The organism is Mycobacterium sp. NGS41 (assembly GCF_059812725.1).
The window spans coordinates 1-115343 of sequence record NZ_JCALDF010000011.1; the positions used below are offsets into that span (position 1 = coordinate 1).

The 115343-nt window shown below is 65.7% G+C and carries 97 protein-coding genes, 5 tRNA genes and 5 pseudogenes (1 of these 107 running past the window's edge); 68 read left to right on the forward strand and 39 right to left on the reverse strand.

Features of this window, described 5'->3' with window-relative positions; all coding sequences use genetic code 11:
- Positions 1-138: 138 nt before the first annotated feature.
- Positions 139-438 (forward strand): PE family protein, encoded by a 300-nt coding sequence (locus AC5Y21_RS12440; protein ID WP_499912678.1) that lies wholly within the window; start codon positions 139-141, stop codon positions 436-438.
- Positions 439-566: 128 nt separating this feature from the next.
- Entirely contained in the window at positions 567-1139 is a 573-nt protein-coding gene (locus AC5Y21_RS12445) for a TetR/AcrR family transcriptional regulator (RefSeq protein ID WP_499912679.1), read from the forward strand.
- 33 nt (positions 1140-1172) lie between these two features.
- On the opposite strand, the gene AC5Y21_RS12450 is transcribed toward AC5Y21_RS12445, so the two are convergent.
- On the reverse strand, positions 1173-2030 hold the full coding sequence (locus AC5Y21_RS12450; protein WP_499912681.1) for a SigB/SigF/SigG family RNA polymerase sigma factor: 858 nt from the start codon (positions 2028-2030) through the stop codon (positions 1173-1175).
- Positions 2031-2323: 293 nt separating this feature from the next.
- Here AC5Y21_RS12450 and AC5Y21_RS12455 point away from each other — a divergent pair, with 293 nt between their 5' ends.
- Positions 2324-2830, forward strand: a complete 507-nt coding sequence (locus AC5Y21_RS12455; RefSeq protein WP_499912684.1) for a DUF421 domain-containing protein — start codon at positions 2324-2326, stop codon at positions 2828-2830.
- Between the two features lie 89 nt (positions 2831-2919).
- Here AC5Y21_RS12455 and AC5Y21_RS12460 read toward each other — a convergent pair whose 3' ends face one another.
- Both AC5Y21_RS12460 and AC5Y21_RS12465 read right to left on the reverse strand, forming a co-directional pair.
- Positions 2920-4125, reverse strand: a complete 1206-nt coding sequence (locus tag AC5Y21_RS12460) for an amidohydrolase family protein (protein WP_499912686.1) — start codon at positions 4123-4125, stop codon at positions 2920-2922.
- 81 nt (positions 4126-4206) lie between these two features.
- Entirely contained in the window at positions 4207-5235 is a 1029-nt protein-coding gene (locus AC5Y21_RS12465) for a hotdog fold thioesterase (RefSeq protein WP_499912688.1), read from the reverse strand.
- Between the two features lie 249 nt (positions 5236-5484).
- Here AC5Y21_RS12465 and AC5Y21_RS12470 point away from each other — a divergent pair, with 249 nt between their 5' ends.
- The 5 genes and pseudogenes from AC5Y21_RS12470 to AC5Y21_RS12490 all read left to right on the forward strand — a co-directional run bounded on the left by AC5Y21_RS12470 (position 5485) and on the right by AC5Y21_RS12490 (position 9513).
- Positions 5485-6141: a hypothetical protein gene (locus AC5Y21_RS12470; RefSeq protein ID WP_499912689.1), complete on the forward strand. Its 657-nt coding sequence runs from the start codon at positions 5485-5487 to the stop codon at positions 6139-6141.
- Positions 6142-6154: 13 nt separating this feature from the next.
- A pseudogene (locus tag AC5Y21_RS12475) lies at positions 6155-6925 on the forward strand (class I SAM-dependent methyltransferase).
- A 266-nt stretch (positions 6926-7191) separates the two neighbouring features.
- Entirely contained in the window at positions 7192-8106 is a 915-nt protein-coding gene (locus AC5Y21_RS12480) for a metal-dependent hydrolase (RefSeq protein ID WP_499912691.1), read from the forward strand.
- Positions 8103-8291, forward strand: coding sequence for a ferredoxin (locus AC5Y21_RS12485; RefSeq protein WP_499912692.1), 189 nt, complete (start codon positions 8103-8105; stop codon positions 8289-8291). Before AC5Y21_RS12480 ends, AC5Y21_RS12485 begins: the two co-directional genes overlap by 4 nt.
- Before the next feature lie 4 nt (positions 8292-8295).
- Complete coding sequence (locus tag AC5Y21_RS12490) at positions 8296-9513, forward strand: NAD(P)/FAD-dependent oxidoreductase (protein WP_499912694.1); 1218 nt, start codon at positions 8296-8298, stop codon at positions 9511-9513.
- Here the strand turns inward: AC5Y21_RS12490 and AC5Y21_RS12495 are convergent.
- The 6 genes from AC5Y21_RS12495 to AC5Y21_RS12520 form a co-directional block, all read right to left on the reverse strand.
- On the reverse strand, positions 9510-9677 hold the full coding sequence (locus AC5Y21_RS12495) for a 2-isopropylmalate synthase (protein WP_499912696.1): 168 nt from the start codon (positions 9675-9677) through the stop codon (positions 9510-9512). The genes AC5Y21_RS12490 and AC5Y21_RS12495 overlap by 4 nt on opposite strands.
- Before the next feature lie 71 nt (positions 9678-9748).
- Positions 9749-11248, reverse strand: coding sequence for a class I adenylate-forming enzyme family protein (locus AC5Y21_RS12500; protein WP_499912698.1), 1500 nt, complete (start codon positions 11246-11248; stop codon positions 9749-9751).
- On the reverse strand, positions 11245-12180 hold the full coding sequence (locus AC5Y21_RS12505) for an acyl-CoA dehydrogenase family protein (protein WP_499912700.1): 936 nt from the start codon (positions 12178-12180) through the stop codon (positions 11245-11247). The genes AC5Y21_RS12500 and AC5Y21_RS12505 overlap by 4 nt, the downstream gene beginning before the upstream one ends.
- On the reverse strand, positions 12177-13361 hold the full coding sequence (locus AC5Y21_RS12510; protein ID WP_499912702.1) for an acyl-CoA dehydrogenase family protein: 1185 nt from the start codon (positions 13359-13361) through the stop codon (positions 12177-12179). Before AC5Y21_RS12510 ends, AC5Y21_RS12505 begins: the two co-directional genes overlap by 4 nt.
- Before the next feature lie 5 nt (positions 13362-13366).
- Complete coding sequence (locus AC5Y21_RS12515) at positions 13367-14470, reverse strand: acyl-CoA dehydrogenase family protein (RefSeq protein WP_499912704.1); 1104 nt, start codon at positions 14468-14470, stop codon at positions 13367-13369.
- Positions 14467-15543, reverse strand: coding sequence for an acyl-CoA dehydrogenase family protein (locus AC5Y21_RS12520; protein WP_499912706.1), 1077 nt, complete (start codon positions 15541-15543; stop codon positions 14467-14469). The genes AC5Y21_RS12515 and AC5Y21_RS12520 overlap by 4 nt, the downstream gene beginning before the upstream one ends.
- Before the next feature lie 93 nt (positions 15544-15636).
- Between AC5Y21_RS12520 and AC5Y21_RS12525 the strand changes: the two genes are divergently transcribed.
- The gene (locus tag AC5Y21_RS12525; RefSeq protein ID WP_499912708.1) at positions 15637-16488 is read left to right on the forward strand and encodes an LLM class flavin-dependent oxidoreductase; all 852 of its coding nucleotides are present in this window, start codon (positions 15637-15639) and stop codon (positions 16486-16488) included.
- On the opposite strand, the pseudogene AC5Y21_RS12530 reads toward AC5Y21_RS12525, so the two are convergent.
- Together AC5Y21_RS12530 and AC5Y21_RS12535 are read right to left on the reverse strand one after the other, a co-directional pair.
- Positions 16482-17195 (reverse strand): annotated as a pseudogene (locus AC5Y21_RS12530) (SDR family oxidoreductase); the annotation flags it as partial. The gene AC5Y21_RS12525 and the pseudogene AC5Y21_RS12530 overlap by 7 nt on opposite strands.
- A 13-nt stretch (positions 17196-17208) precedes the next feature.
- On the reverse strand, positions 17209-18030 hold the full coding sequence (locus tag AC5Y21_RS12535) for a FadR/GntR family transcriptional regulator (RefSeq protein WP_499912709.1): 822 nt from the start codon (positions 18028-18030) through the stop codon (positions 17209-17211).
- Between the two features lie 123 nt (positions 18031-18153).
- Between AC5Y21_RS12535 and AC5Y21_RS12540 the strand changes: the two genes are divergently transcribed.
- Positions 18154-20550, forward strand: a complete 2397-nt coding sequence (locus tag AC5Y21_RS12540; protein ID WP_499912711.1) for a CaiB/BaiF CoA-transferase family protein — start codon at positions 18154-18156, stop codon at positions 20548-20550.
- A 13-nt stretch (positions 20551-20563) separates the two neighbouring features.
- A complete protein-coding gene (locus tag AC5Y21_RS12545; protein ID WP_499912713.1) occupies positions 20564-20755 on the forward strand; it encodes a ferredoxin in 192 nt (63 codons plus the stop codon).
- A gap of 10 nt (positions 20756-20765) precedes the next feature.
- On the opposite strand, the gene AC5Y21_RS12550 is transcribed toward AC5Y21_RS12545, so the two are convergent.
- A complete protein-coding gene (locus AC5Y21_RS12550) occupies positions 20766-22064 on the reverse strand; it encodes a cytochrome P450 (RefSeq protein WP_499912714.1) in 1299 nt (432 codons plus the stop codon).
- 104 nt (positions 22065-22168) lie between these two features.
- On the opposite strand from AC5Y21_RS12550, the gene AC5Y21_RS12555 reads away from it, so the two are divergent.
- The 5 genes from AC5Y21_RS12555 to AC5Y21_RS12575 all read left to right on the forward strand — a co-directional run bounded on the left by AC5Y21_RS12555 (position 22169) and on the right by AC5Y21_RS12575 (position 26359).
- The gene (locus tag AC5Y21_RS12555) at positions 22169-23296 is read left to right on the forward strand and encodes a Rieske 2Fe-2S domain-containing protein (RefSeq protein WP_499912716.1); all 1128 of its coding nucleotides are present in this window, start codon (positions 22169-22171) and stop codon (positions 23294-23296) included.
- A 12-nt stretch (positions 23297-23308) separates the two neighbouring features.
- Entirely contained in the window at positions 23309-24907 is a 1599-nt protein-coding gene (locus AC5Y21_RS12560; RefSeq protein ID WP_499912718.1) for an AMP-binding protein, read from the forward strand.
- A gap of 29 nt (positions 24908-24936) precedes the next feature.
- On the forward strand, positions 24937-25359 hold the full coding sequence (locus AC5Y21_RS12565) for a nuclear transport factor 2 family protein (protein ID WP_499912720.1): 423 nt from the start codon (positions 24937-24939) through the stop codon (positions 25357-25359).
- Positions 25360-25442: 83 nt separating this feature from the next.
- A complete protein-coding gene (locus AC5Y21_RS12570; protein ID WP_499912881.1) occupies positions 25443-25916 on the forward strand; it encodes an FAS1-like dehydratase domain-containing protein in 474 nt (157 codons plus the stop codon).
- Positions 25913-26359 carry a MaoC/PaaZ C-terminal domain-containing protein gene (locus tag AC5Y21_RS12575; protein ID WP_499912722.1) on the forward strand — a complete coding sequence of 149 codons (447 nt, stop codon included), beginning with the start codon at positions 25913-25915 and terminating at the stop codon, positions 26357-26359. The genes AC5Y21_RS12570 and AC5Y21_RS12575 overlap by 4 nt, the downstream gene beginning before the upstream one ends.
- Here AC5Y21_RS12575 and AC5Y21_RS12580 read toward each other — a convergent pair.
- Positions 26331-27821, reverse strand: a complete 1491-nt coding sequence (locus tag AC5Y21_RS12580) for an aldehyde dehydrogenase (RefSeq protein WP_499912724.1) — start codon at positions 27819-27821, stop codon at positions 26331-26333. The genes AC5Y21_RS12575 and AC5Y21_RS12580 overlap by 29 nt on opposite strands.
- 124 nt (positions 27822-27945) lie before the next feature.
- Here AC5Y21_RS12580 and AC5Y21_RS12585 point away from each other — a divergent pair, with 124 nt between their 5' ends.
- The gene (locus AC5Y21_RS12585) at positions 27946-29343 is read left to right on the forward strand and encodes a lipocalin-like domain-containing protein (protein ID WP_499912726.1); all 1398 of its coding nucleotides are present in this window, start codon (positions 27946-27948) and stop codon (positions 29341-29343) included.
- Here the strand turns inward: AC5Y21_RS12585 and AC5Y21_RS12590 are convergent.
- Positions 29329-30483: an aromatic ring-hydroxylating oxygenase subunit alpha gene (locus tag AC5Y21_RS12590; protein WP_499912728.1), complete on the reverse strand. Its 1155-nt coding sequence runs from the start codon at positions 30481-30483 to the stop codon at positions 29329-29331. The two genes, AC5Y21_RS12585 and AC5Y21_RS12590, sit on opposite strands and share 15 nt — an antisense overlap.
- An 85-nt stretch (positions 30484-30568) precedes the next feature.
- Complete coding sequence (locus tag AC5Y21_RS12595; protein WP_499912730.1) at positions 30569-31414, reverse strand: MmyB family transcriptional regulator; 846 nt, start codon at positions 31412-31414, stop codon at positions 30569-30571.
- 85 nt (positions 31415-31499) lie between these two features.
- On the opposite strand from AC5Y21_RS12595, the gene AC5Y21_RS12600 reads away from it, so the two are divergent.
- The 5 genes and pseudogenes from AC5Y21_RS12600 (at position 31500) to qcrB (ending at position 44924) form a co-directional block, all read left to right on the forward strand.
- Complete coding sequence (locus AC5Y21_RS12600; RefSeq protein ID WP_499912732.1) at positions 31500-31949, forward strand: hypothetical protein; 450 nt, start codon at positions 31500-31502, stop codon at positions 31947-31949.
- Positions 31950-32041: 92 nt separating this feature from the next.
- Positions 32042-32764: a DUF1906 domain-containing protein gene (locus AC5Y21_RS12605; protein ID WP_499912734.1), complete on the forward strand. Its 723-nt coding sequence runs from the start codon at positions 32042-32044 to the stop codon at positions 32762-32764.
- 576 nt (positions 32765-33340) lie between these two features.
- Positions 33341-42646: a fatty acid synthase subunit beta domain-containing protein gene (locus tag AC5Y21_RS12610; RefSeq protein WP_499912736.1), complete on the forward strand. Its 9306-nt coding sequence runs from the start codon at positions 33341-33343 to the stop codon at positions 42644-42646.
- Positions 42647-42755: 109 nt separating this feature from the next.
- Positions 42756-43148, forward strand: coding sequence for a holo-ACP synthase AcpS (gene acpS, locus AC5Y21_RS12615; RefSeq protein WP_067383081.1), 393 nt, complete (start codon positions 42756-42758; stop codon positions 43146-43148).
- Between the two features lie 185 nt (positions 43149-43333).
- Positions 43334-44924: pseudogene (gene qcrB, locus AC5Y21_RS12620) on the forward strand (cytochrome bc1 complex cytochrome b subunit).
- 75 nt (positions 44925-44999) lie between these two features.
- Here qcrB and AC5Y21_RS12625 read toward each other — a convergent pair.
- Both AC5Y21_RS12625 and macS read right to left on the reverse strand, forming a co-directional pair.
- Complete coding sequence (locus AC5Y21_RS12625; RefSeq protein WP_499912738.1) at positions 45000-45656, reverse strand: response regulator; 657 nt, start codon at positions 45654-45656, stop codon at positions 45000-45002.
- A gap of 4 nt (positions 45657-45660) precedes the next feature.
- Positions 45661-46815: a MacS family sensor histidine kinase gene (macS, locus tag AC5Y21_RS12630; RefSeq protein WP_499912739.1), complete on the reverse strand. Its 1155-nt coding sequence runs from the start codon at positions 46813-46815 to the stop codon at positions 45661-45663.
- Between the two features lie 26 nt (positions 46816-46841).
- Here macS and AC5Y21_RS12635 point away from each other — a divergent pair, with 26 nt between their 5' ends.
- The gene (locus AC5Y21_RS12635) at positions 46842-48185 is read left to right on the forward strand and encodes a dipeptidase (RefSeq protein WP_499912740.1); all 1344 of its coding nucleotides are present in this window, start codon (positions 46842-46844) and stop codon (positions 48183-48185) included.
- A gap of 111 nt (positions 48186-48296) precedes the next feature.
- Positions 48297-48641, forward strand: coding sequence for a hypothetical protein (locus tag AC5Y21_RS12640; protein WP_499912742.1), 345 nt, complete (start codon positions 48297-48299; stop codon positions 48639-48641).
- A gap of 9 nt (positions 48642-48650) precedes the next feature.
- Here the strand turns inward: AC5Y21_RS12640 and bcp are convergent, their stop codons facing one another.
- Entirely contained in the window at positions 48651-49124 is a 474-nt protein-coding gene (bcp, locus tag AC5Y21_RS12645) for a thioredoxin-dependent thiol peroxidase (RefSeq protein ID WP_499912743.1), read from the reverse strand.
- A gap of 96 nt (positions 49125-49220) precedes the next feature.
- Here bcp and AC5Y21_RS12650 point away from each other — a divergent pair, with 96 nt between their 5' ends.
- On the forward strand, positions 49221-49448 hold the full coding sequence (locus AC5Y21_RS12650) for a DUF3618 domain-containing protein (protein ID WP_499912745.1): 228 nt from the start codon (positions 49221-49223) through the stop codon (positions 49446-49448).
- A 15-nt stretch (positions 49449-49463) separates the two neighbouring features.
- Here the strand turns inward: AC5Y21_RS12650 and AC5Y21_RS12655 are convergent, their stop codons facing one another.
- Positions 49464-50237, reverse strand: coding sequence for an SDR family oxidoreductase (locus tag AC5Y21_RS12655; RefSeq protein ID WP_499912747.1), 774 nt, complete (start codon positions 50235-50237; stop codon positions 49464-49466).
- A gap of 159 nt (positions 50238-50396) precedes the next feature.
- On the opposite strand from AC5Y21_RS12655, the gene AC5Y21_RS12660 reads away from it, so the two are divergent.
- Positions 50397-51272, forward strand: coding sequence for a LysR family transcriptional regulator (locus tag AC5Y21_RS12660; protein WP_499912882.1), 876 nt, complete (start codon positions 50397-50399; stop codon positions 51270-51272).
- A gap of 8 nt (positions 51273-51280) precedes the next feature.
- Here AC5Y21_RS12660 and AC5Y21_RS12665 read toward each other — a convergent pair whose 3' ends face one another.
- The 4 genes and pseudogenes from AC5Y21_RS12665 to AC5Y21_RS12680 form a co-directional block, all read right to left on the reverse strand.
- Positions 51281-53020, reverse strand: a complete 1740-nt coding sequence (locus tag AC5Y21_RS12665; RefSeq protein WP_499912749.1) for a DUF3556 domain-containing protein — start codon at positions 53018-53020, stop codon at positions 51281-51283.
- 226 nt (positions 53021-53246) lie between these two features.
- On the reverse strand, positions 53247-53606 hold the full coding sequence (locus AC5Y21_RS12670) for a DUF4190 domain-containing protein (protein ID WP_499912751.1): 360 nt from the start codon (positions 53604-53606) through the stop codon (positions 53247-53249).
- A 185-nt stretch (positions 53607-53791) separates the two neighbouring features.
- Positions 53792-53864: transfer RNA gene (locus tag AC5Y21_RS12675), tRNA-Lys, on the reverse strand.
- 145 nt (positions 53865-54009) lie between these two features.
- A pseudogene (locus AC5Y21_RS12680) lies at positions 54010-54201 on the reverse strand (sterol carrier protein domain-containing protein); the annotation flags it as partial.
- Between AC5Y21_RS12680 and AC5Y21_RS12685 the strand changes: the two are divergent.
- Positions 54180-55029, forward strand: a pseudogene (locus tag AC5Y21_RS12685) (DMT family transporter). The pseudogenes AC5Y21_RS12680 and AC5Y21_RS12685 overlap by 22 nt on opposite strands.
- A gap of 169 nt (positions 55030-55198) precedes the next feature.
- Positions 55199-56395 carry a L,D-transpeptidase gene (locus tag AC5Y21_RS12690; protein ID WP_499912752.1) on the forward strand — a complete coding sequence of 399 codons (1197 nt, stop codon included), beginning with the start codon at positions 55199-55201 and terminating at the stop codon, positions 56393-56395.
- Positions 56396-56410: 15 nt separating this feature from the next.
- Here the strand turns inward: AC5Y21_RS12690 and AC5Y21_RS12695 are convergent.
- Positions 56411-56486: transfer RNA gene (locus AC5Y21_RS12695), tRNA-His, on the reverse strand.
- A gap of 53 nt (positions 56487-56539) precedes the next feature.
- Positions 56540-57187 carry an oligoribonuclease gene (gene orn / locus AC5Y21_RS12700; RefSeq protein WP_499912754.1) on the reverse strand — a complete coding sequence of 216 codons (648 nt, stop codon included), beginning with the start codon at positions 57185-57187 and terminating at the stop codon, positions 56540-56542.
- Between the two features lie 110 nt (positions 57188-57297).
- Between orn and AC5Y21_RS12705 the strand changes: the two genes are divergently transcribed.
- Positions 57298-58869: a helicase HerA-like domain-containing protein gene (locus tag AC5Y21_RS12705; RefSeq protein ID WP_499912756.1), complete on the forward strand. Its 1572-nt coding sequence runs from the start codon at positions 57298-57300 to the stop codon at positions 58867-58869.
- 7 nt (positions 58870-58876) lie between these two features.
- Here AC5Y21_RS12705 and cmrA read toward each other — a convergent pair whose 3' ends face one another.
- Entirely contained in the window at positions 58877-59680 is an 804-nt protein-coding gene (gene cmrA, locus AC5Y21_RS12710; RefSeq protein WP_499912758.1) for a mycolate reductase, read from the reverse strand.
- A gap of 156 nt (positions 59681-59836) precedes the next feature.
- Here cmrA and AC5Y21_RS12715 point away from each other — a divergent pair, with 156 nt between their 5' ends.
- Complete coding sequence (locus AC5Y21_RS12715; protein ID WP_499912760.1) at positions 59837-61165, forward strand: MFS transporter; 1329 nt, start codon at positions 59837-59839, stop codon at positions 61163-61165.
- On the opposite strand, the gene AC5Y21_RS12720 is transcribed toward AC5Y21_RS12715, so the two are convergent.
- Positions 61162-61947 (reverse strand): MmpS family transport accessory protein, encoded by a 786-nt coding sequence (locus tag AC5Y21_RS12720; protein ID WP_499912762.1) that lies wholly within the window; start codon positions 61945-61947, stop codon positions 61162-61164. The two genes, AC5Y21_RS12715 and AC5Y21_RS12720, sit on opposite strands and share 4 nt — an antisense overlap.
- 76 nt (positions 61948-62023) lie before the next feature.
- Positions 62024-62665: an SACE_7040 family transcriptional regulator gene (locus tag AC5Y21_RS12725; RefSeq protein ID WP_499912763.1), complete on the reverse strand. Its 642-nt coding sequence runs from the start codon at positions 62663-62665 to the stop codon at positions 62024-62026.
- Between the two features lie 114 nt (positions 62666-62779).
- On the opposite strand from AC5Y21_RS12725, the gene AC5Y21_RS12730 reads away from it, so the two are divergent.
- The 9 genes from AC5Y21_RS12730 (at position 62780) to AC5Y21_RS12770 (ending at position 72533) form a co-directional block, all read left to right on the forward strand.
- Complete coding sequence (locus AC5Y21_RS12730; protein WP_499912765.1) at positions 62780-64423, forward strand: AMP-binding protein; 1644 nt, start codon at positions 62780-62782, stop codon at positions 64421-64423.
- Between the two features lie 101 nt (positions 64424-64524).
- Complete coding sequence (locus AC5Y21_RS12735) at positions 64525-65268, forward strand: CoA transferase subunit A (RefSeq protein WP_499912767.1); 744 nt, start codon at positions 64525-64527, stop codon at positions 65266-65268.
- 79 nt (positions 65269-65347) lie between these two features.
- Positions 65348-65992, forward strand: coding sequence for a CoA transferase subunit B (locus AC5Y21_RS12740; RefSeq protein ID WP_499912769.1), 645 nt, complete (start codon positions 65348-65350; stop codon positions 65990-65992).
- Positions 65989-67572 (forward strand): carboxyl transferase domain-containing protein, encoded by a 1584-nt coding sequence (locus AC5Y21_RS12745; protein WP_499912771.1) that lies wholly within the window; start codon positions 65989-65991, stop codon positions 67570-67572. The genes AC5Y21_RS12740 and AC5Y21_RS12745 overlap by 4 nt, the downstream gene beginning before the upstream one ends.
- Positions 67573-67576: 4 nt before the next feature.
- Entirely contained in the window at positions 67577-69577 is a 2001-nt protein-coding gene (locus AC5Y21_RS12750) for an acetyl/propionyl/methylcrotonyl-CoA carboxylase subunit alpha (RefSeq protein WP_499912883.1), read from the forward strand.
- Positions 69574-70740: an acyl-CoA dehydrogenase family protein gene (locus tag AC5Y21_RS12755; RefSeq protein WP_499912773.1), complete on the forward strand. Its 1167-nt coding sequence runs from the start codon at positions 69574-69576 to the stop codon at positions 70738-70740. The genes AC5Y21_RS12750 and AC5Y21_RS12755 overlap by 4 nt, the downstream gene beginning before the upstream one ends.
- Entirely contained in the window at positions 70737-71303 is a 567-nt protein-coding gene (locus AC5Y21_RS12760; protein ID WP_499912775.1) for a MaoC family dehydratase, read from the forward strand. The genes AC5Y21_RS12755 and AC5Y21_RS12760 overlap by 4 nt, the downstream gene beginning before the upstream one ends.
- Positions 71300-72121 (forward strand): HpcH/HpaI aldolase/citrate lyase family protein, encoded by an 822-nt coding sequence (locus tag AC5Y21_RS12765; protein ID WP_499912777.1) that lies wholly within the window; start codon positions 71300-71302, stop codon positions 72119-72121. Before AC5Y21_RS12760 ends, AC5Y21_RS12765 begins: the two co-directional genes overlap by 4 nt.
- Before the next feature lie 133 nt (positions 72122-72254).
- The gene (locus AC5Y21_RS12770; RefSeq protein WP_499912779.1) at positions 72255-72533 is read left to right on the forward strand and encodes a hypothetical protein; all 279 of its coding nucleotides are present in this window, start codon (positions 72255-72257) and stop codon (positions 72531-72533) included.
- 52 nt (positions 72534-72585) lie between these two features.
- Here the strand turns inward: AC5Y21_RS12770 and AC5Y21_RS12775 are convergent, their stop codons facing one another.
- Positions 72586-73554: a GlxA family transcriptional regulator gene (locus AC5Y21_RS12775; RefSeq protein ID WP_499912781.1), complete on the reverse strand. Its 969-nt coding sequence runs from the start codon at positions 73552-73554 to the stop codon at positions 72586-72588.
- Positions 73555-73659: 105 nt separating this feature from the next.
- Here AC5Y21_RS12775 and AC5Y21_RS12780 point away from each other — a divergent pair, with 105 nt between their 5' ends.
- On the forward strand, positions 73660-74109 hold the full coding sequence (locus AC5Y21_RS12780; RefSeq protein WP_499912783.1) for a hypothetical protein: 450 nt from the start codon (positions 73660-73662) through the stop codon (positions 74107-74109).
- Between the two features lie 68 nt (positions 74110-74177).
- On the opposite strand, the gene AC5Y21_RS12785 is transcribed toward AC5Y21_RS12780, so the two are convergent.
- The gene (locus AC5Y21_RS12785; RefSeq protein ID WP_499912784.1) at positions 74178-74375 is read right to left on the reverse strand and encodes a hypothetical protein; all 198 of its coding nucleotides are present in this window, start codon (positions 74373-74375) and stop codon (positions 74178-74180) included.
- 653 nt (positions 74376-75028) lie between these two features.
- On the opposite strand from AC5Y21_RS12785, the gene AC5Y21_RS12790 reads away from it, so the two are divergent.
- The 5 genes from AC5Y21_RS12790 to AC5Y21_RS12810 all read left to right on the forward strand — a co-directional run bounded on the left by AC5Y21_RS12790 (position 75029) and on the right by AC5Y21_RS12810 (position 79108).
- Positions 75029-76498 carry a biotin carboxylase gene (locus AC5Y21_RS12790; RefSeq protein WP_499912786.1) on the forward strand — a complete coding sequence of 490 codons (1470 nt, stop codon included), beginning with the start codon at positions 75029-75031 and terminating at the stop codon, positions 76496-76498.
- Positions 76495-77670: a serine hydrolase domain-containing protein gene (locus tag AC5Y21_RS12795; protein WP_499912788.1), complete on the forward strand. Its 1176-nt coding sequence runs from the start codon at positions 76495-76497 to the stop codon at positions 77668-77670. Before AC5Y21_RS12790 ends, AC5Y21_RS12795 begins: the two co-directional genes overlap by 4 nt.
- A gap of 238 nt (positions 77671-77908) precedes the next feature.
- Positions 77909-78520 (forward strand): hypothetical protein, encoded by a 612-nt coding sequence (locus AC5Y21_RS12800; protein ID WP_499912790.1) that lies wholly within the window; start codon positions 77909-77911, stop codon positions 78518-78520.
- A gap of 46 nt (positions 78521-78566) precedes the next feature.
- Positions 78567-78818, forward strand: a complete 252-nt coding sequence (locus AC5Y21_RS12805; RefSeq protein ID WP_499912792.1) for a type II toxin-antitoxin system ParD family antitoxin — start codon at positions 78567-78569, stop codon at positions 78816-78818.
- Entirely contained in the window at positions 78815-79108 is a 294-nt protein-coding gene (locus AC5Y21_RS12810) for a type II toxin-antitoxin system RelE/ParE family toxin (RefSeq protein WP_499912794.1), read from the forward strand. Before AC5Y21_RS12805 ends, AC5Y21_RS12810 begins: the two co-directional genes overlap by 4 nt.
- Positions 79109-79141: 33 nt before the next feature.
- Here the strand turns inward: AC5Y21_RS12810 and AC5Y21_RS12815 are convergent.
- Positions 79142-79215, reverse strand: a tRNA-Arg gene (locus AC5Y21_RS12815).
- A 186-nt stretch (positions 79216-79401) separates the two neighbouring features.
- Here AC5Y21_RS12815 and lipQ point away from each other — a divergent pair.
- The 10 genes from lipQ (at position 79402) to AC5Y21_RS12865 (ending at position 97151) form a co-directional block, all read left to right on the forward strand.
- A complete protein-coding gene (gene lipQ / locus AC5Y21_RS12820) occupies positions 79402-80652 on the forward strand; it encodes an esterase LipQ (protein ID WP_499912884.1) in 1251 nt (416 codons plus the stop codon).
- 166 nt (positions 80653-80818) lie between these two features.
- Positions 80819-82294, forward strand: a complete 1476-nt coding sequence (locus AC5Y21_RS12825; RefSeq protein WP_499912795.1) for a WS/DGAT/MGAT family O-acyltransferase — start codon at positions 80819-80821, stop codon at positions 82292-82294.
- Positions 82291-84072 (forward strand): HAD-IB family hydrolase, encoded by a 1782-nt coding sequence (locus AC5Y21_RS12830; RefSeq protein WP_499912797.1) that lies wholly within the window; start codon positions 82291-82293, stop codon positions 84070-84072. The genes AC5Y21_RS12825 and AC5Y21_RS12830 overlap by 4 nt, the downstream gene beginning before the upstream one ends.
- Entirely contained in the window at positions 84069-86444 is a 2376-nt protein-coding gene (locus AC5Y21_RS12835) for a glycerol-3-phosphate 1-O-acyltransferase (protein ID WP_499912798.1), read from the forward strand. Before AC5Y21_RS12830 ends, AC5Y21_RS12835 begins: the two co-directional genes overlap by 4 nt.
- Before the next feature lie 28 nt (positions 86445-86472).
- On the forward strand, positions 86473-88482 hold the full coding sequence (locus AC5Y21_RS12840) for a bifunctional copper resistance protein CopD/cytochrome c oxidase assembly protein (protein WP_499912800.1): 2010 nt from the start codon (positions 86473-86475) through the stop codon (positions 88480-88482).
- 336 nt (positions 88483-88818) lie between these two features.
- The gene (locus AC5Y21_RS12845; protein WP_499912802.1) at positions 88819-89310 is read left to right on the forward strand and encodes a single-stranded DNA-binding protein; all 492 of its coding nucleotides are present in this window, start codon (positions 88819-88821) and stop codon (positions 89308-89310) included.
- Positions 89311-89441: 131 nt separating this feature from the next.
- Positions 89442-91118 (forward strand): energy-dependent translational throttle protein EttA, encoded by a 1677-nt coding sequence (ettA, locus tag AC5Y21_RS12850; RefSeq protein ID WP_499912804.1) that lies wholly within the window; start codon positions 89442-89444, stop codon positions 91116-91118.
- A 65-nt stretch (positions 91119-91183) separates the two neighbouring features.
- Positions 91184-96046: an NAD-glutamate dehydrogenase gene (locus AC5Y21_RS12855; RefSeq protein WP_499912806.1), complete on the forward strand. Its 4863-nt coding sequence runs from the start codon at positions 91184-91186 to the stop codon at positions 96044-96046.
- Positions 96043-96459 carry an acyl-CoA thioesterase gene (locus AC5Y21_RS12860; protein ID WP_499912808.1) on the forward strand — a complete coding sequence of 139 codons (417 nt, stop codon included), beginning with the start codon at positions 96043-96045 and terminating at the stop codon, positions 96457-96459. The genes AC5Y21_RS12855 and AC5Y21_RS12860 overlap by 4 nt, the downstream gene beginning before the upstream one ends.
- The gene (locus AC5Y21_RS12865) at positions 96456-97151 is read left to right on the forward strand and encodes a DUF8010 domain-containing protein (RefSeq protein ID WP_499912885.1); all 696 of its coding nucleotides are present in this window, start codon (positions 96456-96458) and stop codon (positions 97149-97151) included. Before AC5Y21_RS12860 ends, AC5Y21_RS12865 begins: the two co-directional genes overlap by 4 nt.
- A 124-nt stretch (positions 97152-97275) precedes the next feature.
- Here AC5Y21_RS12865 and AC5Y21_RS12870 read toward each other — a convergent pair whose 3' ends face one another.
- The gene (locus AC5Y21_RS12870) at positions 97276-97632 is read right to left on the reverse strand and encodes a DUF4189 domain-containing protein (RefSeq protein ID WP_499912810.1); all 357 of its coding nucleotides are present in this window, start codon (positions 97630-97632) and stop codon (positions 97276-97278) included.
- A 187-nt stretch (positions 97633-97819) separates the two neighbouring features.
- A complete protein-coding gene (locus AC5Y21_RS12875) occupies positions 97820-98965 on the reverse strand; it encodes an LLM class flavin-dependent oxidoreductase (RefSeq protein WP_499912812.1) in 1146 nt (381 codons plus the stop codon).
- 165 nt (positions 98966-99130) lie between these two features.
- Here AC5Y21_RS12875 and AC5Y21_RS12880 point away from each other — a divergent pair, with 165 nt between their 5' ends.
- Entirely contained in the window at positions 99131-101893 is a 2763-nt protein-coding gene (locus tag AC5Y21_RS12880; protein WP_499912813.1) for an AAA family ATPase, read from the forward strand.
- Positions 101894-101928: 35 nt separating this feature from the next.
- Positions 101929-102231 (forward strand): nickel-binding protein, encoded by a 303-nt coding sequence (locus AC5Y21_RS12885; RefSeq protein WP_499912815.1) that lies wholly within the window; start codon positions 101929-101931, stop codon positions 102229-102231.
- A 22-nt stretch (positions 102232-102253) separates the two neighbouring features.
- On the opposite strand, the gene AC5Y21_RS12890 is transcribed toward AC5Y21_RS12885, so the two are convergent.
- Together AC5Y21_RS12890 and AC5Y21_RS12895 are read right to left on the reverse strand one after the other, a co-directional pair.
- Positions 102254-103870 carry a glycoside hydrolase family 13 protein gene (locus AC5Y21_RS12890; protein ID WP_499912817.1) on the reverse strand — a complete coding sequence of 539 codons (1617 nt, stop codon included), beginning with the start codon at positions 103868-103870 and terminating at the stop codon, positions 102254-102256.
- The gene (locus AC5Y21_RS12895; protein WP_499912819.1) at positions 103870-104265 is read right to left on the reverse strand and encodes a globin; all 396 of its coding nucleotides are present in this window, start codon (positions 104263-104265) and stop codon (positions 103870-103872) included. The genes AC5Y21_RS12890 and AC5Y21_RS12895 overlap by 1 nt, the downstream gene beginning before the upstream one ends.
- A gap of 152 nt (positions 104266-104417) precedes the next feature.
- Here AC5Y21_RS12895 and AC5Y21_RS12900 point away from each other — a divergent pair, with 152 nt between their 5' ends.
- The 4 genes from AC5Y21_RS12900 (at position 104418) to AC5Y21_RS12915 (ending at position 106696) form a co-directional block, all read left to right on the forward strand.
- A complete protein-coding gene (locus AC5Y21_RS12900) occupies positions 104418-105083 on the forward strand; it encodes an HNH endonuclease (protein ID WP_499912821.1) in 666 nt (221 codons plus the stop codon).
- Positions 105084-105146: 63 nt separating this feature from the next.
- The gene (ctaJ, locus tag AC5Y21_RS12905) at positions 105147-105380 is read left to right on the forward strand and encodes an aa3-type cytochrome oxidase subunit CtaJ (protein ID WP_499912886.1); all 234 of its coding nucleotides are present in this window, start codon (positions 105147-105149) and stop codon (positions 105378-105380) included.
- A complete protein-coding gene (locus tag AC5Y21_RS12910) occupies positions 105367-105834 on the forward strand; it encodes a DUF5130 domain-containing protein (RefSeq protein ID WP_499912823.1) in 468 nt (155 codons plus the stop codon). The genes ctaJ and AC5Y21_RS12910 overlap by 14 nt, the downstream gene beginning before the upstream one ends.
- A 67-nt stretch (positions 105835-105901) precedes the next feature.
- Positions 105902-106696, forward strand: coding sequence for a hypothetical protein (locus AC5Y21_RS12915; RefSeq protein WP_499912887.1), 795 nt, complete (start codon positions 105902-105904; stop codon positions 106694-106696).
- Here AC5Y21_RS12915 and pepN read toward each other — a convergent pair whose 3' ends face one another.
- Entirely contained in the window at positions 106697-109294 is a 2598-nt protein-coding gene (pepN, locus tag AC5Y21_RS12920; RefSeq protein WP_499912825.1) for an aminopeptidase N, read from the reverse strand.
- A gap of 103 nt (positions 109295-109397) precedes the next feature.
- On the opposite strand from pepN, the gene AC5Y21_RS12925 reads away from it, so the two are divergent.
- The 4 genes from AC5Y21_RS12925 to AC5Y21_RS12940 all read left to right on the forward strand — a co-directional run bounded on the left by AC5Y21_RS12925 (position 109398) and on the right by AC5Y21_RS12940 (position 111858).
- Positions 109398-110021 carry an Rv2466c family mycothiol-dependent reductase gene (locus AC5Y21_RS12925; protein ID WP_499912827.1) on the forward strand — a complete coding sequence of 208 codons (624 nt, stop codon included), beginning with the start codon at positions 109398-109400 and terminating at the stop codon, positions 110019-110021.
- Positions 110022-110147: 126 nt separating this feature from the next.
- On the forward strand, positions 110148-110627 hold the full coding sequence (locus tag AC5Y21_RS12930) for a ribose-5-phosphate isomerase (RefSeq protein WP_499912829.1): 480 nt from the start codon (positions 110148-110150) through the stop codon (positions 110625-110627).
- A gap of 19 nt (positions 110628-110646) precedes the next feature.
- Positions 110647-111453 carry an Fpg/Nei family DNA glycosylase gene (locus tag AC5Y21_RS12935; protein WP_499912831.1) on the forward strand — a complete coding sequence of 269 codons (807 nt, stop codon included), beginning with the start codon at positions 110647-110649 and terminating at the stop codon, positions 111451-111453.
- Between the two features lie 105 nt (positions 111454-111558).
- Positions 111559-111858, forward strand: a complete 300-nt coding sequence (locus AC5Y21_RS12940; RefSeq protein ID WP_499912833.1) for an Mtp family mycobacterial-type pilin — start codon at positions 111559-111561, stop codon at positions 111856-111858.
- A 59-nt stretch (positions 111859-111917) separates the two neighbouring features.
- Here AC5Y21_RS12940 and AC5Y21_RS12945 read toward each other — a convergent pair whose 3' ends face one another.
- Together AC5Y21_RS12945 and AC5Y21_RS12950 are read right to left on the reverse strand one after the other, a co-directional pair.
- A complete protein-coding gene (locus tag AC5Y21_RS12945) occupies positions 111918-113111 on the reverse strand; it encodes a serine hydrolase domain-containing protein (RefSeq protein ID WP_499912835.1) in 1194 nt (397 codons plus the stop codon).
- Between the two features lie 31 nt (positions 113112-113142).
- Positions 113143-113213 (reverse strand) — tRNA-Gly (locus tag AC5Y21_RS12950).
- 163 nt (positions 113214-113376) lie between these two features.
- Here AC5Y21_RS12950 and AC5Y21_RS12955 point away from each other — a divergent pair.
- A tRNA-Pro gene (locus tag AC5Y21_RS12955) sits at positions 113377-113450 on the forward strand.
- Here AC5Y21_RS12955 and AC5Y21_RS12960 read toward each other — a convergent pair.
- A complete protein-coding gene (locus AC5Y21_RS12960; protein WP_499912888.1) occupies positions 113442-113513 on the reverse strand; it encodes a sortase B protein-sorting domain-containing protein in 72 nt (23 codons plus the stop codon). The two genes, AC5Y21_RS12955 and AC5Y21_RS12960, sit on opposite strands and share 9 nt — an antisense overlap.
- A 2-nt stretch (positions 113514-113515) precedes the next feature.
- Between AC5Y21_RS12960 and tig the strand changes: the two genes are divergently transcribed.
- Complete coding sequence (gene tig / locus AC5Y21_RS12965) at positions 113516-114943, forward strand: trigger factor (protein WP_499912836.1); 1428 nt, start codon at positions 113516-113518, stop codon at positions 114941-114943.
- Positions 114944-115049: 106 nt separating this feature from the next.
- A protein-coding gene (gene clpP1, locus AC5Y21_RS12970) for an ATP-dependent CLP protease proteolytic subunit ClpP1 (RefSeq protein WP_499912838.1) crosses the window boundary here: on the forward strand, positions 115050-115343 show its 5' portion. 315 nt of this gene lie beyond the right edge of the window; the window shows 294 of its 609 coding nt (coding positions 1-294); the start codon lies at positions 115050-115052; its stop codon lies beyond the right edge, outside the window.

Here is a 115343-nt window from a genome sequence, read left to right on the forward strand (position 1 = left end):
CACCGACAAGGCGCACCTGGAAAGCCTTTTGGACCAGCTGTCGAAGAAACCCGGCGTGCACGCGGTGCACTTGTCGTCGTCCAACAAGTTCAAGCCTATGCGACAAAAGTCGCAGTGGGGATAGTAGAGGGGTGTCAAATGTCCTTTGTTACAACACAACCCGAGGCGTTAGCAGCGGCGGCGGGCGATCTGCAGGGTATTGGCACTGCAATGGCTGCCCAGAACGCAGCCGCGGCAGCTCCAACAACCGGCGTGATTTCAGCTGCGGCCGACGAGGTTTCGGTGCTGACAGCGGCACAATTCGCCGCGCATGCCACCATGTACCAGGCGGTCAGTGCCCAAGCGGCGGCCATCCATGAGATGTTCGTCAGCACGCTGGGAACCAGCGCTGGATCGTATGCGGTGACCGAAGCGGCCAACGCGATCGCGACCGGCTAGCGGTGAGGTAAACCCGCCGCTGGGTTGGCTCCTGCTGTCCGGCAGCTTGTCGAACAACCGGGCCTGTTCGCTTCGCGGCACCGGTAGGGTGGGAGCCGAGCGTACTAATACCCGAGAAAGTTGCGCAGATGACGGCCACGGAGTTGACGAGCGCCAGAGAACGGCTGATCGGCACTGCGTACGAATTATTCACCAGGCGTGGTATCTCCAATGTCGGCGTCGATGAAATCGTGGCAAAAGCCGGAGTCGCAAAGGCAACCCTGTACAAATACTTTCCCTCGAAAGAGGACCTCGCCCTGGCGTTCCTGACGTTGCGCGGCGAACTATGGACCGCCGAAGTGATCGATCGCCGGCCTGCCGAAGGCACTGACGACCCTGTAGAGCAGCTGCTGGCGACTTTCGATGTTCTCGACGGCTGGTTTCGCCCTCGGCTTGACTACGAAGCCTGCTCCTTTGTGAAGGTTCTGTTTGAGGTCGGCGGTGAAGGTCGCGTCGGCGAAGCATGTGCGGCGCAGTTAGACAAGATCCGCGCTGTTTTCGCCGCTCGGGCAAGAAGAGCCGGGTTGCGCGATCCTCGGGGATTTTCCTGGGCCTTCAATAGCCTGGTCAAAGGCAGCATCGTATGTGCCGCCGAGGGGGACCGGAACGCGGCGCGACGCGCCAAGCCCATGGCGGCCTGGCTTATCGAGCAGCATCGCTAGCCCCCGCGTTTCGCGGATTGGAAAAGATCGCAGTCACGCGATTTGCGGCTGGTTATCCGACAGCTGTGATCGCAAATAGCCCAGTGTGGTGTTGAGAAGACGGCACACATGCACTTGAGAGATGCCCAAGTACTCGGCGATCTGAGTCTGGGTGAGGCAGTCGCAGAATCGCAGTTTGAGGATAAGTTGTTGGCGCCGGGACAGTTTCATGATCAATCGGCTGAGAGCCAGCGTGTCCTCGATGGCGTTGTAGCGAGGATCGTCTGCTCCTGGCATCGAACCGATCTGGTGATCGACGTCGCTGCATGCCCGAAAGACCGCATCGAGGGATGCCGGGTGATAGGCGTAGGTGGCATCGATCGAGACGCGGACGTCTTCCTGGTCCATCTCGAGCTCAGGGGCCAACTCCGCGGCCGTTGGTGCACGACCCAGTTGCTGGGAGAGCGGATCGATGGTTCTGCGGACCCGGCGGTGCCTATCCTTGATGCCACGCGGGACGTGCATGCCCCAGGCGTTGTCGCGAAAGTACCGTCGCACCTCGCCGGAGATCGTGATCAAGGCGAACCGCAGGAAGTCTCCCTTGGCAGGGTCGTATCTGTCGATGGCTTTGATCAAGCCGATCCTGGCGACTTGGGTGAGGTCCTCGCTGGGTTCGCCGCGCCCGGCGAAGCGGCGGGCGATGCGATCGGCGAGAGGCAAGTAGGCGACGATGATCTGGCCGCGCCACTCTTGTCGCTCGTCGTCGTTCTCGATGCTGCCCCGGCAATAGGCGCGTCGCTCGATTTTGGGTTCGGTGGTGGAATCGGGGATTTCGTCCGTGATGGCCCGCGCTGCTCGGGTTGGCGAGTCCGCACATGGGAGGTCGCTGAGTAAGCCATTTACTCGGGTCATGTGTCTCCTTAGGTGCTATCCGGACGCGGCGAAGAAACCGCCAACCGAGCTTGCCTCCTGCGGTAGACAGATCTGTCTAGCAGGCTGGTTCCACATTACTAGACAGGTCTGTCTAGTCGAGTGCTACTCTTGACCGGTCCGTCAAAACATCAGGGAGCGCCAGGTGGGCACCGCAGCTGCATGTGGTGCCCAGCCGGATATTGCCCACTGCAGCGGGGCCCCGTGAAGCGCGCATATCCGAGTAGTCCGATGCTTCCACCGCAGGCCCTGAACCCCGACCGAAATACCTTGCAATGAGCGACTTATTACTGCAATTAGTGGATGGGTGGCGACCGGCGGTCTACGCGGCTGTTAAGACATTCGCGCTATTCGCCACTGCGGCAACGGCTTTCCGGTTCGTGCTACGCCGTACCCTCGGCGAGTACACGCCATTCGACTGGGTCACCGCTGTGGCGGTCGGTGCCATCGTGGGACGTACGGCCACCGCCGCCGACACCTCGTGGCTCACCGGATCCGCCGCGCTGCTGGCATTGATCGCCGCGCACGACGTCATCGCGCGCCTGCGCTCCATCCCGGGAGTGCGTCGGCTTCTTGATCCGCCGGTGCGGGTGTTGATCCGCGACGGCAAACTCGATCATGCGAACTTGAAGCGTTGCAGGCTGACTCGGGAGGATCTGGACGCAATCCTGCGCCAGCATGGCCACGAGGCGCCCGCCGACATTAGCCTCGCGCTTTTCGAGATCAACGGCGCGGTGTCGGTCGTCTCGAGCGGCAAACCGCCCAGCACCATGCCGTCATAGGATGGCGCTGCGACTCCAGGTACTAGCAAATCGGCGCTGTAATTGCCTGTTCGCTCCCGACTTTCGCGGTGGCGCGACCGCCGGTTCTCTCAGGCTGAGACCGGTTTGGGGGCGGGCGCCGAAATCTTCATCAGCTTCATCAGGTTGCCGCCCATGATCTTGGCGACGTCTTCCTCTTTGAAGTCGGTGAGCTCGTCGACGAAGGAGATCGGGTCCTTCAGGCCCTCGGGATGCGGCCAGTCGGACCCGAACAGCACCCGGTCGGTGCCCACCATCTTGACGATCTCGGCAAACCGGTCCTCCCAGAACGGGGTGATGTAGACGCAGCGCTTGAACGCCTCGATCGGGTCCTCGCTGAACGACTGCGGCATCTTCTTGTAGACGCCCTTGAGGCCCTTGAAGAGGTCCGGCACCCAGTCGGCGCCGTTCTCGATGGACAGGATGCGCAGCTCTGGGTTGCGGGACAGCGCGCCGTGGCAAACCAGTGCGCCCATCGCGTCCAGGATCGGCCGATGACCCATCGTGAAGCTGCGGAAGGGGGTTGGCTTGAACGGCAGGAACTCGTCGCCGGGCTCCCACACGTTGGCGAATTCGGAGTAGCCGCTGTCCGAGGCGTGCATCGAGACCGGGAGCTCGGCCTTGATGCACGCCTGCCAGAACGGGTCGAACTCCTCGAGACCGAACGATCGGCTGCCGCGATACCCGGGCACCGGTGCCGGGCGGACCAGCACGGTGCGGGCACCCCGCTCGAGGCACCATTCGAGTTCTTCGAGGGCGCGCTCGACGATGGGCAGGGTGATGACCGGGGTGGCGAAGATTCGCTCCTGGTAGTTGAACGTCCAGGTTTCGTACATCCATTCGTTCAGCGCGTGGATGACGTCGTGGGTCATCTCCGGGTCGTCCTTCATGCGCTCTTCGACCAGGCTGGCCAGCGTGGGGAACATCAGCGCGTAGTCGATGCCGAGTTCGTCCATGACCTCCAGCCGAGGGCCGGGTTCGCGGAAGGCGGGGATCGCCTTCATCGGCTCGCCCAGGATCTCGCGATAGGACTTGCCTTGCGCACCGTGGCGGAAGTATTCCTCCTGGGCACCAGGCTTGGCGACCTTCTCAAAGGTCGGGTTCGGAATGTACTCGCTGATGTGGCCGCGCACCACGATCTTTGTGCGACCGCGAACCTGCACGTAGTCGATCACGTTCTTGCGCTTCTCCGGGAGATACTTGGTCAGCGCTTCCTGCGGTTCGTACATGTGGTTGTCGGCGTCAAACACGGGGAAGGAAAGCTCGCGAGAAGGCATGGCGATCTCCTTGGAAAAGTCTTGATTCTCGGTGGGTGGTAATGACGTTACCACTTCTGCTCAATAAGATGTACCGGAGGCCTACCGCAGGCCTTCGGTAGGCGTTGGTCCGTTGATGATGGCGAAGTTCACCGTCGCCGTCGCGGCGAGTTCGTCGTCGCTGTCGCCGTAGATGTCGACCTGCATGACCAGCGCTCGTCGGCCGGACCGCAGCACCCGTGGCACGGCGCGGGCCATACCCTGCCGGATGGGCCGCAGGTAGCGGATGAAAAGGTCGGCCGTCGTCATGGTGGTGCCCGGCTGCAGATACTCCAGCCCATACTGTCCGCCTGCGACGTCGACCAGGGTGGCGATCAGGCCGCCCTGAAGCGCGCCGGAGGTGTTGGTCACCTTTGGGCTGACCGGCATGGTCATTGCGAACTCGCCCTCGTGGCTGCCCGGGCGCATTCCGATTTGCGCGAACAGCTCGCCCAGCGATGGGGCGGTCACCTCGTCTTGGGCATCGCGGATGCCGAGGGCGCTGCTGCAGAAGTCGTAGAGCTGGCCGGCGTCGATGGGTGTTCCGTTCAATTCGGTGCCCAGCCAGTGCAATCGCTGCGCGCCCACGATCGTCTGCATGACGATCGCGGCCGCCGCGCCGACATCGAGTCCCGGGTTGAACACTCCCTCGGCGATGCCCTGCCCGACGATGTCGCGGATCAGTTGATGCAGGGGAGACAGCACGCGGGCGTATTCGCGGGGACGGGTCTCCGCCAGGTGCTGGTTGTAGAGGCTCAGCGCCCGGTTGAGGCTGTCCTGGGTGCTCGATTCCGGCTTCTGGCTGACGCGGTCGATCACCAGCTTCAGCGCGGAGGTGCTGTCCATCCCGGTGATCTCGTCGCGCCAGATCCGCGCCGATTGCGCCATGGTCCGGTCGAACAGCGCGAGCAGCAATTCGTCCTTGCTGCTGAAATGCTGGTAAAACGCGCGAAGCGAGGTCTTGGAGCGGGCGACGATCTCTTGCACGGTGAAATCCGTACGGCCGGTTTCGGCCAGTATTTCCACGGCCGTCTTGATGAAACGGTCTGCGCGTGTGACCTCTGGTTCCTCGCTGGGCTCGGCCGTGGGCATCCCGCTCCTCCGTTTCGCGCCGTATGGCAGTGTGAGAACGAGGTTACCGCACCATGCGCCCTGTCTGGGGTGCGCTCGTGGGGCCATATTTGCGTCAGTTTTTGATGCTGTTGGCGCCGGTACCGTGTGGCACGGTATTCGCGGGGTGCTCAGAAAGGGGCCATAGTGTCGTATCCGTTGCAGCCGATTCCTCGCGAGCAAGCGATAGCCAATTGGCGGAAAGCTTCAGCTCGGGCCAAGAGGCTGTTCATGTTCACTGCCTTCGGGGCAATCACGGTCGCCGTTGCGATCGGGTTTGTGGCCTCCGACGTCGGCGCCACGCCGGCGTGGATCGCTTTGCTCTTCGGTGGGGTGGCTGCGGCGGCGGGGGGTGCGGGTTTGCCAGGTGCTGCGCGGCAGGTGCGCTACCGCATCACCGTACTGCTGTCCAGTCTTCGGCTGCTGCTCATATTGGCGTGCGCTGTGGCGGCGATCTGGGCTGTCGGCAGCGCGCATCTTGTTTCGGGTCGCGCGGCAAAAGGCTTCATCATCGCCGCATTGTTGGGCGCGTTGACTTTTCACCTATCCACATCAACCCTCTTCATCGGCGACTGCAATGGCCTGATGTTCCGAAAGACGTTGGTTCGCTGGGACTTTATCTCCCAAGTCGTGTTGACCGCCGGCGCCAAACCCAACACCGTCGAGATGGGGGCCCGTCTGTTGCCCGGGACGACGCTGACTCCGATGCCGGTGCAGGACGGGCAGGTACTGGACGACCTGCCGTTTCGAACGGTGGTGCCGCACAGCAAGTTCGACATCGACAGGATGACATGGGTGCTCAATCAGTCTGGCCGGCAAGACATTATGCTGATCGAGCGCACAGCCAACGGCGAGGAAGTGCGGGGCGCCGCCAGGCCGGTGAGGTAGAGCTCAATCCGACGTGAAGCCCACATTCGAGGAGCTGGTTGCGGAGGCCGGTTCGGTAGCCGTGGCGGGCTGGGACTTTTCCTGGCTGGACGGTAGGGCCAGCGAGCAGCGACCGTCGTGGGGATATCAACGACTGCTGCGTGCCCGCCTGCCGGAGGTGACCTCCGCGCTGGACATCTACACCGGTGGCGGTGAGGTATTAGCGGGGGCCGGTCCAATCTTTCCCCCTACGATGGCTGCCACCGAGCCATGGCCACCCAACATCGCCCAGGCCACCCAGCTACTGCATCCACTGGGCGTTGTCGTGGTCGCCACCGAGGGTGACGAGCCGCCACTACCGTTCGCCGATGCTGCCTTTGACCTAGTCTGCAGTCGGCATCCCTCGGCCGTGGGGTGGGACGAGATCGCCAGGGTGCTCAAACCGGGGGGCACGTACTTTGCCCAGCATGTTGGCGCGATCTACCTGCGCGCATTGATCGAATACTTCTTGGGGCCGCAACCCCAAAAACGGATTCGTGGACAGCTGAACCCCGATACCGTCGGCGCCGAAGTCGCCGCGGCCGGTCTCGACGTGGTCGACCTGCGACACGAGCGGATACGACTCGAATTCTTCGACATCGGTGCCGTCGTCTATTTCTTGCGCTAGCTGGACTGGGTTGTTCCGGGCTTCGCCGTCGAAAACTACCGCGATGAGCTGCTGAAACTGCACCAGCAGATCGAAGCCGAGGGGGCATTCGTCACCCACACCTCACGGGTGCTGATAGAGGCACACAAGCCACGCTGACTCCACCACTCACAGCAACAACGCTGGGTCGGCTATCGGGCCCGCCCACCGGCAGAACAACGAACTTTCAGGAATCCCGTACCGCCGGTACGCGTGACCCGCTCCCTTTGTGGGTAGTCGAGCATGGTTGGACGGTCATCCAAGCGGCGGCTAAAGCCAGCGCCGGGTGTGGGGTCGATCCGCCGGGCGCGTCCTCCGCTTGCGTCGACCGCTCCGTCAACCACGAAGGTACCGACGTCGATCGTCGGTAGGCGGGAGGAGCCTACATGCCACAAGTCGAACTTCACCACGACGGACACCCGAAGTACCGCCGGATGGTTCGCTTCGATTGGTCGGAAACGCCGCTGCATTGGGTGCCAAACGACCCGTTTTCGACGCACATGATGAACGTCCTGCATCTGTTGCTGCCCGAGGGCGAGCGCCACTTCATCAAGGCGGTCCTCGAGGCGTCGTCGCTGGTTGATGACCCGGAGTTGGAGGCCGCGATCAAGCCGTTCATTCAGCAGGAGTCGTGGCATGCCTGGGCGCACCAGGTGGTGCTGGACCATCTGGCCGAACAGGGCATCGACACCAAGCCGTACACCGAGCGGCTCCGGAAGACGTTATCGGTGTCGCTCGGTGATCCGCCCAAGTGGTTCACACCGGCGTTGCAGCGGTGGTGGTTGTACCGGCGTCTGGCCGACGTCGCCGCTTTGGAACATTTCACTGCGATGTTGGGGCAGTGGGTGCTGCAGAACCGGGGCCTGGATTACGCGGGCACCGACCCGGTCATGCTCGATCTGTTGCGCTGGCACGGTGCCGAGGAGGTCGAGCACCGATCGCTGGTGTTCGACGTCTACCAACACGTGTGCGGAAACTATTTCATCAGAGCGTTCTCGATGTTGATGACCACGCCGCTATTTTTTGGGTGGTGGATCGCCGGGGCGAAATATCTGATGAGCCATGACCCGACCATCGACGCGAAATGGCGCTGGCGAGATTGGCTGCGTGCGGCCCGCGAATACAGGTTGCCGGGTCCCTGGCAGCTGATGGTGACGCAACCCGCCAGATATATGCGGCCCCATCATCATCCGGGTCCCGAGGCGGTTACCGAGATGGCGGTCCAGTACATAGAGAAGTCGCCGGCGGCGAAGGCGGCCCGCGAGCGAGCGCACTCGCAAGGGAAGGTCGCGGCGCAATGAAGGTTTCGGTGGATCTCGACACCTGCGACGGCAACGGCGTTTGCATGAGCCTTTGCCATGAGGTGTTCGACGTGCAAGAAGACGGACTGCACGTGCTGCAGGAAGAGCCGCGGTCGGAGTTGCGTGGCCAGTTGAAAGCCGCCGAAGTGTCCTGTCCTACCCAGGCGATCGTGGTGAAGGACTGACCTGATGTCCACAGCTCGTGAACTACAAGAGGTCGTCGTCGTGGGCGCCGGTGTGGCTGGGATCCGCGCCGCGGAGACCCTGCGAGAGGATGGCTACGACGGTGACCTGACGATCGTCGGCGCTGAACGGCAGGCCCCGTACCACCGGCCCCCGCTGTCGAAGAAACTGCTCAGCGGACAAGTGCACCGGGCGGGCGTCGACATGGCGCCGCAATTCGAAATGGATGCATGCGTGTTGAGAGGGGCAGCTGCGCTTCGCCTGGACATGTCCGCGCGCACGGTTGCAATCCGCGACGAAAACCGGGACCTGTCTTTACCTTTCGACGGACTGGTGATCGCCAGTGGCGCAGACCCACGCGAATGGCCGGGTGGACCGGTTCCCGACGGGGTGCTATTGCTGCGCACGGTCGAGGACTGCCTGGCCATCCGGCAACGCCTCGGCTCGCGTCCGCGAGTCGCCGTGGTCGGAGGCGGGTTCATCGGCGCCGAGGTCGCCGCGACCTGTCGATCGATGGGGCTGGACGTGGTGCTGATCGAAAAGGCTGCCGGCCCATTGGTTCAGGCGTTGGGTGAGGAGGTGGCGCCTTGCTGGGCTGAATTGCATCGTCAGCATGGCGTAGACCTGCGCGTCGGAGTTGGGGTCGACCAATTCGTCGGCAACGGGCGGGTGGAAGCGGTGAAGCTAGACGACGGCTCGCAGGTGTCGGCTGACGTCGTCGTCATCGGCTTGGGCGTCACTCCTGCTACCGATTGGTTGGCCGACTCAGGACTGCGTCTAGAAGGTGGGGTGGTCTGCGATGCGACCGGTACCGCGGAAGGCAGCACGGGAGATGTCGCTGTCGTCGCTGCCGGTGATGTGGCCCGCTGGTGGCACCCACTGTATGAGCAGCATTTGCGCATCGAGCACTGGGACCACGCCGCACGTCAGGGCGCGGCTGCGGCCCGAACTCTGTTGGCGGGGAAGGACCGCGCCGAACCCTACGACGAGGTGCCCTATTTCTGGTCGGACCAATACGACCTCAAAATCCAATTGCTCGGCATTACCACGGACTACGACGCTTTCGACGTCATCGAGGGCAATCCCAACAACAGGGAGTTCGTCGCTGCGTACGGCCGTGGCGGTCGCACCATCGCGGTGCTGGGAACGATTTGGGACCGGGTGTACGCGTACCGTGACGCGATCAGCAAGGGAGCCGAGTTTCCGCCGAAGCCGACGGACTAGATCGGATGGTGGCGACCCGCTTCGCCCGGCTTCGCCGCGCTTGCGATCGCCGCGGGTCGGATGGTGGCCGACCCGCTTCGCCCGGCTTCGCCGCGCTTGCGATCGTCACGGGTCGGATGGTGGCGACCCGCTTCGCCCGGCTTCGCCGCGCTTGCGATCGCCACGGGTCGGATGGTGGCCGACCCGCTTCGCCCGGCTTCGCCGCGCTTGCGATCGCCACGAGACGGGCGGGGGGCTACTCGCCGCGGGCGGCGATCATTGCCGAGCGGTTCACTTTGGTTGCCGCGGTGCGGGGAATCGCGTCGACGAACTCGACCGTTTTGGGCGCCTTGTACGGCGCCAGTCGGCCCTTGGCGTAGTCGATCACCTGCTGTTCGGTGAGCAGCGCGCCGCCCGCGAGCTGCACCACGGCGTGCACCCGACGTCCCCATTGCGGATCGGAGATGCCGATGACGACGACGTCGGAGATTTCCGGGTGTCCGGATAGCGCGGATTCGACCTCTGCCGGAAAGACATTCGCGCCGCCGGTGACGATCATGTCGGCCCGGCGGTCGGTGATGTAGAGGTAACCGTCTTCGTCCAGATGACCGATATCTCCCGCGGAACGAAAACCGTCCTCGGTCGACGGCAACGGCGGCGCCCCGCCCAGATAGCGGTAACCGGCACTCATCGGCGCGCGCAGGTAGACGTCGCCGTACTCGCCGGGGCCGAGCGGGTTTTTGTCGGCATCCAGGATCCGGATCTCGGTGTCCCGAAAGCCGCGGCCGACGCTGCCCGGATGACTTAGCCACTCGTCGCCGCGCAACGCGGTAAGCCCGAGATTCTCGGTCATTCCGTAGGCCGTCACGATCTGTTCCGGGCTGAGCAGCTCGAACCAGGTACGCAGCAGCGACGGTGGCATCACGGCCGCACCTTGCAGGATGAAGACGATGCTGGACAGGTCGCGCTGCCGGATGTCGGGCAGCGCGGCGACGCGTGCCAGCATCGTCGGCGTGGCCGTGAAATTGGTGATCCGGTAGCGCTCGATCGTGTCCACAAACAGTGCCGCGTCGAACTTTTCGAGGATGACCAAATGGTCGCCGCCCAACAGCATCAGGAAGGTCGCGAAGCCGTTGGTGTGATACATCGGGGCGGGCACCATGATCGTCTGCGGCTTGGCCACCGGTGTCCAGTTCGACAAAAAGGGCTCACCCTGCTGCGGTATCCACAACGACGGCGCCAGGTTGAGGATCACCTTGGGCACGCCGGTGGAACCGCTACTGCAGATTCCATTGGCAGTGGGCGAAATGGCTGTGGGCAGCGGGTTTTCGGTCTCGGCAGCCGCCAGTGCGGCCAGCTCCCATCGGCTCTCGTCGTCGACGACCACGGCGGGGTTGATAACCGTGCGCACCCGGTCGCGCTCCCATTCGGGCAGGTCCCAGTGCATGGGGATGGGAACGGCGCCGATCTTCCAGCATCCCAGAGTCGCCAACACGAGGTGAACCGAGTTCGGGATCGCAATGGCGACAAGGGAACCCGTTTCGGCGCCGCCGGCGGAAAGCGCCCGGCCCCATTGGTTGGCGCTGGAGTCGAGTTCACCGAATGTCAGCGTCTGCGCGCTGCCATCCAGCGCGACGACGGTCACGGCCGTGTCATTACGGCGCTCTTCGGCCAGTTCCCGCAGTCTGGTGCCGAATGGGATTCCGTCTTCCAGCGGGTTCGGCGTCGGCGAAGCTGCGATGGGCTGGGTGCTCATGCCGGTACCGGTCCGCTGAACAGTGTCTCCAGGTAGCCGTCGCGGACGTCGGGTATCAGGCGCAGGCTGAGTGCCTCGGCGCTCAGCGGCAACCGGATCAGCGGTTGAGTGTGCCGGTCGAGCACGCTGACGTCGGACTCGTCGCAGAATCCCAGGGCGCCCAGCAATTGGTGGGACGTGCGCAAAACTTGCCTCGTGGTGTCGGCGGCCTTGAGCCGAAGCACCAGAGCGTCGGCCGAACGAACCTGCGCCGCGGTTGATTCCGATCGGATCGCGGTGTACTTGGCGAGTTCGTAGAGCCCGCGCGCCGCCACCGAGGCATCCGCAACGGCGAACCTGACGGCCTGGAAGTCCGCCAGCGGCTTGCCGAACTGAACCCGCGCCCGCACGTGTTGGGTCGCGATGTCCAGCGACCGCTGCACCGCGCCCAGCATCCGCCACGACCCAAGCATCAGATGAAGGTCAACGTCGGCGGCTGGCACAGTCCCGTCGGGGCCGCGCAAGGTTGCCGGCACCAGGAAAGGCCCCAGTTTGGCGTTGCTTCGCGATCCCAGCTGCGGGTGATACCGGTTGCCGTCGAGGTCGGCGGCGACCCAATCGCCGGGCAAATCGCCGTGGTCGACGCGTGGCGCCTCGGGATTCACCAGGGTGAGGCGAGCGCCGTCGATCGCCAGCAGCTCCTCGATAAGTGGATAGGGCAGGGCTGTGGCGCCGGCGGCCTGACACAGCACCGCCGCGGCAAGCAGGTCGTCAGACCCCGACCGGACGTCGAGCTCGAAGGCGCCGACCTCGCTTAGGGCCTCGCGAGCCGCGAGCCGCACGCCGTCGTCCGTCTCAGCCCGAAGTGCGGCCTGCGGCCCGCCGAACCGCACCAGCCGCTTGGCGGCGACGGCAGCGAAGTCGGCAATATCTTGTGGCAGCTCGGTTTTCACCGGTGTTCTCCCAACACGTCGCGGGCCACCAACATGCGCTGCACTTCGATGGTGCCCGACGCCACGGTGGCCGCCTGCGCGTAGCGCCAGTGGTCGTCGACCGCCCCGTGCAGCGCCGCGGTGTCGCCGCTGTCCAGCGCGGTGGGGCCCAGCACGTCGAACAGCAACTCCGCGATCTGCTGATCGCAGGTGGTAGTGGCGATGCGGGCGGCACTGGCCGCTGCGCCCGCCGCCGGATCGTCCTGTAGCGATACGGCCCGATAGGCCATCAGCCTGGCCACCCGCAAGTCCACGAGTGCCCGAACCCACCGGGCGCGAATGGATTCCGGCAACTTGTCCCAGTCGTCGCCGAGCCGGGCCTGCATCCGGTGCAGCAGCGACTCGCAGCGCGCGTAACGCGCGATACCGACTCGTTCGAATGCCAGCGCCTCGCGCATCACCCGCCAGCCGTCGCCGGGCTCACCTAGCACATCGCCGGGGAATGCCTGCACGTCGTCCAGGAACATCTCGTTGAGGTGATGGGGTCCCAGCATCGACGGAATGCCGCGGACGGTGAAACCCGGGCGGTCCATCGGAATCAGGAACAGGCTGAGCCGCTTCGACTTCGGCGCGTCCGGATGGGTACACGCGGCCAGCACGCACCACGACGCCATCCGGGCATACGACGTCCATACCTTCTGACCGGTGATGCGCCAAGCCTTGCCGTCCGGGCCGTCCGGGCCGTCCGGGCCGTCGGGGCCGTCGGGGACGGCGCGGGTACGCAACGAAGCGAGATCCGTTCCGGCTTCCGGTTCGGAAAAGCCTTGGCACCAGATCACTTCGCCGGACGCGATGCCCGACAGGTGTTTGGCCTTCTGCTCGGCGGTTCCGTAACGCATTATCGCCGGGCCTACCCAGTTGATTCCCATGTACTGCGGTCCGCGGGGCTCGTAGTTGGCCCACATCTCCTCCCGCAGCACGGTCTGCTGCCAGATCGAACCGCCGCCGCCGCCGTGCTCTTTCGGCCAGGCCAGTGCCAGCAATCCCTCGGCGGCCAGCAGCTTGCAGAACGATTCGGTGGTGGCCAGGTCGTCCGGATCGTCGGTGCAGGCGCCGAGAAAGTCGGCGGGTATGTGGTCGGCGATCAACTGGCGCAAGTGCGTTCGCAGGCCAGCGGCGTCGTCGCCGAGTTCGTAATCCATCGTCGTCACCCCTTCGGCAGCCCGAGCAGCCGCTCGGCGATGATGTTTCGTTGGACTTCGGAAGTGCCGCCGTAGATGGTCGCGGCAAGCGCGTCCTGGCGTTCGAAGAGCAAGTCGGGGTCGGCGGCCGAAGCGGGGCCGGCGGCCGTCGCGCTCAGTTCCCAAACACGCTGCAGCGTAACCGATCCGAGGAGCTTCATAATGTCTGCCTCCGGGCTCGGCCGTCCGGCCAGCTCGTTGTCCAGGGCGCGGTATCCGGTCGCCCGCAGTGCTTCGGCGTCGGCGAGCAGCGAGCCGAGCTCGGTATAGATGTCGTCGTCGCGACTGCCGCGCACCGAGGCGAGACCGCGCTGGATCTCCACCCAGTTCATGATCCAGATCATTTGGCGCTCATGGTGTAACGACGACATGGCGACATTCCAGCCGTCGTTGCACGCGCCCAAGAGGTTGTCCACCGGAATCTCGACGTCGTCGAGAAAGACCTCGCAGAACGTCTCGTCGGAGATCGACGCCATCCGGATGGGTTCGATCCGCACTCCTGGTGAGTGCAGGTCGAGGATCAAACAGGAGATGCCGCGGTGTTTTGGCGCGTCGGGATCGGTGCGAACATACAGCGTGCACCAGCGCGACAGATGGGCCTGGGTGGTCCAGATCTTATGACCGGTGACCCGGAACGTGTCGCCGTCGCGCTCGGCACGGGTGCGCAGTCCGGCGAAGTCCGAACCGGCCTCCGGCTCGGACATGCCCAGCGCCCACCACTCGTCACCGCGCAATAGGGGTACCAGCAGGCGGTCGATCTGTTCGGGCGTGCCGAACTGGCGGATGCCGGGCGCCGCGACGCCGGGACCCTGGATGTTGGGCAGTTTGGGGGCCGACCGCAGCGCGGCCCCGATCCGGACTTCCATCGCGTCGCGCAAGCCCAGCGATCGGCCGCCGTGTTCGCGGGGCCAGGTGGGCTGAAGCCACCCGGCCTCGAATGCGGCCCGTTGATAGTCGCGCCGCAGTGGCATATCCCAGCGGTACTGCTGGTATCGCTCGTAGTAGTCGCCCGGCAGAAACTCCGACAACCAGGTGACGAACTCCTCGACTATTGGCATCGCGGCGGTCATGCGGCGCCTCCGGCGAAGCGTCGCCCCACCTCGTGGTAGAGCGCGCGACTGTCTCCGAGCATCGCCGCACCCTGCCACACATGCCGGAGATAGAGGTGGATGTCGTGCTCCCACGTCTGCGCGAGCGCGCCGTGCACCTGAACCGCGGTGCGCGCGCAGTTGGTCGCGGCGTCGGCGGCCGCCGCTTTGGCCAGTGCGGCGGCGGTCCAGGCAGCCGGGCCCGGGGTGCTGGGGTCGGCGAGCCGGTTTGCCGCCGCGTAGGTGAGGCTGCGGGCGCGCTCCAGATTGACGTAGTTGTCGGCCAGCGCGTGTTTGACTCCCTGGAACGCGCCGATCGGCGTGCCGAACTGACGGCGCGCCTTGGCGTGCTCGACCGAGCGGTGCAGGACGGCGCCGGCGACGCCCACCAAGTCGGCGGCAGCGGCAACCATCGGCGCCGTCAGCGCGGATTCGATGTCGACTTCGGCGACAACCAATGGCTCGGTGTCGAGCTCGACGTCCGCGACCGGCTGCGCGGGGTCGGTGGATTCGCCCGCCGCGACGCTCACGCCGGAACCGCAGCGCGCTACCGCGGCCATCACACCGTCGTTCGGGGACCGGGCCAGCGTGACGATCAGCTCCGCGCGACTCACGTTGGGGACCGCGACTGCGCGCCCCCGCAAGCGTCCGTGCTGCAGGGTAAGGGGTGCGCCAGGCAGCCGGTCCGTGGGGGCGTGCACCGCAAGTGTGGCGACGACCCCCGTGACGATGTCGGAAAGCACGTGTTCGAAGGTCTGGCCGGCGGCCCGCAGCACGCCCGCGGCCAGTCCGATGCTGCTCAGCAGCGGGATAGGGGCGATGGCGTAGCCGCATTCTTCAAGCACCAGAGTCTGCTCCACCGGCCCGAAATCGCCGTGCGCTTGAGGATCCGCGAGTTCCGTCCAGCCCAGGTCGACGACGGTCTTCCACAGCGTGCGCCAGCGTTCCGGGTCGGTGATCGCCTGGCGGCCGACGTCTGGCGGACACTCGGCACGCAGGATGTCGCGCACGGTGTCGCGCAGCGCCAGCTGCTCTGAAGTCAGACCGACATCCATAAGACCCCTAACATAATAAAAATAGTAAACTAGCGAGCCGGACGCAATCGCACAGCCGGGCGCAGCATGCGGCCAGGAGACATAGGTGAGCGCATGGTCGAGTGGTATCTGTTCCTGCCGCAGGTGCGGTTGCCGGTAACCGACCTCGTGGTGCGGGCGCGTCAGGCGGAAGCCAGCGGTTTCGACGGGCTGGCATTCATCGACCACCTGGAAGCGCCGGGCCAGCCCGATGAAAACATCTGGGAGGCAATGGGTATTGCGACATGGGTGGCGGCCAAAACCAAGCGGTTGAAGATCGGCCATCTGGTGCTCTGCGACGCGTTCCGCCATCCGGCCGTGCTCGCCAAGCAGGCCGTCACGCTGTCCGACGCGTCGGGCGGCAGATTCGAGCTCGGCCTCGGCGCGGGATCCTGGCCCGCCGAATTCTCCAGATTCGATGTCGGTCAACAGGATCCGGTCGCCCGGGTCGAGCAACTCGAACGCCATCTGGGGTTGATCAGGCAGTACTGGGGGGACGGCGATGCCTCGTCGAGCCTAGGTCAAGCTCCCCGGGCCACGCATCCGATACCGCTGGTACTCGGCGGCAGCGGCCGCCGGATGATGGAACTGGTTCGCAAATACGCGGATTGGTGGAACCTGCAGGCCAACCATGTTGACCGGCTCGCTCGGCTTTCCAAGGCCGCGGGATCAGCCCGGATCTCGGTTCAGCAGATGGTGGGCTTCGCCCGTTCAGGCAGCGATCCCGACGTCGTGCGCGAAGTCAGCACCCGGCGATTCGGTCACCTCGGGCCCGGGCTGGTCTGCGGCGATGCCGGTGAGCTGATCGCGCACTTCAACGGCCTGGCGGCCCAGCGGGTCGAGCGCTTCTACGTGTGGTTCGCCGACTTCGCCGCGCCGGATTCGCTTGCCGAATTCGGCGAATCGGTGATCAAAGAATTCCCCTGACCGGCACGGCGGCGGACTTCCGTGGGCACGATCGGCGGGCGTGCGTAGGGACCACGCTGTACCGCGCTCAACCTAATCTCCGGCAGATCCACCGACGGGTCGACGGTGTCCAGCCAGGCGACCGCCTCAGCGACATCAGACACCTGGATGGCGTACATCTCGAAGGGAACATCTTGCAGCATCTCGGTTTCCACCGGTCCCGGGGTCACGATGTGGACGCTGATGCCGTCTCGATCGACCTCGAGTGCCAGCGCGCGGGCGAACGCATTCATGCCCGCTTTTGTCGCGGAGTAGGCAGTTCGCGCCATCATCGGCTCGTGCGCCGCGGACGACGAGATGAACACCAGCCGCGAGCCTGGGCCCATCCGCGGCAACACGGCGGAGGTCACCACAAAGCAGGAATCCAGATTCGCCGACACGATCGTGCGCCACTGCTCGAATGTCTGCTTGCGGGCGTAGGTCCCGCCCAGCACACCGGCGGCATGAACGACGAGATCGATTGTCTCCAAGGCGCTTATCGCCTCCGGGAAGCCAGCCGGATCCGACACGTCCGCCACGATATGGCGCGCGCCGAGCTCTTCGGCCGTGGCGCGCAGTGGGCCCTCCCGCCGCGCCACCAGCACCACGTCGTAGCCGAGCTCACATAGCTTGCGACCGCACGCCTTTCCAATTCCACCGCTGCCGCCGGTCACCAGTGCGGTTCGCATTGTCAACGGGCGTCTACGGCCGACGGACATCCCGCGGGCGCGACAACGCCTGCGGCGACAGCGCATAGATGCGTTGATCGGCCCGACCGGACAACACGTAGGTCTGCGTATCGGCGAGATGGCGGCCCGCGATCCGGCGGGCCCGGTCGACGTCGCCCTCCGCGATCGTCTCGGCCAGCTTGGTGTGCGTGTTAAGGACCGCCCGGCGCTGGGCCAGCGAGGGGTAGGTGCCACGTGCCGAACTCTCGTTAGCCCACTGCTGTTCGTGGCTGGTCCACAGCGTCTCCAGGCTGCCGACGACCGCGATGATGGTGTGGTTTCCACAGCCACGGACGATGAGATCGTGGAATTGACGGCCGATTTCGGTGAAGAGGCGTCCGTCTTCCAGGTTCTCGGCCATGGAATCGTTGATCTGCTTGAGTTCCGGCACCAGGGTGTCCGCGCGGTCCGGCCGCTGGGCGGCCAGCGCCGCACACGCCGGTTCGAGTTCCTGCAAAGCCGCGCCCAGGTCGGCGACGGCAACGGACTCGCTCTGCAACAGCAACCCGAGCATGTAGGCGGCGCTGGTTTTCGCGGGTGCATGCACGACGGCTCCGCCACGGTTGCCCCGCCGAACCGAGACCAAGCCCTCGGTCTCCAAAATCCGCAACGCTTCCCGCAGCGAAACCAGGCTGACGTTGAACTGCTCGACCAGCACCTCCTGGCGAGGCAGCAGATCGCCGTCGGCGAGTTCGCCGTCGATGATTTGACGGCGCAACTCGTCGGCCACGATCTCGGCAATCCGCGGCGCCGACAATCGGCGACGGGCGTCAGGGCCAATTCCCAGAGCGGTCATCCGATCCTCGCAGGCTCGATTCGATGCGTGGCGACCCGCCGCGCCCGGCTCCGCCGCGCTTGCGATCGCCACCGGGTACTCGACTGGCTTAGCTATCTTAGCAGTAATGGTATAAATAGCCGGGTGAGCCGCGGTTCCGACAGCCGGCCGACGCCGCTTGACGAATTGCGCGTGGTCGAGATCAGTGACCGGATCGCTGGCGGCTACTGCGGGAAACTGTTCGTCGACGCGGGCGCGGACGTGCGCAAAATTGAACCGTCGCAAGGAGATTCGCTGCGACGCTGGTCGGCGACCGAAGCCACTGCGGCTCAGGTGCCGCCTCCGGGCAACTCGCCGTTGTTCACCTACCTCAACGCGGGCAAACGCAGCCTGACGTGTAGCGCGGATTCGGATCGGTTCCGCGCCGAACTCGCCGCCGCCGATGTCGTTGTGGTTACCGCCGGCCCGTCGCAGGCGGCGACGCTGGGCATCGATCCGCAGCGGTTGCTGGCCGACTCCCCGCATGCCGTCGTCGTCACGATCTCCGACTTCGGCTGGACGGGTCCGTACGTCGACCGCGCCGCCAGTGAGTTCACCCTGCAAGCCTGGGCGGGTTCGCCGGGGTTCCGGGGTGATCCGGCCGGGCCGCCCATCGCGATCGGCGGCGACCTGGGGGAGTACATGGGCGGCGTGTTCGCCGCGTTCGGCGCGCTGGCCGTGCACCGCCGCGTCGCGCGCGGCGGCCCGGGTGAGCATCTCGACCTGTCCATGCTCGAGGCGATCACCCTCATGCAGAGCAGCGAATGGCTGCACTCGCAGCTGCTTCGGGTTCCGCCGATCCGCCGCACTCTCGAAGTGCCCTCGATCGAACCGGCCAAGGACGGCTACGTCGGGATCACGATGGTCACTGGTCAGCAGTGGCTCGACTTCGCGGCAATGGTCGAATGCCCACAGTTCGAGGAGATAGAGGAGCTGCGATTTCAGATCGGCCGGTGGGCCTACCGTGATTTCATTCGCGAACATATCGGCCCCTGGATGGCCGAACGGACCGTCGAGGAGATCGTCGAGCTCGGACAGCTGTTCCGGTTGCCGATCGCGGCGCTGGGCAACGGCTCCACGATCCGCGACATGGACTACGCGACCGAGCGTGCAGTGTTCGTCCGCAACCCCGCCGGCTTCCATCAGCCCCGCCCGCCGTGGCTGATGTCTCGGTGCGCGCCCGCGCCACTGCGCGCTACCGCGGCACCCGGTGCGGATAACAGCGAACCGCTTCGGCGTACAAAAGAATTCGACGGCACGCTGGCACCACGCGAGCTGCCCTTGCACGGCGTTCGCATCGTTGATTTGACGGCGTTCTGGGCTGGGCCGGCCGCCACCCACGTGCTGGCCGCGTTCGGTGCCGATGTCGTCAAGGTGGAGTCCATCCAGCGGCCGGACGGCATCCGTTATTCGGGCGGCATGCGCAAAGACGTCGACGACTGGTGGGAGTACGGCTGGGTGTTCCATGCGATGAACACCAACAAGCGTTCCGTCACTTTGGATTTGAACTCCGACGATGGTCGGCGCTTGTTCAAGACGCTGGTGGCCGAAGCCGACGTCGTGATCGAGAACTTCTCGCCGCGGGTGATGGACCATTTCGGGCTCACCGCGGAAGTGCTGCTGCAGGTCAATCCCAAGCTCGTCGTCGCCCGGATGCCGGCGTTCGGGCTGGACGGCCCGTGGCGCGAGCGGGTCGGATTCGCCCCCACCATGGAACAGCTCGCCGGCCTGGCCTGGGTGACCGGATTACCGGAGAATCCGCCGGTCACGCCGCGCGGAGCCTGTGATCCGCTGGCCGGGGTGCACGCCGCTTTCGCGGTGCTGGCGGCGCTGAACTTCGCCGACCGGACCGGCACGGGCCAACAGGTCGAGTTGCCGATGATCGAGACGGTGTTGAACGTCACCGCGATACAGCCGATCGAACACGAGGTCTTCGGTGTGACGCTGAGCCGGCGCGGCAACCGCGGTCACGGCCGCGCCATCCAGAACATCTACCGGTGTGCCGGCCCGGACGATGACTGGATCGCGATCACCGTGCAAGACGACAAACAATGGCGCGCGCTGGTCGACGTGATGGACCAGCCGTCGTGGTGCGATGAGGGGCTGGCCACCATCGCCGGACGGCGGGAGCGGGCCGACGAGATCGATGGACGGCTGCGCGACTGGTTCGCCGGACAGCCGCTGGTATCGACGGTGGAGCGACTAGCCGCCGCGGGCATTCCCGCCGCCCCGGTGGTGTCGCCGTCGTTGGTGACCGAGAACCCTCAACTGCGTGACAGGGGATTCTTCGAGGAACTCGACCACCCCAGCACCGGGACCGGCCTCTATCCGTGTCCGCCGTTCGCCCGGTTATCCGGCCAAGACAAGTGGCTCAACCGACCGCCGCCGCTGCTGGGCGAGCACAATGAAGAGGTGCTGCGCGATCGGTGCGGGTTAACCGGGGCAGAGCTGGCGCGCCTGGCCGCCACCGATGTGATCGGGACCCGTCCCAAGGGCGTATAAGGAGGAGCAGCTGATGCGTGTGATCGTCGACCCGGACCTGTGTGAGGCAAACGGCTTCTGCGAATCGATCGCCCCGGACATTTTTGAACTCGGCGACGAGGACGTGGTGCAGATCGCGGAGGGCGAGGTGCCGCCAGACCGGGAAATCGACGTCCGGGCCGCGGTGGAGCAGTGCCCGAAAGCCGCGCTGAAGCTGCGCGAGTGACCGGCCCAACTCAGCGGGCGGTAAGCGATACCGCCATCTCGTCATAGATCGACATGTTGGTGGTCAGGTTTGGATAAGCCACTTTGGCCGCCCCCAGAGCAATGTCATCGCAGCGCAGCAGCAACTCGTCGAACACCGCGCGAAGTTCGGCCCGCGCCAGCATGGCGCCCAGGCAGTGGTGAGGGCCGCCGCCGCCGAAGGCCACGTGCGGGTTGGGCTGCCGGCCGATGTCGAAGGTAAACGGCGACTCGAAGACTTCTTCGTCGCGGTTGGCCGACCGCAGCATCGACACCACCCGGTCGCCGGCGGGGATGTGCACGCCGTCCATCTCGATATCGACCTTGGCGGTACGCGTCCAGTACGCCACCGGTGACGCCCAGCGCAGCACCTCCTCAACGGCGGTTGGCCGTAGTTCTTCCCGCTCCCGATAGCGTTCGATCTGTTCGGGATTCGCGACGAACGCTTGTATCCCGATGGCCAGCGCGTTCTTGGTGGTGTCGCTGCCGGCGAAGGCCAGCACGAAGAAAAAGAACTCGAGTTCGTTGGCGGGCAGCTCGAACTCTTCCCCGTCCTCACCGGTGATGACCGCGGTCGCCAGCGTGCTCCAGATGTCGTCGGCGGGGTTGCGCCGCTTCTCGGCGGTGAGCTCCATCGCGTACCCGAAGATCGTGGGGTACAGAGCGGCTTCCTCCTCCCGGCTCAGCCGCGACTCGGGCGAGCGGGCTTTGAGGATGCGGTCCAAGGAGTCGAATATCCGCGGCCGGTCCTCGTCGGGTATGCCGATGATGTCGCCGATCACCGTCATCGGCAGTGCATCCGCCACGTCTTCGATCCAGTCGCCGCCGCCCTTGGCCAGCAGGTCGTCGATCAGCCGCGCGGCGCGCGCCCGGATTCCGGCCTCCAGCTTGGCGATCGCCCGCGGATTGAAAGCGCTCGAGATGAGCTTGCGACGCTTGTTCAGTCCCGGCGGATCCATGTTGATGATCGTCGGGTACGACGAAAACAAGTCGGCCGGCTGGATGAGCGGGCCGTCGACTGCGGTGAAGGAGTCGACGTCACGATGCACGCGCACCGCGTGCTGGTGCTTGGTCGTCACCCAGAACTCGCGACTGACGGCTCCCGAAAAGAGTCGAGTGACGCCGGGCGTGAGCTCATGCCGGAAAATGGGCTGGGTGCGGCGCAGTTCGGCGAACAGCTCGTCTGGAAACCCATTGCGCCACAAGGCGAAATCAGAAAGATCCACTGTGACAGCTGTCATGGCCAACCTCGCTCCGACCGTGCCCCGTCCGGGGCCCGCGTTGACGTTCAATGCTTAAGATAGTAAAAATAGACCTAGTCGTCGAACCGCGGTGTCAAGGGCGGTCCAGGAATGTTCGGCCAAGTGCCCTCGGCCGTGTGGAAAACGGAGTGCTCGTGACGCATACGATTTCAGACCCGGCTTCAGAATCAGCTGAAGACCCGTCGGAACAGGAGTTCGGTTCGGCCGGCATCGCCCTGTCGAAATACCGATTCCCGACGGGGTGGTTCATCGTCGCCTTCGCCTCCGACCTGGCCCCGGGTCAGGTCAAACGGGCGCACTACTTCGGTGAGGAACTCGTGCTGTTTCGCACCGCGTCCGGCGAGGTGCACGCGCTCGACGCCTACTGTCAGCACCTCGGCGCCAACCTCGGCGTGGGCGGCACCGTGGAAGGCGAGAACATCGTCTGCCCCTGGCATGGCTGGCGATGGCGCGGCGACGGCACCAACGCGCTGATCCCGTACAGCAAGATCGGCTGCAAGAACAACGTCCGCATCCGCACCTACCCGGCCGTCGAGTGGTACGGGTTCATCCTGGTGTGGCACGAACGTCACGGCCGGGCGCCCTACTGGCAACCGCCGGTGCTACCCGAGCTGGAGACCGGCGAGTACTACCCGCTGCACCCGCACACCCGGATGCTCAACCGGGTCAAGGTGCACGCGCAGATGATCATCGAGAACGCCGCCGACCCGTACCACGTCCAGTACGTGCACAAGGCCGCCAACCCGGCGAGCACCGCGTCGTTCGAAGTCTCTGGCTATCACCTGCACGCCACCGTCAACGCGCATTTCGGCGGTGGCCGGGCGCAGACCTGGTTGACCCCGAACGGGCCGGTCGACGCCAAGATCATCTACGACAACTACTCGCTGGGGCTGGGCGTCGTCCGCTTCCCGAGCGAGCTGGTGGCGACCGTCCAGGTCACCGGACAGACGCCGGTCGACGAGGACTACACCGACTACTTCTACACGCAGGCTTCGATTCGCGAGCCCGGCGACACCGGCGACGTGCCGACCGACCGTGCCGCCAAGTTCCTGGCCCTGCAGCAAGAGGTCATCAAGCAAGACTTCTTCACGTGGGAGAACATGAAGTACCTGGAAAAGCCGAACCTGGCGCCCGAAGAGGCGCACGACTACGCCGCACTTCGCCGCTGGGCACACCGTTTCTACCCGGGCACACAACCTGCGCCGAACGACTTCGGTTACACCGCCGAAGGCGAGCCCGACCCAGCCGCCGCCAAGGGCTGACGCTGGAAGCTGATGCGCTCACAAGGGAGTGAGCCTTTGGGGCCCTCCGATTTCGGCGTCGATCGCTTCACCGTGCCGGCGGTACTGGATCGGCGGGCCGAACAGCATCCCGACCGGGTGATGATGTCGATCGACGGGACCGACGTAACCTTCGATCAGATGCGGCGACGGTCTTGCGCGGCGGCGAACCTGCTGACCGATCTGGGCGTCGGCCGAGGTGACTGTGTGGCGCTGTTCACCACCACCTGTCCGGCATGGGTCTACTTCTGGCTGGGCGCGGCCCGCATCGGCGCGGTGAGCGCGGCGGTGAATGCCGCCAACAAGGGTGACTTCCTGCTGCACACCCTTCGATTGTCAAAGGCGAAGATCATTCTCACCGACGCCGATCGGCGCTCCCGTGTCGACGAGGTCGCCGACCAGTTGGACACGCTGACCGACGTTGTGGTGCAAGATGGTTCGCTCGAGGAAGCACTGGAACGCGTGCGAGATTGCCGCCCACCGGACCACGTCGCCGAGATCGGCGAGGTTGGGGCGCTGTTCTTCACGTCGGGCACCACCGGACCGTCGAAGGCCGTTGCCACCACATGGCACTACTTGTTTTCGGTGGCGGCGACCGTCGCTTCGGCCTGGGAGTTCGGGCCTGGAGACGTGCTGTGGACCGCGATGCCCCTGTTTCATCTCAGTGCGGCGCCCAGCGTGCTGGCTCCCATGCTGGTCGGCGGTACGACCGTGCTGGCCGGCGCTTTTCATCCCGCCACTGTCTGGGACGATGTGCGCGCCCACGATGCCATTGGCTTCGCCGGTGCGGGCGCGATGGTTTCGATGCTGCAGAACCTGCCCGCCGACTCGCGTGACCCGCAGCTGCCGTTGCGGTTCATCTCGGCGGCGCCGATCGACGCACATTCCTACCGCGACATCGAAAAGCGTTACGGGTGCCGGATCGTCACGATGTACGGCCTGACTGAGGCCTTTCCGATCGCCGTCAAAAACCTTACCGACGAAGGTGTTCCGGGAACATCGGGTCGCCCGACCCCGAATTTCGAGGTGCGCATAGTCGACGCGGACGGCAACCCGCTGCCCGCCGGAACGGTAGGAGAGATCGCCTGCCGGGCCCGATACCCGCATGTGATGAGCGAAGGGTACGTGAATCCGGCTGACACACCGGAGCTTTGGGTGGAACCGCACCCGGAGTGGTTTCGCACCGGCGACCTGGGCAAGCTGGACGACGACCAAAACATGACGTATGTGGATCGCGTCAAAGATTCGCTGCGCAGGCGTGGCGAGAATATATCCTCGGTCGAAGTGGAAACGGTTGTGATGCGCCACCCCTCGGTGGCCGAGGCGGCAGCGGTCGGAGTGCCCAGTGAGTTGGGTGAGGACGACATTCTGCTGGTGGTGACGGTGCGCGCCGGTGCCGAGCTGGATTACGCAGAGCTGCTGGACTTTTGCGCTGCCCGCATGCCGTACTTCTGCGTGCCGCGATTCGTCCAGACCGTCGATGAGCTTCCGAAGAACGGCATCGGGCGGATACGCAAGGATCTATTACGGAAACGAGGTGTGCAGCAGGGTGTCTGGGATCGGGAAAATCAGGGCTATGTCGTCAGTCGGTAAGCCAAGTTACTAAGGTCTGGAGAGCAAAGATGACCATGAGCTATCAGGAACAGCAGATGCTCCAGGCCGCAACCGGCCGCGGCGCCATCCTGGATCTGAATGCGCGCCAGAATCGGGCCTACTCTGAGGGCGACCGCGCACGCTGGATTGCCACGTTCCGTCACTCCGGCGCCAGCTACACGCGGGACGGTGAGTTGTTCTCCGATCTGCGCTCGGCCTTCGACGGCGGCGACGGACAGCGTTTGGTCACCGTCGATCACGAGATCCACGTCGACGGTGTGCATGCCAGCCAACATTGTGTCGCAGTACTTTTCGCTGCGGCATACGGCGAGACCACGCTGCGCGCCGCCGGAACTTTCCGGGACGAACTGATCTACGAGCGGGGCGGCTGGTATTTCACTTCGCGGGTACTCGCCTGGGATTCGGTGCCCAGCCGGCCGCTCGTCATGTGAAGCGGCACCGATACGTGGATCAGAACTCCCGCGACGGGGTCGGCTATCAGCCCACCATCGGTACCTATGACGACGCATTGCGCATGGTCGGCGCGGCGAGCGAACCGCGGACCGCGCGAACCGCGGTCAGCGGCGCCCGCATTCAGCTGTTCGCTTCGATGGTTCGCGACGGCAATCGTTCCTACTGGGACGCCGAATACGCCCGGCAGACATGGGGGGGCTTGCTGGCTCCGCCGGCTCTTTTGATGGGCTGGTTGATACCTCCGCCTTGGGAGCCGGGTGGCCGGCCCCCGGCGGCCTCTCTCGTGCTGCGGGTGCCATTGCCGGGTACCACGTTCATCAACGCGGCCAACGACGTTGAGTTCTTCGAGCCAATCGTCGAGGGCGACGTGCTCACCGTCGTCGAGGAGTTGGTGTCGGTGTCGCCGGAAAAGCGGACCCGGCTGGGAGTCGGTCACTTCGTCGAGACGCTGGAGACCTACCGTCGTCAGGACCGCGTCGTGGTAGCCAAGTGCCGAAATACCTTGTTCCGCTTCACGCCGGGGGCTCCGTCGTGACCGGCGTTGATCTGGACTGGAACGAGATCGAGGTTCCCATCGACCTCCCGGAGGTGGTCGAGGAGATCAGCTACCAGCGGGTGGTGGAGAACTCGGGAGCGACTTGGGACTATTTCCCAGGTCATTTCGATCCCACGTACGCACGAGGTCAGGGCAACCCCACCATCTACGTCAACACCATGCATCTCGCCGGATTCGCCGACCGCGTCGCGACCGACTGGGCAGGGTCGGGCAGCCGCGTGATGCGCCGCTCTATGCGGCTGGCCGGTTCGGTCTATGCCGGGGACACCATATTCGGCCGCGGCCGGGCGGTCGCCAAGCGATGTGACACATCGGTTGACCCGCCGGGCTACCTTGTCGACATTCAGATCGCAGTGACCAATCAGCACGGCGCACTGTGCTGCCCTGTCGAGCTCACCCTGCAGCTGCGCCAACGTCCTTGAGCGGTGGCATCTTTCCATTGCATACCACCGACTGCAGCTCGACGTACTCGTCGAGACCTTCCGGGCCGAACTCCCGCCCGATGCCCGACTGCTTGAAGCCGCCGAACGGGCTGCTGATATCGAGCATGTACATGTTGATCCCGTAGGTTCCGGTGCGCACACCGGCGGCTATCTCGAGGCCGTGGGCGGTGTCGGCGGTCCACACCGAACCGGCCAGCCCATAGTCACTGTCGTTGGCGATCCGGATCGCGTCTTCCTCGTCGCGGTAGCGCAGCACGGTCAGCACCGGGCCGAATATCTCCTCTCGCGCGATGTGCATGTCGTTGGTCGCATCGGCGAACAGCGTCGGCCGCACATACCATCCGCGCTCGGCAGCATCGTCCGCACCGCCGACGACGATGCGGGCGCCTTGCTGCTGCCCGGAGCGGACATAGTCCTGGACCCGCAGCTGTTGCCGTTGAGCGACAAGGGGTCCGACGTCGGTCGCCTCATCGGCGGGATCTCCGACGCGCAGGCCCGACATCATCTCGGCGAGCGCATCGACGACTTCGTCGTGACGCCGTTCGCTGACCAGGATGCGGGTTTGGGCGACGCACGCCTGCCCGTTGTTCATCAGCGCGGCGGTTTTCAGACCGGCCACGGTCTTGTCGATGTCGGCGTCGTCAAGAATGATCGCCGCGGACTTGCCGCCCAGTTCCAGGCTCACCCGTTTCAGCCGTTCGCCGCAGAGGGCGGCGATGCGTCGTCCGGTGGCACTGGAACCGGTGAACGCAATCTTGTCCACACCGGGGTGACACACCAGCGCCTCACCGACATCGGACCCGCCGGGCAGCACCGACACCACGCCTTCGGGCAGGCCGACCTGTTCGATCATCTCGGCCAACCACAAAGCGTCCAAAGGTGTTTCGGGAGCCGGTTTGAGGACGACAGCGCAACCGGCGACGAGTGCGGGAATCAGCTTGGGCATGATCAGGCATTGCGGCACATTCCACGGCACGATCGCGCCGACCACACCCACCGGTGCGCGGCGCAAGTGTGCTTCCCCGAGGACGCCGCGGCGGCGTTCCACCCACGGGAAGTCGCGGGCGACCGCCAGCGTGAGGTGCATCATCGACGCCGCGCCGGCCGCTTGGCCGAGCCTGCTGAAGCTGCGCGGAGAACCCATCTCCGCTGTGATGAGGTCGGCCATCTCATCGATGTGTCCGCCGTAGACGGCTGCCAGCTCTCCGAGTTTGGCTATCCGCGCTGCGACGCTCATCCGGGGCCACGGCCCGTGGTCGAACGCGTATCGTGCTGCAGCGACGGCAGTGTCGACATCTTCGGGCCCGGCCACCTGCACCTGGCCGATTGGCTCTTCGGTGTGCGGCGAGATGACCGCGAGTTGCCGTGGCTTGGCGGGTTTGCGCCAGTGGCCCGCGATGAACAGTTCGTGATATGAACGCCGGCTGGGACTTTCCGTCATCGGGGATCCACCTCGGAGCAGCGACGTTAATTTCGCTATTGATGCTAACATAGCGAAAAAAGCGCCCTGGCCCGGTGGCCGTCCGGCGATTACACAAACGGCAACAACAGGGGCGAGGCCTGACATGGATGGCGACTGGCGCAGCTACCCGTTCCAACTGGTGCCCGGTGACAGCCTGCTGGATTTTCCCGCCGCCGAAGGCGAACACCCTGACCAGGAGTCCGATACCTGGTTCATTGCCGGCCAACTCGCGGCGGCCGAGTCGGGCCGGTCGTTCGCCTTCCTGACCATCTTCAACAAGAACCGGCCCGGCGGAACGGTGGTCGCGGATTTCTACACGCTGGCCCTGTTCGACCTGGACACCGGCGAGTACGGCACGTATACCGATTACGACATGCCGCCGGCCAATATGAAACCGGGCGCGGTGCAGAAGCTGTCGATGGCCACGGGGTACCTCGACCTCGAATACCGAAGCGGAGCCGGCACCGCGTCGTGGACCACCCGCCGTACCGACGACGACGACTTGGTGCCCTACACCTACCAAGTCAGCCTGACTGGTGAGAACCAGACCGGGAAGGCGATGGCGCTGGATCTGGCCGTGACGCCCACGCGAGCGCCGACACCGGTGGGCGCGTCGACGTATAACGGCAGGATCGTCTGCTTCGGGCAGGCCGACACGTACTCCTACTTCCAAACCGGAATGGCGATGACCGGAACGCTGCGCTGGGGCGGGTTGACCGAACAGGTGTCGGGCACCGCCGGCCATGTCGACCGGCAGTGGTTTCCGAAGTACGCCGGTGGCGGCGGCAGCGGGGGAGCGCCGCGGGCCAGGTCGCATGAATGGCGAACGATCAATTTCGACAATGGTGTCGACCTGAGCATCTGGCGGCAGTTCGACCGCACGAATGGCAATGCGCTGCAACCGTTCACGGGTGTCACAACGAGCTCTCCCGATCCCGCGATGGCGCCGCAGTGCGCCGAAGACATCGACGTCGAGGTGACCAGCTACGTCAAATGGCCTGATTCGGTGCGGCCCCTGCTACGTCCGCCTGCTCAAGCTCGATATCTGTCGGATCGTCACCGGATCACCTGTCCCACACTCGAATTGGATATCGTCGGAGAGCCGCTGGTGGCCGCGCCGGCTCACGGCCTGCCGATCGAATACATGGAAGGCCCCTACCGCTACCGCGGCACCATGTGGGGCCAGCCGGTAAGTGGTTTCGCGTTCAACGAGCGATCGCTTGCGCTGTACCGTGATTGGGAGCTCGTCGACGTGCTGACCACGACCCTGACCACGACCCTGAACAAGACCCTGAAAAACACGACGAACACCGACCCTCCTGCGCCGGACCTACCGGCCTTGGTGGATCAGGTGAAGGCATTGGTGGACACCGGCCGTCCGGAATGCCGCAGCGAGGCAGTTGCGCTGTTAACCAAGGCGCAGCCCGAAAACCGCGAGCTTGCAACCATTCTCGACGACCTGATCACCGCGCTGTCCGAACCGCAGTCAGCCGACAGCTGACGCCGCCCCGGAAATCGCCTGCTCCCAGGTGATGTGGCGATGCTGCAGCCCGGGCTCGTTGCGCCCGAACACCAGTTGTTCGCGCGCGCCCGACTCGAGGTTGGCTTGCAACGATGCGACCAGTCGGTAGTCCTCGTCGCGCACGGTGGCATGCGCATACTCGAAGACGGCCGCAGCGCCGGCGGCCACGGATTCGTCGGATAGGTCAAGCGGCGTGGAGTTCTGGTGGACGGTGATCGACCGACCGGGCCGGTCGCCGGGGTAGACCCGAAACAGCTCGCCGTTGGCGATCGTCACCGACAACACGATGTTGGGGAACAGCGCGTAGATCACCACCATGCTGCGGAACGGCTCCCACTGCTCCTCGGGGATGTCTTCCAGGTCGAGAATGCCGTTGAGCGGGAAGATCAACCGGTGATGCGGTCCGTACGAGTCGAAAACCGTGCAGTTGCTGCGGGCGATGGTGGCGAAGGTCTGCCGGTGCACGGTAGCGAAGTGGTAGTTCTCCGCGAAGGTGTCGACGGCCAGTTTCCAGTTGATCGGGGTATCGAGCACCTTCTCGCCCAGCGGAGACCACCGTCCGATGCCCCACGAGTCGAGCTCGTCGGCCAGCGGGCCCAGATGCGCCGCAATATCCAGAGTCGCGCCGGGATCCAGTGCCACCCAAAGGAATCCGGCGAACTCGACGGCCGGTAGCTCGGTCAGGCCGTCGGACTTCAGCGCCACGTCGGGGAAGCCTTCGCGCCCCGGCACCCCGACCAACCGCCCGGTGTTGTCGTAGGTCCATGCGTGGTAGGGGCAGGTGAACCGCTTCGCGGTGCCGCACCCGGTGGCTACCTGCGACTGTCGGTGCAGGCAGACATTGTCGAATGCCTTGACCGATCCGTCCGATGTTCTGGTCAGCAGAATGGACCGGCCCATCACGGTCTTTGTGCAGTAGCTGCCCGGTCCGGGCAACTCCGAGACGTAGCCGACCAGTTGCGGGCTGGACAGCAGCAAGGCCCGGTCGCGGTCGTGGCGCTCGAGTGAGGTGTATTCCCGCGCGTCCACCGAGTATTGCTTGGGCGCCAGGTCGGTCGTCTTGTCGCGTGCCAGCTTTACGGCACGACGGGTCAGGTCGATGAGCTGGTCGTGATCCATCGAAAATTCCTTGCAGTCGCGTGTGGTCCACGGAAAGACCTGCTGCACTTCTCGCTAACTTTACTAACTTTATAGTGAAAGTAAGTCACCGGGAACCGATGTAGCCGAGCAGTTGCGGGTATCGATCGACGAAGGCGCGCAGGCGGTCGTCGTCGAGCCGGCGCAGGTAGTCGGCGGTCGCGGTGTCGGCCGGAAAGAACGATTCCATGGCGAGGTTTTCCACCCCGACGTCGAGCGGGCTGCCAAACGTCGCGATGGTGTTGACGAAGTGCAACTCGGCACCGTCAACGGTGGCCATCCGGAACGGTACGTACAGGTCGCCGACGGATTCGCCCGACTCGGCCGGCCGAGGCACCGGATACGCGGAGAGCTCCCGGTGCAGACGCTGGATTTCGGGTGACGCGGTGGCGTTGGCAGTTCGGCGCACCCGGCGCAGGATGCTGGAGTGCACCTCCGCGCGGTTGAGCAATCGCTGCGACAGTCCTTGCGGGTGCAGGCATAAGCGCATCACGTTGATCGGCGGACTAAGCAGCTCGGCGGCAGCCCGGTCGTCCAGCCCTTCGACCAGCACGACGCATCCCACATTGGCGCCGATGAGGTTCCAGCTGGCATCGGTGGCGACGGCCGGGTACGGAGAATGGCCGGCCAGCACCGAGTCAATGGCCGCCTTCACCGGCCGCATCTTCTCGGCGTCGAGGGGGTGCTCGCCGTAGGCGGGCGCATAGCCGCCAGCGAGTAGCAGCCGGTTGCGCGCGTTCAACGGGAGGTCGAGTGACTCACAGATGCGGAGGAGCAACGCCCGACTCGCGTTGGATCGACCGGTCTCGACAAAGCTGAGATGGCGCGGCGAAACGCCGATCTGTTGTGCCAGATCCATTTGGCTCATCCGCCGGCGAGTGCGCCACTCGCGCACCCCGGTACCCGCAGGCATTTTTCGAATCTATCGCCGGATAAAACCTAGAACCACTACCTCGCAGGTAATCGACATCACTATCTCAGCGGCCGAGACTGCGTTCATGAGCACAACACTGACAACCGCACCCAGCACTACTCCGGACTTGCCACCCCAGCCCACCGCCTTGCGTCGCGCCTTTGCGGCCGCGGCCATCGGCAGGATTGCGCTGGGCACGGCCGCATTCGTGTCCCCGCGGTCGCAGACCCGGATGAATGGTGTGCCAGACAGCACGCTGTCCACCGAGATGAAATACCTGATCCGCGTCTTCGGAGCCCGTGCACTGGGCCTCGGTGTCGGGTATCTCACCAGCGACGAAGCCAACCGTCGGCGTTGGCAACGCATCGGTCTGATGGTCGACACACTGGACAACCTCAACGCGCTCATGGAGCTGAGAAAACTCAACCGCGGCGATCACCGGGTCCGCGCGCTGCTCAGCCTGATCGCGGTGACCGGCCCCTATGCCGCGCTGGGCGCGGTCGGCGCGATCCATTCCCGACTGGAGGGCGTGTAAACGTAGTCCTGAAGATAGTTGTGGCACTGTGATGCAGATGTGACTGCTGTGACCAGTGTGTCAGCTGATATATCTGTCGTACCCTGTGGCATGTGTCGGTGTCGCGGCGTGACGTCCTTAAATTCGCGGCCGCGACGCCGGGTCTGCTAGCTCTGGGCGTCGCGGGGGCCTCGCTAGTCGCCGCACCGACGTCGGCGAGTTCACTCGGCACCCTGTTGGACTACGCGGCCGGCGTCATCCCCGCCCAGCAGATCAGGGCCGCCGGTGCCGTAGGCGCAATCCGGTACGTGTCCGATCGCCGGCCCGGTGGCGCCTGGATGCTCGGCAAGCCGATCCAGGTGGCGGAGGCGCGCGACCTGAGCACCAGCGGACTGAAAATCGTCTCCTGCTATCAGTACGGCAAGGGCAATACCTCTGATTGGCTCGGCGGCGCCGGCGCAGGCGCGCAGCATGCCCAGCGCGGAATGCAGTTGCACGCAGCTGCCGGCGGTCCGCCCAGCGCCCCGATCTATGCCTCGATCGACGACAACCCGTCCTATGACCAGTACAAACAGCAGGTATTGCCGTATCTGCGGGCCTGGGAGTCGGTAGTCGGGCACCAGCGCACAGGCGTATACGCGAACTCGAAAACGATCGACTGGGCGGTGCGCGACGGCGTGGGCTCCTACTTCTGGCAGCACAACTGGGGGTCGCCCAAGGGCTATGCCCATCCGGCCGCGCACCTGCACCAGGTCGAGATCGACAAACGGTCGGTCGGTGGTGTCGGAGTAGACATCAACGAAATACTCAAACCCCAATTCGGGCAGTGGACGTAGCAGGCCGGGGGCGACTCAAACTGTTTTGGTGCTATCTGGCGCGCGGTTGACGGTCTGTGTGCCACCCCAGAGCAGAACTCCAGCAAACACTCGTTCGCTCAATTCTGGGCGGCGCAGCTGGCGGGCGACTCATGCAAGCTCAGGTGAGGAGGTCGGAAGCACGTTCGAGCGCCGAAATTTTTTACATAACGATTCCATAACAATACTGCCTTGATCAGGGCAGTTATAGCTACTCGACCGTAACCACCTGCACGCAGGACGTTTGTCGGCGACACCCACGCCGGGGGTTAAACCAGGTGTTACCCACGACACGGTTACCCGCGCGTAGAACTCACCAGTAACCGATCACCACGTCCGGTGGGCGGAAATCCTTATGACACCCTTATGTGAGCCGGTGCAGTCTGCAGAGCCGCTCGACCCACGGGCCGGCCCGCTGACAACACGATGGTCAGCTGATTTTTTGGCGCCGATTCAATGCGGAATCGACGACGCCAGGCCCGCCGGCGCCGACCGGCGGCAAGGAAACGTCAAGAAAGCTTCAAGAAAACTTTTAGAGGCAGCAGGGGAGATATAGAGGTGACGATCCACGAGCACGACCGGCTGTCTGCTGACCACGACGAGACTGGCCCCCACAGCACCCATGCTCTGGTCGATCGCCTGGCTGCCGGTGAGCCGTATGCCGTCGCGTTCGGCGGCCAGGGCAGCGCCTGGCTGGAGACCCTCGAGGAGCTGGTCTCCTCGGCCGGGATCGAGTCCGACCTGGCAGCGCTGGTCGGCGAAGCGGACCTGCTGCTTGAGCCGATCGCCAAAGAGCTGGTCGTGGTGCGTCCGGTCGGCTTCGAGCCGCTGCAGTGGGTACGAGCGCTCGCGGCCGAGGAATCGGTGCCGTCCGACAAGCACCTGACGTCGGCCGCGGTGTCGTTGCCCGGCGTGCTGCTCACCCAGATCGCTGCCATCCGGGCCCTGGCACGCCAGGGTATGGACCTCTTCGCCACCCCGCCGGTCGCCCTGGCGGGGCACTCGCAGGGTGTGCTGGCTGTCGAGGCGCTCAAAGCCGCGGGAAACCGCGATGTCGAGCTGTTGGCCCTGGCTGAGCTGATCGGCGCCGCCGGAACGCTCGTCGCGCGCCGACGTGGAATCTCGATCCTCGGCGACCGCCCGCCGATGGTCTCGGTCACCAACGCCGATCCGCAGCGCATCCAGCGGCTGCTCGACGAGTTCGCCCAAGACGTTCGCACCGTGCTGCCGCCGGTGCTGTCGATTCGCAACGGCCGGCGCTCCGTCGTCATCACCGGTACCCCCGAGCAGCTCTCCCGCTTCGAGCTGTACTGCCGGCAGATCTCGGAGAAGGAAGAGGCCGACCGCAAGAACAAGGTCCGCGGCGGCGACGTCTTCGCGCCCGTCTTCGATCCGGTCCAGGTTGAGGTGGGCTTTCACACCCCGCGGCTGGCCGACGGTATCGACATCGTCGGGGGCTGGGCCGAAAAGATCGGCCTCGACGTCGAGTTCGCCCGAGTGCTCGCCGACTCCATTTTGGTAAAGAAGGTCGACTGGGTGGACGAGATCACCCGGGTGCACGAGGCCGGCGCGCGCTGGATCCTCGACCTGGGCCCCGGCGACATCCTGACCCGGCTGACCGCGCCGGTGATCCGCGGAATCGGCGTCGGCATCGTGCCCGCGGCAACCCGCGGCGGCCAGCGCAACCTCTTTACCGTCGGGGCCACGCCCGAGGTTGCCCGCGCCTGGTCGAGCTACGCCCCCACCGTGGTGCGCCTGCCCGACGGCCGCGTCAAGCTCTCGACCAAGTTCACCCGGTTGACCGGCCGCTCACCGATCCTGCTGGCGGGTATGACCCCGACCACCGTTGACGCCAAGATCGTCGCCGCCGCGGCCAACGCCGGGCACTGGGCTGAGCTGGCAGGTGGTGGGCAGGTCACCGAGGAGGTCTTCGCCAACCGCATCGAGGAGTTGTCGGGACTGCTCGAGCCCGGCCGCACCTACCAGTTCAACGCGCTGTTCCTCGACCCTTACCTGTGGAAGTTGCAGGTCGGCGGCAAGCGACTGGTGCAAAAGGCCCGCCAGTCCGGTGCGGCTATCGATGGTGTGGTCGTCAGCGCCGGTATCCCGGACCTGGAGGAAGCGGTCGAGCTGATCGACGAGCTCAACGACGTCGGCATCAGTCACGTCGTGTTCAAGCCCGGCACCATCGAGCAGATCCGCTCGGTCATCCGCATCGCCACCGAGGTGCCCACCAAGCCGGTGATCATGCACGTCGAGGGCGGGCGGGCCGGCGGTCACCATTCCTGGGAAGACCTCGACGACCTGCTGCTGGCGACCTATTCGGAGCTGCGGTCGCGGCCCAACATCACGGTCTGCGTCGGCGGCGGTATCGGAACTCCCGAACGCGCAGCCGAATACCTGTCCGGACGCTGGGCAGAGTCCTATGGCTTCCCGTTGATGCCCATCGACGGCATTCTGGTCGGCACTGCCGCGATGGCGACCCTCGAGTCCACCACGTCGCCGTCGGTCAAGCGGACGCTGGTCGAGACCCAAGGCACCGACCAGTGGATCAGCGCCGGAAAAGCCCAGGGCGGCATGGCTTCCAGCCGTAGCCAGCTGGGCGCCGACATCCACGAGATCGACAACACCGCCTCGCGTTGCGGCCGTCTGCTCGACGAAGTTGCCGGCGACGCAGACGCTGTCGCTGAGCGGCGCGACGAGATCATCGCGGCGATGGCCAACACCGCCAAGCCCTACTTCGGTGACGTGGCCGAGATGACCTACCTCCGGTGGCTGCAGCGCTATGTCGAACTGACCATCGGCGAGGGCAATTCGACCGCCGACACCGCCTCACCGGGCAGCCCATGGCTGGCCGACACCTGGCGGGACCGGTTCGAGCAGATGCTGCAACGCGCCGAAGCCCGCTTGCATCCAAAGGATTTCGGCCCCATCGAGACTCTGTTCAGCGATGCGGAGCTGCTGGAGAATCCCGAGGCGGCGATCGACCTGCTGGTTGACCGCTATCCGGACGCCGAAACCGTGCAGCTGCATCCGGCCGATGTGCCTTTCTTCGTCACGCTGTGCAAGACGCTCGGCAAGCCGGTGAATTTCGTGCCCGTCATCGATAAGGACGTTCGCCGCTGGTGGCGCAGTGACTCGCTGTGGCAGGCGCACGACGCCCGCTACGACGCCGACCAGGTGTGCATCATCCCGGGCACCGCAGCGGTTGCCGGTATCACCCGAATGGACGAGCCCGTCGGCGAATTACTGGACCGTTTCGAGCAGGCCGCCATCGACGAGGTGCTCGCCCTGGACGGCCAGCCGCAAGACGTCACCTCGCGCCGGCTGGGCCGCCCCGACGTGACCGGTCCGCTGGCTGTCGTGCTCGACGCACCCGATGTGCTGTGGGCCGGTCGCATCGCGACCAACCCGGCTCATCGTATCGCCGAGCCCGCCGAGTGGCAGGTCCATGACGAGCCCGGAAACCTGCGCGCCACACACTCTTCCACCGGAGCCCGACTGCAGGTTGACTCCGATGATCAAGTGGTACTTAGTGTTCCGGTGTCCGGGATCTGGATCGACATCCCGTTCACATTGCCCGCCAACACCGTTGACGGTGGCATTCCAGTGGTCTCTATCGAGGACGCGAGCACCGCCATGCGCTCCGTGCTGGCAATCGCCGCCGGGGTGGACGGCCCGGAATTCCTGCCTGAGGTGAACAACGGGACAGCCACCGCGACGGTGGACTGGGATCCCGAGCGAGTCGCCGACCACACCGGGGTGACGGCCACCTTCGGTGAGCCGCTGGCGCCTAGTCTGACTACTGTGCCCGACGCACTGGTCGGTCTTTGCTGGCCGGCGGTTTTCGCGGCGATCGGCTCGGCCGTCACCGACACCGGTGTTCCGGTGGTGGAGGGCCTGCTGAGCCTGGTGCACCTGGACCACGCGGCCCGCGTGGTCGGCCAGCTGCCCACCGTTCCGGCTCAATTGACCGTCACTGCAACGGCTTCCAACGCGATCGACACCGACATGGGCCGGGTGGTCCCGGTCTCGGTGACCGTGCAGGGCGCAGCCGACAACGACGGCGGCGCGATCGCCACACTGGACGAGCGGTTCGCGATCCTGGGCCGCACCGGTTCGGCTGAACTCACCGACCCGGTCCGGGCCGGCGGCGCGGTGTCGGAGAACGCGACCGACACGCCGCGGCGTCGTCGCCGCGACGTCAGGCTTACCGCTCCGGCCGACATGCGTCCGTTCGCGATGGTGTCCGGCGACCACAACCCGATTCACACCGACCGGGCGGCTGCGCTGCTGGCGGGCCTGGAATCGCCCATCGTGCATGGCATGTGGCTGTCGGCCGCCGCGCAGCACGCGGTGACCGCCACCGACGGTCAAGCCCGGCCGCCGGCCCGGCTGGTCGGCTGGACGGCCCGATTCCTGGGCATGGTGCGTCCCGGCGACGAGGTCGACTTCCGGGTCGAGCGCGTCGGAATCGACAGGGGCGCGGAGGTTTTAGAGGTCAGCGCCCGCATCCTTGGGGGCAGGAGCGAAGCGACCGGGGGGGCCCGGCTAGCGTCCGACCTGGTGATGTCGGCGACGGCACGACTGGCCGCACCCAAGACGGTCTACGCCTTCCCCGGCCAGGGAATCCAGCACAAGGGCATGGGCATGGAGGTCCGTGCCCGCTCTAAGGCGGCCCGCAAGGTTTGGGACAGCGCGGACAAGTTCACGCGTGACACGTTGGGCTTCTCGGTGCTGCACGTGGTGCGAGACAACCCGACCAGCCTCATCGCCAGCGGTGTGCACTACCACCACCCCGACGGCGTGCTCTACCTGACGCAGTTCACCCAGGTCGCCATGGCGACGGTGGCGGCCGCGCAGGTCGCCGAGATGCGCGAACAGGGTGCCTTCGTCGAAGGTGCCATCGCCTGCGGCCACTCGGTGGGCGAGTACACCGCGCTGGCCTGTGTCCTGGATGTCTACGAGCTGGAAGCCTTGCTGGAGACAGTGTTTCACCGCGGGTCGAACATGCACGACATCGTGCCGCGCGACGAGCTGGGCCGCTCCAACTACCGCCTGGCCGCAATCCGGCCCTCGCAGATCGACCTTGACGACGCCGATGTCACCGCCTTCGTCGCCGAAATCGCCGAGCGCACCGGTGAATTCCTGGAGATCGTGAACTTCAACCTGCGCGGCTCGCAGTACGCGATCGCCGGTACAGTTCGCGGACTGGAGGCACTGGAGGAAGAGGTAGAGAGGCGCCGCGCGCTCACCGGCGGCAAGCGCTCGTTCATCCTGGTGCCGGGCATCGACGTGCCGTTCCACTCGCGAGTGTTGCGGGTCGGCGTCGCGGAGTTCCGCCGCTCGCTGGACCGCGTGATGCCGCGGGACAAGGACCCCAACCTGATCATCGGGAGCTACATCCCCAACCTGGTACCGCGCCCGTTCACGCTGGACCGCGATTTTATCCAGGCAATCCGGGATCTGGTGCCCGCCGAGCCGCTCGACGAGATCCTCGCCGACTACGACACCTGGCTGCGTGAGCGGCCGCGCGAGATGGCGCGCATCGTCCTCATCGAGCTGTTGGCGTGGCAGTTCGCCAGCCCAGTGCGCTGGATCGAGACGCAGGATCTGCTGTTCATCGAGGAGGCCGCAGGCGGTCTCGGTGTGGAGCGCTTCGTCGAGATCGGCGTGAAGTCGGCGCCGACGGTGGCGGGACTGGCTACCAACACCCTCAAGCTTCCTGAATACGCCCACAGCACAGTGGAAGTACTCAACGCCGAACGCGATGCCGCGGTTCTGTTCGCCACCGACACCGACCCCGAACCGGAGTTCGAAGCGGAGGTAGATGATTCCGCCGCCGGCGCGGCGGATGCCGCTCCCATGTCTGATGTCACGCCAGCCGTCGCTCCGGCTCCTGCCGGAGCACCGTCCGCCGCTCCGACGGGAACCGCTCGGCCGGACGATCTTTCGTTCGACGCGGCCGATGCGACCCTGGCGCTGATCGCGCTGTCGGCCAAGATGCGCATCGACCAGATCGAACAGCTGGACTCCATCGAATCCATCACCGACGGCGCATCGTCACGACGTAACCAGCTGCTGGTGGACCTGGGCTCTGAGCTGAACCTGGGTGCCATCGACGGCGCCGCCGAGGCCGACCTGGCCGGGCTGCGCTCACAGGTGACCAAGCTGGCCCGCACCTACAAGCCTTACGGCCCAGTGCTTTCCGATGCGATCAACGACCAGCTGCGGACGGTTCTCGGGCCCTCTGGCAAGCGCCCGGCTGCCATCGCCGAGCGGGTCAGCAAGACCTGGGAGCTTGGCGAAGGCTGGACCAAACACGTCACCGTAGAGGTCGCGCTGGGAACCCGGGAAGGCACCAGTGTGCGGGGCGGCGCCATGGGTCATCTTCACGAGGGTGCGCTGGCCGATGCCGCTTCTGTCGACAAGGTCATCGACGCTGCCGTTGCTTCGGTTGCCGCGCGCCGCGGTGTTGCCGTGTCGCTGCCGTCCGCGGGCGGTGGCGGCGGTGCGACCGTGGATGCAGCCGCGCTGAGCGAATTCACCGACCAGATCACCGGCCGCGACGGGGTGCTCGCCTCGGCGGCCCGCCTGGTGCTGGGTCAGTTGGGTCTGGACGACCCGGTCAGCGCTGGGATCCTGGGGCCCGCCGCCACCGATGCCGAACTCATCGACCTGGTGACCGCCGAATTGGGTTCGGACTGGCCACGTTTGGTGGCGCCGGTGTTCGACGGCAAGAAGGCCGTCGTCTTCGACGACCGCTGGGCCAGTGCCCGCGAGGACTTGGTCAAGCTATGGCTGACCGACGAAGGCGACATCGACAGCGACTGGGTGCGGCTGTCCGAGCGCTTCGAGGGCGCCGGTCACGTCGTTGCCACGCAGGCCACCTGGTGGCAGGGCAAGTCGCTGGCCGCGGGCCGTCAGATTCACGCGTCGCTGTACGGGCGGATCGCCGCCGGTGCCGAGAACCCGGATCCCGGTCCTTACAGCAAGGAAATCGCCGTCGTGACAGGCGCTTCGAAGGGTTCGATCGCCGCGTCGGTGGTCGCGCGGCTGCTCGATGGCGGTGCCACCGTCGTCGCCACGACCTCGAAGCTCGACGACGAGCGCCTGGCGTTCTACCGCACGCTGTATCGCGACCACGCCCGTTACGGCGCGGCGCTGTGGGTGGTGGCCGCCAACATGGCGTCCTACTCCGACATCGACGCCCTGGTCGAATGGGTCGGCAGCGAGCAGTCCGAAAGCCTTGGGCCGCAATCAATTCACATCAAGGACGCGCAGACCCCAACGCTGCTGTTCCCGTTCGCGGCGCCGCGGGTCGTCGGTGATCTCGCGGAAGCTGGTTCGCGCTCCGAGATGGAGATGAAGGTGCTGCTGTGGGCCGTGCAGCGGCTGATCGGCGGTCTGTCGAAGATCGGCGCCGAGCGCGACATCGCGTCTCGCCTGCACGTGGTGCTGCCCGGCTCACCCAACCGCGGGATGTTCGGCGGCGACGGCGCGTACGGCGAAGCCAAGTCGGCGCTCGACGCAGTGGTAAGCCGCTGGCACGCCGAGCCGTCGTGGGCGGCCCGGGTCAGCTTGGCGCACGCGCTGATTGGCTGGACCCGCGGGACCGGACTTATGGGTCACAACGACGCCATCGTCGCCGCCGTCGAGGAGGCCGGTGTCACGACCTACTCGACCGACGAGATGGCCGCGATGCTGCTGGGCTTGTGCGAGGTGGAGTCCAAGGTCGTCGCTGCCAGGTCGCCGATCAAGGCCGACCTGACCGGCGGGCTGGCCGAAGCCAACATCGACATGGCCGAACTGGCCGCCAAAGCGCGCGAGGAGATGACGGCTGAGGCCGCCACCGAGGACGCCGCGACGGAAGGAACTATCGCCGCGCTGCCGTCGCCGCCGCGAGGATTCACTCCCGCCCCGCCTCCCGAGTGGGACGACCTCGACGTCGACCCCGCGGATCTGGTGGTGATCGTCGGCGGCGCCGAAATCGGCCCGTACGGCTCGTCGCGTACCCGGTTCGAGATGGAGGTCGACAACGAGCTGTCTGCCGCCGGCGTATTGGAGCTGGCCTGGACCACCGGGCTGATCTCCTGGGAGGACGACCCCCAACCCGGTTGGTATGACACGCAATCGGGCGAACTCGTCGACGAGGCCGAACTCGTCGAGCGGTATCACGACGTCGTGGTCGAGCGCGTCGGCATTCGTGAGTTCGTCGATGACGGCGCGATCGACCCCAACGAAGGCTCCCCACTGCTGGTGTCGGTGTTCCTGGACAAGGACTTCGCCTTCGTCGTCTCGTCGGAGGCCGACGCCCGAGCCTTCGCCGAATTCGATCCGGAGCACACGATCGTTCGTCCGGTGCCCGATTCGAGCGACTGGCAGGTCATCCGCAAGGCCGGCACCGAGATTCGCGTGCCGCGAAAGAACAAGCTGTCGCGACTGGTCGGTGGTCAGGTCCCGACCGGGTTCGACCCCATGGTGTGGGGCATCACCCCGGACATGGCGAGTTCTATTGACCGGTTGGCTGTTTGGAACATCGTGGCGACTGTCGATGCATTCCTCACCGCCGGTTTCAGTCCGGCCGAGGTGATGCGCTACGTGCACCCGAGCCTGGTGGCCAACACCATGGGCACCGGCATGGGTGGCGGTACCTCGATGCAGACGATGTACCACGGCAACCTGTTGGGACGTAACAAGCCCAACGACATCTTCCAGGAAGTATTGCCGAATATCGTTGCCGCGCATGTGGTTCAGTCCTACATCGGCAGCTACGGCGCGATGATCCACCCGGTCGCCGCGTGCGCCACGGCCGCGGTGTCGATCGAGGAGGGCGTCGACAAGATCCGGCTGGGCAAGGCCGAGATGGTGGTGACCGGCGGCATCGACGACCTGACGCTGGAAGGCATCATCGGCTTCGGTGACATGGCGGCCACCGCCGACACCGGCATGATGCGCGGCCGCGGCATCGACGACTCGAAGTTCTCCCGGCCCAACGACCGGCGGCGGCTGGGCTTCGTCGAAGCCCAGGGCGGCGGCACCATCATCCTGGCGCGTGGCGATCTGGCGTTGAAGATGGGACTGCCGGTGCTCGCGGTGGTGGGCTTCGCGCAGTCGTTCGGTGATGGCGTGCACACCTCGATCCCGGCCCCTGGGCTGGGCGCGCTGGGGGCCGGCCGCGGCGGCAAGGACTCGCCGCTGGCCCGGTCGCTGGCCAAGCTGGGCGTCGGCGCCGACGACATCGCGGTGATCTCCAAGCACGACACGTCGACGCTGGCCAACGATCCCAACGAGACTGAGTTGCACGAACGGCTGGCCGACTCGATGGGCCGTTCCGCGGGCGCGCCGCTGTTCGTGGTGTCGCAGAAGAGCCTGACCGGCCACGCCAAGGGCGGCGCCGCCGTCTTCCAGACGATGGGGTTGTGCCAGATGTTGCGGGACGGCGTAATTCCGCCCAACCGGAGCCTGGACTGCGTCGACGACGAACTGGCCGGCTCCTCACACTTCGTGTGGGTGCGGGACACGCTACGGCTCGGGAAGAATTTCCCGCTCAAGGCCGGGATGCTGACCAGCCTCGGGTTCGGCCACGTGTCGGGCCTGGTCGCGCTGGTGCACCCGCAGGCCTTCATTGCCTCGCTCAGCCCCGACCAGCGTGCGGACTACCAGCGCCATGCGGATGCCCGGCTGTTGGCGGGTCAGCGCCGGTTGGCCTCGGCCATCGCCGGCGGTGAGCCGATGTACCAGCGGCCACCGGATCGCCGCTTCGACCACAGCGCGCCGGAGAAGCGGCAGGAGGCGGCGATGTTGCTGAACTCGGCGGCCCGGCTGGGCGACGGCGATGCCTTCGAGGTGTCTGCTAAATGACTCGGCCGGATTGCCCGGCTTCTCCTCGGTCCGTCGCCCGCAAGCGGGTGGCGCCCCCAGCGCCGACCGTATCGTCGCCGGCCTCGGGCATCCACTAACCTGGCGACCCATGGGCATCGTCGGAGTGGGGATTGACCTTGTCTCCATTCCCGATTTCGCCGAGCAGGTCGACCAGCCGGGAACGGTGTTCTCGGCGACGTTCACCCCGGGTGAGCGCCGCGACGCCTCGGACAAGAGTTCGTCGGCGGCGCGTCACCTGGCGGCCCGCTGGGCCGCGAAGGAGGCGGTGATCAAGGCCTGGTCCGGGTCGCGGTTCGCGCAGCGCCCGGTGTTGCCGGAGGACATCCATCGCGATATTGAGGTGGTCACCGACATGTGGGGCCGCCCGCGGGTGCGGTTGACCGGGGCCATCGCCAAGCATCTGGCCGACGTGACGATCCATGTGTCGCTGACCCACGAAGGGGACACCGCGGCCGCCGTCGCGATCTTAGAGACTCCGTAGGCGGAGCACCTTAGTACGCCGAGCAGACGCAGAATCGCATCATAATCGCGGTTTCCGTGCGATTCTGCGTCTGCTCATGCGCTTGGGCGATCCGCTCCAGGGCTGGCGTAGTACTACGCTCTGTGGTACTACGTAAGATAGTAGAAAGCCGGGTGCCGCACTGGAGCGGTTTCGGCGTTGAGGGGGTGCCCGCCGTGAGCCTCAACCGACAGGCGCAGGAAATCGACACGCGCTATCACCCCGCGGCGGCCGTTCGCAGACAGCTCAATAAGGTCTTTCCGACGCACTGGTCGTTCCTGCTGGGCGAGATCGCGCTGTACAGCTTCATCGTGCTGCTGATCACCGGCGTGTACCTGACGCTGTTCTTCGATCCGTCGATGACCGAGGTCACTTATCACGGTGTCTACCAACCGCTGCGCGGCGTACAGATGTCGCGCGCCTACGAGTCGGCGCTGAATTATTTCTTTCGAAGTCCGCGGCGGGCTGTTCGTGCGCCAGATTCACCACTGGGCCGCGTTGATGTTCGGAGCGGCGATCATGGTGCACCTGGCGAGGGTCTTCTTCACCGGTGCGTTCCGCAGACCCCGTGAGGCGAACTGGGTCATCGGCTCGCTGCTGCTGATCCTGGCGATGTTCGAGGGCTACTTCGGCTACTCGCTGCCCGACGACCTGCTCTCGGGTATCGGCCTGCGCGCCGCGCTGTCGTCGATCACGCTGGGCCTGCCGGTGATCGGCACCTGGCTGCACTGGGCGCTGTTCGGCGGCGACTTCCCGGGTACCACTTTGATTCCCAGGCTCTACGCGCTGCACGTCCTGCTGCTGCCGGCGATCATTCTGGGGCTGATCGGGATGCACCTGGCATTGGTGTGGTTCCAGAAGCACACGCAGTTCCCCGGGCCGAGACGCACCGAGCACAATGTCGTCGGCGTGCGGGTGATGCCGGTGTTCGCGGTGAAATCCGGTGGGTTCTTTGCGGCCATTGTGGGTGTGCTGGGCCTGATGGGCGGCCTGCTGCAGATCAACCCCATCTGGAACCTGGGCCCCTACACGCCATCTCAGGTGTCTGCCGGGTCCCAGCCCGACTTCTACATGATGTGGCCGGAAGGGTTGATGCGGCTGTGGCCGGCGTGGGAGATCTACATCGGCCACCACACGGTACCCGCGGTAGTTGCCGTCGCGCTGATCATGGGACTGGTCTTTGTCCTGCTGATGATCTATCCGTTCCTGGAGAAGCGGTTCACCGGCGACCGCGCACATCACAACCTGTTGCAGCGCCCCCGCGACGTACCTGTGCGGACCTCGATCGGTGCGATGGCGATCAGCTTCTACATGGTGCTGACGCTGGCCGCGATGAACGACATCATCGCGCTGAAGTTCCACATCTCGCTGAACGCGACGACGTGGATCGGGCGCATCGGCATGGTGATCCTGCCGCCGCTGGTCTACTTCGTCACTTATCGGTGGTGCATCGGGTTGCAGCGCAGCGACCGCTCGGTGCTCGAGCACGGGGTGGAGACGGGCATCATCAAGCGGCTGCCGCACGGTGCCTACATCGAACTGCATCAACCGCTCGGCCCTCTCGACGCTGAAGGCCACCCGCTACCGCTGGAATACCAGGGCGCGCCGATTCCCAAGCGAATGAACAGACTTGGCGCCGGGGGGAAGCCCGGTTCGGGCTTGCTCTTCCCCGACCCCGCCTCGGAAAGCACAGCACTCTCGGAGGCCAAACACGCCGCCGAGCGACGCGCCCTCACCGCACTGCGCGAAAGGTCCTAGGGCGAGCAGACGCGGAATCGCATCAAAATCGGAGATTTTGTGCGATTCCGCGTCTTTTCGCGAGGAAAGCCGCCATCAGTCGTCGAGGCCGTGCTCGATGGCGTAGCGGGTCAGCTCCACCCGATTGGCGACTTGCAGCTTCCGGAACGTCGCCTGGACGTGGTTTTCCACCGTTCGGTGGCTCAACGAGAGCTTCTCGGCGATCTGCTTGGCGGACAACCCTTTTGCGACGTAACGCAACACTTCGGTCTCCCGCTCGGTCAGGCTCGGTCGAGCCGGTCCCGCATCCGGACTCTGCGCGATGCGCCGGTATTCGCCCAGGACCAGCCCCGCCAGGCTCGGGGTGAACACGGCGCGACCCGCCGCGGTGGCCCGCAAGGCTTCGCTCAGTTCGGACTTCGAGGCGCTCTTGACCAGGTAGCCGGTCGCCCCGGCCTTGACGGCTTCCAGGACGTCGTCGCGTTCGTCGGAGGCGGACAGCACCAGCACCCGCGAGGACGGCGAGACCTCGAGTACCTCCGTCGTCGCCTGCACGCCGGTGCCGTCGGTGAGCTGCATGTCCATCACCACCACATCGGGCTTGACCACGGCCGCCCGGCGTTTCGCCGCGGCCACCCCGTCGGCGGTGGCGACCACGTCGAACCCCTCCTCGGCGAGATCGCGCGCCACCGCGTCGCGCCAGATCGGATGGTCGTCGACGACCATTACCGTCGGTAACGCTTCGTCGCTCATCAAGTCACCCGCGTCCAGTCTTTCCGGCACGCCGGCGCGGCACGCGCAGCTCCCACTCGGTGCCCTCGCCCGCCTCCGTCTGCAGTTCCGCGTCGCCGCCCAGCGATATCATCCGTCCCACAATCGATTTCGAGATCCCTAGGCGTCCCTGTCTTTCCGCTTCCTGCAGCCGGCCGGCAGGGATGCCGACCCCGTCGTCGCGAACGCTCACCGCGACCGAATCGCCCAGGTCTTCCAGCAGCACGAAGGCACGCGCATCGGGCCCCGCGTGCGACCACACATTGTCCAGAGCGTTGCCCACCGCAGCATCCAGTTCGACGGCCGTGTGCCGCGCGAGCGGGACGGCGGTTCCGGGCAGGCTCATCGACACACGGTCGCGCTCCCTGCGCCGCAGCAATGTGCGCAGGTCGACGGTCTCGCTGTCCCCGTCTCGATCGAGGCTGGTGGAGGTTATCCATCGTCGCAGCGCGCGTTCCTGTTCGCCGGCAAGGTCGGCCAATTCGGATGTGGCACCGCCGATTTCCTGGCCGCGCTTGGCGACGAGCGCCAGCACCTGGATGACGCCGTCGTGAACCTGACGCGAGAGCCGCTCCCGCTCTTCCAGTGCGGCGGACAACTGGGCGGCTCGCTGCAGCTCGGCGTGGGCGCGGCGTGCGGTGCGGGCGGCCATACCTATTGCCAGACCGATTGCCAGCTCGATGATGATGGTCGCGTTGTGCCCGAGGTTGAGGGTGAAGTAATTCTTGACCGCGAAATTGGTGGCCATCACTACCAACCCGGTCAGCATGCCGCCGCCCGGGCCGAACTGCAGGGCGGCCGAAATCGTGGGGTTGCTGGCCCACAAGGTCGTCGGCCAGGTCTGGTTGTCGGCCGCCCACTGCGCGGAGGCGACGATGCGGTTGGACCCCATCAGCAGCACTACGACGATGATTTCCGAGATAACCCATGCCGGCCTGCGACCGAAACCACGCAGGTAGGCCACCGCGCAGGCGGCACTCCAGCCGATCAGCACGGCGAACAGCAGCCAACCCAGCAGTGGGTGGCGCAAATCCTCGTTGATCGCGATGTGGAAGCCCAGCGCGTAAAGGCAACTCAGCAGCCGGAACACTTGCGCCGCCCGCCAGAGCGGCGCGGTCGGGTCGGGACCGTGGGTCGGCACACAGCCAGCTTAGCTAGCCTCGAAACATGAGTGATCTGGTTGAACGAGTCCGTGAGGTGCTGCCGTCGGTGCGGCGCGATCTCGAGGACCTGGTGCGCATCGAATCGGTATGGGCCGACCCGGCTCGGCGCGACGAGGTACACCGCAGCGCGCAAGCCGTCGCAGACCTGTTGTCGCAAGCAGGTTTTGGCGACGTGCGCACAGTCAGCGAAGGTGGCGCGCCGGCGGTCATCGCGCGGTATCCGGCACCCGACGGCGCACCCACCGTGTTGCTGTACGCACACCATGACGTGCAGCCCGAAGGTGACCGCGCCCAGTGGTCATCGCCGCCTTTCCAGCCGAGCGAACGCGACGGCCGACTGTACGGCCGCGGCAGCGCCGACGACAAGGCCGGTATCGCAACGCATTTGGCGGCTTTTCGGGCACACGAGGGCCGCCCTCCGGTGGGTGTCACAGTGTTCGTCGAAGGGGAGGAAGAATCCGGTTCGCCGTCGCTGGCCCGGTTGCTTACCGCCCACCGCGACGCGCTGGCGGCGGACGTCATCGTCATCGCCGACTCGGACAATTGGAGCACTGACATTCCGGCGCTGACGGTGTCGCTGCGCGGGTTGGTCGATTGTGTGGTCGAGGTCGCCACATTGGACCACGGATTACATTCCGGCTTGTGGGGCGGCGCGGTTCCCGACGCGCTGACCGTGCTGGTGCGGCTGCTGGCCAGCCTGCACGACGACGACGGCAACGTGGCGGTGGCCGGATTGCACGAAACCGACACCGCCACGCCGAATTTCCCCGACTACCCGGCGGAGCGGCTGCGGAACGACTCCGGTCTGCTGGATGGGGTGACGGAAATCGGCTCCGGGTCGGTGCCGCGACGGCTTTGGGCCAAACCTGCGATCACCGTGATCGGCATCGACACCACATCGGTCGCGGCATCGTCGAACACGCTGATACCGCGGGCTCGGGCCAAGATCAGCATGCGGGTCGCTCCAGGCGGCGACGCCGACGCTCATCTGGACGCGCTGACCGCCCATCTGCAGCGCAACACCCCGTGGGGTGCACAGGTCACCGTCACGCGCGGCGATAAAGGCGAGCCCTACGCCATCGAGGCCAGCGGCGCAGTCTATGACGCCGCGCGGGCGGCGTTCCGGCAGGCGTGGGGTGCCGAGCCGATCGATATGGGGATGGGCGGTTCGATCCCGTTCATCGCCGAGTTCGCCGCGGCATTCCCGCAGGCGAAGATCCTCGTCAGCGGGGTGGAAGATCCCGCAACACAAGCGCACAGCGTCAACGAAAGCCTGCATCTGGGGGTGTTCGAGCGTGCGGCTGTCGCCGAGGCGCTGCTACTGGCCAACCTGGCCAACCTGGCCTGACCATGCCGGAGGTTTGCTCGCGCACGTTATCGAGACGAGCCTGGTTTCGCTGAAGCGGTCCGAGCGCCCCCTTCGTCTGTGCATACTTGTGTCGCAAACCGGGGGGAGCGGATGACGACGACATGCCGGGGACGTGCCCAAAAGACATTCGTGGTGGGCGTCGCAATCGCAGGCGCGATCCTGGCCGGCGCCCCAATAGCGACCGCCGACGATCCCGACGATCCCGCCACGACCTCGTCGCCCACGCCGTCCCCCACAGCACAAAAGCCCCCCGATCTGAAGCCACCGAAGCTCCCCAACAACGGCGAGCCCAAAACCGGCGACCTCGCGGATAAGAATTGCTGGGTCATCGACGGTGTTCCGACCTGGAATGCGCCGGGAACCGCGCCCAGGCCCATCGGTCCAGGACAAACTGCTGTGCCCTGCTATGTCGTCTACGGCCTAACGCCGCACTGAGCCAAGCCGCTACGAAGCCAGCTGCTTCTGGATGAACGTGGCCGTATGTGCGGCCTTGACGTTGTACTGCGCGACCGCGATCTTGCCTTTCTCGTCGACGACGAACGACGAACGGATGACTCCCGTGACCGTCTTGCCGTACAGCTGCTTCTCCCCATACGCGCCCCAGGCGCTCAGCACCTTACGGTCCGGATCGGACAGCAGCGGAAACGTCAGACCCTCGGCGTCACGGAATTTGGCCAGCTTCTCCGGCTTGTCGGGGGAGATCCCGACGACGTCGAGGCCGGCATCGTTGAGGTCGCGCAGACTGTCGCGAAACGCGCAGGCTTGCTTGGTGCATCCCGGAGTTGAGGCCGCCGGGTAGAAGTACACGACGACGCGGCGTCCCTTGTAGTCGGCCAGCGATACCTTGTGGCCGTCGGCGTCGGGCAGGTTGAATCCGGGTGCCTTGTCGCCGGGGGCCAGTCGCGGGGTCTCGGACAACGTGGGGTCCCTTTCTGTTCACCGGAGCGCCGGGGTCGGTACCAGCTGCTCTAGGGTAGTTCGTCAGTGCACCAGCCCGACTTGGAGGACAGACACGTGGCGGAACGGGACCCCGAAGCCATCAAGCAGGAGATCGACGTCGCCCGCAACCAGCTGGCGGCCACCGTCGACTCACTTGCTGAGCGGGCTAATCCCCGCCGTCTGGCCGACGATCTGAAAGCCCGGGCGATCGAATTCGTCAGAAAGCCCGCAGTGATGGTGTCGCTGGCCGGAGTGGGGGCGCTTGTCGTTGTGGTGGTGGTGCGGCAAGTCAGGAATCGCTGACGCTTCGGAGGGCGGTCAGCGGGTGGTGTAGCCGCCGTTGGCGAAGATGGTCTGCCCCGTGATCCACCAGCCGTCGCTGACCAGGAAGCGGATCAGCGCGACGATGTCGTTGGGATCGGTGAGACCGGTCTCGGTGAATTTCGACAGGTCTGCTGCTGTTTGGTTGAACTTGGCCGACTCGTCGGTTTCCTGGCCGTAGAAAAACGGGGTCTCCATAGGCCCGGGCGCTACCGCGACGACGGAGATGCCGCGCTCCCCGAATTCTTTCGACGCCGCGCGGGTGAAGTGTTCCACCGGACTCTTCGAACCGGCGTAGATCGAGTAGAGCCCGGTGTAGGCGGCCAACAAAGACGTGACCAGGGTGACGAGCTTGCCACCGTCGGAAAGCCGTTTGCCCGCTTCTTGGATGAAGAAAAATGCGGCTTTGGAGTTGATCGCGAAGATCTTGTCGTAGTCATCTTCGGTGATCTCGGTGATCGGTTTCTTGATCACCATTCCGGCGGTGTTGACCGCGATATCGATCGTTCCCATGGCCGCCTTCGCGTCGTCGAACAGGGCCGATACCGCGGCAGCTGAGGTCAGATCGCCCTGATACGCGTAGGCCGCGGGACCGGCCGCCTCAATGGCTGCCACCGTCTCCTCGGCGGCCGCCTTCGTCGCGCCGCTGTTGTAGTGAATCGCGATCGACTTGACCCCCTGGCCCGCAAGATCACGGGCGAGCAATCCGCCCAGATTCTTCGCGCCTCCGGTGATCAGAACCGTCTTGCCCTGCAGCGTGTGATCACTCACATGGAGCCTCCCTCGATCTATTTGCGGTGACGTCGTACCAACGACGCTACGACGAAGAAGCACAAATCACTAACAGGGTTTAATGGTCGAAGTACAAGCATTGTTTGTTGAATGGAGTTAGCCGTGGCGGATCCTTCCCACGAAGGAGGCGGCGGGCCGATGGACCTGTATCGGCTGGCGCAGTTTTTGGCGGTGACCGATCACGAGAATCTGAGCGCCGCGGCAGACCATCTCCATCTGACTCAGCAGGCGTTGAGCACAGCGATGCGACGACTCGAGCGCACGCTCGGTGTAGGTCTGTTCGAGCGCCGCGGCCGCCGACTGGCACTCACCGCGGCGGGCCGGAAACTTCGCGACGGCGCGCCTTTGCTGCTGGCGGCCGCTGCTGCCCTTGCTGACGCGACACGGCAGGCCGCGGCGGGAAGCCAGCCGCCCTTCGTCGTCGGACACACGCCCGCGATCACGGCCGAGGAAATCTTCGCGATCATCGAACCGGTGCGAACGGCGCGGCCGGAGTTGTCGGTCACGGCCCGTCAGATGTTTCCAGACGAGATGCAGCGCGCCCTGCTCGACCGCTCGATCGACGTCGGCCTTCGACGCGGTGCCACCACGCCCCCCGACTTGGCCGGAAGCGTCATCGGCTATGACGAGCTTCGGGTTGCGGTGTGCGCCGGACACCCGCTGGCCGGACAAGCTCACATCGCACTGACCGATATCGCCACCTACACTCTGGTCGTGTGGGCGCCCCCGACCTTCTCGTTCTATACCGACTTCCTCGTATCGGCCTGTCGCCGAGCAGGTTTCGAGCCAACGCTGGTGGTGAACAAAACGCAGGGCACACCCCCGGTCACTGCGGTGGCCGACAACGATTACGTCGCGCTAGTTACCGCGCCCACTGGTACTGCGCTGCAGGGCCGCGTCGAAGTGCGGCCATTGATCGACCCGCCGCTGGTGCCGGTTCAGGCCCTATGGCTGCCGCACACCATCTCCGAAGCGCGAAGCATCCTGCTGGCACCGCGTCCGAGGGAAGGTTAAGAGGACCGTCAGGCCAAGTCGGCCTCGGCGCTGCTCTGGACGTGCACCGGAAGATCATCGGCCCACGGCTGAGCGTTTGCCATATCCGCGACGTCGATGTAGCCGCGCTCGAACTCACCGGTCGCGGCGTCGACCAGCCGGTACTCCTGGGTCGGCCGGTGAATAGGCTGCGCGTCGAGGATCACCACCCGCACCTCGCCGGGCTCGAAGCCGCATCGCTGCTGCAGCGCTTCGATGAGGCATTCGTTGTGCATATGCCCGTCGCCGAAGTTCCAGCCAAGAACCATGGCGCACAGATTCTCGCCCTCGCAGACGTTGTAGTCGTCCTCGTCATAGCCGCTCAGCGCGCGATGTACGAGCGTGTAAAGCGCGCGGCCGTGCGTGTTCATCCCGCGGAAAGCGAAGGCGAGGTGAATGGGGACCAGGATCTCCTCTCTGGTTTTGTACAACCGCTCGAGCTGCAGGTGATACATCGGGCCGAGCGCACGGGCGCCGGCGCGAATCTTCTCGTCGGCCGAGGGCTTGACACACCACTGGGTGGTGTCCCAGTTGCCGGCGTAGTAGCGCATGCCGGGCAGGAACGAAACCTTGCGCGGGTACAGGTTTCCGATGACGACGGTTCCGGCGATCACCACGAACAGGACGGCTATCGGCCACGGGTTGGTGACGTCCGGCAACCCCACTTGCGCGTGCGCGACGAACAGCCACAGCACCCCGAAGATCATGAACACGTTCCATTCCAGCGGCACGCCCATCGGGAAGGCCAGCAGGATGTTCAGGTGGAACACGATCATAACGAACGCGGCGATCGCCGTCGGCCAGCCGCCGTGGGAGAAGAAGAGCGCCAGAGGCACCAGCCCCTCCACAGCGGTCGAGAAGTGGGCGATGAAACCCGCCAACCCGCTGGGCCGCAAGTCATCCGGATAGCGCTTGAACAGCGACCGCTTGAGAAACCCCGCGGGGATGAACGGATTGTTGGCCAGCATCGTCGAGATCACGAACGGGAAGTGCCGGTTGAGCTTTGACGTCGCGGCGCCCAGCCAGATCACCATGAAGACCACCTTGGCGCCGACGACCATGTCTGGTCCGAAGAACAGGAACACCAGCGCCAGCGGCGCGTACACCTCGCCGCGAGCGGCCAGAAAGATCACCTTGTCGCGCAGGCTGACTACTGCCAGCACCGACAGGATCGCGACAGTCTGCCACCGGGGCAGCACGCCAATCGTCGTGTCCAGGCCAGGAATTGGCCCGCTGCCGTCGGACAGCAGCGCAGTTAACAGCAAAACGAGCAGGGCGCCGTAGAGCAGCACGTCGAACGGGGTTCTGTTGTGGCCTTTGGTCATTGGCACCCGGTCCGGCCAGGGCGGCAACCGGATGGTGCCGGGCCGCAGCCAGTACAGGATCGAACCCATCGGCGGGAAGTAGCGTCCGGCCAGCGGGCCGAAACAGCAACCGAGACCTACGACTTCGAACAGCATTGTGAAAAGCACGGCCTTCTGGAACACGATGGGTTCCGACCACCAGGCGGCGACGTTGGTGAAGCCATGGATGTCTTTGGTGCACAACGCGAATAGCCAAGCGCCAAGGATGTACAGCGCGATCTTCACGCCGTACATCACGTGCATCACCAGCGGGGTGCCGAAACCGTTCTCGGCGATGTGGCGCGCCATCGGCACAATTCGCTCGGCGCGCGTCCGCTTCCTCCACTCGTCGTCGACGACGGGCAGGTTGGGCTGGATGAACCCCATTGCAGCTCCTTCGACAAGGGGCGCCAATCGGTACTCATGGCGGTTGCTGGTGAGAAAAAGCTACCTGTCGCGGGGTCAGTGCAACAGGCCCTCGTCGAGGGCGGTGATAGTACCCGCGAAATGCTCGGGGTGCGTTCGAGTCTCGGCTATCGGGTTCTCAACGCGCGACGAGTTGACCTGCGGTCAGGTTCACACCCGAACGGTGGTCCGCCACTTCCAGCGCTGGCTAGTGCTGGAAGAACAGCTGCCCGATGCCGATGACGAGCAGCAATCCGAGTACCACGCCGCTGATGGCTATCCCGGCGATCGCCATGCCGCGGCCGTCTTGCCCGGTCTGCTTGATCTGGCCCAGCGCGACGAAGCCGAAAATCAACCCGAGGATGGGCCCGATGAGGCATATCCAGCCGACTAAGGAGCACACCAACGACGCGATGGCCATGCCGTTGGTACCGGAGCTGCCTTGGGACGGATAGCCGTAACCTGGCGGCGCCGGAGGCGGATAGCCGTAGCCTCCTGATGGGGGCTGGTTACCGTAACCTTCGGGCGGTGGTGGAGGCGGCGGGGGGAAGTTGGGCGGTTCCGACACGGCAAGCTCCTATGGAATCGAGCGAACCACATACTCTACCCGGCATTTTGGCTCGTCTGACGGTAAGCGCGCCGGAGAATCCGGCGCCGATCCTGGGGTCACGAGCAGTGGCCCAACTCGGATGTTTGAAACCCGCATGTATGCACGTATAGATATGCAGTCGAGACTGCAAAAGCGCCTTGAAGTGCGCCGTCAGGGTTTCGAACCCCGGACCCGCTGATTAAGAGTCAGCTGCTCTACCAACTGAGCTAACGGCGCCTGAGACGGCCGAGACCGCGTACGCGACAATAACAGGCGTCGTGCCGCGGGGCGAAATCCCAGATTCCTCTAGGGTAGCTGCTGCGCCGCGAAGCGGCTGAGTACTCCTAAGCGGTCACACACGGCATTTCGCCTGCAGCAGGAATCAGAAGAGCGTGCCGCAATAGGGTGCCCGCTCGGTCCTGAATATGGCATCCAAGTCTCGTAACGCGCCCTCACGCTCCTCAGTGATGCGGTCCGCTCGGGAAAGCTGGGAAGCAGAATGCGCGCCCATGTAGATCGTGGCCAATTCACCCAGACCAATTTTGACGTCGGGTGGCCCGTCGTGCGGCGTGCAAGCAGCGCGCCGCGCATCGGATCACTGACAGCTCGGTCGGCCACCTCGGGCTGTTCGCCAACCTGCTGCGCGATCAACGCTGGCGGTGGGGCACTCTGCTGCTCGCGGCGAGCATTGCTCTGCAGGCGGCCGCGCTGGGCCTGGGTTCGGTGTTACTGGTGCAGGCACTGCTGATGCTTTCGCTCTTGTTCCTGCTGCCGATCAATGCCAGGTTGTCGCACCGCAGGGTGACCCGCGTCGAGTGGATCTGGGCCGGCTTGCTTACTGCTGCTGTGATCGTGATGGTCACCGTTGGCAATCCGCAGGCCGGTCGCTCGAGCGCATCCGCTCAAATGTGGGTCGCGACGGCCGTGGTGTTGGGGCCGCTGTTGATCGCATGCGTGGTGGCAGCCCGAATCTGGGGCGGTGCCCTGGCCGCGGTGTTGTTCGCCCTCGTCTCGGGTTCGCTGTGGGGGTTTTTGCGTGCTGACCAAAGGAGTCGTTGCTCGCCTCGGCGATGGCGGATGGGCTGTGATTCGCACCCCCGAGCTATCTGCCTGGCTCCTGGTGGCGCTGGGCGGCCTCGTGTGGAGCCAGTCGGCGTTCCGGGCCGGGCCGCTGACCGCGTCGATGCCCACCCTGCAGGTCTCGCAGCCTGTCGTGGCGGCGGTGCTGAGCGTTGTTGTTCTTGACGAGACGTTGAACACCAGCCGCACCGGGATCATCGCTTTGGCGGCCGCGGCGCCGGTCATGATGGCGGCCATCGTCAAACTCGCGCGTGTCGAGGCGGTCGCGGCCCGCGGCGGGGTCGAGGAGGACGTCCACGACCCCGTCAGCCAACCGATGTAGTTGGCGTCCACTGCTGTGGGGTGGGCTGTGCCGAGCCTGGACTGTGACCAGACAAACGAGCCTGTTGGACAGTCGAGCGGCTGTAACCCATTAAAATATCTGCAACTATTCAGGGCCTTCAGGGTCAGTGGTGACCGAAGTGAGCCATGTCAGGTGGAGAGGTTGCCCGATGACACCTTTGCGGACGCCGCGATTATCGCTGCTTGTGGCGATGATCTTGGTAGCTGTGTTCGGTGTTGCGTGCGGCAATAGCCAAGGTCCCGCACCGGCGAAGGCCATCACCGACAAGGGCACGCCGTTCGCCGATCTGATGGTCCCGAAGCTCACCCCCTCGGTGACCGACGGTGCCGTCGGCGTCACGGTGGATGCGCCGGTGACGGTCAGCGTTGCCGACGGTGTACTGGCCTCGGTCACCATGGTCAACGACAACGGCAGGACGATCAACGGTCAGCTGAGCCCCGACGGACTGCACTGGTCGACCACCGAGCAACTCGGCTACAACCGGCGCTACACGCTGAACGTGAAGGCGCGCGGACTGGGCGGTGCGGCGACCCGGCAGATGACGTTCGCGACGAGTTCTCCCGCCCACCTGACCATGCCCTACGTCAATCCGAGTGACGGTGAGGTCGTCGGCATCGGTCAACCGGTGGCGATCCGGTTCGACGAGAACATCGCCAACCGGATGGCGGCCCAGAAGGCCATCACGATCACCGCCAATCCGCCCGTCGAGGGCGCCTTCTACTGGCTGAACAACCGCGAAGTGCGTTGGCGGCCAGAGCATTACTGGAAGCCGGGCACCACGGTGGACGTGGCGGTCAACACGTATGGCGTCGACTTGGGCGACGGCATGTTCGGCGAAGACAACGTGAAGATGCACTTCACCATCGGTGACGAGGTCATCGCTACGGCTGACGACAACACCAAGATGGTGACGGTTCGCATCAACGGTGAAGTTGCCAAGACCATGCCCACGTCGATGGGCAAGAACAGCACCCCGACGGCCAATGGCATCTACATCGTCGGCGCACGGTTCAAGCACATCATCATGGACTCGTCGACTTATGGGGTTCCGGTCAACTCGCCCAACGGATATCGCACCGATGTCGACTGGGCCACGCAGATTTCCTACAGCGGTATTTTCGTGCACTCGGCGCCATGGTCGGTCGGCGCCCAAGGCAACACCAACACCAGCCATGGGTGTCTGAATGTGAGCCCCAGTAACGCCGTGTGGTTCTACGAACACATCAAACGCGGCGACATCGTCGAGATCGTCAACACAGTGGGGCCGACGCTTCCCGGCACCGAGGGCCTCGGCGACTGGAACATTCCCTGGCCGCAGTGGAAGGCCGGCAACGCCAACACCTGATGTGCTGGCCACCTGTGGGGTGGCTGACGGGGCTCGAACCCGCGACATCCAGGATCACAACCTGGTGCTCTACCAGCTGAACTACAGCCACCATCGCCGCGCTGGCCCTGACAGCTTGTGGGCTTACGCGCGGCGACGTCGATACTAGCCGGTCGGTGGCTCGTCGGCCGAATCGTTTGACTCCGGTGCGGCTGACCCACTCTGCAGTTCGCCAGCGACCGCTGCGATTTCGCTGGTAGACGGCCCTGGCAGCGGGACGAACACGGTGCGCCGGTAGAACTGCAACTCGCGGATGGATTCGTGAATGTCGGCCAGCGCGCGGTGTGCCAGGCCTTTGCTCGGCTGGCCGAAGTAAATGCGCGGGTACCAGCGCCGGCAGAGTTCTTTGATGGAGCTGACATCGATCATCCGGTAGTGCAGAAACGAGTCCAGCTTGGGCATGTCACGGGCAATGAACGCGCGATCGGTGGCAATGGAGTTGCCCGCCAGCGGCGCCGTCTTGGGTTGCTTCACGTGCTCGCCGATGTAGTCGAGCACCATCGTCTCGGCGGTCGCCAAGTCGACGGTGGACGCTTGGACCTCGTCGATCAACCCAGAGCGGGAATGCATCTCGGCTACTACGTCGATCATCGACGTCAGCGCGGCATCCTCGGCGTGAATCACCACGTCGATTCCGTCGCCGAGAATGTTCAGCTCAGCGTCGGTGACCAGGGCCGCGATCTCAATCAGCTTGTCCGAGCCCAGGTCAAGCCCGGTCATCTCGCAGTCGATCCACACCATTTCGTCGCGCACAGCGCTCTACAGTATGCCCACGCCAGACCGTGCCCCCGCGTCCCCCTGGGAAGTAGTGTGATGCTTTGCCGTACTTGATGGGGACTACTCGAAAAGAGGTACGTGCCACGATGAGCACCGAATCGACGGCTGACGGGCCTGCCAAGCGGATCGCGGCGGGCTATGCCGTAACAGGCCAGGCCCTGGAATTGGGAACGGTCGTCGTAGACGGCGAGGCCGACCCGAGTGCTCAGATCCGTATTCCGCTGGCCACCGTGAACAGGCACGGCCTGGTGGCCGGAGCCACCGGAACCGGCAAGACCAAGACGCTGCAGCTGATCGCGGAGCAGCTCAGCGCCGCAGGTGTGGCGGTATTGATGGCCGACGTCAAGGGCGACCTGTCCGGTCTGGCGCGGCCAGGGGAGGAAAACGACAGGACCGCCGCGCGCGCGAAGGACACCGGGGACAGTTGGACGGGCACTGGGTTCCCGGTGGAGTTTTTGTCGCTGGGCACCGCCGGCGTCGGCGTCCCGGTGCGCGCGACCATCTCCAGCTTCGGCCCGATCCTGCTGTCAAAGGTATTGGGGCTGAATGCAAGTCAGGAATCCACGCTGGGACTGATCTTCCACTACGCCGACCAGAAGAGCCTTCCGCTGCTGGATCTGAAGGACCTACGCGAGGTCATCAGCTTCCTCATCAGCGACGAGGGCAAGGCCGAGTTGAAAACCATCGGCGCAGTCTCGTCTACGACCGCCGGCGTGATCCTGCGGACATTGGTCAACCTGGAATCCGAGGGCGCCGACACCTTCTTCGGCGAGCCGGAGCTCGACCCCGATGATCTGCTGCGCGTCGACGACCAGGGCCGCGGCATCATCTCGCTGCTCGAGTTCAGCGGCCAGACGCTGCGGCCGGTGCTGTTTTCCACCTTCCTGATGTGGGTGCTGGCCGACTTGTTCCAGCACCTGCCCGAGGTGGGTGACGTGGACAAGCCCAAGCTGGTGTTCTTCTTCGACGAGGCGCACCTGCTGTTCACCGACGCGTCGAAGGCGTTCCTCGAGCAGGTCGAGCAAACCGTCAAGCTGATTCGCTCCAAGGGCGTCGGGGTGTTCTTCTGCACCCAGCTGCCGACGGACCTGCCCAACGATGTGCTGTCCCAACTGGGCGCCCGGGTGCAGCACGCCTTGCGCGCGTTCACCCCCGACGACCAGAAGGCACTGAGCAAGACGGTGCGCACGTATCCGAAAACCGATGTCTACGACCTGGAGTCCGCGCTGACGTCGTTGGGTATCGGCGAGGCCGTCGTCACCGTGCTGTCGGAGAAGGGCGCGCCCACGCCGGTGGCCTGGACCCGGATGCGGGTGCCGCGATCGTTGATGGCCGCCATCGGCACCGACGCGGTCGGCGCGGCGGCTCAGGATAGCCCGTTGCAGGCCAAATACGGCCAGACCGTCGACCGGGACTCGGCCTACGAGATGCTGCGCGCCAAGCAGGCCGCCGGGCCACCCGACTCGGCGGACGGTGCCGACTCTCCGCCAGTGCCGGCGGACGGCGAGGTGCCGCCAATGCCGGCGCCGGCTGGGAAAAAGAGCCCCAGCATTTTCGAGCAGGTGTTGCACGACCCGACCGTGAAAAGCGCCATCAACACCGGCGTGCGCGAGATCACCCGCAACATCTTCGGCACCGGACGGCGCCGCCGGAAGTGACGGCCGGCTAGCCGCCGAGCTTCTTGTAGAAGCTGCCCACAATCGGTGCCACGATGGCACGCGGAGCGTACTGGCTTGCCACGGACATGGCTTTCGACGTCAGGCCCGGGACGACGCGCATCTTGTTGCGCTCCAACGCATCCAGTGACAGCCGGGCGGTGTGCTCGGTCGAGATCCACAGGAAGTCGGGCACCAGCCTTTCGACCAGCGTGGCTTCTGACTCATCGGGGAGTTCGGTGCGCACAGGGCCAGGCGCCAGCAGCGTGACGTGCACACCGGAGCCGCGCAGTTCGCCGCGCAGCGACTCACTAAACGTATTAGCAAACGCTTTCGTCGCGGCATAGGTGGCGTTGTAGGGAATCGGCGAATTGCCTGCCGCCGAACCGGAAATCAAGATTCCGCCGGCCTTGCGCTCGATCATTCCCGGCAGTACCGCCAGCGTAAGATCGTGCACCGCTACGGCATTCAGCTGTACCTGAGCCTTTTCGCCGGCGGGGTCGAGGCCCGCAACCGGACCGAAAGTCGCGGTACCCGCGTTGGCGCACAGGATCGAGACGGGTCGGTTGGCCAACTCGTCGCACAGCTTCGCCCGCTCCTCCGGATCGGCCAGGTCGGCTGGTCGTACTTCTACGGCCACGCGGTATTTGTCGACCAGCCGTGCGGCCAGCTCGGTGAGCACGTCCTCGCGTCGCGCGGTGACGATCAGGCTGTGTCCGCGGGCGGCAAGTTCGGTGGCCAGCGCTTCGCCGATGTTTTGCGAAGCTCCGGTGACAACGGCACGCGCCTCGGGACTGGGAGCGGGTAACGGCATGCGCCAATCGTAGACAGGGTTCCCTTCCGAACCATCGAGACTGCGCCCAAGGCTACTCTGCGCCACGAGACGACGCCCTCACCGCAGTTTCGGCGCTGTCGGCGCAGGCGTAGCCGGGCGCAGCGGGTCGTATGCCCGACCAATAGAGTGCCGGGCATGGGTCAGCCGACGCCGGCTTCGGGCGCGATCGTGCGATCTCGGGTAGCTGCGTGGGCGCTGTGGGACTGCGGGTCGACCGGTCTGAACGCGATCGTGGCGACGTTCGTGTTCGCCGTCTACCTGACCAAGACAGTGGGCGTGGGCATCTCCGGCGGTACCGCGCCGGAGAGCTGGTTGGGCCGTGCCGCGGCGGTCGCCGGGTTGACCGTTGCAGTGCTGGCGCCGGCCGTCGGCGTATGGGTGGAGTCCCCGCATCGCCGGCGGGTGGCGCTCAGCGTGTTGACCGGCATGGCGGTGGCACTGGCCAGCGCGATGTATGTGATCCGCGCCCAGCCCGCCTACTTTTGGGTCGGGCTTGTGTTGTTGGAAGGGAGCGCGGCGTGCGGCGACCTGGCCAGCGTCCCGTATAACGCGATGCTGCGCCAGCTCTCGACGCCGGCGACATCAGGCCGGATCTCCGGCTTCGGTTATGCCGCGGGCTATTTCGGCAGTGTCCTGCTGCTGTTGCTCGTTTTCTTCGGATTCATTTCCGGAACCGGCGACGAGCGCGGGCTGCTGCATCTGCCGGTCCAGGACGGGCTCCATGTCCGGACGGCGATGCTGCTGGCCGCCGCATGGCTGGCCGTCTTGGCCCTGCCATTGCTGTTGGTCGCACACCGATTGCTCGACGCCAACGAGGTGTCGCACCAAACGAGCATGTTGGGCGGCTACCGCAAGCTGTGGCGGGAAGTCAGCGCGGAGTGGCAACGCGACCGCAACCTGGTCTTCTTTCTGGTCGCCAGCGCGCTCTTCCGGGACGGGTTGTCGACGATCTTCCTCTTCGGCGGGGTGCTGGGCGTCAACGTTTACGGCATCTCGCCGGCCAACGTGCTGATATTCGGTGTCGCGGCCCTGGTGGTGGCCGCCGTGGGGGCGGTGCTTGGAGGCTTCCTCGACCACCGGATCGGATCCAAACCGGTCATCATCGGGTCGCTGCTCATGATCCTGTGCGTGGCGGTCACCCTGATCGGGCTGTCCGGTCCTACGGCCTTCTGGGTAGGGGGACTGCTGTTGTGCCTGTTCATCGGACCGACGCAGTCGTCGTCGCGCGCCTTGCTGTTGCACATGGCGAACGAGGGCAAGGAGGGGGTGGCCTTCGGCCTATACACGATGACCGGGCGCGCGGTGGCCTTTGTGGCGCCGTGGCTGTTCTCGGTGTTCGTCGACGTCTTCGGCACCGTGCGCGCCGGTTTGGGTGGCATCTCGGTGGTCCTGTTCGCCGGCATCCTGGGGATGCTGGTGGTTCGGGTTCCACCGCGTCGCGTCGCGGTCGGCGAGCGGCTTTAACCCGGCGGGGCGTTGCAGACTGTCAGTCCCATACCTTCACGCTGACGTACCTGTACCCCGGCGACAGTGAGCGAGCAGGTGACACTGTGGCCGATGTTGATGATCGTGACGATTGGCGGTTGAACGGCCGACTTTGCCAGGCTGACCTCTTTGCTCCACGGTAGCGCCACATTGAACTCCGTCTGCATCACGTTTCCGGTGTCCAGATAGGTGATGCTGAGAGCCCGGCCTTCTCCGATGACGTTGTAGACGACGCTTTGCATGGTGGCGGGACCGGTCGTCTGGGTCGGTGTCCCGGACCCCGTGGGCGGGAGCGCAGGCCGCGGGTAGCGCGAGGTCGACGGCCCCGTCGAACCTGAGGGTGCTGTCGAACTCGACTCGGGCATGGCCGGTAATGGCGGGACCGCAGTCTGGGTTCTGACCGCGCCATTGGCCAGGACCAATGCGATGACCAGGCCGACGACCAGCATCACCGCGGCGCCTGCGAAGAACCACAACCAACGCGGTGACTTCGGCCCTTCCGGCAGCGGGGGTGCCAGCTCTTCGCGCGGGAGTCCCTTGGATAGCGCCTGCTCTTCCTGCCAGTACGCGGGTAACTCGAGGGTCGGATTCGTCTCGTGATTCGGCGCCCAGGGGGAAGCCGGGCCCGCGTAGGACTGTGCATACGGCGCCTGGTCCGCATAGGCAGGGTCGACGTAGGGCTGGTCGTGGAGGTCGTTCGCTTCAGACCCCGTTCGAGAGGGACTTAACGAGTCCGGCCGACGTGGATCGGTCATGTCCACCTCATGGATTGCAGGGTACCCGGGCCCCGCGCAGTGGCGCTTTCTCGAATCCTGCCGCCGGGACCGATCGGCCGGCCTACTGATCACCGCCCGCCAGTGCGGCTACCGTCATCGCGCGCATGACGGCGCGCGAACGCAGCGCGCCCGTCGGTTTGGTGTCGGCCGATTTCATGCTGTGTGGCGTCGAGTTCAGCAATCCGAACGTGGCGTGCGCCATCAGCCGGGCATCGGCTTCGGCCAGCTCGGGGTTCAGCTCGCGCAGCACGCCCACCCAGATCTCGACGTACTGCCGTTGGGCCTTGCGCACCTGTCGCTGCGCTGCTGCGGGAAGGTGGGCGAGGTCGCGGTCCTGGATCCGGATGAGGTCGGGTTCGCCCAGGGCAAAGTCGAGGTGAAAGTCGATGAGGCCGTCCAACGCCGTGGCAGCGTCAGGGTTACCGGCTGTCACATCACGGGCACCGGCGAGTAGCCGCGCGCTGATGCCGACCAACAGCTCGACCAGCAGCGACTCCTTGTTGGGAAAGTGCCGGTAGATGGCGGGACCGCTGACACCGGCCGCGGCGCCGATGTCTTCCAGCCGCACGGCGAGAAATCCGCGTTCGGCGAAGAGCCGTTCGGCGGCCGACAGCAGCTGCAGGCGCCGGTCGGACTTCAATTGGCTGCGCCGATTCGGGATTTCGGCGGAGCCGTTCCGGCCGTTTGGGGCGGACGCTGTCACAATCGGCCTCCGTCCAACTCGTCCTGGACAGTTCGGTTAATCGCCACTAACGTAGCACGAGTTATGTGCGATTAACTCGAAATTGTCGCACGGTAAGCGTCAGGCGGAGGAGCAGTGGCAGGCGCAGGACCCCACGCCCGCGACCCGCTGTCCTATGACCGGGGCCCGAGCCAACCTCCGCTGCTCGACACGACAATTGGCGCCAATTTCGCTGACACCGCTACCGAATTCGCGCACCGCGACGCACTCGTCGACGTCTGGGCGGGTCGCCGGTGGACCTACGCCGAACTGCTCGCCGATGTACGCCGACTGGCGACAGGGCTGTTGGGGGCGGGGATCACCACCGGCGACCGGGTCGGTATCTGGGCGCCGAACCGCTGGGAGTGGGTGCTCGTCCAGTACGCGACCGCCGAGATCGGCGCGATTCTGGTATCCATCAACCCCGCCTACCAAGCCCGCGAATTGGAGTATGCGCTAAGGCAATCCGGGGTAGCGATGGTGATCGCCGCGCCCAGTTTCAAGTCCACGGACTACGCCGCCATGCTGGCCGAGGTCACTCCGCGTTGCCCGGATCTGCGCGACGTGGTGCTGATGGAGAGTGATCGCTGGGCAGAGTTGACCGCGACCGAGCCGGACCCGACCGCGCTGACGAATATCGCGGCGACCCTGGACAGTGGCGATCCCATCAACATCCAATACACCTCTGGCACAACGGGTTCCCCAAAGGGTGCGACGCTGAGCCACCGTAACATCCTCAACAACGGCTATCTGGTGGGCGAGCTGCTCGAGTACACCGAAGAGGATCGGATCTGTATCCCGGTGCCCTTCTATCACTGCTTCGGCATGGTGATGGGCAATTTGGCGGCCGTCAGCCACGGCGCCTGCATGGTGATTCCGGCTCCCGGCTTCGAGCCTGCCGCCACCCTGCGGGCCGTGCAGGCTGAGCGCTGTACCAGTCTCTACGGCGTGCCGACGATGTTCATCGCCGAGCTCGGCCTGCCGGAGTTCGCGGACTACCAGCTCGCCAGCTTGCGAACCGGAATCATGGCGGGTTCGTCGTGCCCGGTCGAGGTGATGCGCAAGGTGATCGACCGCATGCACATGTCGGGAATCTCGATCTGCTACGGCATGACCGAAACATCGCCGGTGTCTACCCAGACGCGTACGGACGATTCCCTGGAGCGGCGCGTCGGCACGGTCGGCCGGGTGGGTCCGCACCTGGAAATCAAAGTGATCGACCCGGGCAGCGGCGAGACCGTTCCCCGCGGCGTGCCCGGAGAGTTCTGCACTCGGGGCTATTCCGTGATGGCCGGCTATTGGAACGAGCCAGGCAAGACCGCCGAGGTGATCGACGCCGACGGCTGGATGCACACCGGAGATCTCGCCGAAATGGACGGGTGCGGGTACGTCCAGATCATGGGCCGGATCAAGGACATCGTCATCCGCGGCGGTGAAAACATCTCTCCGCGCGAGGTCGAGGAGTTTCTGTACACCCACCCCGACATCGTGGAAGCTCAGGTCATCGGGGTACCCGACGCGAGGTACGGCGAGGAGCTCATGGCGGTGGTCAAGCTGGGCGACGGGGTTGCCGGATTGACCGTCGAGCGGCTGCGTGACTTCTGCGTGGGCCAGATCGCGCACTTCAAGATCCCGCGGTACCTGTGGATTGTCGACGAATTCCCGATGACCGTCACCGGCAAGGTCCGCAAAGTGGAGATGCGTGAACGGGCAATAGAGTATCTGCGCGGCCAGCAATGAGCACCCGCGTGGTACTTCGGCTTCCCTGGACGCACCGAGCGGGCGATGGTATCCTCAGCTCCAGTTAATGAAGATTAACTGAACCGGGAGGCTTTGCGGTAATGGACAAGGTGGTAGCGACCGCTGCGGACGCGGTCGCGGACATAACCGACGGGTCGTCCCTGGCGGTAGGAGGGTTCGGCCTCTGCGGCATCCCCGAAGCGCTGATCGCCGCGTTGGCCGACTGCGGCGTCACCGACCTCGAGACGGTGTCGAACAATTGCGGCGTCGACGGCGTGGGGCTGGGGGTGCTGTTGCAGCACAAGAGGATTCGTCGCACCATTTCTTCCTATGTGGGCGAGAACAAAGAGTTCGCCCGTCAGTTCCTGTCCGGCGAGCTCGAGGTGGAGCTGACTCCGCAGGGCACCTTGGCCGAGCGGTTGCGCGCCGGAGGCATGGGCATACCGGCCTTTTACACTCCGGCCGGGGTCGGCACCCAGATCGCCGACGGCGGACTCCCGTGGCGCTATGACGCGTCGGGTACGGCGGCTGTGATGTCGCCTCCCAAGGAGACTCGCGAGTTCGACGGTGTCACCTATGTTCTCGAACGGGGGATACGCACCGACTTCGCGCTGGTGCATGCCTGGAAGGGCGACCGGCACGGCAACCTGGTATACCGCTACGCCGCGGGCAATTTCAACCCAGAATGCGCCCCGGCCGGACGGATCACGATCGCCGAAGTGGAACACCTCGTCGAGCCCGGGGAGATCGATCCCGCGACGGTGCACACTCCCGGTGTCTTCGTGCAGCGTGTCGTGCACGTGCCCAATCCTGCCAAGCGGATCGAGAAGGAGACGGTGCGGTGATGAGTTGGCCGAGTGACCATGCCCCGCCGAGCGTGACGGCAGCGTCACGTTCGGCCCGTGCAGCGAAGGAGACGGTGCGGTGAGCTGGACGAGGGAAGGCATGGCCGCGCGGGTGGCTGCGGACTTCGAGGACGGTCAGTACGTCAACCTCGGCATCGGGATGCCCACGCTGATCCCGAACCACATTCCCGACGGCGTGCACGTCGTATTGCATTCGGAGAACGGGATCCTCGGTGTCGGTCCCTATCCGAGGCGCGAGGACCTCGACGCCGATCTGATCAATGCGGGCAAGGAGACGGTCACCACGTTGCCGGGTGCCGCGTTCTTCGGTTCGTCGGCATCGTTCGGCATCATCCGCGGCGGGCATCTGGACGTGGCTGTGCTTGGGGCCATGCAGGTTTCGGTCGCGGGTGATCTCGCCAACTGGATGATCCCGGGCAAGATGGTCAAGGGCATGGGCGGCGCGATGGATTTGGTGCACGGCGCCCGCAAAGTGATCGTGATGATGGAGCACGCCGCCAAGGACGGCAGCCCGAAGATCCTCGAACGGTGCACCCTGCCGCTGACCGGTGTGGCCTGTGTGAACCGCATCGTGACCGAACTCGCGGTCATCGATGTCTGCGACGACGGTCTGCACCTGATCGAGACCGCCCCCGACGTTTCCGTCGAAGAAGTGGTCGCGAAGACCCAACCGCCCCTTGCGATTAGAGTGGACACGCGGTGACGACGGTTACGACTGCGCCGTCGTTCGCCGATGAGCACCGCCGGCTGGTGCAGGAGTTGAACGCCAAGCTGGCCGCCGCGGCTCTCGGCGGTAACGAGCGTGCGCGGGAACGTCACGTCAGCCGCGGCAAGCTGCTGCCGCGTGAACGGGTCGACCGCCTGCTCGATCCGGGCAGCGCGTTTCTGGAGTTGGCGCCGCTGGCGGCCGGCGGCATGTACGACGACGAGTCGCCCGGAGCCGGCATCATCACCGGCATCGGCCGGGTGTCGCAGCGCGAGTGCGTCATCGTCGCCAACGACGCCACGGTCAAGGGCGGTACCTACTACCCGATGACGGTCAAGAAGCACCTGCGCGCGCAGGAAGTCGCGCTGCAGAATCGGCTGCCGTGCATCTACCTGGTCGACTCCGGCGGCGCTTTTCTGCCGCGCCAAGATGAGGTGTTTCCCGACCGCGAGCACTTCGGGCGGATCTTCTACAACCAGGCGACCATGAGCGCCAAGGGAATTCCGCAGGTGGCGGCGGTGCTCGGCTCCTGCACGGCCGGGGGCGCCTACGTGCCCGCGATGAGCGACGAGGCCGTCATCGTCCGCGAGCAGGGCACGATCTTCCTCGGTGGTCCGCCGCTGGTCAAGGCCGCGACCGGCGAGGTCGTCACGGCCGAGGAACTCGGCGGCGGTGACCTGCACTCCCGGGTGTCGGGCGTCACCGATCACCTCGCCGACGACGACGAGCACGCATTGCGGATCGTTCGCTCGATCGCGGCTACCTTCGGGCCGCGCGGACCCGCCCAATGGGACGTGGCGCGCCCCGAAGAGCCCAAGCACTCGCAAAGCGAGCTCTACGACGTTGTGCCTCCCGATCCGCGGGTGCCCTACGACGTGCACGAGGTCGTGGTGCGACTGGTCGACGGCGGCGAATTCAGCGAGTTCAAGGCCAATTACGGTAAGACGCTGGTGACCGCCTTCGCGCGTATCCACGGCCATCCCGTCGGGATCGTCGCCAACAACGGCGTGCTCTTCGGCGAATCCGCTTTGAAGGGCGCCCATTTCATCGAGCTGTGCGACAAGCGCAAGGTCCCGCTGCTGTTTTTACAGAACATCGCCGGCTTCATGGTCGGCCGCGACTACGAGGCCGGCGGCATCGCCAAACATGGCGCCAAGATGGTCACCGCGGTGGCCTGCGCCCGCGTGCCGAAGCTGACCGTGGTGATCGGCGGATCCTATGGCGCGGGCAACTATTCGATGTGCGGACGAGCCTACTCGCCCCGCTTCTTGTGGATGTGGCCGAATGCGCGGATCTCGGTGATGGGCGGCGAGCAGGCTGCGTCGGTGTTGGCTACCGTGCGCGGTGAGCAGCTGTCGGCGGCCGGCAAGCCCTGGACAGCCGACGAAGAGGACGCGTTCAAGGCGCCCATCCGTGCGCAGTACGAGGACCAGGGCAGCCCGTACTATTCGACGGCCCGCCTGTGGGACGACGGCATCATCGACCCGGCCGATACCAGAACGTGTGTCGGGCTTGCTCTTTCGGTATGCGCTCACGCTCCGCTGGAATCTGTCTCCTATGGCGTTTTCCGGATGTGACGAGATGTTCGACACGGTACTAGTGGCCAATCGCGGTGAAATCGCGGTGCGGGTGATCCGGACTCTGCGCCGGCTGGGCATCCGGTCGGTCGCCGTCTACGGTGACCCAGACGCCGCGGCTCGGCATGTGCTCGAGGCGGATACGGCCGTCCGGCTGGGACCCGCGGCCGCCCGCGAAAGCTACCTTTCCATCGACAAGGTGATCGCCGCCGCGACGCGTACCGGCGCCCAGGCGATCCATCCGGGCTACGGGTTCCTTTCCGAGAACGCCGATTTCGCAGCGGCGTGTGAACGTGCCGGCGTGGTGTTTTTGGGACCGCCGGCTCGTGCGATCGAGGTGATGGGCGACAAGATCACCGCCAAGAACGCTGTCGCCGCCTTCGACGTGCCGGTGGTGCCCGGAGTAGCCAAACCTGGATTGACCGACGACGAACTCGTTGTCGCCGCAGACGATGTCGGCTACCCGGTGCTGATCAAGCCGTCCGCCGGCGGCGGTGGCAAGGGCATGCGGATGGTGGAGGATCCCGCCCGGTTGCGTGACGCCTTGGTCAGCGCCCGGCGGGAGGCGGCCTCGTCGTTCGGCGACGACACGCTGTTCCTGGAACGGTTTGTGCTGCGGCCCAGGCATATCGAGGTTCAGGTGCTCGCCGACACGCGTGGGAACGTGCTGCATCTCGGCGAGCGAGAGTGCAGCCTGCAACGACGTCATCAGAAGGTGATCGAAGAGGCGCCCTCACTGCTGCTCGACCCGCAGACTCGGGCTCGAATCGGGGCAGCGGCCTGCAACACCGCCCGCAGCGTCGACTACGTCGGTGCCGGCACGGTGGAGTTCATCGTCTCCGCCGATCGCCCGGACGAGTTCTTCTTCATGGAGATGAACACCCGCCTGCAGGTGGAACATCCGGTCACCGAGGCGATCACGGGTTTGGATCTCGTCGAGTGGCAGCTGCGAGTGGCCGCCGGCGAAAAGCTGCCGTTCGCTCAGGACGACATCGAGCTCGACGGCCACGCGATCGAGGCCCGGGTGTACGCGGAGGATCCGGCCCGGGGATTCCTGCCCACCGGCGGCCGGGTGCTGGACGTGTGCGAGCCGTCCGGCGCCGGCGTGCGGGTGGATTCGTCGCTGCTGGCGGGCACGGTGGTCGGCAGCGATTACGACCCCATGCTGAGCAAGGTGATCGCACACGGCGAAGACCGCGAACAGGCGCTGGCACGCCTCGACCACGCGCTCGCGCAGACCGCCGTCCTGGGCGTGCAGACCAACGTCGAGTTCCTGCGGTTCCTGCTCGATGACGACCGCGTACGCGCCGGCGACCTGGACACGGCGCTGCTGGACGAGCGGCTGGCCGACTTCGCACCGTGGCCGGCGCCCGACGATGTGTTCGCCGCCGGGGGTCTGTATGTCCAATGGGTGCTGGCGCAACGGGCCCGCCGTGGCTCGGACACCCTGTGGGCTGCGCCGACCGGGTGGCGAGTCGGCGGCGCGACCGCCCCGGTGCGCACCGCGATGCAAACCCCGCTGCGTACCGAGACGGTTTCGGTGTGGGGCCCGCCGGACACGGCCACGGTACAGGTCGGCGATGGCGAGATCCTTTCCGCAAGTGTGCAAGTCGAGCACGACCGAATGAACGTGACGCTGGATGGGGTGCGACGTGAGTACCGGTGGGCCGAGGCCGACCGGCATCTCTGGATCGCCGACGAGCGGGGGACCTGGCATATCCGCGAGGCCGAGGAGCAGAAGATTCACCGCGCGACGGGGGAGCGGACCGCCGAGGTCGTCAGCCCCATGCCCGGCAGTGTGATCGCGGTGCAAGTCAATTCCGGCGAGGACGTGGTTGAGGGTGACGTGGTGGTGGTCGTGGAGGCGATGAAGATGGAACACTCACTCACCGCGCCGGTTTCGGGGCGAGCGGAGGTTTTGGTGTCCGTGGGGGATCAAGTGACGGTGGACCAGGTGCTGGCCCGGTTGGTCCCAGATTCGACAGAAGAGGATCAGGCAACATGACGACAACCATCCCGGCCGGGACGCTATCCAAAGAGTATGAGGATCTTCGCAACACGGTGGCTGACTTCGCGCGCACCGTGGTCGCGCCGGTGTCGGCCAAACACGATGAGGAGCATAGCTTTCCGTACGAAGTCGTGGCCAAGATGGGCGAGATGGGGCTGTTCGGCCTGCCGTTCCCGGAGGAGTACGGCGGCATGGGCGGCGACTACTTCGCGCTGGCGCTCGCGCTCGAGGAACTCGGCAAGGTCGACCAGTCGGTGGCGATCACGCTAGAGGCTGCCACCGGCCTCGGCGCGATGCCGATCTATCGCTTCGGCACCGAGGAGCAGAAGCAGAAATGGCTGCCGGACCTGATCGCCGGACGGGCGCTTGCCGGTTTCGGGCTGACCGAACCGGGGGCCGGCTCGGACGCCGGCGGCACCCGCACCACCGCGCGCCTGGAAGGCGGTGAGTGGGTTGTCAACGGCACCAAGCAATTCATCACCAACTCGGGCACCGACATCACGTCGCTGGTTACCGTCACGGCGGTGACCGGAAGTATCGCGGACGACAAGAAAGAGATCTCGACGATCATCGTGCCCAACGGCACACCGGGATTCACTGTCGAACCGGTCTACAGCAAGGTCGGGTGGAATGCGTCGGACACCCACCCGCTGACCTTCGCCGACGCACGGGTGCCAGAGGAAAACCTGCTGGGACCGCGCGGCAGCGGCTACGCCAACTTCTTGTCCATCCTGGACGAGGGCCGCATCGCGATTGCCGCACTGGCCACCGGAGCCGCGCAGGGCTGCGTCGACGAGAGCGTCAAGTACGCCAAGGAGCGCCAGTCATTCGGTCAGCCGATCGGCTCCTATCAGGCGATCAGCTTCAAGATCGCCCGGATGGAGGCGCGCGCACACGTCGCCCGCACCGCTTACTACGAAGCAGCGGCAAAGATGTTGGCGGGCAAGCCGTTCAAGAAGGAGGCCGCGATCGCGAAGATGGTCTCCTCGGAGGCGGCGATGGACAACGCCCGCGACGCCACCCAGATCCACGGCGGCTACGGCTTCATGAACGAGTATCCGGTGGCCCGGCACTACCGCGACAGTAAGATCCTGGAAATCGGCGAGGGCACCACCGAGGTGCAGCTGATGCTCATCGCACGATCGCTGGGGCTGTCGTGAGCAGACCGGCCGGCGAAAGTGAATCTGGCGACGCCACGTCGGCGGGTCGCGTCGCGGAATCCGCAGTCGGTGGGGGAAAGTTAGTTGTCCAGCGGGGCTTGTGGTTTGACGAGTTCGAGATCGGCACGACGTACCTGCACCGGCCCGGCCGCACGGTCACCGAAGCGGACAACGTCTTGTTCACCACGTTGACGATGAACACCCAATCGCTGCATCTTGATGCCGCCTGGGCTGCTGAGCAGCCGGGCTTTCGGGGCGAGCGGCTGGTGAACTCGATGTTCACCCTCTCCACGCTGGTCGGGCTTTCGGTTGCGCAGCTGACGCTGGGCACCATCGTGGCCAATCTCGGCTTCTCCGAGGTGTCATTTCCCAAACCGCTCTTTCACGGCGACACGCTGTACGCCGAGACCGTATGCACCGGCAAGCGGGAATCGCGGAGCAGGCCCGGCGAAGGCATCGTCACCCTCGAGCACACCGCGCGCAATCAAAATGGCGACGTCGTTGCCCGCGCGGTGAGGACCACGCTGGTGCAAAAGCGGCCGAGTGAAGGGGCTACCCCGTGAACCTGCGTGCCGCCGGCCCGGGCTGGCTGTTCTGCCCCGCCGATCGCCCCGAACGGTTCGCGAAGGCCGCCGCGGCCGCCGATGTGGTCATTCTCGACCTCGAAGACGGCGTGGCCGAAGCGGATAAGGCCGCCGCGCGCAAGGCATTGCAGGACACGCCGCTGGACCCCGAACGCACCGTGGTGCGCGTCAACGCCGCTGACACCGAAGAGCACGCCCGTGACCTGCAAGCGCTGGCGGATACCCCCTACACCACGGTGATGCTCTCGAAGACCGAGTCGGCTGCACAGGTGACCGCGCTGGCGCCACGCGACGTGATCGCGCTGGTGGAGACCCCGCGCGGGGTCGTGTTCGCCGCCGAAATCGCTGGGGCTTTGGACACGGTCGGGATGATGTGGGGAGCCGAGGACCTGGTCGCTTCCCTTGGTGGCAGCTCCAGCCGGCAGGCCGACGGCAGTTATCGGGATGTTGCTCGCCACGCACGGTCGACGGTGCTGCTTGCGGCGTCCGCATTCGGCCGGATCGCGCTGGACGCCGTGCATTTGGACATCAAGGACATCACGGGTCTGCGCGCCGAGGCCGACGACGCCGTGGCGATCGGTTTCGACGCGACGGTGTGCATTCACCCGAGTCAGATACCGGTGGTGCGTGAGGCGTATCGCCCGAGCGAGGAGAAGCTCGACTGGGCGCGAAGGGTTTTGGCAGCGGCGAAGACCGAGCGCGGCGTATTTGCCTTCGAGGGGCAAATGGTCGACTCTCCGGTGCTCAAGCACGCCGAAATGATGCTGCGGCGGGCGGGTGAGCCGGCGTCCGGCTGACGGTTGCCGCGCCTCCACGATTTCCCCCGCTGTCTTGGGATTTGGGAGCATAATGGGCAAATCCTTCAAGGCCTCGCGCCGAGAATTGACGTAGTTTGGCCGAGCAGCCGGCCACGCGATACGAGGACCAATTGTGACCACCGCGGCAGAGTCAACCACCATCAGTAAGAAGGCTGCCTACCTCCGGTTGGCGATGGTCTCATTTGTTGCGATGGCACTCGCTGCGGTGGGGATCGGTGTCCTGTATCTCGAAGCTCCGGTACGCGGTGAGACGTGCTCCGCGGAGCACGCGACCACGCAGGACGCGATTGGGCACTCCTTGACGTGCAACCCGAGGATGTCCGGAAGCGGCGAGCTGGTCTGGGAGTACACGTCGGAGTCGGAGTTAGAAGCGCAAAATGAGCGCAGCTAGCTCTGCGGGGTCATCGGATATCTAGCGGAGTCTGCCGAAACCCGAAAGGCCGTTACGCCGTTTTCGCCGCAGTGCCCGGACGCAGCGCGCCCGGCGATCGACCGGTGTGCTTCTTCACCAGCCGGTGCAGCGTCGCCGGATCGCCCAGCCCAACTGCGGCAGCGATCTCCTCAAGCGACATTCGGGTCGTTCGCAGTAGATGCAGCGTGCGCTCAAGGCGCACGCGCTGCACGAGTTGCAGGGGACTGAGACCAACCGCATTCCTCGTTCGCCGTGCCAGTGTCCGTGGGCTGACGCCGCACCGATGAGCCAACGACTCCAGCGTGTGCAGTTGGTCTAAATGGGACCGCACAAAGGATTCCAGCGCCGCCACCGTGTCGTCGCGAGCCGCCAGATGCGAGGGAATCAAGAAGCTCGCTTGCGACGTGCGCTGGTCGGCCACGAGGCGGTTGGCCAGTTCGTCGGTCAACACCGCCCCGCCCAGATGACGCATGACCGCCAGCATCAGGTCGATGTGCGCAAAGGCGCTTCCCGCCGTCCAGATCGGCCCGTCACGTATCACCATTTCGTCGATGACGACGCGGGCTGTGGGCACAACCTGGGCGAGCTCCGCGCCGAGCCACCATGTGGTGACACAGCGCCGCTGGTGTAGCAGACCGGCCGCACCGAGAACGAACACGGCGGTGCACGAGGCGGCGATGTCGGCGCCGCGGGCATTCGCGCGCACCAGCCAGGCGCCGGCTTGGGCGATGTCGGCGGCGCTCAGGCGGTGGGAGATCTCTGCTGCGGTGGCCGCTCCCAGGCCGGGTATGACGACGACGTCACGTGGTTTCGCGCGTCCCAGCGGTTGTGCCGTCGCAATCAGACCGCCCCGCAAGGTAACTCGGCTCTGCGGTGATACGAAGCGCAGATCGAAGGTGGAAGTGCCGACGATGCGATTCGCCGCGGAGACAACGTCGATCGTGGTGCCCACCGCGCTCGCGCTAGCTTCGTCCATCACCAGAACGTCGATCCCGATCATGTGGCAAATTATGCAAGAAAATTGTCGTTCCTGCCACTGGTGTGCAGCGCCCGCCGGGACGACATTGGGGAACGAGTTGTTCAATAGACCGCCGGAGGAAACACCATGCCGTTGACGCGAGTAACCCTGACACCAGGCGCATTTGACGAGACGCAGAAGGAGCGTCTTGCCATCGCACTGACCGAGGCCGGCTGCCGTGCCGAATCGGTTCCCGATCAGCCCCAAAGCCGCATGCGTGCGTTGGTGCTTTTCCAGGAGCTGGCGACGGGATGTTTCTACTCCGGCGGCGCCCAGGCTGAGGCGGCGGTTGCGGGAGTGTTCATCGATTGGCAGGTGAGCGCCGGAGTCCTCGATGGGGCACGCAAGGAACGGTTCGCGCGCGAACTCCAAGACGCTGCGCAGCTGGCCACGGGCGGCGACACCGACCGGATGGTGGTCACGTCATGCGTCATTCACGAGATACCCGAGGGGCAGTGGGCCCAGAACGGCGCAATCCGCCGCCTTCCCGAGACCGTCGCGCTCGTCGGCTTCGATCACCTGGTCTCCATCGGCTGAACCGGCTGGCCTCACACGAAAAGGACCCAGCCGATCGGCTGGGTCCAATTCGTGGGGTTATTGCAGGGTTAGCGGCAGGGACCCCAGTACCAGTAGACCGGCACGCCGTTGCGGTAGACCTGGCAGTACACGGCTTTCGGCGCGTTGTCGGTCGGGGCGGCGTTGGCGATGCTGGACAGCCCGATGGCCGAAAAGCCGAGGGCCGAGGCAACCAGAGTCGAGCCGACGGCGGTGCGGACGATGGTGCGAACGCGGTTGGTGATCATTTGGGTTACTCCTTGGATGTGTAGGTGTGGTGGTGCTGTCGTAAAGAATTGCTAACGGCCCTTGACGCATCCTTAAAAGATTCTTGGCATCCAACGGGGGCAGCGTCGGCGTATACGTCGCGGTTGTGCCTGGCGACCGCGAGGGCACTTCGGGCCATACGCCCGGTGCACGGGCAGCCAAGCCAGCTCGAAGCCGCCGCGACTCGCCTGGTGATCTTCCAAGAATCTTCCAAGAATTCGCCAACGCCCACGTCGGACGCTGTTCTCACGCGAATCGACACCAAGGAGGGTGCAATGTTCCGAGTTCACGAAATGACCCCATTCGGCACACCCCCGCGAGTCGCCGCACCGCAGCTTCCATCGGCTGCACTGACTGGTGCTGCGTGGACGCAGACCAGTGACGACCCTTTCTTTGCCGAGATCAACGCCACCGAGATGGGCTACCGGACCGCTCCAAAAGGCTTCGCTGATGGCACCGCCCGACGCGGGGGACATCGGCGGCACCTGAAGCCGCGTCCAGCGTTCTCGCTAAGTGCTGTTGGCGCGCTCCTCCACCTTGGTGGAGGCGGTCGCCACCTTGTCGGTGCCTGAGAGGTTCGGCCGAGGGCGCTGCACGACTTCCACACGGCCACAGGCAGGTGCACACTTGCGGCATGGAGGTATCTGAGCCCGAGCCCCGCCGCGTGTTGAACGGCATCTCCGACGTACGCGCGTTCTTTCACACCAACACCGTGCCGCTGTACTTCATCTCGCCGACCCCGTTCAATCTGCTGGGCATCGACCGCTGGGTACGAAACTTCTTCTACCTGACGTACTTTGACTCTTTCGAGGGCATACATTCGCGCGTGTTCGTGCCCCGGCGTCGCGACCGCATTGATTTCGACTCCATGGGAGATGTGTGCAACCACCTGCTGCGCGATCCCGAGACACTCGAGTTCATCGCGGGCCGAGGACCCGGTGGCAAGGCCTGCTTTGTGATGCTCGACGAGAAAACCCAGGCCCTCGCGCACGATGCGGGCCTCGAGGTCATGCACCCCCCGGCTGAGCTGCGCCATCGCCTGGGCTCCAAGCTCGTCATGACGCGCCTGGCCGACGAGGCGGGCGTGCCGAGCGTGCCGCACGCGATCGGGCGCGTCGGCTCCTACGAGGAGCTCTCGGCGCTCGCGCAAAGCGCCGAACTGGGAGATGACCTCGTCGTCGTGGCCGCCTATGGCGACGCCGGCAGCGCGGTGTTCTTCGTGCGCGGTCAGCGCGACTGGGACGATCACGCCGGTGACCTGGCCGGGCAGGAAGTCAAAGTGATGAAGCGCATCCGCAATGTCGAGGTGTGCCTTGAGGGCACCGTTACCCGACACGGCACCGTGATCGGACCCGCGATGACGAGCCTGGTCGGATATCCCGAGCTGACTTCGCGGAAGGGTGGCTGGTGTGGCAATGACATCTGGCGCGAGGTGCTGCCGCCCGCACAGACGCGCGTCGCGCGGCAGATAGTGGGAAAGCTGGGCGACGTCCTGCGCCGCGAGGGATACCGCGGCTACTTCGAGGTGGACCTGTTACACGACCTGGATTCCGACGAGATTTACCTCGGCGAGGTGAATCCGCGGTTGAGCGGTGCGAGCCCGATGACGAACTTGACCACCGAGGCCTACGCCGACATGCCGCTGTTCCTCTTCCACCTGCTTGAGTACATGGACGTGGAGTACGAGCTCGACATCGACGAGATCAATGCGCGGTGGGAGCGGGGCTACGGCGAGGACGAGGTTTGGGGTCAGCTGATAATCAGTGAAACCTCGCACGATGTCGAGCTTTTCACCGCGACGCCGCGCACCGGTGTGTGGCGCATCGACGACGACGGGCGTGTCTCCTTTGCGCGCCCCGCCAATGACTGGGCCACGCTGCTCGACGGGTCCGAGGCGTTCTACATGCGTGTCGCCGCACCCGGTGACTTACGTTGCGAGGGTGCACAACTCGGCGTGCTGGTCACCCGCGGGCACCTGCAGACCGATGACTACCAGCTCACCGAGCGCTGCCGGCGCTGGGTCAAAGGCATCAAGGCGAAGTTCGCCTCGACACCCCTGGCGCCGGCGACGCCTATCGTCTCGCGGCTCGTAGCACGAGCGTGAGCGGCCCCGCCGGTATCTCCCTGGACAACTGGCTGTCGGCGCCACATTCGCATTGGTCGTTTCAGCACGTCGAAGACTTCGTGCCGACCGCGACAATCTCGCGCGGGCCCGGGCCGGCCGCGGCGTTGCCGGCAGCCAGTGCTCCGCTGGCCGAGATCGCGGTGACCAGCACTGACGGGGCGGCCACCACCGTTGGCGCGGTGATGGCCACTACCGCTACCGACGGGTGGGCCGTCGCCTACCGCGGTTCGATGGTGGCCGAGGAATACCTCGACGGCATGGAGGCCCAAACCCGGCACCTGCTGTTCTCGGTGAGCAAGTCGCTGGTGGCAGCCGTGGTAGGCGCGCTGCACGGGGCCGGCGCCATCGAGCTGGACGCGCCGGTCACGACATACGTTCCCGCCCTGGCGAATTGCGGCTACGCCGGTGCGACCGTGCGCCACCTGCTGGACATGAGGTCGGGTATCGCCTTCTCAGAAAATTACCTCGACCCGACCGCGGAGATACACGTCCTCGAGCAGGCGCTCGGGTGGGCACCCAGGCGCAGTCCGGACGTCCCCGCCACGCTGCGTGAGTTCTTGTTGACCTTGCGGCAGAAGTCGGCTCACGGCGGCCCGTTCGAGTATCGCTCGTGTGAAACCGACGTACTCGGCTGGATCTGCGAGGTCGCAGGCGGCCAGCGGATGCCCGAACTGATGTCGGAACTGCTGTGGAGCCGCATCGGCGCCCAATGCGATGCCACCATCGGCGTAGACGCAGCGGGCACCGGACTATTCGACGGCGGTATCAGCGCCTGCCTGACCGACATGGTCCGGTTCGGGTCGCTGTTCTTGCACGACGGTGTCTCGTTGACCGGGCAGCAGGTGGTGCCGGCGGCGTGGATCGCCGACACTTTCGACGGCGGTCCCGACTCGCGTCAGGCCTTCGCCGCCAGCCCCGACGACACAGAGATGCCCGGCGGGATGTACCGCAACCAAGTGTGGTTCCCCTACCCGGGCAGCAATGTCGCGTTGTGCCTTGGCATGTGCGGTCAGATGATCTACGTCAACCGGGCCGCGGAGGTGGTCGCCGCCAAGTTATCCACCCAGCCGGAATCTCATGAGCCGCACATGTTGGACACGCTGCGCGCATTCGATGCGGTGGCACATGAACTGGCTGGAATCACCAGCTAGCCAGAGGTTTCCGCTGACCATCGTCCGAATAGAAGGCGCGGTGACCTAAGGAACGGCGTTGTTCCGAACGGGCACAAGCAAATTGACTACCGAAAGCCGATTGCGCCTTGAAGGGGGCTGCCAAGGCTCTTGCGGGCTGTCTGCTGGCTTGGGGCGCCAACCCGGCCCTGTTCGTATCTCTGCGCGTCACTGAGCGGGGCATAAACTCTCAATACGGCGCAGGGGAACGGTGACGCTGATGGCCGACACTTTTGTGGATAACGCCCGACTGGTGGCGCTTGATGTGTTCCGTCAAATCGGATGGATGGACGGCATTCTGCGGAATCTGCCTGTTGAAGTTCCCACTGTCCCGGACCTCCTAGACCACCCCACTCATTTGGAGATCGCCGACAGGCAGCGGGGGATCATCCTCTGGGATTTGGAGTCAGCCCGGCTTATTCGTGAGCACCGCATCCGCACTGTGCTGAACGGCGTCACCGCCTTGCTGATACCGCTGGGCTGCGTGGCAGCTTGGGTCGCGAGCGGACGGCCGTTGGCGGCGACGCTGTTCGTAGTCGGGCTGGTGTTGGCGTGGCGGTGCTATGCGGGGGTGGACGAATTGGTCGCCGGATTCGCCGGAAAACCCGACAGCCAGCGGCCCGAACCGTTGGAGATCGTGCCGTTCTCCGACGCGGAGAACAAGTACCTGTTGCAGTCGCAAGAACCAGAAGAGCTCGTTGCGCGCTGCGCCTGCCCCGGCTGCGGCGACGTGACCACCCATTCCTTGCGCAAACGCGTGTCCGGCGACCCGGAATGGGTGAAAGTTGTCCGTCACTGCGCAACCTGCGCGCGGAAATGGGGACAGGGCTAATTGACAGTCCGCCGCGCTGAATACCAATAATTGGTACCATGCGCTGGTGGGTAAGAACACGTCCTTCAGCCTCGACGAGCATTACAGCGCCTTCATCGAGGGCGAGGTCGCCGCGGGTCGCTACCGGTCGGCCAGTGACGTCGTCCGCTCCGCGTTGCGACTGCTCGAGGACCGCGAGACCCAGCTGCGGGCACTACGCGACGCCCTCGACGCCGGCGAACGCAGCGGTACCTCGACACCGTTCGACTTCGACGCCTTCCTCGACCGCAAGCGGACCGAGAAGTCGCCCCGGCGGTGAGCCGATACCTTCTCTCGCTTGCCGCCCAAGCGGACCTGGAGCAGATCTGGGAGTACACCCACGACCGCTGGGGCATCGACCAGGCCGAGGGATACCTGCGCGAACTCCAACGAGCCATCGAACGTGCCGCAGCGAATCCACTAATCGGCTGGGCTTGCGACGACATCCGCGCCGGTTATCGCAAGCTCGCCACGGGGTCACACACGCTGTTCAATCGGGTCACTGCTGAAGGCATCATCGATGTCGTGCGCGTCCTACACCAGCGGATGGACGTCGACCGCCACCTCTGACTACGTGCGACGCAACTGGCTAGCCTGACCCGGTGCCCCCGGCACGACTCGAACGTGCGACCTAGGGATTAGAAGGCCCTTGCTCTATCCACCTGAGCTACGGAGGCAATGTGCTGGTCAGTCTATCCAACGGCGGCCGCCGATAGATTTCCTCCACCGCGACGCGCGCGAAAAGTCTTGCCCGTCCGCAACTATCGGTTATGGTGTGAGCCTCGACACACGTGCTCCACCGGCTGGCAATCAGCCGTTAACGCAACGATGCGTGTGCCTGACGTCGAGGGGTGGGCTTGACCATGGTCATGAACGTGACTTCGCGGTGCTCCCGGGCTGGTGCCGAAGCGCTGCGACAGGGAGCTCAGCTGGCGGCCGACGCCAGAGTCACATTCCAGAACGGCGCATTGTTGCTGCGTGGCTCGCCGTTCGCCGTGGGCTGGGTCGCCGGCTGGCTGTCCACCGAGTTTCCCCCGCACGTCGTGACCGGGCATGCGTTGTCCCGGGTATCCGGCTGGTCGATCGGCCGCGTCGGCGCGACGTGGGCTGCGCAGCGGGCGGATCAAGCCCTCACCGCCGCGCTCGAGGAATCGTTCGGGCCGGACTACCGCGACCTGGTCTGTCACCCGGCCTGCGATCCGACCGTCCGTGCGCGTCGCGGCCTGTTGCCGGTGGCCGGGCCGCACCGCCGCTACGCGGCCCACACCTCCGACATCCCTTACGGTCCGGGAGGCCGCGACAATCTGCTCGACATCTGGCGGCGCACCGATATCGCGCCCGGCGACCACGCCCCCGTCCTGATCCAGGTCCCCGGAGGAGCGTGGTCGCTGAACGGCAAACGCCCTCAGGCCTACACGCTGATGAGCCGAATGGTCGAACTCGGCTGGATCTGCGTCTCGATCAACTACAGCAAGAGCCCGCGCAGCAAATTCCCCGCACACATCATCGACGTGAAGCGCGCGATCGCCTGGGTCCGCGAGAACATCGGGGACTACGGCGGCGACCCGGATTTCATCGCGCTCACCGGCGGGTCCGCGGGCGGGCACCTGGCTTCCCTGGCCGCGCTCACCGCCAATGACCCGACCTTTCAGCCTGGATTCGAAAGAGCCGATACGACGGTGCACGCGGTTGCGCCCTACTACGGCGTCTACGACTTCACCGACTTCGACAACATGCACGAAATGATGCTGCCGTTCCTCGAGCAGTTTGTGATGAACGCCCGCTACGCCGAGGAGCCGGAGCGATTCAAGGCGGCGTCACCGATTTCGTACGTGCACCCCGCCGCGCCGCCCTTCTTCGTGCTGCACGGCGAGAAGGATGAACTGGTTCCCACCGGCCAGGCCAAAGCCTTCTGCGCCGCCCTACGCGGCGCGGGCGCCGCCACCGTGTCCTATGTCGAGCTCGCCAATGCACACCACGCTTTCGACATCACGCCCACGGTCCGATCCCGGCTGACCGCCAATGCCGTCGCGGACTTCCTCGGCGTCGTCTACGGGCGCCGCACCAGCTCGGTGGTGGATTCGCTGCCGTTAGCAGTAACCCCGGCCAGCTGAACCGCGTCTCGCGAGCAGCGGCAGCCATTCCGCTGCGTCGGTCCTCACCTGCTTTCACCGGCGCGCCAACCGGACTAGCGTTGTCATGACAATCGGGTAGCGCGGTGCTGAAAGCAGGAGGCTTGAGCGGCGGTGGCGAGATTGGCACGTCGGCGGGGTCGTGAAAATGGCTGAGTCCGTCGAAACCTTGAGTTTGTCCGACGAGCTGGGACCGGTCGACTATCTGCTGCATCGCGGCGAGGCCAATCCGCGGACCCGCTCGGGCATCATGGCGCTCGAACTTCTGGACACCACACCGGACTGGGACCGGTTCCGGGCCAGATTCGAAAGTGCCTCCCGAAAGGTGTTGCGGCTGCGACAGAAGGTCGTGGTGCCGACTCTGCCGACCGCGGCACCCCGCTGGGTGGTGGATCCCGACTTCAACCTGGACTTCCACGTACGCCGGCTGCGCGTGTCCGGGCCCGGCACGCTCCGTGAGGTGATCGATCTCGCTGAGCTGATGCTGCAGTCACCGCTGGACATCTCGCGGCCGCTGTGGACGGCCACCCTGGTTGAGGGTCTGGCCGACGGCAGGGCCGCGACGCTGCTGCATATCAGCCATGCGGTCACCGACGGCGTGGGCGGCGTCGAGATGTTCGCGGAGATCTACGACCTGGAGCGTGATCCACCGTCCAGACCGACGCTCCCGCAACCGATTCCGCAGGACCTGACGCCCAACGACCTGATGCGGGAGGGCATCAACCATCTGCCTGCCGCCATCGTCAGCGGTGTCGTGGGCGCGGTGTCCGGGGCGGTATCGGTGGCGGGGCGGGCGATTCTGGATCCGGTGTCGACCGTTTCAGGGATCGTCGGCTACGCGGCTTCGGGTGTGCGCGTGATGAACCGAGCCGCCGAGCCGTCGCCGCTGTTGCGCCGGCGCAGCCTGGCCAGTCACACCGAAGCGATCGACATTCCGCTCTCGGATTTGCACAAGGCCGCGAAGGCCGGGGGAGGATCGATCAACGACGCCTATCTCGCCGGTCTGTGCGGTGCCCTGCGCCGCTACCACGAGGCTCTTGGCGTGCCTATCAGCACGCTGCCGATGGCGGTGCCGGTGAACCTGCGGGCCGAAGGTGATGCGGCCGGCGGCAATCAATTCACCGGCGTCAACCTGGCGGCGCCGGTGGGGACCGTCGATCCGGTGGCCCGGATGAAGAAGATCCGCGCTCAGATGACCCAACGCCGCGACGAGCCGGCGATGAACATCATCGGTTCCATGGCGCCGGTCCTGAGCGTTCTGCCGACAGCGGTGCTCGAGGGGATCACCGGTTCGGTGGTCGGCTCCGACGTGCAGGCCAGCAATGTCCCGGTCTACCCCGGAGACACCTTTATCGCCGGCGCAAAGATCTTGCGGCAGTACGGCATTGGGCCGCTACCCGGTGTGGCGATGATGGTGGTGCTGATTTCCCGTGGCGGGTGGTGCACCATCACCGTGCGCTACGACCGGGCCTCGGTCAAAAACGACACGTTGTTCGCGCAGTGCCTGCTCGACGGTTTCGACGAGATCCTGGCGCTGGCCGGCGGAGATTCGCCACGCGCGGTGCCGGCGTCGTTCACCGCCGAGCCGGCCGATTCGGTTGCTCGATCGGCGTCGGGCTCATGAGCACCTCGAAAGAGCTGGACGAAGACCGCCAGACGAACAGGCGCCCAAAGGAGGGAAAGGATCTGCGGTTGCCCGGGTCGGTCGCCGAAATCATGGCCAGTCCTGCGGGCCCGCAAGTCGGAGCGTTTTTCGATCTGGATGGGACGTTGGTCGCGGGCTTCACTGCCGTCATCCTCACGCAGGAGCGACTGCGGCGCCGCGACATGGGCGTGGGCGAGTTGCTCAGCATGGTTCAGGCCGGTCTGAACCACACGCTCGGGCGCATCGAGTTCGAAGATCTCATCGGCAAGGCGTCGATGGCGCTGGCCGGGCGGCTGATAGACGACCTGGACGAGATCGGCGAGCGGCTGTTCGCCCAGCGGATCGAGTCGCGGATCTACCCCGAAATGCGTGACCTGGTCCGGGCGCACGTGGCCCGCGGCCACACCGTGGTGCTCAGCTCGTCGGCGCTGACCATTCAGGTCAATCCGGTGGCGCGCTTCCTCGGGATCAACAACTTGCTCACCAACAAGTTCGAGACCAACGAAGAGGGGCTGCTCACCGGCGGTGTGCTGAAACCGATCTTGTGGGGGCCGGGCAAAGCCGCTGCGGTACAACGGTTTGCGGCCGAGCACGACATCGACCTCAAGGACAGCTACTTCTACGCCGACGGCGACGAGGACGTCGCGCTGATGTACCTGGTCGGCAATCCGCGGCCAACCAACCCCGAAGGCAAGATGGCCGCCGTCGCCAAGCGCCGTGGCTGGCCGATTTTGCGATTCAACAGTCGTGGCGGCGTAGGCCTGCGGCGGCAGATACGGACGCTCGCCGGCTTGGGTTCGATGTTCCCGGTGGCCGCCGGCGCAGTGGGAGTCGGGGTACTGACCGGCAGCCGGCGCCGCGGGGTGAACTTTTTCACCTCCACCTTCTCGCAGGTGCTGCTGGCCACCGCCGGAGTGCAGCTGAACGTGATCGGCAAGGAGAACCTGACCGCACAGCGCCCGGCCGTCTTTATCTTCAACCACCGCAACCAGGTTGACCCGATCATCTCCGGCGCGCTGGTGAAAGACAACTGGGTGGGTGTGGGCAAGAAGGAACTGGCCAACGACCCGATCATGGGCACCCTCGGCAAGCTATTGGACGGCGTGTTCATCGACCGCGACGATCCGGCCGCCGCGGTGGAGACGCTGCACACCGTCGAAGAGCGCGCCAAGAATGGTCTGTCGATCGTAATCGCCCCCGAAGGTACCCGGCTTGACACGACCGAAGTCGGACCCTTCAAAAAGGGGGCGTTCCGCATGGCGATGGCGGTGGGTATCCCGATTGTCCCCATCGTGATCCGCAACGCGGAGATCATCGCTTCGCGAAACTCCACGATCATGAATCCGGGAACGGTCGATGTCGCTGTGTTTCCGCCGATTTCGGTCGACGGCTGGACTCTCGACACGTTGCCGGAGCGAATCGCCGACGTACGCCAACTGTATTTGGACACGCTGGCCGACTGGCCCGTTGACGAGCTGCCCGAGCACAGCTTGTACGCCCGGGCCAAGAAGACGGCGCCTCGGGCCGCCAAGACGGCCGCCAAGAAGACGGCCGCGAAAAAGGCACAGCCTAAGAAGACGGCAGCTAAGAAGACGACGGCTAGGAAGACTGCGGCTAAGAAGACGACGGCCAAGAAGACCGTGGCTAAGAAGACGACGGCTAAGAAGACAGTCGCTAAGAAGACCGCGGCTAAGAAGACGGCTCCCAAGGCGGCCAGCGCCGAATCGCCGACCGATCGGTCCCGAGGACGGCCGTGACCAAACCGGCCGCACACGTCGGCGCAGTCCTCACCGCGCAAGACTCACTGGTGCTGGCGTCTATGGAGACTCCAGTCGAGCTGCAGCTGGTCATGGATTGGCTTGGCCGCCAGCGGGCCCGCAATCCGGAGACAAGGTTCGACGTGTTGAAACTGCCGCCCGGCAATGCGGCGCCGTCGGCGCTGACAGCGCTAGTTGAGCAACTCGAATCCGACTCCGCGGCGGATGACCGCTCGATCGTGCCGGTGCGCGTGGTCTGGTTACCTCCCGCTGATCGCAGCAAGTTGGACAAGGTCACCGGTCTGCTGCCCGGCCGGGATCCCTACCACCCCAACCAACGTCAGCAACAGCGCATCCTGCGTACCGACCCCCGCCGCGCGCTGGTGCTGGCCGGCGAGCCGGCCAAGGTATCCGAACTGCGCCAGCTGTGGCGCGACACCACGGTCGGAGAGAACGAGCGCGATTTCGCACAGTTCGTCACCCGGCGGGCGATTCTGGCACTGGCGCGCGCGGAGTACCGGATCCTGGGACCGCAATACAAGTCGCCCCGCCTGGTGAAGCCAGAGATGTTGGCGTCCTCGCGATTCCGCGCCGGCCTCAAGCGGATCCCGGGAGCCACCGTCGAAGAAGCCGGGAAGATGCTCGACGAGCTCGCGACTGGATGGAGTCAGGCGTCGGTAGATGTGATATCCGTGCTCGGCAGGTTGCTCAGCCGAGGATTCGATCCCGAATTCGACTACGACGAATACCAAGTCGCGGCCATGCGCGCCGCGCTGGAAGCCCATCCGGCCGTCCTGCTGTTCTCGCACCGGTCCTACATCGACGGTGCGGTGGTGCCAGTAGCCATGCAGGACAACCGATTACCGCCGGTGCACATGTTCGGCGGCATAAACCTCTCATTCGGCGTCATGGGCCCGCTGATGCGCCGCTCGGGGACGATCTTCATCCGCCGCAACATCGGCGACAATGCGTTGTACAAGTACGTGCTCAAGGAATACGTGGGCTACATCGTCGAGAAGCGCTTCAACCTGAGCTGGTCCATCGAGGGCACTCGGTCGCGCACCGGAAAGATGTTGCCGCCCAAGCTCGGCCTGATGAGCTATGTGGCCGACGCATACCTGGACGGACGCAGCGACGACATTCTGCTGCAGGGAGTTTCGATCTGCTTCGACCAGCTGCACGAAATTGCCGAATACGCCGCCTATGCGCGCGGGGCCGAGAAGACGCCCGAGGGCTTCAGCTGGCTCTACAACTTCATCAAGGCACAAGGTGAGCGCAACTACGGCAAGATCTACGTCCGCTTCCCCGAAGCGGTTTCGATGCGGCAGTACCTCGGCCCACCGCATGGTCCGATGGCTCAGGACCAGGACGCCAAACGACTTGCAATGCAGAAGATGTCGTTCGAAGTCGCCTGGCGGATTCTGCAGGCGACGCCGATCACGGCGACCGGCCTGGTGTCGGCGCTGCTGCTCACCACCCGGGGCACGGCGCTGACGCTCGACCAACTGCACCGCACTTTGCAGGACTCACTGGACTACCTGGAACGCAGGCAAACGCCGGTGTCGACAAGCGCATTGCGGCTGCGCTCGCGCGAAGGGGTACGTGCGGCGGTGGACGCCCTGTCCAACGGGCACCCGGTCACCCGCGTCGACAGCGGCCGGGAACCGGTGTGGTACATCGCGCCCGAACACGAACACGCGGCGGCGTTTTACCGCAATTCGGTGATCCACGCCTTCTTGGAGACCTCGATCGTCGAACTCGCGCTTTCGCACGCCCGTCATGCAGACGGCGACCGCATGGAGGCGTTCTGGGCCCAGGCGATGCGGTTGCGCGATCTGCTGAAATTCGATTTCTACTTCGCCGATTCGACGGCGTTCAAGGAAAACATCGCCGAAGAGATGGCGTGGCACGACAATTGGGAGACCCACGTCGCCGCCGGCGGCGAGGAGATCGACGCGATCCTGTTCGCGAAGCGACCGTTGATGTCCGACGCCATGTTGCGGGTGTTCTTCGAAGCGTACGAGATCGTCGCCGACGTGCTGCGCGATACTCCGGCGGACGTCAGCCAGAAGGAACTCACCGAGTTGGCACTCGGGGTAGGTCGTCAATACGTGGCACAGGGCCGAGTCCGCAGTAGCGAACCGGTGTCGACACTGCTGTTCGACACGGCGCGCCAGGTCGTCGTCGACCAGGATTTGATCGCGCCCGCGTCCGACCTCGCCGAGCGCCGGATCGCCTTCCGCGCGGAATTGCGCAACATTCTGCGAGATTTCGACTACGTCGAGAAAATCGCGCGTAATCGATTTATCGCACGCGAGCTGGAGGCCCGCCAGGAACGCTCCACGGCCAAGGCAGAGAGTCAAACTCAGTAGCTCGGGCACGCGACCATACCCTGGGTAGATGACGGTTGCTCGCCCCGCCGGCAAGCCCGCCGCGCTGATCTGGCCGCTGCTGGCCGGCGTCGCGGTGCTTGCGGGTTGCACGGCGGCCGGCATCGGCGCGTTGTCGTTGGCGAACGCGCTGACGGCAACCGGGCTGCCCGATCCCGGTCCGGCGACCACCCTGGGCCTGCCATTCGTCCGCGCGGCCGGTGAGATCGCCGCGGTGCTGGCCGTCGGGTCATTCCTGTTCGCGGCGTTCCTGGTGCCGCCCCAGCGCACCGGGGTACTCGACGTCGGCGGGTACCGTGCGCTGCGGCTGGGGACGGTGGCATCGGGAATCTGGGCGGTGTGTGCCGCCCTACTGGTTCCGCTGACCATCTCTGACGTGTCCGGTCACCCGGTGGCTGAGCATCTCAACCTGGTGAAGCTGTGGTCGCTGGCCGGACTGGTCAACACCGCGTCGGCGTGGCGCTGGACGGCGGTGCTGGCCGCCATCGTCACGCTGGCCAGCGTGACGGTGCTGCGCTGGTCGTGGACGCCGCTACTGCTATTCGGGTCGTTGGTGACGCTGATTCCTCTTGGGCTGACCGGTCACTCGTCGGCCGGTGGTTCGCATGACCTGGCCACCAACAGCCTGCTGATCCACCTCGTCGCGGCCAGCCTGTGGGCCGGTGGTCTGCTGGTGTTGCTCGCCCATGCGCTGCGCGGGCCTGAGCACACTGACCTGGCGGCGCGGCGCTTCTCCGCGATTGCGCTGTGGTGCTGGGTCGCCATGGCGGTCAGCGGTGTCGTCAACGCATTGGTCCGGGTGCTGCCTTCGGACCTGCTGACCACCGGCTACGGACGACTGGTCGTCGCCAAATTCGTCGCGCTGTGCGCGCTGGGCATCCTCGGCTGGCGCCAGCGGCGCACCGCAGTCGCTGCGCTGCAAGCGGATTCGGACTCGCCGAGAACGTCCCTGATCCGGCTGGCGCTGACCGAGGCAGTAATTTTCGGGCTGACCTTCGGTATCGCCGTCGGGCTGGGCCGCACACCGCCGCCACCACCGCCGATCCAGATACCCTCGATACCCGAAGCCGAGATCGGCTACGACTTCAACGGGCCGCCCACCCTGTTGCGCGTGCTGTTCGACTGGCGTTTCGACCTGATCTTCGGTACGGCGGCAATCGTCTTGGCGGTGCTGTATGTGGCCGCGGTGATGCGGCTGCGCCGCCGCGGCGACAGTTGGCCGCCGGGCCGGACTCTCGCCTGGCTGCTGGGCTGCGCGGCGTTGCTGTTCGTGACTTCGTCGGGCGTGGGTCGATATATGCCGGCGATGTTCAGCATGCACATGGTGGCCCACATGGGTCTGTCGATGCTGGTACCGATCCTGCTGGTGCTGGGCGGCCCGGTCAGTTTGGCCTTGCGGGCGCTACCCGCCGCCGGCCGAGACGATCCGCCGGGCATGCGGGAATGGCTGTTGGCCGCGCTGCACAGCCGGTTCTCGCAGCTCCTGACCAACCCGGTGGTCGCTACCGCGCTGTTCGTGGCGGGGTTCTACGGCCTGTACTTCGGGAGCATCTTCGACGACGCTGTGGGCAGTCACGCCGGCCATCTGGCGATGAACGTGCACTTTCTGCTCAGCGGCTACCTGTTCTACTGGATCGTGATCGGGGTGGACCCCACACCGCGGCCGATCCCGCCGCTGGCCAAGTTGGCTGTGGTCTTCGCCTCGCTGCCGTTACACGCCTTCTTCGGCGTGGAACTCATGAGCACCCGCAGGGTGCTCGGCGCCGCCTACTACCGATCACTGGGCCTGAGCTGGCATACCGATCTGCTGGGTGATCAACGATTGGGCGGTGGAATAGCCTGGGCGGCAGGCGAACTGCCGTTGGTGATCGTGATGATCGCGCTGCTGGTCCAGTGGGCGCGCAGCGATAAACGGACCGCCCGGAGGTTGGACCGGGCCGCTGAGCGCGACGACGACGCCGACCTGGCCGCCTACAACGCGATGCTGGCCGAACTCGCGCGTCGCGACGCAGGGCACTAGAGCGTGCAGCGACGTTGCGTTAGCGGCTCTCGCGGCGACCGTGTGGACTGGTTTCTCCGAAACTGTAAATTTGCAGCGAAATGTCGAGAAGAAGCCTGCAAAACTACAGGCTCGGCGCTCCGTCCCTTCTCTTCCATCCCGACTCCCAGGCGTCGATGTCGTCGGCGGCCCGCCACACGGCAAGCATGACCTTGCCGGTCCTCTCATCCACAGTCGCGACTTTCTCCACAGCCCCCGTTTGTCACGACCAAGCAGGATCCGACTTGTCGGTGACCCGGCGCTGAATGAGCACCAAGCACGAACGCTGTCTGGAACATCGAGGAAGGAATCGAGTCAATGTTTGAAACATCGCTTACCGTTGTCGGTCACATCGTCAACGACCCCCAGCGCCGCCAGGTCGGCAACCAGGAGGTCATCAAGTTCCGCGTCGCCAGCAATTCCCGCCGGCGAACCGCTGACGGCGGCTGGGAGCCGGGCAACTCGCTGTTCATCACGGTCAACTGCTGGGGCAAATTGGTCACCGGGGTGGGCGCCGCATTAGGCAAGGGCGCACCGGTGATCGTGGTCGGCCACGTCTACACCAGCGAATACGAGGACCGTGAGGGCATCCGTCGGTCGTCGCTGGAGATGCGTGCCACGTCGGTCGGACCCGATGTGTCCCGCGCGATCGTGCGGATCGAGAAGCCGGGCTATACGGGTCCGACCACCGGTGATGCTCCCGCATCCGCGGCAACTGCCGGCGACGCCGCCGACGAAGACACCGGCACCGGAGCGGACCGGACCGAGTCGGCCGACGCCGGCCGCACCCCGCTACCGCTGTCGGCTTAGCACGGCTTTTCCCAGCGAGCGGACACCACCGTCCGCTCGTGGGGAGGTCGGCCGACCGCCTTAGCCCTGCTAGGCGATGCATAGGATGGTCCGCGAGATAAATCTGAAGACCAGAAAGGCATAACTGCGGCATGGCTGAGTTCATCTACACGATGAAAAAGGTCCGCAAGGCGCACGGCGACAAGTTGATCCTGGACGACGTCACGTTGAGCTTCTATCCAGGCGCCAAGATCGGTGTCGTGGGCCCCAATGGAGCCGGTAAGTCGAGCGTCTTGCGGATCATGGCCGGTCTGGACAAGCCGAACAACGGCGACGCCTTCCTGGCCACCGGCGCCTCCGTCGGCATCCTGCAACAGGAGCCGCCGCTGAACGAGGAGAAAACCGTTCGCGGCAACGTGGAAGAGGGCCTGGGCGACATCAAAGTCAAACTCGACCGGTTCAACGAGGTGGCCGAGTTGATGGCCACCGACTACTCCGACGAGTTGATGGAGGAGATGGGCCGGCTGCAAGAGGACCTGGATCACGCCGACGCGTGGGATCTGGACTCGCAGCTGGAGCAGGCCATGGATGCGCTGCGCTGCCCGCCGCCGGACGAGCCGGTGACCAACCTGTCCGGCGGTGAGCGCCGCCGGGTGGCGTTATGCAAGCTGCTGCTGTCGAAACCCGACCTGCTGCTGCTCGACGAGCCGACCAACCACCTGGACGCCGAAAGCGTTCAGTGGCTCGAACAGCATCTCGCCAGCTATGCCGGCGCGATTCTGGCAGTCACCCACGACCGTTACTTCCTGGACAACGTCGCCCAATGGATCCTGGAACTGGATCGGGGTCGCGCATATCCGTATGAAGGCAACTACTCGACGTATCTCGAGAAAAAGGCCGAACGCCTTGCGGTACAAGGCCGCAAAGACGCGAAGCTGCAGAAGCGGTTGACCGAAGAGCTGGCCTGGGTCCGGTCCGGAGCCAAAGCCCGTCAGGCCAAGAGCAAAGCGCGCCTGCAGCGTTACGAGGAGATGGCCGCAGAGGCGGAGAAGACCCGCAAGCTCGATTTCGAGGAGATTCAGATCCCGATCGGGCCGCGGTTGGGTTCGGTGGTGGTCGAGGTCGAACACCTCGACAAGGGTTACGACGGACGCACCCTGATCAAGGACCTGTCCTTCACCCTGCCCCGCAACGGCATCGTCGGTGTCATCGGTCCCAACGGCGTGGGCAAGACAACGCTGTTCAAAACCATTGTCGGGCTTGAGCAGCCGGACAGCGGCACGGTCAAGGTCGGCGAGACGGTCAAGCTGAGCTACGTGGACCAGGCCCGTGCCGGCATCAATCCGAAGCAGACGGTGTGGGAGGTCGTGTCGGACGGGCTGGACTACATCGAGGTCGGTCAGACCGAAGTGCCGTCCCGCGCGTACGTGTCGGCGTTCGGATTCAAAGGCCCCGACCAGCAGAAACCGGCCGGTGTGTTGTCCGGCGGCGAGCGCAACAGGCTGAACCTGGCGCTCACGCTCAAGCAGGGCGGCAACCTGATCCTGCTGGACGAGCCGACCAACGACTTGGATGTCGAGACCCTGGGTTCGCTGGAGAATGCGCTGGTGAACTTCCCCGGCTGTGCGGTGGTGATTTCGCACGACCGCTGGTTCCTCGACCGCACTTGCACGCACATCCTGGCCTGGGAAGGTGACGACGACAACGAAGCCAAGTGGTTCTGGTTCGAGGGCAACTTCGGTGCCTACGAGGAGAACAAGGTGGAACGGCTCGGCGCCGAAGCCGCTCGCCCGCACAGAGTGACCCACCGCAAGCTGACTCGGGACTAATGTCAGCTCTGCCACTGTCTGGCGGTTGACCGAGTGGTATCCGTCGCGAGTTGGGAGCAATCGGCATGACGATCGATCCCCGAGCCAGGCAGGATGTCGCGGCGTGGACCTCGTTCACGCAGAGCAGTGACATTCCGGAGTGGATCTCGAAGGCTTACATCGAAAGCTATCGAGGACCCCACGACGACGCGACGCAGCCCTCGGAGGTCCCGGCACCCGAACCCGCCTCACTGGTGACACCGGCAATGCTGGGCGCCCACTATCGCCTCGGCGAGCGCCGCGCGGCCGGTGAAAGCTGTGTCGGCGTCCACCCTGCGGACGATCCGGCCGGGTTCGGGCCCGCGCTGCAAGTGGTCACCGACCACGGCGGCATGCTGATGGATTCCGTCACGGTGCTGCTGCACCGGCTCGGGGTCTCCTACACGGCGATCATGACCCCGGTGTTCGAGGTCCAACGCAACTCGGCGGGCGAGCTGCTGAGCATCGAACCGAAAGCCGAGGACAGCTCGCCCTACGTCGGAGAGGCCTGGATACATGTCCAGCTCTCGCCTTCGGGCGACAGCAAGACCCTCGCCGAAGTCGAACGCTTGCTGCCCAAGGTCTTGGCCGATGTCCAGCGCGTCGCGTCCGACGCCGCACGGATGATCGCCACCCTGAGCGAGCTGGCGGCAAGCGTCGACAGCAATGCCGACGGCCACTATTCAGCGCCCGACCGCGAGGACGTCGCGGGGCTGTTGCGCTGGCTGGGCGACGGAAACTTCCTGCTGCTGGGTTACCAGCCATGCCGGGTGCAGGATGGTTTGGTCATCGGCGATGGGACCACCGGCCTGGGCGTGCTGCGGGCCCGCTCCGGCACCCGCCCCCGGCTGACCGACGACACCAAGCTGCTGGTCCTGGCCCAAGCCGCCGTCGGCAGCTACCTGCGTTACGGCGCCTACCCGTATGCCATCGCGATTCGCGAGAAGCTCGGCGACGGTGACGGCGGTGTTCTGGAGCACCGCTTCGTCGGCCTGTTCACCGTTGCGGCCACTAACGCCGACGTCCTGGACATTCCGATGATCTCGGGCCGGGTCCGCGCGGCGTTGACGATGGCCGCCAGCGACCCCGCCCACCCGGGCCAACTGCTGCTCGACGTCATCCAGACCGTCCCACGCCCAGAGCTCTTCACGCTCAACGCCGAGCGGCTGTTCACGATGGCAAAAGCCGTGGTCGATCTGGGGTCCCAGCGGCGCGCGCTGTTGTTCCTGCGCGCCGACCGGCTGCAGTTCTTCGTCTCCTGCCTGGTCTATGTCCCGCGCGATCGCTACACCACGGCGGTGCGCTTGCAGATCGAAGACATCCTGGTCCGGGAGTTCGGTGGGACGCGACTGGAATTCACCGCTCGCGTCAGCGAATCACCTTGGGCGCTAATGCATTTCATGGTGCGGCTGCCTGAGGGAGACCCGGCTGCGGCACCGGTCGACGTCTCGGAAGCCAACCGGCTCCGGATTCAGGCGTTGCTCAGCGAAGCCGCGCGGACCTGGGCCGACCGGCTGATCGGTGCGGCGGCGGACCGCTCCGACGGTGCCGTCTCGCGATCCGACGCCGAGCACTACGCCACCGCCTTCTCCGAGGCCTACAAGCAGGTCGTCACCCCGGCCGACGCCATCACCGACATCGCCATCGTCAACGAGCTAGGCGATGATTCGGTCAAGCTGGTGTTCGCCGAGCGCGACGAGCAGGGCGAGGCCCGGCTCACCTGGTTCCTGGGTGGACGCAGCGCCTCGTTGAGCGAGCTGCTGCCAATGCTGCAGAGCATGGGTGTGGTGGTGCTCGAGGAGCGCCCGTTCACGGTCACCCGGCCCGACGGGCTGCCGGTGTGGATCTACCAGTTCCGGATCTCGCCGCATCCGACCATCCCGATGGGAACGACCGAGGCCGAGCGCGACGCGACCGCGGAGCGATTCGCCGACGCGGTCACCGCGATCTGGCAGGGCCGCGTCGAGATCGACCGCTTCAACGAGCTGGTGCTGCGGGCCGGATTGACTTGGCAGCAGGTGGTGCTGCTGCGCGCCTACGCGAAATACCTACGGCAGGTGGGTTTTCCATACAGCCAGTCCTACATCGAATCGGTGCTCAACGAACACGCGTCCACCGCGCTATCGCTGGTCAATTTGTTCGAGGCACTGTTCGATCCCAGGCCATCGGGTGCATCGGCCGGCCGCGACGCGCAAGCTGCCGCCGCCGCCGTAGCCGCCGACATCGACGCGCTGGTGAGCCTGGACACCGACCGCATCCTGCGCGCCTTCGCGTCTTTGGTCCAGGCCACCTTGCGAACGAATTACTTTGTGACACACGACGGTTCGGCCCGCAGCCGTGACGTGTTGGCGCTCAAGCTCAACGCTCAGCTGATCGACGAGCTGCCGCTGCCACGCCCGAAGTTCGAGATTTTCGTGTATTCGCTGCGCGTCGAAGGCGTGCATTTGAGGTTCGGCCCGGTGGCCCGCGGCGGCCTGCGCTGGTCAGACCGCCGCGATGACTTCCGCACCGAGATCCTCGGCCTGGTCAAGGCGCAAGCGGTCAAGAACGCCGTCATCGTGCCGGTCGGGGCTAAGGGTGGGTTCGTCGTGAAGAAGCCGCCGCTGCCCACCGGCGACCCCGCCACCGACCGTGAGGCCACCCGCACCGAAGGCGTCGCCTGCTATCAGCTGTTCATCTCCGGACTACTCGACGTCACCGACAACGTCGATCACAAGACCAGAAACGTCAACCCGCCGCCTGAGGTGGTGCGGCGCGACGGCGACGACGCCTACCTGGTGGTGGCCGCGGACAAAGGCACCGCCACGTTCTCCGACATCGCCAACGATGTCGCCAAGTCCTACGGGTTCTGGTTGGGCGATGCTTTCGCGTCCGGCGGATCGGTGGGCTACGACCACAAGGTCATGGGCATCACCGCTCGGGGTGCCTGGGAGGCGGTCAAGCGACACTTCCGCGAACTCGGAGTCGACACGCAGACCGAGGACTTCACCGTCGCGGGCGTCGGCGACATGAGCGGCGACGTGTTCGGCAACGGCATGTTGCTGAGCAAGCACATCAGGCTGATCGCGGCATTCGACCACCGGCACATCTTCCTCGACCCCGACCCCGACGCCGCGGTCTCGTGGGACGAACGCAAGCGGATGTTCGACTTGCCCCGGTCCAGCTGGGACGACTACGACAAGTCGCTGATCAGCGAAGGCGGCGGGGTATACAGCCGCGAGCAGAAGTCCATCCCGGTCAGTGCGCAGGTCCGCGCGGCGCTGGGCATCGACGGCCCGCGAGAAGGGGCCACCGAGATGTCGCCGCCCACCCTCATCCGCGCCATCCTCGAGGCACCGGTGGATCTGCTGTTCAACGGCGGCATCGGCACCTACATCAAAGCGGAGGCCGAATCCGATTCCGATGTCGGCGACCGCGCCAACGATCCGGTGCGGGTCAACGCAAATCAGGTGCGCGCCAAGGTCATCGGCGAAGGCGGCAATCTCGGTGTCACCGCGCGGGGTCGCGTCGAGTTTGATCTTTCCGGCGGCCGGATCAACACCGACGCGATGGACAATTCCGCGGGCGTGGACTGTTCCGACCACGAGGTCAACATCAAAATCCTGATCGACTCGCTGGTCACGGCTGGCAAGGTCCAACCTGAGGAGCGCACCGCGCTGCTGGAGTCGATGACCGATGAGGTCGCCCAGCTGGTGCTCGCCGACAACGTCGACCAGAACGACCTGATGGGCACCAGCCGCGCCAACGCGGCCAGCCTGCTGCCGGTGCATGCCGATCAGATCAGGCACCTGGTGGAGCGCGGCCTCAACCGCGAACTGGAGGCGCTGCCGTCGGAGAAGGAGATTCACCGGCGCACCGAGGTCGGGCTGGGGCTCACCTCGCCGGAGCTGGCGACGTTGATGGCGCACGTCAAGCTGGAGCTCAAAGAGGAGGTGCTGGCCACCGAGATGCCGGATCAGGATGTCTTCGCATCCAGGCTGCCGCACTACTTCCCGAAGCCGCTGCGCGACCGTTTCACCCCGGAGATCCGCTCGCACCAGCTGCGCCGCGAGATCGTCACGACCATGCTGATCAACGATCTGGTGGACACCGCCGGCATCAGCTACGCATTCCGCATCACCGAGGACGTCGGTGTCACGCTGATCGACGCGGTGCGCACCTATGCCGCCACCGACGCCATCTTCGGTATCGGTCATGTATGGCGCCGCATCCAGGCGGCGAATCTGCCCGTCGCGCTGTCGGACCGGCTGACCCTGGATACCCGTCGGCTGATCGACCGGGCCGGACGCTGGCTGCTGAACTACCGCCCGCAACCGCTGGCCGTCGGGGCCGAGATCAACCGGTTCGCGGCGAAGGTCCGGGCGCTGACGCCGCAGATGTCGCAATGGTTGCGCGGCGACGACAAGGCCATCGTCGAGAAGGAAGCCGCCGAATTCGCCGCGCAGGGCGCACCCGAGGATTTGGCCTACCGGGTCGCGGCCGGCCTGTACCGCTACAGCCTGCTCGACGTCATCGACATCGCCGACATCACCGAAATCGAGGCGCCCGAAGTCGCCGACACCTATTTCGCCCTCATGGACCGGCTGGGGACCGATGGGCTGCTGACCGCCGTGTCCCGGCTGCCGCGAAACGACCGCTGGCATTCGTTGGCGCGCTTGGCGATTCGTGATGACATATATGCCTCGTTGCGGTCGTTGTGTTTCGATGTGCTTGCGGTCGGGGAACCGGACGAAAGTGGTGAAGAGAAGATCTCAGAGTGGGAACACACCAGCGCATCACGGGTGGAGCGGGCACGCCGCACGCTCATCGAGATCCAGGAGAGCGGCGAGAAGGATCTCGCGACGTTGTCGGTGGCCGCGCGTCAGATTCGCCGCATGACGCGAACCAGCGGACGAGGGTCGTCTGGATGAGCGTCGGGTTCGTCGCGCCGGTGCCGGTGCGCTGGTCGGACATCGACATGTACCAGCACGTCAACCACGCGACCATGGTCACGATTCTCGAAGAGGCACGTGTGCCGTTTCTCAAGGAGCCGTTCGGTGCGGACATCACCACCATCGGCTTGCTGATCGCCGACGTCCGGGTCACCTACAAAGATCAACTGCGCCTGGCCGATTCGCCGCTGCAGGTGACGATGTGGACCAAGCGGCTGCGCGCGGTGGACTTCACCCTGGGTTACGAAGTGCGCTCCGTCAACGCCGACCCGGCGTCCAGGCCGGCCGTCATCGCCGAGTCGCAGCTTGCCGCGGTGCATATCGAGGAACAGCGCCTGGTGCGCTTGTCGCCCCATCATCGGGAGTATCTGCAACGGTGGCTCAGGGAATAAACGGGGAATCGCGGGATCGCACGACGCGAGCCGAGCGCGGGCTCTGGCTGCGTGACGCGGCCCACCGCGCCGACCTGGCTACGTTCGTGGACCATGCGATGCGGCTCGACGACGCCGCGGTCATCCGGATCCGCGCACGGTCCGCCGGACTGCTCACCGCATGGGTGGCAACGAGTTTCGACGTGCTGGCCAGCCGGGTGGTGGCCGGCAGGGTGCGGCCCGACGATATGTCGGTCGGTGCGGACGGGCTGGCGCGGGGCCTTTCGGCTATGGACGCCTCGGGCTACGTCGACCCGGGCTTCTCGATGGACGCGGCATGGCGTGGCGCATTGCCACCGGAATCCGGCTTTACCCACCTCGACGACATACCGGCCCGGGTGATGCTGGATCTCGCGGCCAGTGGTGCCCGACTCGCCAAGGAGCACAGCAGTTCCCACGGCCCGCCCGTCTCGCTGCTGGACCAGGAGGTGATCCGGGTCAGTTCGGCTGACGCCAGCGTCGGGCTACCTATGCGTTGTGTGTTCGCCTTGACCGCAATGGGTTTCCTGCCCCAGTCACCCGACCAAGCCGACGCAACAGTGGAAGCCGACGAAATCATCAGGGTCCGGATTCTGCCGACGTGGTTGCGGGTCGACGCCCGGTTCGGCTCGGTGTATCGGCGTCGCGGCCAGCCGGCGCTGATGCTGCGCTGACATCGGGACCTCGGCGGTGGCGCCGCGGGCCGGCAACATTTGTGCCAACCCAACGGCGCCACCTCCCCTTATTTCCCCCCCGGGGCTATTGATCAGCGGTTCGAGGATGTTTTCGGCACTCTTCTCAGCACCGGGTAACCACGATGTGTCCGCCGGGACGGCCGCCGAGTGCGGCAGCTTCGGCCGCGCCCTTGTTGGACCGAGCGGCCCCGGACCATCCGCTGTTATTGCGCGCCGCTGATACGCAGCCTTGCCCGGTGGCAATTTCATTGCAGATGGCCGCACCCGTCCGCTGGCACTCGTCGTTCGCTCTTGCCCGTGCGGCGGATGCGGTGGGATAGTCGTCGGCCGCACCCCACCGCGTCCCGTTGTGCTCGATAAAAATCGACGACCATGTGGTGTCGGCGTGAGCCGCCGGCGAGATAGCCAGCCCCGCAGCGAAAACAGTCGCGGCCGCTACGGCATTGAATTTCCAATTCATGATTCCCCCTACTTCTGGCGAACGTGAACTCGAAGGGCGGCTCGATGCTGAACCAATTCGCGTGCCCCCGGGTTCACACTCAAGGTTTGCTGGCTTGAACGCTAGGAGGCGAAAGACTGGTCAGATAGAGGGATTTCCCTTGTCTTCGCCTGGATTGCGCACGCCCGAAGGCTGGTTCTGGACTCGGCTACAGGCGTTTGAGTCCGCGGATGATGGCGTTGAAGTGCCGCGCGGACGCCAGTCCTTTGCGCAGGCTGCGCTGCAGCGGGCTGACGTTGGCGAGGATGAGGTAACGCACTCCGCTGTCCCGCCATTGCGCCGCTTGCTCCAGCACTTCGTGGGGTGGGCCGGTGAGTGCGGCGTCGCGTAGTACGGCGAGCGGAATCTGTTCGATGTAGGACAGGGCGGTTTGCTCGTCGATGTCGTGGGGCAGTAGGTCCTGGCCGCCCGAGAAGCCCGCACCCATGGGGTGTTGAGCGCCGTGGCGCGCGAATAGCTCGTCGGGGAAGTTGAGGCCACCGATCCTGATCAGTTCGGAGTTGAGGGCTTCGTCCACGTCGTGACGGCTTTTTCCGGTCACGACCGGCAACCACATGGCCGGAACGATGTTCATCGGGTCGCGGCCGGCGTCGGAGGCAGCGCCGCGCACGATCTCCAGCCGTTCCGCGTAGTCGCGGGGTCGCTGCGCGTAGGCGGGCAGGAAGCCGTTGCCGTAGCGACCGACCGCGCGCAGCATGCGAGGTTTGTGGCCGGCGATCCAGATTTGGGGCCATTGCCCTCGGTACGGCGGTGTTTGGAACACGGCGTTGCGTAGTGGGAAGTACCGCGAGTCTCGGTTGACCAGTTCACCATTGGAGTCCCACAGTGCCCTGATGGTCGCTATCGCTTCTTCGAATCGCGCGACGGGCCGAGACCAGTCGACGCCGTAGGGCTCGTTGCCCTCCCGCTCGCCGGGGCCGATGCCCAGGATCGCACGCCCACGAGTCAGCAGGTTCAGCGTCGCGGCGGCCTGTGCCGTGACTGCCGGGTTGCGCCGCCCGGTGTCGGTCACCGCAACACCTAATCGGATGCGGCCGATGCGGTTCCGCGCGGCCAGGTGCCCGAGCATGGTCCAGGGCTCCAGGTAGGCATCCACCGCCGGCACCAATCTCACGGCGCCGCAGTACTTCTGCTGCCACAGCGAGCGGGGGAACAAGCCGTTCAGGTGGTCGGGGACCCAAAACGAGTCGACGCGATTTGCCGCCGCGCTCAGATACGACATTCGGGTGAAGGCCTCGGCCCTGGGCCGTGACACGAAAAGCGGACCCTGCACCCCTACCCGAAGCCCGGCCATGACGACGCCCCTCCCGCTGTGATGCCTCAGTCTGGCGCAGGCGGGCGATCCCGCGGGTGACAAATCGCGATCCGGTACGGGGCTTTTATTTCGGCCGGTTTTAGGCAATTCCTCTGCGGTACGTGTGTGCTGATTGGGAGGATTCTTGGCGTGTCCGGAGGGAGGGTGAAGCGGGCGACGGAAGCTCGCGCGGTCGCCGATCTCCTCTCGCGCGCCCAAGCCGGTCCTGCGGGATTGGTGGTCGAGGGCGAGGCGGGCATCGGCAAGACCACGTTGCTGCTGGAGGCCGCCGTCGCGGCGGAGGACCTGGGGTTTCGCGTGCTGTCGGCGCAGGGCTCACCTGCCGAGGTGACCTATGCGTATGCGGCGGTGGCGGATCTGTTGAGGGATGTCGACGACGCGATGCTGGCGGCGTTGCCGGAGGTGCAACGGATTGCGCTACAGCGCGCCCGCGTCGGCGAATTTGCCGGCGGCGGGCCGGCTACCGACGAACGCGTGGTGGCCAACGGCTTCTTGTCGGTCATTGAACGCATCAGCGCGCAAGCTCCCGTGCTATTGGCGATCGACGACTCGCAATGGCTGGACGCTTCCAGTCGCGCGGTGGTCGGCTTCACCGCTCGCCGGCTCACCGGCCGGGTCGGGTTGGCGCTGTGCGTGCGAACCGGCGAGGTGGGGTCGGAGGACGGGCAATCGTGGTTGCAGTTCCGCCGGCCCGACATCGTCAGCCGGGTGCGGATGCAACCGCTGAGCCTTGGGGGTGTGCACACGCTCGTGGCGGCCCGGCTGGGCCGTACCCTGCCGCGGCCGGCGATCACCCGGATCCATCAGATCTCCGGCGGCAACCCGCTTTTCGCGATCGAATTGGCTGCTTCGTCCGCAACTGACGTGGCGGCCACGACGGTTGAGCTGCCGGATAATCTGGCCGCGCTGGTGCGCCGGCGGATCGGTCACGCCGACGACGATGCCGCGACGCTACTGCTGGCCGCGGCGTGTAGCGCAGCGCCGACGGTGGAGTCGGTGGGTGCCGCCACCGGCATGTCGGCAGTCCGTGTGGTCGAGGTACTGGAACCGATGGAGGACCTGCGCGTCATCACCCTGGACGGAAATCGGGTGCGGTTCACTCATCCGCTGTTTGCCACCGGCGTGTACACCAATGCGACCGCCTCGCGTCGCAGGGCCATGCACCGCGAGTTAGCCGCGCTGGACAAGCGCCCGGAGGTCAAGGCCCGCCATCTGGCTCTGGCCGCCACCACCGGGGATTCAGATGCGCTGTCGGCTCTGGATGCGGCCGGCGAAGCCACTGTCGCGCAAGGCGCACCTGCGGTCGCGGCCGAATTGATCGAACTGGCCCTGAAATTGGGCGGGGACACCGCCCCTCGGCGCATCCGCGCGGGGGAGTTGCACTTTCGGGCGGGTTCCTTGGTGGCGGCGCGCAGGCATCTGCAGACAGCGCTCGACACAGCGACACCAGGGGTGCTGCGCTGTCTGGCGCTGATGTGGCTTGGTGCGGTGAAGGCCTACGACGACGATATGACCGGCGCGGTCGAAGCGATGAGCGCGGCCGTCGACGAGGCCGGCGACGACGCTGCGCTGGGGTTGCTGTGTCGGCTGCGCCTGGCGCTGATGCTGGTGATGACCGACCGACTCGGCGAAGCGATGAAACGTGGCGAGAAGGCGGTCGAGCTCGCGGACCAACTGGGCGTACCAGGGTTGCGCAGCCAGGCGCTGTCGATTTGGGTCGCCGGCAAATTCGTATGGGGAGACGGCGTTGACCAACAAGCCTTGGACATCGCACTGGAGCTGGAGGATCCCCGCGGCGGGGCGACGACGTTTTTTCAAGCCAGCGCCGTACAGGCAATGATCTCTGCCTACACCGGTGACCTCGATCTGGCCCGGGCCCAGATGCGCGCAGTCCAGCAACGAATGCTCGACGGCGGCACCGAAGTCGACGTCATCTGGGCCGCAGTGCACATCGCCGCCATCGCGGTCTGGTCGGGCCGTTACGCCGAGGCCACCGAGGCGGCCGACCAAGCAGCGCAACGCGCCGAACAGATGGGCGGGCGCCTGGTGCTGGTCACGGCTTGGACCCAGCAGGCCGCTGCCGCCGCATACACCGGCCGCGAAGCCGACGCACGCGCCGCGGCACAGGCCGCAATCACTACCGCCAACGAGATCGGCGCGAGTCAGCTGGCCAAAGAGCCGACGAACAGCTTGGCTTTTCTCGAAGTTTCGCTGGGCAATTACCCCGCCGCGCTCGCGATTCTGCAGCCCTACATCGAGGCCTTCGACCCAGCTCGCGGGACCGAGATCGAAGGCGGCGGCCATTTGCCCGACGCGATCGAGGCGCTGAGCGCCCTGGGCCGCACCGACGAGGCCGAGACGCTGGTCGAGGCCCTTGAGCGCAATGGAGCCCGCCATGATCGGCCGTGGATGTTGGCGATCGGCGCGCGCGGGCGCGGCCATGTGCTCGCCGCGCAAGGCGATCTCGACGGGGCTCAGCTCGCCCTCAAGCAAGCGATGGTCCACCACCAGCGCCTCCCGATGCCGTTCGAAACGGCCCGCACCCGGCTTCTTTTGGGTCAGCTGCAGCGCCGCCGCCGACGCAGGCAAGACGCCGCGGCCACGCTTCGCGAGGCGCTGGACACCTTCGAGCGGCTCGGCACGCCGCTGTGGGCGTCCCGCGCGCGAGCAGAACTTGCCCGCCTGGACAGTCCCCGCGGCGACGGTGAAGGGCTGACGGCCGCCGAGCAGCGCATCGCTGCGCTGGCCGCGACCGGGCTGTCCAACAAACAACTCGCCGTAGAGCTGTTCATCTCCGAAAAAACGGTCGAGATGAACCTCAGCCGCATCTACCGCAAACTCGGTATCCGGTCCCGAGCCGGGCTGGCCGTAGCGCTGCGAAACAAAGATGTCGAGGGAAATCCCTGATTCAACCTTCGGCGGTCGTCGCTACCGTCAGCGTGGTGAGCACCACCGTCCCGGCGATTTCATGCTTCCTGGTCGAGTGGTACCAATCCGGTCCCGCCGCGCTGACCGCCGAGGCCGCCGCCGCCCACCTCGCCCGTACCGCGGCCGCCGACACTCACGTCCCGCCCGTCACCCTGGTGATGGCGCTTATCGTGCCCGAGGATCAAACCTTCTTCGGAGTGTTCTCGGCCGTCAGCGCCGACGCGGTGCTCCAAACCTGCCAGCGTGCCGGCTGGCCTGCCGACCGCATCAGCAGCGACGTGCACTCCTGGCCGCTACCCGACCGGCTCCACACATAGGGCGGTAGACAGGAGTGACTGGCTACACCAGCCAGGCCGCACTGTTCGGTGGCAATCGATCACCCTCGAACGCCGCGCTGGCCAGGATGAGTCTGCCGGGCGGCAGCTTGATCGGCCGGGTGCCGGCGTTCAGGGCGCACACCAGGCCACCGCCGCGACGCCGGAAGATCAGCGCTTTGCGCGGCGCGGTAAGCCACTCGATCCCGGTGCCGTCGAATTCAGGCTGCTCCCTGCGTAGTTCGAGTGCCCGCCGAAAAAACGACAGCGTCGAGCCGGGATCTGCGCGCTGCTTTTCGACGGTCAGGGCCGCCCATTCCCGCGGCATCGGCAACCACGTGTCGGTATTGGCCGAAAACCCGAACGGGGGACTGTCGCCCGACCACGGCAGCGGAACCCGGCACCGATCGCGGCCCCGTTCGGTATGTCCGGACCGTTCCCACGTCGGGTCCTGCAGCACCTCGTCGGGCAACTCGACGTCGGGCAAGCCGAGCTCCTGCCCGTTGTAGATGAACGCCGCGCCCGGCAGGGCGAGCATCAGCATCGCCATGGCCCACGCCCGGCGCAGCCCGATCGCGCCGCCACCGTAGCGGCTGACTTCGCGGCCCACGTCGTGATTGGCCAGCGTCCAGGTCGGCGTGGCGCCCTGCAGTGCCACTGCCGCAAGCGAGTTGTCCACCGCGTCGCGGATGTCGGCCGCGTCGAACTCGGTTTGCGTCAACCGGAAATTGAAGCCCAGGTGCAGTTCGTCGGGACGCAGGTAATCGGCCCAGCTGGCGTTGTCGCGGACCCACACCTCGCCCACGGTCACCGCCCCGGGATAGTCGTCGACGATCGCGCGGATGTCGCGGTGGATCGCGTGCACGTTCGGGTGGTTGAAGCGGGGGTCGTCGTCGGTGTGGCGCAACACCTCGGTGTCGCCCGGGGTATCGGGCAGGTCGGCCGGCTTGGCCATGCCGTGGGCCACGTCGATCCGGAAGCCGTCCACGCCGCGTTCCAGCCAGAACCGCAGCGTTTTCTCGAAGTCGTCGGAGACGTCCGGGTGGTCCCAGTTCAGATCGGGCTGTTCGGCGTCGAAGAGGTGCAGATACCACTGGCCGGGGGTGCCGTCCGGTTCGGCCACGCGGGTCCAGGCCGGCCCGCCGAACACCGACTCCCAGTTGTTGGGCGGTAGCAGCCCGTCCGGGCCGGCGCCGTCGCGGAAGAAATAGCGGTCCCGCGCCGCGCTGCCCGGCCCGGCGGCCAGCGCCGCCTGAAACCACGGATGCGCCGAACTGGAGTGGTTGGGCACCACGTCCATCGTGACTTTGATACCCAGCCGGTGTGCCGCGGCGATCAGCCGCTCAAACGCGGCCAGCCCGCCGAACAGCGGGTCGATGTCGCGTGGATCGGCGACGTCGTAGCCGTGGTCGGCCATCGGCGAGACGGTGACCGGGTTGATCCAGATCGCATCCACGCCAAGGTCTTTCAGGTGATCCAGCCGGCCCGTCAATCCGTCCAGGTCGCCGACCCCGTCGCCGTCGCTGTCGGCGAACGATCGCGGATACACCTGGTAGAAGACGGCGTCCGACCACCACACCGGCTTTGGGCGACGAGCGCTGGCGCGAGGAGAGACGAAGCCCATCCGGATTCGCTCGGCCATCAAAGGGGGGAGTTGACGAGGGAGTGGGCCGCCATCTCGAGGTACTCGAGCAGCTCGCGGCGGTGCTCGTCGTCCAGGGTCTGCGAGTCGATCGAGGCCACCGCCGTGTGCATGCACCGCAGCCAGGCGTCGCGCTCGATAGGCGTGATCCGGAACGGGACGTGACGCATCCGCAGCCGGGGATGGCCGCGCCGGTCGGAGTACGTTCGCGGGCCGCCCCAATACTGCTCGAGGAACATTCTCAGGCGTTCTTCGGCGCCCGCGAGGTCGTCGGCGGGGTACAGCTCGCGCAGTATCTCGTCCTCGGGAACCTGTGCGTAAAAGCGCGAAACGATCGCGTTGAAGGTCTCGGCACCGCCGACAGCGTCGTAGAAAGACTGTTGTCTTTGATCCATCTCCTCCATTGTGGGGCATCCGCCAGCGCCGCCGCCTGGGCGGGCCGATGGCGGCCCGGAGCCGCCGGTTGTTCACCGCCTCGACACGGCGCGCACCTGCAATAAGGGTGCGATCGGCGTCGAATCATGGTGGACTGTTCCGCGGAGGATCTATGGCGCAGGGCAAGAGACGCCGCAGCCACCGCAGTTCCGGTGCCGCGGCAGGGTTAACCGGGCCCCCGACCGCGTCATGTCTGCATAGTGTCGAAACTTATCCACGTGTCGATACCCATCCGCCCAACCGCCACGACAGCGTGTCGATCTGGAGTCGGCGCCGGGTGCTCCTGTTGAACTCCACCTATGAGCCGCTCACCGCGCTGCCCATGCGGCGGGCGATCGTGATGGTGATGTGCGGCAAGGCCGACGTGGTGCACGACGACCCGGCCGGGCCGGTCATCCACTCGGCGACCAGGTCGATCGTGGTGCCGTCGGTGATCCAGCTGCGAACCTATGTGCGGGTTCCCTACCGCGCCCGGGTGCCGATGACCCGCGCCGCGCTGATGCATCGCGACCGTTTCTGCTGCGCCTATTGCGGGGGCAAGGCCGACACCGTGGACCACGTGGTGCCACGCAGTCGCGGCGGTGACCACTCGTGGGAAAACTGCGTCGCGTGCTGTTCGACCTGCAACCACCGCAAGGGCGACAAGCTGCTCACCGACCTCGGCTGGGCACTGCGCCGGACGCCGTTGCCGCCGACCGGGCAGCACTGGCGACTGCTGTCCACCGTCAAGGAACTGGACCCGTCCTGGGCCCGATACCTCGGCGAAGGCGCGGCCTGACGTTTATCGAGTCCTAGCTGCACCGGCACCGCCCGGTGGGATACGGTTTGCGTCGTGAGCGTTCTGCAGATCCACCTGTACTTCATCGGGATTCCGCTGTTGCTGGTCGCGGTGCTGGCGATCATGATCTGGGCGGGCAAGCCACGCCACCCCGCGACCTACAAGCTGTCGGAGCCGTGGACACACCCGCCGATCCTGTGGGCCGCCACCGACGAAGCGGTCGGCGGCGCGCACGGACATGCGAGTCATGGAGAAGCGCAGTTCACAGTCGGAGGTGGCGCCAGTGGCACGTGGTGAGATTGCGACGATCGAGCCGGCAGAACTCCCCAAGGGCTGGGCGCTGACGACCAGCGGTCGGCTGTCCGGGGTCACCGAGCCCGGAGAGTTGTCCGTGCACTACCCGTTCCCCATCAAGGACCTCGTCGCCATCGACGACGCGCTGAAATACGGCTCGCGGGCGTCACAGGCGCGGTTCGCCATCTACCTGGGTGACCTGGGCAGCGACACCGCCGCGCGGGCGCGCGAGATCCTGGCCGACGTGCCGACGCCGGACAATGCCGTGCTGCTGGCCGTCTCGCCCAACCAGAGCGTCATCGAGGTGGTCTACGGCTCGGCGGTGCGAGGGCGCGGCGCCGAGTCGGCCGCACCGCTGGGGGTCGCGGCCGCGTCCTCGGCGTTCGAGCAGGGCGAGCTGGTCGACGGGCTGGTCAGCGCGATCCGCGTGCTCAGCTCGGGAATTGCCCCGGCTTAGCTTCCGCACGAGCATTCCCCCACCGGCACCGGTGAGCCGCTACGAGCAAGCGCTGCGGGATGCGGGGCTGCTTCGCGGTCCTGGCTCAGGGGGCCATAAGCAGTGGCTGGTCAATGCCGAACGCCGGCACGTGCCTGCCGCGGTCATCGTCGAGATCGCTCAACGGCACGGCATCGGGCCCGACAGTTTCGCGGTGCTTCAGGACATGGATGAGATCAAGGACCCCGTCGGCAAGTCGTTCTACCTCATCCCCCCGGGCATCAGCGCCGTGCCGGCGCGCATGGCGGTGCTGATGACCTACATCCTCAACGCGGGCACCGACTACGGGAAGGCGGGCGAGCAGCCCGGCGTCACCAACGACTTCCCCGAGACGCCGTACTCTGCCGCCGAGGTGCAGCGGATCGCCGACCGCCAGCAAGCGAACCGGTGGAGCTACTACCAGGACGTCGCGTTCGTCGAACGCAACGGCGGGCGCCTGGCCGCGACCCCCAACGGCATCCTGATGGGTCTGGGCGGCAACAGGATCCAGCGTCTGCTCAGCCAGCACGGCGGCACCGCGTGGGGCGACATCTTCATGGTCAACATCGGCTCTAAAAACCCGAGCAACCACGCCCAGCTGCTCCGCCTCATCGTCGAGTCCGGGCACGCCTGGTTCGCCGACGACGACGGCAGGCCATTTGAGACCAACCTCGCCCTGGACCGCGTTCTGCACCACGAGGAGCGACACTGCGCACAGTGGGCGGCCAAAGGCTATCTGGGCATGATCAGGGGCTACGGCCGGGAACTGGTCCGCGAGCGGGTCTTTCGCAAGACCAACCGGATCGAGGAGGACGCCGGGCTGTCCGACGGCGGGTACCGCTGATCAGCCTTCTGTCGAGGCATCGAACTTCCGGGCCCGCAGCGACCGCTTCACGGCCGCCTGGCCTTCCAGGACCAGCCGGCGCAGGGCTGGCGGGACCTCCGATTCCGGCGCGGCCAGGAACGTGTCGGCGGCGGCGACACCGGCGTCGCTGATGTCCCAATACGGGTACAGGCCGATCACCACGGATTGGGCGACTTCACTGGATCGCCGGGCCCACACTCCGGGAATCGCTTCGAAGTAGCGCGACGTGAACGGTCTGAGCAGCTCCGCCTGACCCGGCGCGACGATGCCGGCGATGATCGCGCGGCCGGTGGTGTTGGCCAGTGTGTCGTCCTCGACCACGGTGGTGAACGCCTGCTCTTTGACACCGAATTGCGGCCGTGCGGCCGATGCCTGGGCACCGTGTCGCTTGCCGGCGGCTGTCGGGTCGCGTCGTATTTCGGCGTCGATTCGCGGCGACTCGGGTCCGTCAGCGTCGATGGCCCCGGCGGTCGCCAGCGCGGTCACGATGCGCCAACGCAGGTCCGTGTCGACGTCCAGGCCCGCCAGCCCCAGCTCGGCGGGGTCCCCATCGACTAGTGCCGTGAGCGTCTCCACATGCCGCGGCGAGAGCACCGACGAGCACAGCACGTTCACGTAGGCGAGCTGATGGTCCGAGCCGGGTTCCGCGGCGCGCGCCAATTCCAGCAGCCGGTCAGCGAACTGCGGCCAGCCTTGCTCGGCGGCCCAGCCCGGCTCGGCATAGGAAGTCAGCGCCGTCTGCGCCTGCATCAACAGCCGCTGCAGCACGCCGACCTCGGTTTCGGTGTGGATGCCACCCGACACCAGGGCCACGAAGCCGCGGGCCCGCAGTTCGGCCTCGCGGGTCATCTCCCAGGCCGCCGACCACACCAGCGTGCGGGGCAGCGGATCGGCAATGTCGGCGATCCGCTGCAGCGCGGTCTGCAGCGAGCCAGGGTCCAGCCGCAGCGAACAGTAGGTGAGGTCGTCATCGTTGACCAGAATCAGCTTGCCGCTCGAAACACCAACCAGCGCAGGAACTTCCGTTTCCGAACCGGTCACGTCGAGTTCCTCGCGGTGCACCCGGACCAAGCGGCCGGACCCGTCGGAAACATCCTCGTCGTAGATGCCCACCGCCAGTCGGTGCACCCGGGTCTCACCCGCACCCGGCGCGGCGCCGCTCTGCACGACCGTGAAGCGGGTGAACCTGCCGTCAGCGTCGACGTCGAATTCCGGGCGCAGCGTGTTCAGCCCGGTGGTTTTCAGCCACTGCCGACCCCAATCCGACAGGTCGCGACCGGAGGCCTGCTCCAGCGCGCCCACCAGGTCGTCGAACGTGGCGTTGCCGAACGCGTGGGTGCGGAAGTAGTCGCGCAAGCCGGCCAGAAAGTGCTCCAGCCCGACGTAGGCGACCAGCTGCTTGAGCACCGACGCTCCCTTGGCGTAGGTGATGCCGTCGAAGTTCACCTCGACGGCGGCCAGGTCAGGGATGTCGGCGGCGATCGGGTGTGTCGACGGCAATTGGTCCTGGCGGTAGGCCCACGACTTCTCGACGGTTGCGAACGTGGTCCAGGCCTCGGTGAATTCGGTGGCTTCGCTTTGGCACAGCACCGAGGCGAAGGTGGCGAACGACTCGTTGAGCCACAGGTCGTCCCACCAGGTCATGGTGACCAGGTCGCCAAACCACATGTGCGCCATCTCATGCAGCACCGTCTCGGCGCGCCGCTCGTAGGAGGCGCGGGTGACCTTGCTGCGGAAAACGTAGTCTTCCAGGAAGGTCACCGCGCCGGCGTTTTCCATGGCGCCGGCGTTGAACTCGGGCACGAACAGCTGGTCGTACTTGCCGAACGCATACGGTAGGCCAAAGTGCTTGTGGTAGAACCCGAATCCCTGCTTGGTCTGGGTGAACAACCGCTCGGCGTCCATATGGCCGGCCAGCGAGGCCCGGCAGTAGATGCCCAACGGAATCTCGCCGTGTTCGTCGGAGTAGACGTCCTCCCACGACGCGTACGGCCCGGCGATCAAGGCCACCAGATAGGTGCTCATCCGCGGCGTGGTGGCGAAGGTGTGCACGCCGTCCGAGACGCTGGTCGCGGAACCGTTGGAGATCACCTTCCAGTGGCTGGGTGCGGTGACCCGCACGTCGAACGTGGCCTTGAGGTCGGGTTGGTCGAAGCAGGCGAACATGCGCTTGGCATCCGCGGTTTCGAATTGCGAGTACAGGTAGGTCTCGTTGTCCACCGGATCGACGAAAAGATGCAGGCCCTCACCGGTGTTGGAATAACGGCAGTCGGCGTCGACGACGACCACGTTGCGGTCGGCCAGTCCGGTCAGCGGTATGCCGGTCGACTCGTCGTAGCCGGAGACGTCGAGGTCACGGCCGTTGAGGCTGGCGCTGCGGACCGTGTCGGCGGCGATGTCGATCACCGTGTCGGCGCCGGCGAGCGCGTCGAACACCACGGTGGTGATGGACCGGAACGTGCGGGAGCCCGGAGCGCCGTTACCGTCGGTCACGTCGAGATCGAGCTGGTAGCTGGCGACGGTAATCAGGTCGGCGCGTTCGACAGCCTGGTCCCGCGTGAGGTTAGGAAGAGCCACGGGCTCCAACTTAGACGTCGGGACGGGAACAGGCGCGCGGCGATTACGGTTGTCTTGAACGGTGTTCTGACCGTCATGAGACTTCCTAGGAGAGGACTGCGTAATGGCTGACAAGACCCCCGAGAAATCCGTCGCCGATTTCTGGTTCGATCCGCTGTGTCCGTGGTGCTGGATTACGTCGCGCTGGGTTCTCGAGGTGGAGAAGGTTCGCGACATCGAGGTGAACTTTCACGTCATGAGCCTCGCGGTGCTCAACGAGAACCGTGAGGACCTGCCCGAGCAGTACCGCGAAAACATGAAGAAGGCCTGGGGCCCGGTACGGGTGGCAATCGCCGCCGAGCAGGCCCATGGCGCCGCTGTGCTGGCTCCGCTGTACGCCGCGATGGGCACCCGGATTCACAACGAGGGCAACAAGGACCTCGACGAGGTCATCAAGCTTTCCCTGGCCGACGCCGGACTGCCGGCGGACCTGGCCGAGGCCGCGACCAGCGACGCCTACGACGACGCATTGCGCAAGAGCCACCACGCCGGGATGGACGCGGTCGGTGAAGACGTCGGTACCCCCACCATCCACGTCAACGGTGTGGCGTTCTTCGGCCCGGTGCTGTCCAAGATCCCGCGCGGCGAGGAGGCCGGCAAGCTTTGGGACGCCTCGGTGACGTTCGCGGCCTACCCGCACTTCTTCGAACTCAAGCGGACCCGCACCGAGCCCCCCCAGTTCGACTAGCCGCCCCAGCGCCCACTGTGAACTTTCCGGCGCGACACGCCGAATCAGCGTCGCGCTGTTCACTGTCGGCAGGCAAGGGTGATGGGGGTGACGGCTCCGTGCAGCAACTCGTGCACAATGTCGGGCATGCGCGTCTACCTGGGGTCTGACCACGCTGGTTTCGAGCTCAAGCAGCAGATCATCGATCACTTGACGAAGACCGGCCACGAGCCGATCGACTGCGGCGCCTTCAGCTACGACGCCGACGACGACTACCCGGCGTTCTGCATCGCCGCCGCAACACGCACGGTCGCCGACCCCGGCAGCCTGGGCATCGTGCTGGGCGGCTCGGGCAACGGTGAGCAGATCGCCGCGAACAAGGTTCCCGGTGCCCGCTGCGCGCTGGCGTGGAGCGTGGAGACCGCCACCCTGGCCCGGGAACACAACAACGCGCAGCTGATCGGCATCGGTGGCCGCATGCACACCGTCGACCAGGCGCTCGCGATGGTTGACGCGTTCGTGACCACGCCGTGGTCGAACGCCGAACGCCACCAACGGCGTATCGACATTCTCGCCGAATACGAACGTACCCATCAGGCGCCGCCGGTCCCCGGCGCCAAGTCCTGACACGGCCTGAGGGCCACCCGTGCCAGAAGGCCATACCCTGCACCGGCTGGCCCGGCTGCATCAGCGCCGCTTCGGTCGCGCACCGGTCGCGGTGTCCAGTCCCCAGGGCCGGTTCGCCGATCCGGCGGCCGTGGTGGACGGCCGGGTGCTGCTGCGCGCCACCGTGTGGGGCAAGCACCTGTTCCATCACTACGCCGGCGGCCCGATCGTGCACGTGCACCTCGGTCTCTACGGCACCTTCACCGAATGGGCGCGTCCGGCTGACGGGCCGCTGCCCGAACCGGTGGGACAGGTCCGGATGCGGATGGTCGGCGTCGAGTACGGCACCGACCTGCGCGGCCCGACGGTGTGTGAGCTGGTGGACGAAGGTCAGGTTGCCGACGTCGTCGCCAGGCTCGGGCCCGATCCGTTGCGCGCCGACGCTGAGCCGTCGTGGGCGTGGGCCCGTATCCAGAAGTCCCGCAGGCCGATTGGCGCGCTTTTGATGGACCAGACCGTCATCGCCGGCGTGGGCAATGTCTATCGCAACGAGCTGCTGTTCCGCCACCGCATCGATCCCTATCGGCCGGCACAGGGGATCGGCCGGGAAGAGTTCGATGCGGCCTGGACCGATCTGGTGGCGCTGATGAAGGTCGGCCTGCGCCGCGGCAAGATCATCGTGGTCGCCCCCGAACACGACCATGGTCCGCCGTCATACCGGCCCGGGCGGCCACGCACCTACGTGTACCGGCGCGCCGGCGAGCCGTGCCGGGTGTGCGCGACGACAATCCACACCGCAGTGCTGGAGGGCCGCAACCTGTTCTGGTGCCCCACCTGCCAGACCTGACGTTTTTGACGTTTATGAAAGCCCAAGTCAATTGGCAGGAAACCATAAGCAAGAAACGCCATCGTCTACTGTTTTCGCTCAGGCTGGACAGGTAGAAAGTGCGTTGTGAAAACTCTTCCACGTTTAGTCGCAACAATTTTCGCTATGACCGCCGGTTTGGGTCTGGCCGGTGCGGGCGTCGCGTCCGTCGCCCAGGCGCAGCCGACACCCATGCCGGCCTACCACTGGTGCCCGGGACAGTATTGGGATCCGGGCTGGGGCCAGAACTGGGACGGCGGCAACTGCCACGACGATCACCACCGCGACATGGACGGCTGGGACCACAGTCGTGACTGGAACGGCCCGCCTGAAGACCGCGACCGCGACCACCAGGGGCCATGGCAGCCGCAACCTTGGCAGCGCTGATTCTGGGTACGCCAGCGTGATCCGACCGGTGCGAGCCATCCGAGGGGTGGCTCGCACCCCTAACCCGGGATGACTCCGAGCGCCGCGTAGACCTGGTCGCTGAGGGCGACGCTGCGCGGGTCCGCATTGGCCTTGGTGGCGTCGAACCGGTTCGCGACGTACGCATAGCCGATCCGGTGTTCCAAGTCGACGAAGCCGAACGAGCCACCGAGCCCGCCATGACCGAAAATGCGCGGGTTGGGGCCGTTGACGCAGCGCTGATTGAGCATGTAGCCGAGGCCCCAGCCATGGTCGGCGACCCGGGGACCGAGCACCAGATCAGGCTCGAGGCCGCCCTGCGACACCCGAACGCGCTCCATCTGCTCCCGGCTGAGTAGCTTCTCCTGGGCCAGCGCGTTATAGAAGGTGGCCAATCCCAGCGCCGACACCTGCCCGTTGGTGCCGGGGAATTCGAGCTCCCGCCACAGCTGCAGGTTTTCGGTGTCCAGGTCGTCGTCGGGCAGGAAACCCATCGCGATCGACATCCCAGCCTTGGGGTGTTCGTCCAAACTGGTCGGGTAGCCGGGCGCACCCAACTCGGCCAGCAGCTGTCGGCCCGTCGGCTTGTTCACCCGCTCGGCACAGCGGATTTGCTCGGCCGCGGACAAGCCGATGTGGATGTCGGCGCCGAGCGTTTCGGCGATCTCGGTGCGCAGGTAATGACCGACGGTGCGACCCGTGACCCTGCGGAACACCTCGCCGACGATGAACCCGTACGTCGTCATGTGATAGCCCTGCGCGGTTCCGGGTTTCCACCACGGTTCGGAACCGGCCAGTTGTTCGCAGACGAAGTCCCAGTCGACGAGTTGCTCGGTGGTCAATCGGGTGCGCGGCCCGATCACACCGGAGCGGTGGCTCATCACCATGCCCAGGGTGATGTCTTCCTTGCCGGCCTGACCGAATTCGGGCCAATAGTGAGCCACCGGCACCTGCAGATCCAGCTCACCCCGGTCGACCAGCTGGTGGACGCAGGTGGACGTCATGCCTTTGGTGCCGGACAGCACCGTGGTCAGTGTGTTTTCCTGCCATGGCCGGGTGCCGGCGGCGTCAGCCGAGCCGCCCCACAGGTTGACGACGAGTTCGCCGTCGACCCACACCGCGACGGCTGCGCCGACGTCGCGGCGCGTGGCGAAGTTCTGCTCGAACGCATCGCGTACTCCGACGAAGGCCGATGCGCACGAGCCTTGGGTGTGAGCATCGTTAAGGTCGCTCATGGCGCCTTTCTCTGCGCGAACACCTGGTCCGAGCGGGCGACGGGAATCGAACCCGCGTAGCTAGTTTGGAAGACTAGGGCTCTACCATTGAGCTACGCCCGCGTGCATTAGTCGAGCGCGACTGTACGTTGCGGCAGACGTCAAATCTAATCGAAGCTGTTTAGTAACCGCGCTGTGAGGTCCGCGAGTCCCGGACGTCCCGGACGTCACAGCGACGCCGGTGCCCAACCTGGCGCTGAAGGGCTTTAGGATCGCGAGGTCAGTGCGGGGTGTAGCGCAGCTTGGTAGCGCATCCGCTTTGGGAGCGGAAGGCCGCAGGTTCAAATCCTGTCACCCCGACCGACCGACCAGGAACGACCCCAAAAATAACGACCCGAAAAGAAAGATCTCCGAGGAGCACACCCGTGAAGAGCAGTGTCGAGCAATTGAGCCCCACCCGGGTGCGCATCAGCGTGGAGGTGCCCTTCACCGAGCTCGAGCCCGACTTCAGGCGCGCCTACAAAGAGCTGGCCAAACAGGTGCGACTGCCCGGCTTCCGGCCGGGCAAGGCGCCCGCGCGGCTGCTGGAGGCCAGGTTCGGCCGGGAGGCGATGCTCGACCAGGTCATCAGCGAGGCGCTGCCCAGCCGGTACGGACAGGCCGTGGCCGAGTCCGAAGTTCAGCCGCTGGGCCAGCCCGAGATCGAAGTGACCCAGAAGGAGTACGGCCAGGACCTGGCCTTCACCGCCGAGGTCGACGTCCGGCCGAAGATCGACCTGCCCGACCTGAGCGCCCTGAAGGTCGAGGTGGAACCGTTCGAGGTCAGCGACGACGACGTCGACGCCGAACTGCAGTCGTTGCGGTCCCGGTTCGGCACCTTGACCGGGGTGGACCGGCCGGTGCAGACCGGTGACTTCGTCTCGATCGACCTGTCGGCCACCATCGACGGCGAGGAGGTGCCGAACGCGGCCGCCGAGGGGCTGTCGCACGAGGTCGGCTCCGGCCGGCTGATCGCCGGACTCGACGACGCGCTGGTCGGCCTGTCCGTCGACGAGTCCAAGGAGTTCACCGCGAAGTTGGCGACCGGCGAGCACGCGGGACAGGACGCGCAGGTCACCGTCACGGTCAAGTCGATCAAGGAACGCGAGCTGCCCGAACCCGACGATGAGTTCGCGCAACTGGCCAGCGCCTTCGACACGATCGACGAGTTGCGGGCCAACCTCGCCGAGCAGGTACGCCACGCCAAGCGCGGCCAGCAAGCCGAGCAGATTCGCAACGCGACGCTCGAGGCGCTGCTCGAGCAGGTCGACGTGCCGTTACCGGAGTCGTACGTGCAGTCGCAGATCGAGGGCGTCATGCACCACACGCTCAGCGGCCTCAACAACGACGAAGCCAAGTTCAACGAACTGCTCGTCGAGCAAGGCTCTTCGCGTGAGGAGTGGGACGCCGAGGCGCGCACCGCATCCGAGAAGGACGTCAAGCGGCAGCTGCTGCTGGATGCTTTGGCCGATGACCTCGAGGTCCAGGTCGGTCAGGACGACATCACCGAACGACTGGTGGCCACATCTCAGCAGTACGGCATCGAGCCCCAGCAGCTGTTGGGCTACCTGCAGCAGAACAACCAGCTGCCGTCGATGTTCGCCGATGTGCGGCGCGAGCTGGCCATCAGGGCTGTGGCCCAGGCGGCGACGGTCACCGATACCGACGGCAGCACCATCGACACCGATGAGCTCTTCGGCAAACACGAGCACACCCACGGCGAAGACGAGGCAGACGAGGCTGACGAAGCAGACCCGGCCGAAGAAGCCGAAGAAGCAGCCGACGCTGAGGCCGAATCCTCATCCGGAACATGACGCTGTGAGCGAACGCGCCCAGGTCGCGGGATGCGTGACCCCCACGCGGTGTGTTGGTTTGGCTAGTGTCGGTGCATAACGACCTCAAGAAAGCAGGTATCCCACTGTGAGCCAAGTGAGTGACATGCGTTCGAACTCGTTGGGTTTAAGCCTCACGGACTCGGTGTATGAGCGCTTGCTCTCCGAGCGCATCATCTTTCTGGGGTCGGAGGTGAACGACGAAGTCGCCAACCGGTTGTGTGCCCAGATTCTGCTGCTCGCCGCCGAAGACGCCGAGAAGGACATCAACCTCTACATCAATTCGCCTGGCGGGTCGATCAGCGCCGGCATGGCGATCTACGACACGATGGTCCTGGCCCCCTGCGACATCGCCACCTACGCAATGGGAATGGCCGCCTCG

Bases quoted from the DNA above. Each gene is read 5' to 3' on its own strand.
- AC5Y21_RS12440 (WP_499912678.1), top strand. From the start codon at position 139: ATGTCCTTTGTTACAACACAACCCGAGGCGTTAGCAGCGGCGGCGGGC.
- AC5Y21_RS12445 (WP_499912679.1), top strand. From the start codon at position 567: ATGACGGCCACGGAGTTGACGAGCGCCAGAGAACGGCTGATCGGCACT.
- AC5Y21_RS12450 (WP_499912681.1), bottom strand. From the start codon at position 2,030: ATGACCCGAGTAAATGGCTTACTCAGCGACCTCCCATGTGCGGACTCG.
- AC5Y21_RS12455 (WP_499912684.1), top strand. From the start codon at position 2,324: ATGAGCGACTTATTACTGCAATTAGTGGATGGGTGGCGACCGGCGGTC.
- AC5Y21_RS12460 (WP_499912686.1), bottom strand. From the start codon at position 4,125: ATGCCTTCTCGCGAGCTTTCCTTCCCCGTGTTTGACGCCGACAACCAC.
- AC5Y21_RS12465 (WP_499912688.1), bottom strand. From the start codon at position 5,235: ATGCCCACGGCCGAGCCCAGCGAGGAACCAGAGGTCACACGCGCAGAC.
- AC5Y21_RS12470 (WP_499912689.1), top strand. From the start codon at position 5,485: ATGTTCACTGCCTTCGGGGCAATCACGGTCGCCGTTGCGATCGGGTTT.
- AC5Y21_RS12480 (WP_499912691.1), top strand. From the start codon at position 7,192: ATGCCACAAGTCGAACTTCACCACGACGGACACCCGAAGTACCGCCGG.
- AC5Y21_RS12485 (WP_499912692.1), top strand. From the start codon at position 8,103: ATGAAGGTTTCGGTGGATCTCGACACCTGCGACGGCAACGGCGTTTGC.
- AC5Y21_RS12490 (WP_499912694.1), top strand. From the start codon at position 8,296: ATGTCCACAGCTCGTGAACTACAAGAGGTCGTCGTCGTGGGCGCCGGT.
- AC5Y21_RS12500 (WP_499912698.1), bottom strand. From the start codon at position 11,248: ATGAGCACCCAGCCCATCGCAGCTTCGCCGACGCCGAACCCGCTGGAA.
- AC5Y21_RS12510 (WP_499912702.1), bottom strand. From the start codon at position 13,361: ATGGATTACGAACTCGGCGACGACGCCGCTGGCCTGCGAACGCACTTG.
- AC5Y21_RS12515 (WP_499912704.1), bottom strand. From the start codon at position 14,470: ATGACCGCCGCGATGCCAATAGTCGAGGAGTTCGTCACCTGGTTGTCG.
- AC5Y21_RS12520 (WP_499912706.1), bottom strand. From the start codon at position 15,543: ATGGATGTCGGTCTGACTTCAGAGCAGCTGGCGCTGCGCGACACCGTG.
- AC5Y21_RS12525 (WP_499912708.1), top strand. From the start codon at position 15,637: ATGGTCGAGTGGTATCTGTTCCTGCCGCAGGTGCGGTTGCCGGTAACC.
- AC5Y21_RS12535 (WP_499912709.1), bottom strand. From the start codon at position 18,030: ATGACCGCTCTGGGAATTGGCCCTGACGCCCGTCGCCGATTGTCGGCG.
- AC5Y21_RS12545 (WP_499912713.1), top strand. From the start codon at position 20,564: ATGCGTGTGATCGTCGACCCGGACCTGTGTGAGGCAAACGGCTTCTGC.
- AC5Y21_RS12560 (WP_499912718.1), top strand. From the start codon at position 23,309: ATGCGCTCACAAGGGAGTGAGCCTTTGGGGCCCTCCGATTTCGGCGTC.
- AC5Y21_RS12565 (WP_499912720.1), top strand. From the start codon at position 24,937: ATGACCATGAGCTATCAGGAACAGCAGATGCTCCAGGCCGCAACCGGC.
- AC5Y21_RS12570 (WP_499912881.1), top strand. From the start codon at position 25,443: ATGGTCGGCGCGGCGAGCGAACCGCGGACCGCGCGAACCGCGGTCAGC.
- AC5Y21_RS12580 (WP_499912724.1), bottom strand. From the start codon at position 27,821: ATGACGGAAAGTCCCAGCCGGCGTTCATATCACGAACTGTTCATCGCG.
- AC5Y21_RS12585 (WP_499912726.1), top strand. From the start codon at position 27,946: ATGGATGGCGACTGGCGCAGCTACCCGTTCCAACTGGTGCCCGGTGAC.
- AC5Y21_RS12590 (WP_499912728.1), bottom strand. From the start codon at position 30,483: ATGGATCACGACCAGCTCATCGACCTGACCCGTCGTGCCGTAAAGCTG.
- AC5Y21_RS12595 (WP_499912730.1), bottom strand. From the start codon at position 31,414: ATGCCTGCGGGTACCGGGGTGCGCGAGTGGCGCACTCGCCGGCGGATG.
- AC5Y21_RS12600 (WP_499912732.1), top strand. From the start codon at position 31,500: ATGAGCACAACACTGACAACCGCACCCAGCACTACTCCGGACTTGCCA.
- acpS (WP_067383081.1), top strand. From the start codon at position 42,756: ATGGGCATCGTCGGAGTGGGGATTGACCTTGTCTCCATTCCCGATTTC.
- AC5Y21_RS12625 (WP_499912738.1), bottom strand. From the start codon at position 45,656: ATGAGCGACGAAGCGTTACCGACGGTAATGGTCGTCGACGACCATCCG.
- AC5Y21_RS12635 (WP_499912740.1), top strand. From the start codon at position 46,842: ATGAGTGATCTGGTTGAACGAGTCCGTGAGGTGCTGCCGTCGGTGCGG.
- AC5Y21_RS12640 (WP_499912742.1), top strand. From the start codon at position 48,297: ATGACGACGACATGCCGGGGACGTGCCCAAAAGACATTCGTGGTGGGC.
- AC5Y21_RS12660 (WP_499912882.1), top strand. From the start codon at position 50,397: ATGGACCTGTATCGGCTGGCGCAGTTTTTGGCGGTGACCGATCACGAG.
- AC5Y21_RS12665 (WP_499912749.1), bottom strand. From the start codon at position 53,020: ATGGGGTTCATCCAGCCCAACCTGCCCGTCGTCGACGACGAGTGGAGG.
- AC5Y21_RS12690 (WP_499912752.1), top strand. From the start codon at position 55,199: ATGACACCTTTGCGGACGCCGCGATTATCGCTGCTTGTGGCGATGATC.
- AC5Y21_RS12705 (WP_499912756.1), top strand. From the start codon at position 57,298: ATGAGCACCGAATCGACGGCTGACGGGCCTGCCAAGCGGATCGCGGCG.
- cmrA (WP_499912758.1), bottom strand. From the start codon at position 59,680: ATGCCGTTACCCGCTCCCAGTCCCGAGGCGCGTGCCGTTGTCACCGGA.
- AC5Y21_RS12715 (WP_499912760.1), top strand. From the start codon at position 59,837: ATGGGTCAGCCGACGCCGGCTTCGGGCGCGATCGTGCGATCTCGGGTA.
- AC5Y21_RS12735 (WP_499912767.1), top strand. From the start codon at position 64,525: ATGGACAAGGTGGTAGCGACCGCTGCGGACGCGGTCGCGGACATAACC.
- AC5Y21_RS12750 (WP_499912883.1), top strand. From the start codon at position 67,577: ATGTTCGACACGGTACTAGTGGCCAATCGCGGTGAAATCGCGGTGCGG.
- AC5Y21_RS12755 (WP_499912773.1), top strand. From the start codon at position 69,574: ATGACGACAACCATCCCGGCCGGGACGCTATCCAAAGAGTATGAGGAT.
- AC5Y21_RS12775 (WP_499912781.1), bottom strand. From the start codon at position 73,554: ATGATCGGGATCGACGTTCTGGTGATGGACGAAGCTAGCGCGAGCGCG.
- AC5Y21_RS12780 (WP_499912783.1), top strand. From the start codon at position 73,660: ATGCCGTTGACGCGAGTAACCCTGACACCAGGCGCATTTGACGAGACG.
- AC5Y21_RS12785 (WP_499912784.1), bottom strand. From the start codon at position 74,375: ATGATCACCAACCGCGTTCGCACCATCGTCCGCACCGCCGTCGGCTCG.
- AC5Y21_RS12790 (WP_499912786.1), top strand. From the start codon at position 75,029: ATGGAGGTATCTGAGCCCGAGCCCCGCCGCGTGTTGAACGGCATCTCC.
- AC5Y21_RS12800 (WP_499912790.1), top strand. From the start codon at position 77,909: ATGGCCGACACTTTTGTGGATAACGCCCGACTGGTGGCGCTTGATGTG.
- lipQ (WP_499912884.1), top strand. From the start codon at position 79,402: ATGGTCATGAACGTGACTTCGCGGTGCTCCCGGGCTGGTGCCGAAGCG.
- AC5Y21_RS12825 (WP_499912795.1), top strand. From the start codon at position 80,819: ATGGCTGAGTCCGTCGAAACCTTGAGTTTGTCCGACGAGCTGGGACCG.
- AC5Y21_RS12830 (WP_499912797.1), top strand. From the start codon at position 82,291: ATGAGCACCTCGAAAGAGCTGGACGAAGACCGCCAGACGAACAGGCGC.
- AC5Y21_RS12840 (WP_499912800.1), top strand. From the start codon at position 86,473: ATGACGGTTGCTCGCCCCGCCGGCAAGCCCGCCGCGCTGATCTGGCCG.
- AC5Y21_RS12845 (WP_499912802.1), top strand. From the start codon at position 88,819: ATGTTTGAAACATCGCTTACCGTTGTCGGTCACATCGTCAACGACCCC.
- ettA (WP_499912804.1), top strand. From the start codon at position 89,442: ATGGCTGAGTTCATCTACACGATGAAAAAGGTCCGCAAGGCGCACGGC.
- AC5Y21_RS12855 (WP_499912806.1), top strand. From the start codon at position 91,184: ATGACGATCGATCCCCGAGCCAGGCAGGATGTCGCGGCGTGGACCTCG.
- AC5Y21_RS12860 (WP_499912808.1), top strand. From the start codon at position 96,043: ATGAGCGTCGGGTTCGTCGCGCCGGTGCCGGTGCGCTGGTCGGACATC.
- AC5Y21_RS12870 (WP_499912810.1), bottom strand. From the start codon at position 97,632: ATGAATTGGAAATTCAATGCCGTAGCGGCCGCGACTGTTTTCGCTGCG.
- AC5Y21_RS12875 (WP_499912812.1), bottom strand. From the start codon at position 98,965: ATGGCCGGGCTTCGGGTAGGGGTGCAGGGTCCGCTTTTCGTGTCACGG.
- AC5Y21_RS12890 (WP_499912817.1), bottom strand. From the start codon at position 103,870: ATGGCCGAGCGAATCCGGATGGGCTTCGTCTCTCCTCGCGCCAGCGCT.
- AC5Y21_RS12895 (WP_499912819.1), bottom strand. From the start codon at position 104,265: ATGGATCAAAGACAACAGTCTTTCTACGACGCTGTCGGCGGTGCCGAG.
- AC5Y21_RS12900 (WP_499912821.1), top strand. From the start codon at position 104,418: ATGGCGCAGGGCAAGAGACGCCGCAGCCACCGCAGTTCCGGTGCCGCG.
- AC5Y21_RS12925 (WP_499912827.1), top strand. From the start codon at position 109,398: ATGGCTGACAAGACCCCCGAGAAATCCGTCGCCGATTTCTGGTTCGAT.
- AC5Y21_RS12930 (WP_499912829.1), top strand. From the start codon at position 110,148: ATGCGCGTCTACCTGGGGTCTGACCACGCTGGTTTCGAGCTCAAGCAG.
- AC5Y21_RS12945 (WP_499912835.1), bottom strand. From the start codon at position 113,111: ATGAGCGACCTTAACGATGCTCACACCCAAGGCTCGTGCGCATCGGCC.